Here is a 115,343-nt window from a genome sequence, read left to right as displayed (position 1 = left end):
CTGGGCGACGTCCGCCTGGTGGGCCCGCCGGGACTGGATGTATCCGAAGCCGGTGCCGAGGAGGGCCTGGTCGAGGGCGGGCGAGGGGCGGACGGCGAGGCGCCGGTCCCCCTCGTACGCCCCGCCGCCGAGGACCGCCCGGTAGGTCTCGCCCCGCATGGGCGCGGCGACGACGCCGACCACGGTCTCGCCGTCGCGTTCGGCGGCGATCGAGACGGCCCAGGTGGGCAGGCCGTAGAGGTAGTTCACGGTGCCGTCGAGCGGGTCGATGACCCAGCGGACCCCGCTGGTGCCGGGGCTCGACGCGCCCTCCTCGCCGAGGAAGCCGTCGTGCGGGCGGTGGTCGGCGAGGAAGCCGGTGATCAGCTTCTCGGCGGCGATGTCCATCTCGGTGACGACGTCGATGGGGCTCGTCTTGGTCTTCGCCACGGCCAGGTCGTCCGGCCTGCCGTCGCGCAGCAGCGCTCCGGCCCGCCGGGCGGCCTCCAGGGCGAGGTCGAGCAGTTCGGGGAGCAGCGGGTCTGTCACGGGGGCTCCTCAGGCGTACGGGCTGTCGGCGCCGGCCGCGGCCGGGCGCTCCGCCCGCGCCGGGCAGCAGCCGATCGGGCACAGGTCGTGGGAGGGACCGAGGGCGCCGAGGGCGCAGCGCTCGGCCCGGGTGCCCCGCTCGTTCGCGGCGCGCTCCAGGAGCAGTTCGCGAACGGCGGCGGCGAAGCGCGGGTCGGCGCCGACGGTGGCCGAGCGGCGGACGGGGAGTCCCAGTTCGGCGGCCTTGGCGGTGGCCTCGGTGTCGAGGTCGTAGAGGACCTCCATGTGGTCGGAGACGAATCCGATCGGGACCATGACGGCGGCGGGCACCCCGGCGCCGTGCAGTTCCTCCAGGTGGTCGCAGATGTCGGGCTCCAGCCACGGGATGTGGGGGGCGCCGCTGCGGGACTGGTAGACGAGCTTCCAGGGGTGGTCGACGCCGGTCCGCTCGCGGACGGCGTCGGCGATCATCCGGGCCACGTCGAGGTGCTGGCGGACGTAGGCCCCGCCGTCGCCGTGCTCGGTGACCGGTCCGGAGGTGTCGGCGGCGGAGTCGGGGATGGAGTGGGTGGTGAAGGCGAGGTGGGCGCCGTCCCGGACGGACGGGTCGAGCTCGGCGAGGGAGGCGAGGACACCCTCGATCATGGGCTCGACGAAGCCGGGGTGGTTGAAGTAGTGCCGGAGCTTGTCGACCCGGGGCAGCGGCAATCCTTCCGCTTCGAGGCCGGCGAGCGCGTCGGCGAGGTTCTCGCGGTACTGGCGGCAGCCGGAGTAGGAGGCGTACGCGCTGGTGGTGAGGACGGCGATGTGGCGCCGGCCGTCGGTGACCATCTCGCGGAGGGTGTCGGTGAGGTACGGCGCCCAGTTCCGGTTTCCCCAGTAGACGGGCAGGCGCAGGCCCGCGTCGGCGAAGTCCTTCCGCAGCGCGTCGAGGAGCGCGCGGTTCTGGTCGTTGATCGGGGAGACGCCGCCGAAGAGGAAGTAGTGCTGCCCCACTTCCTTGAGCCGTTCCTTCGGGATGCCGCGGCCGCGCGTCACGTTCTCCAGGAACGGGACCACGTCGTCCGGGCCCTCGGGGCCGCCGAACGAGAGCAGCAGCAGGGCGTCGTAGGGGGCGGGATCGTGCTGATCGGACATGGCACCGATCCTCCCACCCGTCGCCGACGGCCCGGGGCGCGGCCCGGCGGATGTCGGCCGTCCGGAAAAGGGGGTGACCCACCCACTTCAACACCGTAGGCTTTAGCTATTAATTACACGTGTTGACGACGCGCGCGGATCCCGCGCCGCTGCACGGAGATCCGGAGACACCCTTGGCCAGTCCCTACCGCGCGATCTTCGCCGCACCCGGAACCACCTCGTTCTCCGTGGCCGGCCTCCTCGGCCGCATGCCGCTGTCCATGATGGGCATCGGCATCGTCACCATGATTTCGCAGGTCACCGGGCGGTACGGGCTCGCCGGCGCCCTCTCGGCGACCCTCGCGATGTCCGCCGCGGTCCTCGGCCCGCAGGTCTCCCGCCTGGTCGACCGATACGGTCAGCGCCGGGTGCTCCGCCCCGTGACGCTGGTGTCGCTGGCCGCGGCCACCGGCCTGCTCCTGTGCGTGCAGCAGAAGGCGCCGGACTGGACCCTCTTCGTCTTCACCGGGGTGATCGGCTGTGTGCCGAGCGTCGGCGCGATGACCAGGGCCCGCTGGGCGGAGATCTACCGGGGCGAGGAGCGGCGCCTGCACACGGCGTACTCGTGGGAGTCGATCGTCGACGAGGTGTGCTTCATCTTCGGCCCGATCATCTCGATCGGCCTTTCGACGGCCTGGTTCCCCGAGGCAGGCCCCCTGTTCGCCGGCGTGTTCCTGGCCGTCGGCGTCTTCTGGCTGACCGCGCAGCGCGCCACCGAGCCGGCCCCGCACCCCCAGCAGAAGGGCGCGGAGGGCGCCTCCGCGCTCCGCTCCCCCGGCCTCCAGGTGCTCGCCCTCGCCTTCGTGGCCACCGGCGCCATCTTCGGCTCGGTCGACGTGGTGACGGTGGCCTTCGCCGAGGAGCAGGGGCACAAGGCCGCCGCCAGCCTGGTGCTGGCCGTCTACGCGCTGGGTTCCTGCCTGGCCGGCGCCGTCTTCGGGCTGCTCCACCTCAAGGGCGAGCCGTCCCGCCGCTGGCTCCTGGGCGTCTGCGCGATGGCCGTGAGTATGATCCCCCTCCTACTGGCCGGGAACTTGCCGTTGCTGGCCGTGGCGCTCTTTGTCGCGGGCCTGTCCATCGCACCGACGATGGTCACGACCATGGCCCTCGTCGAAGCGCACGTACCGCGCACCAAGCTGACCGAGGGCATGACCTGGACGGGTACCGGGCTCGCGATCGGCGTGGCGCTCGGCTCTTCGGCGGCCGGCTGGGTGGTCGACGCGTCGGGGGCCGAGGCGGGGTACGTGGTGCCCGTCGTCTCGGGCGCGCTCGCGGTCGCGGTGGGTCTCCTCGGACACCGCCGGCTGCGCAGGCCGGCGCCGAACCGGGAGGGGCAGCGTGAGCGGGACGACAACAGCGGGGTCGGGGAGCACCAGGACGGCGAGCAGCCCGTGGCGTAACTGGGCGGGGAACGTCACCTCCCGCCCCGTGCGGGAGGTGAGCCCGGCCTCGGCCGAGGAGCTCGCCGAGGCGGTGCGCAGGGCGGCCGAGGACGGGCTGCGGGTGAAGACGGTCGGCACCGGCCACTCCTTCACCTCGATCGCGGCCACCGACGGCGTCCTGATCCGGCCGGGTCTGCTGACCGGCATCCGGCGGATCGACCGCGAGGCGATGACCGTGACGGTCGAGTCGGGCACCCCGCTCAAGCGGCTCAACGTGGCGCTGGCCCGGGAGGGCCTGTCGCTCACGAACATGGGCGACATCATGGAGCAGACCGTCGCCGGGGCCACGTCCACCGGCACGCACGGCACGGGCCGCGAATCCGCCTCCATAGCCGCGCAGATCCGCGAGCTGGAGCTGGTGACGGCCGACGGGGAGCTGCTGGTCTGCTCGGAGAAGGAGAACCCCGAGGTCTTCGCGGCCGCCCGGATCGGGCTCGGCGCCCTCGGTGTGGTCACGGCGATCACCTTCGCCGTGGAGCCGGTCTTCCTGCTGACCGCCCGTGAGGAGCCGATGAGCTTCGACCGGGTCACCTCGGAGTTCGACGCGCTGCACGCGGAGAACGAGCACTTCGAGTTCTACTGGTTCCCCCACACGGACAACTGCAACACCAAGCGCAACAACCGCAGCGCGGGCCCCGCCGCGCCTCCCGGCCGGATCAGCGGCTGGGTCGAGGACGAGCTCCTGTCCAACGGGCTCTTCCAGGTGGCCTGCTCGCTGGGCCGCGCGGTCCCGCCGGCCATCCCCTCGATCGCCAGGATCTCCAGCCGGGCCCTGTCGGCGCGTACGTACACCGACATCCCGTACAAGGTGTTCACCTCGCCGCGCCGGGTGCGCTTCCTGGAGATGGAGTACGCGCTTCCGCGTGAGGCGGCGGTCGCCGCGCTGCGGGAGCTCAAGGCGATGGTCGAGCGCTCGCCGCTCAAGGTGAGCTTCCCGGTGGAGGTGCGGACCGCCCCGGCGGACGACATCGCGCTGTCCACGGCCTCGGGGCGGGAGACCGCGTACATCGCCGTGCACCTCTACAAGGGCACGCCCCACCGCGCGTACTTCACCGCGGTGGAGCGCATCATGACGGCCCACGGGGGACGCCCCCACTGGGGCAAGGTCCACACCCGTGACGCCGACTACTTCGCCGAGGCCTATCCGCGCTTCGCCGAGTTCACCGCGCTGCGCGACCGGCTGGACCCGGACCGGCGGTTCGCCAACGACTATCTGCGGCGGGTGCTGGGCGACTGACGGTCACTCGGTTCCGGAGCCGGCCCCGGTTCCGGAACCCGTTCCGGCCGTGACCGGGGCCGACGAGGTCACCGATCCGCCGCTCCCGGTGGTCGGCTCCTGGGTCGGGGTGGTCGGCTCCGTCGTCGGAGCGGACCCGGTCGGGGTCGGGGTCGGGGTGGGCTCCCCGCTCGGGGAGCCGCTGGGCGTCGGCTCCGTCGAAGGGGTCGTCGTGCCGCCCTCCCCGGTATCCCCGCCGCCCTGGGTCGGGGTGGCGCCCGTCGGGGTGCTCCCCGCGTCCCCGTCCGGCCGGCCGCTCTCCGCCGACCCGGACGGCGTGGTGCCGGGCCGCTCGTCCGGCGCGTCCCGCCCGGTGCTGCCGTCGCCCCGGACGACGGAGCCGAAGGTCGTCCGTCCCTGCGTACCGCTGAAGTCCTGGCCGGAGACCAGTTCGTAGGCGGTGATGCCGCCCATCGTGACGCCGAAGACGACGGCGGCGGCGATGGCGGGCCGCTTCCAGCCCCGGACCCGGGTGCCGTGGGTGGTCGCCGCGCCGAACTCCTCGTCGTGCGGCGGCGGGGCCTGGACGGTGCCGAGCAGCAGGGTGCGGTCGTCCCGCGGGCCGGGCGCGAGCGGCACCTGACGGGCCTTCGGCTTGGCGGCGGCGGTCACGTCGCGGACCTGCTCGCCGGTGCGCCGGAAGAGGTGCTGGAAGAGCGGGCCGCCGCAGGTGGCGATGACACTGATCACACCGGCGCCCAGGATGGTGCCGTACACCCCGAGCGTGGAGGCGAGTTTGGCGGCGATGACCGCGGCCAGGGCGCTGCCCGAGACCTGAGCCACGCTCAGATCGACCTTTCTCCTGCCGCCCTCCTTCCCCTCCGGCTCGTCCGTGTCGGTATCCGGCCTGTGACGCGTCTCCAACCCCTGCTCCAGTCCCTGACGGCTCATCTGTTCGCCTTGTACCCAGAAGGGACAAATGGGCGAAGGGAATAGTTCCGTTTCTGCTCTTTCTGTGAAGAGCGACACGTAAGGGGGAAGATCGCGGAGACTCAACTCCCGTACCGCCCGAGAAGTTGAGCGGCGCGCCGGTCCACCCAGGTGGCCCGAATGGAGTACATTGGCGAACCCTGGGTCCGGACGCCTTCACGGGTGCCCTGGATCAAGGGGAGGGGGCCGGACACGGCGCTCGAACCGGCGGCGCCGCGGCATCGCACGGGAACCGACTGCACAGAGTGACAGCCTGTCACTCCGGGTAGCCAACAGGTCACCGTGTCATAACGGCGCTCCAGGGTCCACGCCCGACACGCCGGGCAACTCGGCAAGGTAGTGGCAGGCTGCACCCGGGCAGGCCACACTCGACTAGCGGAAGCAGCGACGCACGTGACGTCGGCAGGCACCACCCGGGAGGTCCCCATGCCCGAACTGCGTGTCGTGGCCGTCTCCAACGACGGCACACGACTGGTGCTGAAGGCTGCTGACAGCACGGAGTACACACTTCCGATCGACGAGCGGCTCCGCGCCGCCGTGCGCAACGACCGCGCGCGCCTCGGCCAGATCGAGATCGAGGTGGAGAGCCACCTCCGCCCCCGCGACATCCAGGCCCGTATAAGGGCCGGTGCCTCCGCGGAGGAGGTCGCCCAGATGGCCGGGATCCCCGTCGACCGCGTGCGCCGCTTCGAGGGCCCCGTGCTCGCCGAGCGCGCCTTCATGGCGGAGCGCGCCCGCAAGACCCCGGTCCGCAGGCCCGGCGAGAACAGCGGCCCCCAGCTCGGCGAGGCCGTGCAGGAGCGGCTGCTGCTGCGCGGCGCCGAGAAGGACACCGTGCAGTGGGACTCCTGGCGCCGTGACGACGGCACCTGGGAGGTGCTGCTCGTCTACCGGGTCGCGGGCGAGGTCCACACCGCCAGCTGGACGTACGACCCGCCCCGGCGGCTCGTCCAGGCCGTGGACGACGAGGCCAGGGCCCTGATCGGCGAGACGGACGACACGATCGCCGCCGCGCCGGAGCCGAGCTTCCCGTTCGTGCCGCGCATCGCCCGGCTGCCCCGGGACAGGCCGCTCGACCGCGCCCTGGACCGCCAGCTCGACCACCGCCAGCTGGAGCGGGCCTCCGCTCCGGCCGAGCCGGAGGAGGAGCGGGACTCCCTGACGAGCCTCCTGGAGGCCGTGCCGAGCTTCCGCGGCGACATGGTCGTACCGGAGCAGCCGGACTCGGAGCCCGCGGAGGAGGCCGAGGCGGAGGAGCCGCCGGCCCCGGCCGCGTCGGCGGGCGCCGGTGCCGCGTACGCGGACGTCCTGATGCCCCGCGCGGTCTCGGGCCACCGGGACCGCCTCACCGGCACCACGGACCGCCAGGCCGAGGCGGACGGCGTCCGCCCGGGCCGTCGCGCGGCGGTGCCGAGCTGGGACGAGATCGTCTTCGGCACGCGGCGGAAGAAGCAGGACTGACGGCAGGAGCCGTGGCGGTCCGCCGGTTCCGCGGCTCCGGCTCCAGCTGTACGAGGAGGGGCCCGCACCCGGCCGGTGCGGGCCCCTCGTCGTACCGCGGACTACTGCGGGTCCGGTCCGGTGGCCACCGGGCGGGCCGGGTCGGCGGACCACTCCGACCAGGAGCCGGCATAGAGCGCGGCGGGGATGCCGGCGATCTCCAGGGCCAGGACCTGATGGGCGCCCGAGACGCCGGAGCCGCAGTACACCGCGACCGGCGTCCCCTCGGCCGCGCCGAGACCGGCGAAACGGTCCCGCAGGCTGTCGGCCCCCAGGAAGCGCCCCTCGGCGTCGACGTTCTCCGTCGTCGGGGCCGACACCGCGCCGGGGATGTGCCCGCCGACCCGGTCGATCGGCTCCACGTCACCGCGGTACCGCTCGGCCGCCCGCGCGTCCAGGAGCAGACCCGAACGGGCGAACGCGGCCGCGCCGTCGGCGTCGAGCAGTCCGAGCGAACCCGGCCGCGGCCGGAAGTCGCCCGGCTCCGGCGCCGGGACCTTCTCCGTGAGCTCCCCCGTCCAGGCCGCGAGGCCCCCGTCCAGGACCCGCACGTCCGGGTGACCCGCCCAGCGGAGCAGCCACCAGGCGCGGGCCGCGCCCCAGCCGAGACCGCCGTCGTAGACGACGACCGGGGTGTCCGCCGAGACACCGGCCCGGCGCATCACTGCCCCGAAGGCCTCCGGCTCGGGCAGCGGGTGGCGCCCCCCGCCCCCGGGCGGCCCGGCCAGCTCCGAGTCCAGGTCGACGTAGACCGCGCCGGGGAGGTGCCCGGCCTCGTACGCGGGGCGTCCGGGCGGGCCTCCCAGGGTCCAGCGGACGTCCAGCAGGACCGGCGGCCGGGCCCCGGCCGACTCGCTCAGCAGTTCGCTTGCGGAGATGATGGGCTTCATGGGTGCCATCCTCGCGCAGCCGCGCGGCCGCGGGGGCACGAACCCGGCCTCCTCCCCCGCGTCGCCGCCGCGGGATCAGGCCACTCTTTGGTGCGACCGGGGCGCGCCGGGGCTCCGTCGGTGACACCATCGGACGGGGACACGGCCACGACGATGGTCCGAGGAGAGAGTCACGATGACCGAGGCGACTCGGCGGACGCCCGGCACACCCTGCTGGGTGAGCCTGATGGTGCACGGGCTTGATGCCACGCAGGAGTTCTACAACGCACTCTTCGACTGGGAGTTCGAGCCCGGTCCCCAGCACCTCGGGCCGTACGTCCGCGCGCTGCTCGGCGGCAAGGAGGTGGCGGGCATCGGCCAGCTGCCGCCCGACCGGCATCTGCCGATCGCCTGGACGCCGTATCTGGCCACCGAGGACGCCCACGAGACGTCGGAGAGCATCCGGTGCTGCGGCGGCACCGTGGCCGTGGGGCCGCTGGACGCGGGCGAGGCCGGCCGGCTGGCGATCTGCTCCGACCCGGTGGGCGCGGTCTTCGGCGTCTGGCAGGCGGAGGCGCACCACGGCACGGCGACGGCGGGCCCGCCCGGGACGCCGGTGTGGAACGAGCTGCTCACCTACGAGACGTCCTCGGTCGGCAAGTTCTACCGGACCGTCTTCGGCTACGAGGTGGAGCCGGTCGTCTCCGCCGACCACGACTACGCCACGCTCCTCGTGGACGGCTCCCCGGTGGCCTCGCTGCACGGCGTCGGCAACGCGCTGCCCCGGGACCGGGGGCCGCACTGGATGACGTACTTCGAGGTCGCCGACACCGACGCGGCCGCCCGGCTGGTGCTCCAGCTCGGCGGGCACGTGCTGCGCCCGCCGCGCGACGCCATGGCGGGGCGGCTCGCCCTGGTGGCGGACCCGGAGGGCGCGGTCTTCACCCTGGTCAGGTCCGCCGCCCCGTGACCCCGGCGGGCGTCCGGTGCGACGCCCCCGAGGTGCCCCGGCGGGCTCAGCCCCGGCGCGACCGTGCGAGTCCGCGGCGGAGCCGGGAGGTCGTGCCGCGGTCCGCCGTCGGCACTCCGCCCGGCAGGCCGAGCCGGCCGAGCCGTTCGGCGTCGAAGTGGTGGGCGATGCCCGGCTCGGCGTAGTGCCCGGCCAGGTAGCGGACGGTCTCGTCCCGCAGGCCCGGGTGGCTCTTGTGCCGCATGCAGTAGCCGACGGCGCGGACGAGCGGTGTGAGCGAGTCGGGGGCCGCTCCGGGGACCGAGGGCTCCTCGCCGCCTTCCAGGTCGGCGATCAGGTGGTCGACGACGGTGAGCGGAATCCGGTTGCTGTTCTCGTAGGGGGTGAGCCGTTCGAGGACCTCGGCCGTGCCCACGCGCGCGACGGGGATGCCGTAGTAGACCGCGGCGGTGAGCATCGCCGTGGAGAAGCAGCCGACGACGAGCCGGGGCGCGCACCGCTCGTAGAAGGTCTCGGCGAGCAGCGGGCCGTCGAGGACGGTCAGCCGGACCCCGCTGCGCTCCGCCTCCTCCTGGAGGGCCCGGGAGTAGCTGGGGGGCGCGGTCGGGTGCGGTTTGAAGACCACCGAGCGGTGTCCGCCGGCCGCCGCTCCGCGGAGCATGCGCACGTGCAGGTCCTCCTCCTCCTCGGCGGTGAGGAGGCCGAGGGCGGCGAGGTACTGGCCGAGCAGCAGGGCCGTGGGCCCGGCGGCGGCCGCGCGCGTGATCTCCGGGTCGTCGGCCGCGTCCTCGGCGATCTCGGCGAGGACCGTACGGAAGGCGTCGTCGGGGACCAGCTCGGGCTCGATGCCGTACTCGCTGAGGAGGAGGGGCCGCAGGCCCGGCACCAGGTCGAGGTGGAGCACCCGCCGGACGCGGCAGGCGATCGACTGGGCGAGGTCGTTGCGGGTCGGGCCGTAGCTCATGAGGCCGTCCGCGTAGACGTGGAGGGCGCTCTCGGGGAACGTGCCGGCCAGTGCCTTGGCGGGGTTGACCTGGATGGACTCGACGATCAGCTCCACCGGGGCGCTGCCGAGGTCCCACGCGGTGCGCAGCACGCGCTGCCAGAGCGGGGCCTCCTCGGGGCGCGGGGCCCAGGCGGCGGGGTGGTACGGGTGGATCGTCTCGTTCCAGTCGAGGACGCCGTCGAAGCGGGCGGCGATCCGCTCGTAGCCGGTCATGCCCTCCATGCGGAGCGCGGTCTCCGGGATCTCGGCGTTGCGCGAGATCAGCAGGAGCCGGCGGGCCTGCGCGCGGGGGCCGAACTGTCCGGCGTCCAGGGAGGCGGCGAGGGTGGCGGCGCCGTACAGGGTGGACACCTGGAAGATCTGGACCGGGCGGCCGTCGGTGGCCGGGGCGAGCGCCGGTGCCTTGTCGGGGGCGGGGGCCATGGGTCAGGCGGTCCTTACGGTGTCGCGCAGGCTCCGGAGGAGGGTGCTGCGGGGGGTGTCCATGGTGGCCAGGGTCTCTTCGAGGACCTGCTGCGGCATCCGGTGCAGCGCGTCGCGGACGTCGGCGCGGAGCCGCTTGGCGACGGCGGGGTCGTACTTGTCGACCTTGCCCATGTGGAAGGCGATCATCGCGCAGTAGGTGCGGACCGCCTTCGGGAGGAAGCGGTCCGCCTCCTCGTCCCGGGACACGTCGTCGAGCAGCGTGTCGTACGAGGGGATGAAGTCCAGCTGCCGGTTGTCGGTGATCTGGGTGAGGGAGGTGGTGACGCCGCGCCGGTAGAAGACGCCGTGCTGGGAAAGCGCGGCGAAGGTGCGGGCCTTGAGGTGGAGCCGCCATACCCAGAGGCGGTCCTCGGCGGTCCGCAGAGCGGTGTCGAAACGCGATGCGCCGTTCTCGAAGAGCCGGGCGCTGTAAATGCCGAAGGGGACGAACGGATAGTCGACCATCGTCACCATGCTGGCCGGTGAGATTCCGTCGCGGGGGTCCATCACGGTGTCACGGCGCTTCGCGGGGGCGTATCGGATGTTCCGCTTGCGGCCTTCCGAGAGGACGTGGTCGGTCCGGGCGAAATCGCAGCCCAGTCGCTCGATTCCGGCCACGATGGCGGCCAGGTGACCGGGGGCGTACCAGTCGTCGCCGTCGAGGAAGGTGAGGTGGTCCCCGCGTGCCGCGTCGATTCCGGTGTTGCGCGCCTGGGCGACACCGCGGTTCGTCTCGTGCCGGATGACGGTGGCGTTCGGCAGGCGGTCGCGCCAGCGGTCGAGGATTTCCGGGGTGTCGTCCGTCGAGCAGTCGTCGATCAGCAGGAACTCGAATTCCGGATCCGCGTTGTTCGCGAGACTGCGCAGGGTGTCGGGCGCGTATGCCCCGACATTGTGGAACGGTACGACGACGGACAGTTTCGGCACTCGGAATCCCCATACTGAATCGAACAGTTAAACGCCGCTACGGCGGGTACGGTAACGCCGCACTTTTCCGGGCGAACGATCCGCGCGTGCACTCCGGGTGAACTCTTGTCGTCCCCCGTGCGAAGTCCACGCGGAAACGTCCTCACCGGGCCGCCCGCCGGCGCGGCCACGCGGCGCCCCGCCTGTGCAGGGCCCAGGTCGCCAGGAGGGCCAGGAGCGCGGCCGCGCCCACGGCGCCGCCAAGGGTGAGGCCCGGTGGCCGGAAGGAGCACGTGACCGACGCGGCCCGGCCGTCGAGCGGTACGGCGACGAGGCCCTGGTACGCGCGCGCGGGGCGGGGTTCAGCGTCACCGGCGGCGCAGCGCCAGCCGGAGATCCGGGGCGCGGCGAGCACGGCGGTCCCCGTGCTGCCCTGGGGCAGTCGGGCCGTGACGGTGTGTCCGGTGGTGCTCACCTCGGTGGCTCCGGTGGCGGTCAACTGCCGTACGGCGGAGTCCAGCCGGTCCTGGAGCAGACAGCCGACCGGCTGGCGGGGCAGTCCCCGCTCGGCCTCCGGTGTCAGCTCGATCCGTACCGCACCGGACCCGGGCACGGTCCCGAGCGTCCGCATGGGGGCCTGGACGGCCGGCGGCTTGCCCTCGAAGTGCACCGGCCGCTCCCCTGCGAGGGTCGCTCCGCCGCGGTACTCGGGGCCCCAGAACCAGACCTGGGAGCCCGCCGGGCAGCGGGCGGTGAGGGTGCGTCCGGTCCGGGTGACGGGCGGCAGCTCGTACACGTCGGCGCCGAGCAGGCGCTCCTGCCGGGCGAAGGCGGAGTCCCCCGGGTGGGTGGCGGGCCGCCCCGCCGGACGGACGGTGACCAGCGGCGGTACGGGGCGGGTGGCGGCGGACACCGTGGCGCGGGGCAGGGCGTCCTGCCGTACGGGCCCGGTGGGCGTCGAGCGGATCCGGGTGCCGATGGAGAACAGGGCGTCGGTCACGGGGTTGTCGAGGGTGACCGGGTGCCGGCCCTTGGCGTAGAAGCCGAAGCCCAGGGAGGCCAGGGTGCGGGAGGTGATCTCCGAGGTGAGGCTGCTGTAGTAGTCGGGGCCCTGCCCTCCGACGACCAGGACGTCGTTCCCGCCGGGGACCTCTCCCGGGTCCGTGCGGTGGCGGGGCCAGGCGTCCGCGCGGGCCGCCTCCTCTGCCACGGCCGTGTGCCAGGGGCCGATCCGGGGGGACCAGGCGACCTCGGCACGCTGCCGTTCCTCGATCCGCTTGCCGGTGACGGCGGCCTCGCCGGCCTGCGCGGCGAGGAGCAGGGCCACGGCCAGAACGGGCAGTACGCGCGCGGTGTTCCGGCGTTCGCCCAGCAGCGCGACGAGGACGGCGGCGAGCACCAGGGCCGCGGCGATCCCGAAGGCCGGGTAGGTCCACGGGTCGATGTCGACGCTCCCCCGGGCCGCCAGGGCCAGGGCGCCGAGCAGCGCGCCTCCCCCGAGCAGCGCCGCGGGCCGTGGCACGCCCCGGGCCGCCGAGAACCAGCCGCCGACGATCAGCAGCCCGCACAGGACGAAGGTCTGACGGTACGGGCCGCCGTTGGGCGAGGCGCCCGCGTGCCAGAGCAGATGGGTGGGTTCCCACTGGAGGGAGAGCGTCACCAGGACGACCGCGGCCGTCCAGCCGGCCCGGACGCGCGGGGCGACGGCCCGGTTGAACGGCAGGGTGAGGGTGAGGGCGAGGGCGGGCGTCCCGATGAAGAGGGCGGGGCTCGCCAGGCTCGCGGTGGCCGGCAGGAAGCGGGCGACGACCTCCTGCCAGGCGGCGGGCGCGAAGGGGACGACGGGGGTCGGGTCGGCGCCCTTGGTGCCGAGGAAGACGACCACGACGAGCGGCGCGGCGAGGCCGATGCCGATGAGCACGCCCCGGGCGGCGCGCAGCGCCGCGGTGAGCCGCTGCCGTGCGGTGGCCGTCTCCTCGGTGGTGAGGAGCCGTACGAGCAGGACGACGGCGGCGCCGACGGTGGCCATGTACGCCGTGTAGAAGTTGGCGATCCAGGCCAGGGCGACGACGAGCGGGCCGAGGACGGGGCGGCGGCCGGTGCGGGCCCACTCGCCGACCAGGCAGAGCAGCGGGAAGGCGACCAGACCGTCGAGCCACATCGGAACGGAGGCGCCGAGGTTGAAGGTCCAGCCGGAGAGGGCGTACGCCGTGCCGAGGAGGGCGGCGACCGGCCAGGGGCCGGGACGCATCCGCAGGAGCAGCAGCGCCATCGCCGCCCCGGCGGCGGTGATCTTGGCGGCGGTCACGACGTACAGGGCGAGTTCGACGCGGTCCGCCGGGAAGAACACGACGAGCAGGTCGAAGGGGCTGCTCAGGTAGGTGCCGATGTCACCGAGGAAGTTGGAGCCGAAGCCCGAGTTCCAGTTGAGGAAGGCGTCGCCCTGGGTCTCGCCGCGGAGGAACGCGCGCCAGTAGGAGTGGAACGGCAGGTATTGCTGGCCCAGGTCCACGACGTTCCTGGTCACCGGCCCGAAGGGATAACTGCGGGAGAGCCGGGTGGCGAGGCAGAGCAGGACGGCGGTCAGCACGGCGGCGGAGAGCGGTCCGGCGACGAGCGGGGAGCGCGGCCCGCGCGCCCGGGCGCGCGGGTCCTGCGCGGTGCCGCCCGTCCCCTCCTTGCCGTCGACCTCGTCGAGCACGGTCTCGGCAGCGGGCGGCACACGTCCTCCAGAGGGCGTACGGAACGAGGCGCCCGTGGTGGTGCGTCACGGGCCGACCGCCATTACCGCCGAGTCGGACGACCCGCAACCGATCACCAGGCGGTGTTCCGGCGCACCTCGGGTGAACTCCCGGTGCCAGGGGGCCGGACGACGGCCGGCCCCATGGACCGGGCGACGGGCGGCCCCATGGCACCGGGCGCCGTACGGCTCTTGGACCGGGCGCCGTCCCGTCAGGCCCTCGGAGCCACGAGGTCGTCGACCGTACGGGCCACCGTGCCGAACAGGTCGGCGACCGTCGTCAGGCTCGCGGCCTGGAGCGCCGCCGCGGAGAGGACGGTGCCGTCCGGCGCCTCCAGGGGGCGGGTCGCGGTGGCCTCGGCGACGACGGTGGGGCGGTAGCCGCGGTTGAAGGCGCCCTGCGCGGTGAAGAGGACGCACATGTGCGTCATGAACCCGGCGATGACCAGGTCACCGGTGACGCCGAGGTCCTTGAGGGTCTCTTCGAGGTCCGTCGCGTGGAACGCGTCGGGGAACTGCTTGACGACGATCTTCTCGCCCTCGACCGGGGCCACCTCGTCGCTGATCGCGCCGATCTCGGCCCGGATGTCGTACGGGGTCCCCTCGCCGCCGTCGTTGACGACGTGGACGACGGGCGCACCCGCGGCGCGCGCGGCGGCGAGCAGCCGCGCTCCGGCGGTCAGGGCCGTCTCGGCCTCGTCGAGCCGCATGACGCCGGTGCGGTAGGTGTTCTGGAAGTCGATCATGATCAGGGTGGAGTCGCCCAGGCGGGGCAGGTCCTGGGGAAGGCCGATCACATCGCGGAGGGTGGTGGACGCGGTCATGGCGGTTCCTTTCAAGGAAGGACGAAGGACGAAGGAAGAAGGGGAAATCAGGAGAGGCTCTTCGGGGCGCCGTCCGGCGCGAGGTCGACGAGCTTGGCGTCGACGCCCTCGGCCTTGAACGCCTTGACGAGGGACGCCAGGTCCTCGGAGTAGATGTTCCAGCTGTCGGTGTGCACCGGGACGACCTTGCGGGGGTCGAGGGCCTTCGCCACGAGGGCCGCGTTCCGTGACGTCAGGGTCAGGGGCGCGTTGGCGAGGATCGCGGGGGTGCGGGCGGCTCCGGCGAAGAGAACGGCGGTGTCGATGGGGCCGATCTCCTTCCTGATCCGGTCGCCGACCTCCTCGGCGACCTTCACGGAGGCGTTGTCTCCGGAGATGTAGGTGGTGGGGACTCCCTTGCCGCTGAGCACGAAGCCGGTGACCTCGCCGTCCGCGCCGCGGTCCACCCCGTCGGGGCCGTGCAGGGCGGGCACGGCGGTGACCTCGACCGCGCCGGACGCGCTCTTCAGCTCCTGCGCGTCCCACGCCTTCATGCCGGTGACGTGGTCACCGAGCCGCTTCCGCGCGCCGGGCGTGGAGAGTACGACGGGCACGTCCTTGAGCAGGGCCCGGCCGGCCTCGTCGAGGTTGTCGTCGTGCTGGTCGTGCGAGAGCAGGACGGCGTCGATCCTGCCGATGCCGTCGACGCCGAGGGCCGGCGGCCTGAGCTTCTCCAGGCCGCTCTTGTACTTCCTCGGGGCGTCGAAGGTCGGATCGAGCAGGAGACGCAGGCCGCCGATCTCCAGGATCGTGGTCGGCCCGCCGATGTGGGTGACGGTGAAGGCGGGGGCGGTCGCCTTCGCGCCGTCGGCGGCGTCCTCGTCCTGGCCGCCGCAGGCGGCGAGGAGGGCCGCGCTCAGGGTGGCCGCGACGACGCCGGAGGCGGTTCGACGGAAGGTCGGACGGTTCATGGAGGAACACCAGCTCTCTCGTGGCGAACGGTGGGTGCGCACGTCGGTCGGCTCGGAGGCGGCCATCCCCCCCAAGACGTTTGCAACGCTAACACAGCTCGTAATCACCGATAACGACGATCGTCGGCCGATGTGGCTCTCGCGGTGGATTCGCCCAGGTCCGGACTGTTAGCGCTGTTATCGTGGGAGGCATGTCGACGGCACGCGAGCGCATCCTGGAAGCCACCGAGGAACTCCTCGCCACGAAGGACGCCCTGGCGATCTCGACCCGCGCCATCTGCGACCGCGCGAAGGTCGGCATGCCCGAGATCTACCGGCAGTTCGGCGACAAGCAGGGCCTGCTCACGGCCGTCGCCGACATCGGGTTCGAGCGCTTCCTCGCCGCCAAGCGGCGCAATCCCCTCACCGACGACCCGGTGGCGGACCTGCGGACGGCCTGGGACAGCCACGTGGCCTTCGCGCTCCGCAACCCGCACCTCTACCGGCTGATGTTCACGCCCACCGGCGACGCCAAGCCGGGAGCCATCACGGAGGCGCAGGCCATCCTCCTGCAGGCCGTCGAGCGCTGCCGGGACGCCGGGCGGCTCCGGATGACCCCGGAACTGGCCGGACAGTCGATCCTCTCCGCCAACGTGGGCGTGTGCATGATGGCGCTGTCGTTCCCGGACCTGTTCGGGAGCGCGGACATCTCCGCGGCGGTACGGGACGCGGTGATCGGAAAGGTCACCGGCGACGAGCGGGAGGACACCCGGATCGGCACGGCGACCGTCCTCGCGCAGGCCCTGGTCGGCACCCTCACCGGGACGTCACCGGTGAGCGCGGCGGACCTGGACCGACTCACACGGGCAATGCGCCCGCCGGCCGCGAACCCGGAGCCGTAGCGCCGTAGCGGTGATTCGGGCCGCGGCCTCGGAGCCGTAACCCCGATCGCCGTAACGCCGTAGCGGTGATCCAGGGCCCCGTCGCTCAGTTGACCGGCAGGACGTCCGGGGAGAGGGCGCCCGCGAGGGCGGAGGCCGAGGTCATCCGGCGGCGGTGGTGGCGGCGGCAGAGCACCTCGTAGCCGATCTCCGCGGCCGGGCGGTTCACATCGCCGACGACGACCTGCTCGCCCTCGACGACCATCGCGCCGCCCACCGTACGGGCGTTGTGCGTGGCCCGGGCGCCGCACCAGCACAGCGCCTCGACCTGGAGCTGCTCTATGCGGTCCGCCAGCTCGATCAGCCGCTGCGAGCCGGGGAAGAGCTTGGTCCGGAAGTCGGTGGTGATGCCGAAGGCGAAGACGTCCAGGCCGAGGTCGTCGACGACCCGGGCGAGCTGGTCGATCTGCTCCGGGGCGAGGAACTGCGCCTCGTCCACGATGACGTAGTCGGCCTTGCCGCCCTGGGAGAGCTGGCCGACGAGGTACGCGTACAGGTCCATGCCCTGGGGCGCCTCGACCGCCTCCGTCACGAGGCCGAGCCGGGAGGACAGCTTGCCCTCGCCCGCGCGGTCGTCACGGGTGAAGATCACGCCCTGGAGCCCTCGCGCGTCGCGGTTGTGAGCGATCTGGAGCGCCAGGGTGCTCTTCCCGCAGTCCATGGTTCCGGAGAAGAAGACCAGCTCGGGCATGACGGGACGGGGACCTTTCAGGTCGTGGGGGGGGAGGAGACGGGTGAGGAGTGGGCTCAGGTGCGGACTTCGAGCAGCGGGACGAGCTGCTCCGCGGGGGTCATGGACCCGTGCATGCCGACCATGGCGGACTCGTGGGGCTCGTTCACGGAGGCGGTGATCGCCACGTCGTCGTGGGCCGCGGCGACGACGTCGCCGATCCGGCCGTACACACGCTCGTCGACCTCCGCGCCGAACCAGCCGAGCGAGATCGCCTCGTCCCGGCTCGCCACCCAGAACTGCTCGCCGACCACCTCGCGCCAGCAGGTGAGGACGTCCGCCTCGGCGCCGGGCACGGCGTAGATGTGGCGGGCCCGGCCCTCTCCGCCGAGGAGGGCGACGCCCGCGCGCAGCTCCCAGTCCTCGTCGAAGTCGATGCGGTGCTCCTCGTCGAACGGGATGTCGACCATGCCGTGGTCGGCCGTGACGTACAGCGCCGAGCGCGGTGGCAGCTGCTCGGCGAGCCGCTGCACGAGCCGGTCGACGAACATCAGCTGGCCGCGCCAGGCGTCGGAGTCGATGCCGAAGCGGTGTCCGGCGCCGTCGAGTTCGCTGTAGTACGTGTAGACGAGCGAGCGGTCACCGGCGGCGAGCTGCTCGGCGGCGAAGTCCATCCGCTCCTCGCCGGAGAGCCGCCCGTGAAACGTTCCGCCGCTGAGCGCGACCTTGGTGAGCGGGGTCTGCTCGAAGATCGGGGAGGACACCTGGGCGGTGTGGATCCCGGCCTCGTGCGCGAGCTGGAAGACGGTGGGGTACGGCTGCCACGCCCGCGGCGACGTCCACGGCTTCCAGCGGAGCTGGTTCATCAGCTCGCCGGTGTCGGGATTGCGCACCGTGTAGCCGGGCAGTCCGTGGGTGCCGGGATAGCGGCCGGTGCCCACGGAGGCCAGCGAGGTCGCCGTGGTGGCCGGGAAGCCGGCGGTGATCGGACGCCCCGAGCCGCCCCGGGAGGAACCGAGGAGCGAGGTCAGATAGGGGGCCTCGTCCGGGTGGGCCTTGATCTGCTCCCAGCCGAGCCCGTCGATCAGGAAGAGGCAGTTCCGGTCCGCCGGGGCCAGTTCGGCGATCCGGGCGTCGCACCCGGGCACGCCCTGGCCGGCGACCAGGGTGGGCAGCACGTCGCCGAGGGAACCGGAGGCGTACTCGGGCACCGGCGCGGTGTCCAGGGCGAGCGGGACCGGATCGTCGGGCCAGCCGTGGGTCACGGCGGTCGGCTGCACCATCAGCGGGTGGGCGCGGCGGTGGCCGCGATCGCTTCGGAGAGGGCCTGGGCGAAGGCGAGGGTCTGCCGCACGGTGTCCGGCCCGTCCCCGGCGTCGCTCACGCGCAGGCTCAGGTCGTCGGCGGTGGCGTTGCCCGTGTAGCCGTGGTCGGCGTCACAGTTGGGGTCGCCGCAGGCGGCGGGCTCCAGGTCGATCCGGGAGACGGCACCCCAGCCGATGGTGAGGACCACCTCGCGGGGCAGCGTGCCCGGGGTGTACGACTCCGGGTTGGCGACGACACGGCTGACGACGACCGACGAGATCCGGTCGAGCTTCACGGACTCGGTGGACGTCGTGGCGTACGGCGTCGGGGAGCTGGTGTCGGCGGCCTGCTCGTCGGTGTGGCTGACGATGAAACGGTGCGGCGTCAGGACGAGGACGGTGACGTGACGCCGGACCTCATTGGCGTCGAAGGTGGTCTCCTGGTGCACCACGTACGACGCGACGGCCTCGCCGCCGACGGCGGACTCCACCGCCTCGGCCACGAGGGCCGGGTAGTAGCCGCTGCGCTCGATCGCCGCGCGCAGCCCCTGGGTCGTCGTACCGGTCTTCGCCATGGACTCCATCCTACGGGGCTGTGGGGCCCCCTCAGGCCGTTCGGTAGCTCGGCAGGCTACGCGGACCGAGGTCGGTCCGGGGCGGTGGCGGGGCCAGTCGGACGGTGGCGCCGAGGACGGAGAGGCCGCGCGGTGCGACGACCACGGGCTCCAGGGAGACGGCGACGACCTCGGGGTGGTCGTCGACGAGCCGGGACACCCGGAGGAGGACCTCCTCCAGGGCCGGGGTGTCCACGGGCGCGGAGCCGCGCCAGCCGAACAGCAGCGGGGCGGTGCGCAGCGAGCGGACGAGTTCGGCGACGTCCCGGTCGGTGGCCGGGACCAGCCGGTGGGCCGTGTCGCCGAGCAGCTCGGACGCGGCGCCCGAGAGGCCGAAGGAGAGGACCGCGCCGACGGCCGGGTCGATGGCGGACCGGACGACGGTGTCGACGCCCCGGGGCACCATCGCCTGGACCACCGGCTGGAGCTCCTCGGGCTTGCCGAGCACCTCGGTCAGCTCGGCGTAGGCCGCCCTCAGCTGCTCCTCGGACGCCAGATCGAGGCGTACGCCCCCGAGGTCGGGGCGGTGGCGGAGGTGGGGCGCGGTCGTCTTGAGGGCGACCGGGTAGCCGAGCCGGGCGGCGGCGGAGACGGCGGCGTCGGGGGTGGGCGCGGGGAGGGTCGGCAGGACGGCGATGCCGTACCGCGCGAGCAGCTCCCCGGCCTGCGCGGTGTCGAGGGTCACGCCCTGGGGCTCGGCGTCCTCGCCGCCGAGCACCCGCTCGATGAGCGCGGCGGCCCCGGCCTCGTCGATGTCCTCGTACTCGGGCACCCGCCCGGGCTCGGCAGCCTGCCGCCGCCACTGCCCGTACCGCACAGCCTCGGCGAGCGCCCGCACGGCCCGCTCGGCGGCGGGGTAGGCGGGGATGGCACCGGGGGCGACGGGGGTGGTGGAGCTGGCGGGGCCAGTGGGGGCGCCGGGGCCCGTGAGGTGGTTGGCGGCTGGGCCGGAGGTGGGGGCGGGCGCGGCTCCGGGGCCCGCGGCGGCGGGGGTGGGCGGAGCCGGCGGCCGCGTGGCGACCGCGCCGGCCGTTCCCCGGTCCGGTGGAGTCGGCCGGGTGCTCGTGGCGGCCGCGAGGGCCTCCGCCAGGCCGCCCATCTCGACGTGGACGACGACGACCGGCTTCGTCGGGGCGGGGGCCGAGGCGACGGCCTCGCGGAGGGCGGCCGCGAGGACCTCGCCGTCGCCGAACTCCGTGGCGCCGTTCTCACCGACCCACGGGATCGCGTTCACCACGACCGCGTCGGAGGTCTCGTCCGCGAGCGCCGCGGCGAGCGCGTCCCGGAAGTCCGCCGGTTCGGCCGCCGTCGTCAGGTCGAGCGGCCGCAGCGGGCGCAGTCCTTCGGTCAGGCAGGCGTCGTACGTGAGGAGGCCGAGCGACTCGGAGTTGCCGAGGATCGCGACCCGGGGCCCGGCGGGCAGCGGCTGGGCGGCGAGCAGCAGGCCCGCGTCGACGAGTTCGGTGACGGTGTCGACGCGGATGACCCCGGCCTGGCGGAGCAGCGCGGACACGGTGGCGTGGGGGACGCGGGTGACGGGCACGCGGTGGCCGGGCGGGGCGCTGCCGCTGTGCCGGGCGCCCTTGACGACGACGACCGGCTTGACGGCGGCGGTGCGGCGGGCGAGCCGGGTGAACTTCCGGGGGTTGCCGATCGACTCCAGGTAGAGGAGGACGACGTCGGTCCCGGGGTCGTCGTACCAGTGCTGGAGGAAGTCGTTGCCGGAGACGTCGGCGCGATTGCCGGCCGAGATGAACGAGGAGAGCCCGGCGCCGCGGCGGTGCAGTCCTGCGAGCAGGGCGATCCCGATGGCGCCGGACTGGGTGAAGAGCCCGATCCGCCCGGCGGCCGGCATCTGGGGGGCGAGGGAGGCGTTGAGGCTGACCTCGGCGGCGGTGTTGATGATCCCGAAGGCGTTGGGGCCGATGATCCTCATCCCGTACGAGCGGGCCTGCCGCACGAGCTGGCGCTGCCGCTCCCGGCCGGCGGCCCCGCTCTCGGCGTAACCGGCGGAGAGGACGACCAGCCCCTGGACGCCGTGCTCGCCGCAGTCCGCGACGACCTCCGGCACCCGTTCGGCGGGGACGGCGACGATCGCCAGGTCGACGGGTTCCCCGATGGCGGCGACGGAGGGGTACGCGGGGACGCCGTCGAGCTCGACGGCTTCGGCCGTCCCGCCGGCCTCACCGAGCGCCGCGTTGACCGCGTACACGCGTCCGGTGAACCCGGCCCCCAGCAGGTTGCGGAGCACGGTCCGGCCGACCCCGCCCGGTGCGCGCCCGGCTCCGACGACGGCGACGGACCGGGGGGTGAGGAGGCGCTGGACGGAGCGCGCCTCGGCCCGCTGCTCCCGCGCGCGCTGGACGGCGAGGGACCGGTCGGTGGGTTCGAGGTCGAGGTGGAGCCGTACGGACCCGTCCTCGAAGCTGCGCTTCTGGGTGTAGCCCGCGTCGGTGAAGACCTTGATCATCTTGGTGTTGGCGGGGAGCACCTCGGCGGCGAAGCGCCGGATGTCCCGCTCGCGCGCGACCGCCGCGATGTGTTCGAGCAGCGCGGACGCGACGCCCCTCCCCTGGTGGGCGTCCTGGACGAGGAAGGCGACCTCGGCCTCGTCGGCGGGGGCGGAGGCGGGCAGCCCCCGGTCGTTGATCCGGTCGTAGCGCACGGTCGCGATGAACTCGCCGCCGACGGTCGCCGCGAGTCCGACCCGGTCCACGAAGTCGTGGTGCGTGAAGCGGTGGACGTCCTTGGCGGAGAGCCGGGGGTAGGGGGCGAAGAAGCGGTAGTACTTCGACTCGTCCGAGACCTGCTCGTAGAAGCTGACGAGCCGGTCGGCGTCGTCGGCGGTGATCGGCCGGATGCGCGCCGTGCCACCGTCGCGGAGCACCACATCCGCTTCCCAGTGGTCGGGGTAGTCGTGCTCCGGCTGGTCCGACGCGCTCTGCATGGGGTCAGCCTACGGCCGCGACACGGGCGTGGCACCGGTCGCGCGGCGGGTGTCCGCCGTGCAAGGTAGGGGAGCACGCCGGGCGCGGCGAGGGAGGGCCGAACGGCGGTCCGATCCGGGCCGAAGGTCGGCACGAGCACGCAGCATCCCGTGAGAGACTGGTCTAGACAACCGCTTATGACTTGAAGGGCACCACCATGGCTGAGCGCCGCGTCAACGTCGGCTGGGCCGAGGGCCTGCACGCCCGCCCCGCGTCCATCTTCGTCCGTGCCGCCACGGCTTCCGGCGTTCCGGTGACGATCGCCAAGTCCGACGGCACCCCGGTGAACGCCGCCTCCATGCTCGCGGTGCTCGGCCTGGGCGCGCAGGGCGGCGAGGAGATCGTCCTCGCTTCTGAGGCCGACGGCGCCGAGGCCGCGCTGGACCGCCTGGCGAAGCTGGTCGCCGAGGGCCTGGACGAGCTCCCCGAGACCGTCTGACCCAGCTCGACCCGGGCCGACCCGAACCGATCCGACCGACCTGATCAGGTCCGAGCGAACCGGGCCGACCCGATCACGGCCGGCCTGATCCGGGCCGGCCTCCCGGGCCGATCTGACTCGGGCCGACCCGCACCCGTACGACGAATGGCCGTGGCCGCCGGAATTCCGGTGACCACGGCCATTCGCTTTCCCGGAATCCATTTCCGGGCAGCCCGAATTACCGGGCCGAATGCCCGTTCTTTTGTACGGCGCGCGCGTTAATTCCGGGCACTCGCCGTGTTGACGGCATGTTGCGAAACCCTCACACGCCCCCGGTCCGGCCTTTTGAGGCGGTGCAGCGGCAGCGCGCGCTCGGCGTGCAGCGCGGTCAGCGTCCGCGCCCGCTCCGCGTCACCGCGCGCCACCGCGTCCACGATCGCGCCGCGCTCCGCCCAGGCCTCCACCGGCCGTTCAGGCTGCTCCACCGCGTACATCCAGGCGATCTTGTGCCGCAGCTGGGTCAGCAGCGCCGTGAGGGCCGGACTGCCGGAGGCCTGCGCGAGCGTCTCGTGGAACCAGCCGCCGAGCGAGCGCAGATCCTCGCCCCCGCCGCCCCTGGCCCGCTCCTGCCCCAGCCTCACCAGGCCGCGCAGCACCTTGAGATGGGCTTCCGTGCGCCGCTGGGCGGCCCGCGCCGCTCCCAGCGGTTCGAGCAGGGCCCGCATGTCCAGCAGATCGGCGGCCTCCTGCTCGGTGGGCTCGGCGACCTGGGCGCCCGCGTGGCGGCGGGTGACGACGAAGCCCTCGGACTCCAGGGTGCGCAGGGCCTCGCGGACCGGGACGCGGGAGACCCCGTACCGGCGGGCGAGCTGGTCCTCGGTCAGCCGGCTGCCCCGCTCGAAGACGCCGGAGACGATGTCGTCCCGGATCGCCGTGCATACCGAGTGCGCGGGAATGCGCATGTCCGACCTCCGCCTTGGTCCGCGCGAGTCAATTCGGGCGGCGCCTGTTCTGCGCCAGATCTGCGACTCTATTGCAGCGCGGCGGAATTTCCGATGCCTCAGCGGATTATGGCCGCCCGATGACCGAAGAAAAGCCCCGGCTCAGTACGAGCCGGGGCTTTTCGCGACCGCGTCACGGCGGCCGTCACACATGTTCTCGGATCAGACGTCGACGCCGCGCGCGCGGAGGTACGCGATCGGGTTGATGTCGGAGCCGTACTCGGCGGTGGTGCGCGCCTCGAAGTGGAGGTGCGGGCCGGTCGAGTTGCCGGTCGAGCCGGAGATGCCTATCCGCTGGCCGGGCTCGACGCTCTGGCCGACGGAGACCCCGATGGAGGAGAGGTGACCGTACTGGGTGTACGTGCCGTCGTTCATCCGGATGACGATGTTGTTGCCGTACGCGCCGCCCCAGCCCGCCTCGACGACGGTGCCGGAACCGACGGAGACGACGGTGCTGCCGTAGGCGGCGTGGAAGTCGATGCCGGAGTGGCTGCCGGAGGACCAGAGCGAGCCGCCGGTCTTGTAGCCGGTGGACACGTAGCTGCCCTCGACGGGGAGCTGGAAGGAGGCGAGGCGGCGGCGCTCGGCCTCACGGGCGGCGCGCTCCTTCGCCTGGCGGATCTCCTTGGCGCGGGCCTCGGCCTTGCGCTTCGCCTCGGCCTGGGCCTTCGCCTTGGCGGCGGCCTCGAAGGCCACCTGCTCCTGGGCGGCCGCCTGGGCGTTGAGCCGGTCGGCGAGGGAGTCCTCGGTGATCACCTTGGTGAGCCCGGTGTCCTCGACGGAGCGGTTGTCCGCGTCGGCGGCGAGTGCCGGGGAGGCGAGGGTTCCGATGACGCCGGTGGTGGCGAGCGTCGCGACGCCGGCGATGCCCGCGCCGCGGCGCGCCATCCGGCTCGGAGCACGATGCTTCCCGGTGGCACGGGTGAACGCCATGTAGGGGCTGGTTCCTTTCCTTCCCTCTCGCCTACCGGGTTAGCTGACGGGTTCGGAGCAGGAAGGTCTCCTACGGACCCCTCCGTCGAAACGAAGGCGCCCGATTCACCCCAGGGACTACGTGTGGGTCCCCGGCTCCCCAGGCTCGCGCCTGACGGGGACTCGGCGATGTCTGTCCGATGCCGCGGTTGCGGCACGTGCAACTGACGAACAGACGCACCGACGCTATGCGGATCGCGTTCCGATCACCAACCAGACGCGTCTTTTGTAAGACATGCCACAGGGCATACGATCACCCTTGCCGCTAATACGGACATAAGGGAGGACCCCGGCGAACCATGCCGCCGGGGTCCTCCCTTGGCCGTGCCGGAGTCCGAATCAGCCGGTCACGACGGTCACTTCACCGATGCCGAGCGCCCGCACCGGGTCCGCGATCTGCGCCGCGTCGCCGACGAGCACGGTGACGAGCCGGTCCACCGGGAAGGCGCTGACCACGGCGGCGGTCGCCTCGACCGTGCCGGTCTCGGCCAGGCGCGCGTACAACTGGGCCTGGTAGTCGTCCGCGAGGTGCTGCTCGACCTGGTCGGCGAGCGTCCCGGCGACCGAGGCGGCGGTCTCGTACTTGAGCGGCGCCACGCCCACGAGGTTCTGCACGGCCGTCTCGCGCTCCGCGTCCGTCAGACCCTCCGCGGCCAGCGTCCGCAGCACCTTCCACAGGTCGTCAAGGGCCGGGCCCGTGTTGGGGGTGTCGACGGAGCCGCTGATGGCGAGCATCGCGGCGCCGTTCCCCCGGCCGTCCGAGCGGAGCACCTGGCCGAAGGCCCGCACGCCGTACGTGTAGCCCTTCTCCTCGCGCAGGACCCGGTCGAGCCGCGAGGTGAGGGTGCCGCCGAGGCAGTACGTGCCCAGGACCTGGGCCGCCCAGACGCTGTCGTGTCGGTCGGGCCCGACGCGGCCGATCAGCAACTGGGTCTGGACGGCGCCGGGACGGTCCACGATGACGACCCGTCCGGTGTCGTCGGCGGTGATCGGCGGCATCGGGAGCGGCTCGGCCGGCTCGCCGGTCCAGGCGCCCAGCGTCTCGGCGAGGACCTTCTCCAGGTCGACGCCGGTCAGGTCGCCGACGACGACCGCGGTGGCCGTGGCGGGCCGGATGTGCGCCTCGTAGAAGGCGCGGACCGCGGCGGCGTCGATCGCCTCGACGGTCTCCTCGGTGCCCTGGCGCGGCCGGGACATCCGCGACTCGGCCGGGAAGAGCTCCTTGGAGAGCTGCTTGGCCGCGCGCCGGGCCGGGTTGGCCGTCTCGTGCGGGATCTCGTCGAGCCGGTTGCGCACCAGGCGCTCCACCTCGGTGTCGAGGAAGGCCGGGGCGATCAGGGCCTCGGAGACCAGACCGAGCGCCTTGGGCAGCCGGGAGACCGGAACCTCCAGGGAGACCCGTACGCCCGGGTGGTCGGCGTGCGCGTCGAGCGTGGCGCCGCAGCGCTCCAGCTCGGCCGCGAACTCCTCGGCGCTGTGCTGGTCCGTGCCCTCGGATAGCGCGCGGGCCATGATGGTGGCGACGCCGTCGAGACCGGCGGGCTCGGCGTCCAGCGGGGCCGGCAGGAAGATCTCCACGGCCACCACCTGCTGACCGGGGCGATGGCTGGTCAGCACCGTCAGGCCGTTGTCCAGCTTCCCGCGGTCCGGGGCCGGGAAGGCCCAGGGCCTGGCCACGCCCGGCGCGGGCTGCGGGTGGAAGTCCATGCTCGTCAAAGCCGCGGCAGCGTCGGTCACTGGTCCGCTCCCTCTTCTTCCTCGTCGCCTTCGGCGGTGTCGCTCGGTTCGGTCGCCAGGGGCTCGTAGACCAGCACGGCGCGGTTGTCGGGGCGCAGCGCGGCCGCGGCGGCCTCCCGCACCTCGTCGGCGGTGACGGCCAGGACGCGGTCGACGGCGGTCAGCGCGAGCTGCGGGTCGCCGAACAGCACCGCGTACCGGCACAGTTCGTCGGCGCGGCCCGCGACGGTGCCGAGCCGGTCGAGCCACTCCCGCTCCAACTGGGCCTGGGCGCGCTCCATCTCCTCCGGCGTGGGGCCCTCGGCGGCGAACCGGGCGAGCTCCTCGTCGACGGCGGCTTCGATCTGCGGGACCTCGACACCCCCGGAGGTCTTCACGTCCAGCCAGCCGAGCGAGGGCGCCCCGGCGAGCCTCAGCAGGCCGAAGCCGGCGGCGACGGCCGTACGGTCACGGCGGACCAGGCGGTTGTGCAGCCGGGAGGACTCGCCGCCGCCGAGCACCGTCAGGGCCAGGTCGGCGGCGTCGCACGCGCGCGTGCCGTCGTGCGGCAGCCGGTAGGCGGCCATCAGCGCGCGGGCCGGGACCTCCTCCTCGACGACCTCGCGCAGCTGCTCGCCGATGATCTCGGGCAGGTCGCCCGGGCGCGGGGCGGGCTTGCCGTCGTGGCCGGGGATGGAGCCGAAGTACTTCTCGATCCAGGCGAGGGTCTGCTCGGGGTCGATGTCGCCGACGACCGAGAGGACCGCGTTGTTCGGGGCGTAGTACGTGCGGAAGAAGTTCCGCGCGTCCTCCAGGGTCGCCGCGTCCAGGTCGGCCATGGAGCCGATCGGCGTGTGGTGGTACGGGTGGCCCTCCGGGTAGGCGAGGGCGGTCAGCTTCTCGAAGGCGGTGCCGTACGGCACGTTGTCGTAGCGCTGGCGGCGCTCGTTCTTGACGACGTCCCGCTGGTTCTCCATGGACTCTTCGTCCAGGGCGGCGAGCAGCGAGCCCATGCGGTCGGCCTCCAGCCAGAGCGCGAGCTCCAGCTGGTGGGTGGGCATGGTCTCGAAGTAGTTGGTGCGCTCGAAGCTCGTCGTGCCGTTGAGCGAACCGCCCGCGCCCTGCACGAGCTCGAAGTGCCCGTTGCCGTGGACCTGCTTCGAGCCCTGGAACATCAGGTGCTCGAAGAGGTGGGCGAGGCCCGTGCGGCCCGGGACCTCGTGACGCGAGCCGACGTCGTACCAGAGGCAGACCGCGGCGACCGGGGTCAGGTGGTCCTCCGAGAGCACCACACGCAGGCCGTTCGCCAACCGGTGCTCGGTCGCTGTCAGGCCGCCGGAGCCGGCCTCGGCCGTGGCCGTGTGACCCATGGGCATGTACGTCCCTTCGATCGCGATGTGAAAAAGTCCTGCCACTGTATGCAAGCGCGCCGACACCTGGCGAAGTTCCCGTCCCCCGGAGATGTCCCTCTTCCGGGTCGCGGTCGGCGTTGTCGGTGGCACGGTCCACAATGGTCCGCGTCAGATCAACCTTGTTGGTGAAGGAGCCGCAGCCGCGATGGCCCGCCGCAGCACGAAGACACCGCCGCCGGACGACGCGTTCGAGGAGCGAATCCTCGACATCGACGTCGTCGACGAGATGCAGGGCTCCTTCCTCGAGTACGCGTACTCGGTGATCTACTCGCGTGCCCTGCCGGACGCCCGCGACGGCATGAAGCCCGTCCAGCGCCGCATCGTCTACCAGATGGGCGAGATGGGGCTCCGCCCCGACCGCGGCTTCGTCAAGTGCGCCCGTGTCGTCGGCGAGGTGATGGGCAAGCTGCACCCGCACGGCGACGCGTCCATCTACGACGCGATGGTCCGCATGGCGCAGCCGTTCTCCATGCGCCTCCCGCTCGTCGACGGCCACGGCAACTTCGGCTCCCTGGGCAACGACGACCCGCCCGCCGCCATGCGGTACACCGAGTCGCGGATGGCCCCGGCCGCGCTGCTCATGACCGAGTCCATCGACGAGGACACGGTCGACTTCGCGCCGAACTACGACGGCCAGGAGCAGGAGCCGGTGGCGCTGCCCGCCGCCTACCCGAACCTCCTGGTCAACGGCGCCTCCGGCATCGCGGTCGGCATGGCGACCAACATGCCCCCGCACAACCTCGGCGAGGTCATCGCGGCCGCCCGCCACCTGATCCGCCACCCGCACGCCGACCTCGAGACGCTGATGCGCTTCGTGCCCGGTCCCGACCTGCCGACCGGCGGCCGGATCGTCGGCCTGTCCGGCATCAAGGACGCGTACGAGTCGGGCCGCGGCTCGTTCAAGATCCGCGCCACGACGAGCGTGGAGACGGTGACGGCGCGCCGCAAGGGCATCGTCGTGACCGAGCTGCCCTTCACGGTCGGCCCCGAGAAGGTCATCTCCAAGATCAAGGACCTCGTCGGCTCCAAGAAGCTCCAGGGCATCGCGGACGTCAAGGACCTCACCGACCGCAACCACGGGCTGCGCCTGGTCATCGAGATCAAGAACGGTTTCGTGCCCGAGGCCGTCCTGGAGCAGCTCTACAAGCTGACGCCGATGGAGGAGTCCTTCGGCATCAACAACGTGGCACTGGTCGACGGCCAGCCGCTCACCCTCGGCCTCAAGGAGCTGCTGGAGGTCTACCTCGACCACCGCTTCGAGGTCGTCCGGCGCCGCTCCGAGTTCCGCCGCACCAAGAAGCGGGACCGGCTCCACCTGGTCGAGGGCCTCCTCGTCGCCCTGCTCGACATCGACGAGGTCATCCGCCTCATCCGCGAGAGCGAGAACTCCGCCCAGGCCAAGGAGCGCCTGATGGAGCGCTTCTCGCTGAGCGAGATCCAGACGCAGTACATCCTGGACACCCCGCTGCGCCGCCTCACCAAGTTCGACCGGATCGAGCTGGAGACCGAGCAGAACCGGCTCAACGGCGAGATCGACGAGCTGACCGGCATCCTGGAATCCGACGCCGAGCTGCGCAAGCTGGTCTCGGCGGAACTGGCCGCGGTCGCCAAGAAGTTCGCCACGGACCGGCGTACGGTCCTGCTGGAGTCGGCGGGCGCGCCCGTCGCGGCCGTGTCCCTGGAGGTCGCGGACGACCCGTGCCGGGTGCTGCTCTCCTCCACCGGACTCCTCGCGCGTACGGCGACGGCGGAGCTGCCCCCGGTCGACCCGGACGCGGCCCGTGCCAAGCACGACGTGATCCTGTCGTCGGTGGCCGCCACCCAGCGCGGTGACATCGGCGCCGTGACCTCCGGCGGACGGCTGCTGCGGATCGCCGTCATCGACCTGCCGCAGCTCCCGGACACCGCGTCCGCCCCGAACCTGGCCGGCGGCGCGCCCCTCTCCGAGTTCCTGTCCCTGGAGGCGGACGAGACCGTCGTCTGCCTCACCACGCTCGACGAGGCCTCGCCCGGGCTCGCCCTCGGCACCCTCCAGGGCGTGGTGAAGCGCGTGGTCCCGGACTACCCGGCGAACAAGGACGAGCTGGAGGTCATCACCCTCAAGGACGGTGACCGGATCGTCGGCGCGACCGAGCTCCGTACGGGCGACGAGGATCTGGTCTTCATCACCTCGGACGCCCAGCTGCTGCGCTACCCGGCCGCGCAGGTACGGCCCCAGGGCCGGCCGGCCGGCGGCATGGCGGGCGTCAAGCTGTCGGCGGGCGCGGACGTGATCTCGTTCACGGCGGTCGACCCGGCGGCGGACGCCGTGGTCTTCACCGTCGCGGGCTCCACGGGAACCCTCGACGGCTCGGCTGCCACGTCGGCGAAGCTGACGCCCTTCGACCAGTACCCCCGCAAGGGCCGCGCCACCGGCGGCGTCCGCTGCCAGCGCTTCCTGAAGGGCGAGGACGTCCTGCTCCTTGCCTGGGCCGGCACGACTCCGGCCCGCGCCGCCCAGAAGTCCGGCGCCCCGGTGAACCTCCCGGAGGTCGACCCGCGCCGCGACGGCTCGGGCACCCCGCTGCCGAAGCCGGTGGACGTGGTGGCGAGCGCGCCGAGCTAGCCCCGACGGAGGACCGAGCGCCGACGGCTGACGGCTGACGGCTGACGGCTGACGGCTGATCACAGGACGAGACCCCGTCCGCCAGGCAGACCGCCTGACGGACGGGGTCTCGCGTCGTGTGCCCCCGGACGGGCGGCGTCTCGTCCCACGGGACCGCCTGACGGACGGGGCCTCGCCTCGCGGGAGCGCCGGACGGGCCTCGCGGCCGCCGGGTAGCCTCGGGCCCGTGACCGGCCGGGGGGCTGCTCCGGCACGTCTGACGCCGAGTGAAGGATGGCCGCGTTGACGGACGAAGCATTCAGCATCGACAAGCGCCCGCTCCGCGATCTGCTCCGGCAGGTCGAGGACGGCAGGGCGCAGCTCCCCGAGTTCCAGCGGGGCTGGGTGTGGCCCCATCCGAACATCACCGCGTTGCTCGCGTCCGTGTCGCAGGGGTTCCCGGTCGGCACCGTGATGACCCTGCAGTCCGGCGGGGACGTCCGGTTCAAGCACCGGCCGATCGAGGGCGCGACCCCGCCTCCGGGCACCGAGCCGGAGACGCTGGTCCTCGACGGCCAGCAGCGCCTCACCTCGCTCTTCCAGTCGATCAAGCTGGGCGACCCGGTGATCACCCAGGACCTGCGCAAGCACCGGGTGTCGGGCTGGTTCTACGTCGACATGCGCGCGGTCCTGGACGGGCAGACGGACCGGGAGGACGCGATCCACTTCCTGCCCGAGGACAGGATCGTCCGCAACTTCCGTGGCGAGGTCACTCGGGACCTGTCCAGCCGGGACAAGGAGTGCGAGGCCCACTTCTTCCCGCTGAGCTGTGCTCTCGATCCCGACCAGTGGGAGTCGGACTTCGAGGAGTACTGGGATCTCGGCAAGGAGAAGCGGCTCCTCTGGAAGGAGTTCGACAAGGCGTTCCTCAAGCCCTTCGCCCACTACCAGGTCCCCGTCATCTCCCTCGGCCGCAACACCGCCCGGCAGGCCGTCTGCCAGGTCTTCGAGAACGTCAACACCGGCGGCGTCTCCCTCACCGTCTTCGAGCTGCTCACCGCCACCTTCGCGGCGGACGAGTTCGACCTCAGGCGGCACTGGGAGAAGGAGGTCAAGGCCGCCTGGCAGGCGCCGGAGTACCGCATCCTCAAGGACGTGTCGAACACGGACTTCCTCCAGTCGGTGACCCTGCTCGCCACCGCCGCCCGAAGTGAGGACGCCATGGCACGCGGGGTGGCGGAGGACCGCCTTCCGCGCGTCGGCTGCAAGCGCAAGGACATGCTGGAACTCCGGCTCGACGAGTTCGTGCGGTTCGCGCCCCTGGTCGTCCAGGGCTTCAAGCAGGCGGCGAAGTTCCTGCACCAGCAGTTCGTCTTCGACACCAAGTTCCTGCCGTACGGCACCCAGCTCATCCCGCTCGCGGCGATCCTGAGCCTCGCCGGCCAGGACGCGCAGAGCGCCGGAGCGCAGCACAAGCTCGCCCGCTGGTACTGGTGCGGGGTCTTCGGAGAGCTGTACGGCGGCTCGACCGAGACGCGCTTCAGCCACGACCTGCCGGACGTCGTCGGCTGGATCCGGGGCACCTCGGGCGAACCCCGCACCGTCGAGGCGGCGCAGTTCGCGCCCGGCCGGCTCCTGACGCTGCGGACCCGGAACAGCGCCGCGTACAAGGGCATCTACGCACTGCTGCTCAAGGCCGGTGCCATGGACTGGCGTACCGGCGAGAAGGCCGAGATCACCGCGTACTTCGACGAGTCCATCGACATCCACCACATCTTCCCCAAGGCCTGGTGCCAGGGGGCGGGCGAGGACCCGGGGCGCTACAACTCCATCATCAACAAGACCCCGCTGACCGCCCGTACCAACCGGATCATCGGCGGCAGCGCGCCCTCCGACTACCTGGTGAAACTGGCGAAGAGCGCCGAGTCGACGCCCGAGGTGGTCCACGGCCACATCCGCTCGCACCTCGCCGCGCCGGAGCTGATGGAGGCCGACGACTTCACGTCGTTCCTCGCGGCCCGGAAGGCCGCCCTGCTCGCGCGGATCTCGGCCGAGATGGGCAAGGTCATCGTGGACGACGGCACGGAGGCCGCTCCCGTGCTGGACGAGGCCGAGGTGGAGGCCCTGGAGGCGGCGGAGCTCGCGGAGGTCTTCTGACCCGGCCGAGGCAGGCCGCCCCGGCCGGCAGCTCGTCCGGCCTGATCAGGTCATCCGGACGGCGGCGGGGATGCGGCCCGGTCAGGGCCTCGGCCGAACGCGGGGATCAGGACGGCTCCTCGTCCTCCGAGTGCTGTACGTACCGCAGGACGCCCCACATGCTGCTCTCGTCGGGGGTGTCCTGCGGGCCGGTCCGCTCGCACTCGCCCAGCTCCTTGCGCAGCCGCGCCGCGTCGATGCCGGAGCCGATGAGGACGAGCTGGGTGAGCCGCTCCTCGCCCTCGGGCCACCGCTCGGGGTAGAAGCGCAGGAAACGGCCGACGGCGTGGACGGTGTAGCGGTTGTCCGGGTCCGCGCTGCCGAAGTCGACGAAGCCCTTGATCCGGTACAGGCCTTCGGGCCGCCCGTCGAGGAAGGCCATCAGGCGGCGCGGGTGGAGCGGGCTCGCGGCTGTCAGGGAGACGGTCTCGTAGCTCGCGTGCGGGTGGTGGTGGGCGTGCGCGCCGCCCATGCCGTCGCTGTCGCCGTCTCCGTCGCCGTCCTCCTCGCCGTACAGGATGTCCTCGATGGACATCTGCCCCTCGATCTCCCCCTCCGGGACCACCCGGTCGAACAGCAGCTCGGGGTCGATCCGCCCGTGCCGCGCGTCGACCACGACGGCCTTCCCGGCCAGCTCCCCCACCGCCTCGCGGACGGCGAGCAGCTCGGCGGCGGAGACGCGGTCGGTCTTGTTCACGACCACGAGGTCGGCGATCGGGAGGTGCCGGTCGGTCTCGGGGTGCCGCTCCCGGGTGGCGGAGAACTCCGCCGCGTCGACGACCTGGACCAGGCCTCCGTACACGATCCGCTCGTTCTCGCTGGCGAGCACCATGCGCACGAGCTCCTGCGGTTCCGCGAGGCCGCTCGCCTCGATCACGATCACGTCGAGCCGGGACTCCGGGCGGGTGAGCACCTCCAGGTACTCGTCCAGCTCGCTCGCGTCGACCGCGCAGCACAGGCAGCCGTTGCCCAGCGAGACGGTCGAGCCGACCTGCCCGGCGATCCTCATCGCGTCGATGCCGATGTCGCCGAAGTCGTTGACCATGACTCCGATACGGGTCCCCCGGGAGCTGCGCAGCAGGTGGTTGAGGAGTGTGGTCTTCCCGGCCCCGAGAAACCCGGCCAGGACGACGACGGGGATCTGCTGCGTGGTCAAGGGACGTACCTCCGGTTCCTTCGCGACCCACGGCCGTGGGAAACCCCCAGAATAGGCACCCGGACCGACAGCCGTGCCGCCCGCCATTTCCGGTCGCGGGGCGCGGCCGCTTACCTTTGCCGGCATGAACCCCGCACACACCGGCCCCGCGCGCCCCCTCGCGCGCCGTCGGCGGTTCGGCTGGCCGCAGCGGGTGTTCTCGCAGGTCCTGCTGATGCAGCTGGCCATCGCGACCGGCGTGACCGTCCTCGCCACCGGGCTCTTCCTCGCCCCGCTCAGCGCCCAGCTCGACGACCAGGCCATGCGCCGGGCCCTGGCCATCGCGGGAACCACCGCGTCGCCCCGGCTCGCCGCCGACCTCACCGGCACCCCGCCGTCCGCGCGGGGCCCGGTGCAGACGGAGGCGGAGCGGATCCGGACCTCCACCGGCGCCGAGTACGTCGTGGTCATGGACACCCGAGGGGTCCGCTGGTCCCACACCGACCCCGCCCAGATCGGCCGGCGCGTCTCCACCGACCCCAGCGACGTCCTCGCCGGGCACGAGGTGATGGAGATCGACAGCGGCACCCTCGGCCGCTCGGCGCGCGGCAAGACGCCGCTGCGTGACGCGGACGGGCGGATCGTCGGCGCGGTCTCGGTCGGCATCGAGTACGACAGCGTCCGCGACCGGCTCCTCGCCGCCATCCCGGGCCTCCTGGCCTACGCGGGCGGGGCGCTCGCGGCAGGGGCCCTGGCCGCCTATCTGATCTCCCGGCGGCTCCAGCGGCAGACCCACGACCTGGCCTTCTCCGACATCTCCGCCCTCCTCGCCGAACGCGAGGCCATGCTGCACGGCATCCGCGAGGGCGTCGTGGCCCTGGACCGCAACGGCTCCGTACGGCTCATGAACGACGAGGCCCAGCGCCTCCTCGGCCTCGGCCCCGAAGCGGCGGGCCGGCCGCTCGACGAGGTCCTCGGCCGGGGCCGTACCGCCGACGTCCTCGCGGGGCGGGTGACCGGTGACGACCTGCTCACCGTGCGGGGGCACCGGGTGCTGATCGCCAACCGGATGCCGACCGACGACGGCGGCGCCGTGGCGACCCTCCGGGACCGCACCGAGCTGGAGCGGCTCGGGCGCGAACTGGACTCCACGCGGGGTCTGATCGACGCCCTGCGCGCCCAGGACCACGAGCACGCCAACCGCATGCACACCCTCCTCGGGCTTCTGGAGCTCGAGATGCACGAGGAGGCGGTCGAGTTCGTCACCGAGGTGGTGGGCGTGCACCGGGCCACCGCCGAGCAGGTCACGGAGAAGGTCCACGACCCGCTGCTCGCGGCGCTCCTCGTCGGCAAGGCCACCGTCGCCGCCGAGCGGGGCGTCTCGCTGCGGCTCGCCCCGGACTCGCTGCTTCCCGACCGGCTCGTCGACCCTCGTGAGCTGGTCACCGTGGTCGGCAACCTGGTCGACAACGCCCTGGACGCCGTCGCGGGCACCCCCGGCGCCCGCATCGACGTCTCGTTCCGCACCGAGGGCCGTACGGTCGTGCTGCGGGTCACGGACAGCGGCCCGGGTGTCCCTGAGGAGCGCCGCGAGCTGATCTTCACCGAGGGCTGGACGACGAAGGCGCTCCCGTCCCACGGGAAGCGCGGCCTCGGCCTGGCCCTGGTCCGCCGGCTCGCCGAGCGCCGGGGAGGCACGGCCCGCGTGGCCGACGGTCCCGAAGGGGGCGCCGAGTTCACCGTCGTCCTCCCGGACGCGCTGGCCGAGCCGGCCGAGGCCTGGGAGCCGCGGCCCGAGCCCGCCGAGGAGGCCCGATGAGCGCGCTGAACCCGGCGAGCACGAGGAGCACGGCGAGCACGGTGATCGATGTGCTGGTCGTCGACGACGACGTCCGGGTCGCCCGGATCAACGCCGCCTATGTCGCCAAGGTGCCCGGCTTCCGCGTCGTCGCCACCGCCCACTCGACCGCCGAGGCCCTCGCCGCCCTGGACGGACAGCCGGTGGATCTGATCCTGCTCGACCACTACCTGCCGGACGAGAACGGTCTCGCGGCGGTACGGGAGCTCCGCGCACGCGGCCACCAGTGCGACGTGATCATGGTGACGGCGGCCCGAGACGTGGCCACGGTGCAGGCAGCGATGCGGCACGGGGCCCTCCAGTACCTGGTCAAGCCGTTCAACTTCGCCGGGCTGCGCGCCAAGCTGGAGGCGTACGCGACGCTGCGCCGCGCCCTGGAGAGCGGGGGCGAGGCGGAGCAGGCCGAGGTGGACCGGATCTTCGGGGTCCTGGCGGCGGGCGCCGTCGCCCCCGACCTGCCGAAGGGCCACTCCCCCACCACGGCCGAACTGGTCCGGCAGGTGCTGCTCGCCGCCGACGGCCCGCTGTCCGCACAGGAGATCGCGGAGCGGTCCGGTGTCAGCCGCCAGACGGCCCAGCGCTACCTCAAGCTTCTCGAACGCACCGGCCGCGTCCGTCTCTCCCTCCGCTACGGCGAGACGGGCCGTCCCGAGCACCGCTACGCCTGGGCGGCGACCTCACCACCGACCGTCTGAGGCCGGAAAGGTCCGTCGGACGAGTGTCGGCCCTGTGGGGCCCTCAGACGGCTCCGGCGCCGGTCAGCGCGCGGACCTCGGTCTCGGCGTGGCGGGCCTCGTCAGGCGGCTCGGTCGAGGTGACCGTCCCGAGCCAGCCGGCGAGGAAGCCCAGCGGAATGGAGACCGCCCCCGGGTTCTGCAGCGGGAAGAGGTGGAAGTCGACGCCGGGGAACAACGACTCCGGGCTGCCGGAGACGACCGGCGAGACCACGACCAGGAGCACGGCGGGGAGCAGCCCGCCGTACACCGACCACACCGCGCCCCGTGTGGTGAACTTCCGCCAGAACAGGGAGTAGAGCAGCACCGGCAGATTGGCGGAGGCCGCGACGGCGAAGGCGAGGCCGACGAGGAACGCCACGTTGAGATCGCGGGCCAGCAGCCCGAGCCCGATGGCCGCCGCTCCGATCCCCGCCGCCGCCACCCGTGCCACGGTGACCTCGCTGTACTGCTTCGCGTGCCGCCTGCGCAGCGAGGCGTACAGGTCGTGGGCGACGGAGGCCGAGGAGGCGAGGGTGATCCCGGCGACGACGGCGAGGATGGTCGCGAAGGCCACCGCGGCGACGACCGCGAAGAGCACGGTGCCACCGGTGGAGCCCGCGCCGCCGCCGAGGTCGAGGGCGAGCAGCGGGACGGCGGTGTTCCCCGAGGCGTTGGAGGCGCGAACGGCGTCGGAGCCGATCAGGGCCGCCGCGCCGAACCCCAGCACGATGGTCATGAGGTAGAAGCTGCCGATGAGTCCGATGGACCAGACGACGGAGCGGCGCGCGGCGCGGGCGGTGGGCACGGTGTAGAAGCGCGACAGGATGTGGGGCAGTCCCGCCGTGCCGAGGACCAGGGCGAGGCCGAGGCTGATGAAGTCGAGCCGGGACGTCCAGTCCCCTCCGTAGCGGAGGCCGGGGGCGAGGAAGTCCCTTCCGTGACCGCTGCGTTCGGCTGCGGTGGCGAGCAGGCTGTTCACATCGCCGTGGAAGCGGAGCAGGACGAGGACCGTCAGCGCGATCGTGCCCGCCATGAGCAGGACCGCCTTGACGATCTGGATCCAGGTCGTGGCCCGCATGCCGCCGAGCGACACGTAGATCACCATCAGTGCGCCGACGCCGATCACCGTCCACGACCGGGCCGCCTCGCTGCTGCCGCCGAGCAGCAGCGCGACGAGGCTTCCGGCGCCCACCATCTGGGCCACGAGGTACAGCACGGACACGGCCACCGAGGACGTCCCGGCGGCGATCCGCACCGGGCGCTCCGCCATCCGCGCGGCGACGACGTCGGCCAGGGTGAACCGTCCGCAGTTGCGGACCAGTTCGGCCACGAGCAGCAGCACCACGAGCCAGGCGACGAGGAATCCGACGGAGTACAGCATGCCGTCGTAGCCGTAGAGGGCGATCAGCCCCGAGATGCCGAGGAAGGAGGCCGCCGACATGTAGTCGCCGGCGATGGCGAACCCGTTCTCCAGGGGCGAGAACAGCCTGCCCCCGGCATAGAACTCCTCCGCCGATCCGTGCCGCTTGCGACTCACCCACGTGGTGATCCCCAGCGTGACGGCGATGAAGACGCTGAACAGCACGAGCGCCAGGGTCTGGTGGTCTCTCGTCACGACCGCCCCACCCCTCGGGTCATCTCCTGCGTGTCCCAGCGCAGTTCGAGTGCGGCGTGGTCCCTGCGCAGCCGCGCGTGCCGGGCGTAGGCCCAGGTCAGCAGGAAGGTGGTGAGGAACTGCCCGAGCCCCGCCACCATCGCCACGTTCACCGCTCCGGCCACCGGCCGGGCCATGAGTCCGGGCGCGGCGGTCGCCGCCACGACATAGGCGAGGTACCAGAGCAGGAAGGCCAGGGCGGCCGGGAAGACGAACCGTCGGTAGCGGCTGCGGACTTCCTGGAAGGCAGGGCTCCGCTGCACCTCCAGGTAGATCTCCGCCGTGCTGTGGACCCGCTGCCGCGGCACCGCGCCGGGACGACCGTCGCCGCTTGCCCCGGCCGCCGCCGGCTCGCCCGGGCCGAAGGCCCCGTGCCCGAGATCCGCGTCGCTCCAGGGGTCGTCGACCCGCCTCGCCGAAGCGTCGAGACCCTCCTGCTTGTCCACCTGCTCCACCGGCCAACTCTCCTTGTCAGCGAACCGTTTCGGCCGCGTGCCCAAGGATGGACAGAGCGGGAAGATCCCGGACTCTTCTCCTCTCCCGGTTCACCCCATCAGGTGACTCTTCGCCCGGGTGCCCTGACCAGACCGTGCTGATATGCGTACCGCACGGCTTGCGCCCGGTCCCGCACCCCCGTCTTGGCGAAGAGATTGTTGATATGGGTCTTCACCGTCGCCGTGGAGATCCGCAGCCGCCCGGCGATCTCCTGGTTGGACAACCCGTCGGCGACGAGCACCAGCACCTCCGTCTCCCGCTCCGTGAGCCCGTCCCCCGACGAAGCCGCCGCACCCTCCGCGGCGACCGGGCTCTCCTGCCGCCCGGCCCCCTCCACCAGCTGGTCCAGCAACCGCCGCTGCACGGCGGGCGACAGCCCCGCCCGCCCGTCGGTCACGTCCCGCAGCGCCCGTACGATCTCCTCCCCGCCGGCGTCCTTGGTGAGGTACCCCCGCGCCCCGGCCCGCAGCGCCGGGAACAGCGAGTCGTCGTCGCCGTAGGTGGTGAGCACCACGATCTCGGTCCCGGGGTGCCGCTCACGGATCCGGCGGGTGGCCTCGACGCCGTCGCACCGCGGCATCCGCAGGTCCATCAGGACCACGTCGGGCGCGAGTTCGGCGGTCAGCGCCACCGCCTCCTCGCCGTCCCGGGCGGCTCCGACGACCTCGACCCCGGGCAGCAGCCCGAGCAGCATCACGATCCCCTCCCGCACCACGGCCTGATCGTCGGCCACCACCACCCGCACCACACGATCCCCCTCGTGGGCGCTCTCGTTGGCGCTCTCGCGGGCGCTCTCGTCGGCGCTCATGCCGGCACCCGCAGCCGCACGGCGAACCCCGCTCCGTCCGGCCCCGCGTCCAGGCTGCCGCCGAGCAGCTCGGCCCGCTCCCTCATCCCGAGCAGCCCGTACCCGGAGCCGGACGAGCCGAGGCCATCCGCACCTCGCCCGTCATCCGCTGCGGGAGGTGGCCCGGAGTCACGTATCTCCAGGGAGATCGCATCCACTTCGTAGGCGAACCGGATCCGCGTCCGGGCGCCCGGGGCGTGCTTGCGCACATTCGTCAGCGCCTCCTGCGCGACCCGGCGCACCGCCTGGGAGGCCTCGGCCGGCAGCTGCCGACGCTCTCCGGTGACGTCGACCTCGGCGCGGTCCTCCCGGGCGAGCTCCCGCAGGTAGTCCTCGACGGGCACCATATCCCCGCGCAGCGCCGACAGGGCGTGCCGGGTCTCGGCGAGCCCCTCCCTGGCCATGGAGCGGGCCGAGGTGACGAGCTTGAGAACCTCGCCGCGGTCCGCGCCCGCCTCGATCTGGAGCCGCGCGACCTCCAGGTGCACCATCTGGGCGGAGAGGCTGTGGGCCAGCACGTCATGTATCTCGCGGGCGATCCGGGCCCGCTCGGCCAGCGCGGCCGACTCGGCCTCGGCCTCCCGGGCGAGCCGCTCCTGGGCGAGCAGCTGGAAACCCGCACCGCGCGCCTGGGCGTCCAGCCGGAGCGAGTAACCGGCGAGCAGCACGGCCGCGGTCGTGAGCCCCGCGCCCAGGACCCCGGTCTCGTCGGCCTCCACGAAGCCGGGGACGAGGACGGCCACGGCGGCCAGGCCGAAGGGCAGCGGCAGTCGTTCCATCGCCGTGATCGCGACGAGTATCCACATGACGGTGGCCGACGTCGGCGCCCCGGCCGCGTAGGCCCCGAGGCCGCAGAGAGATATCAGCCCGAGGAGCCCCAGCGACGGCGCGAGCCGGTGGTCGAGGGTCGTGTGGTGGTATCCGAGGGCAGCCGCCACGCAGAGCCCGAAGCCGAGCGGCGGCAAGGGCGCGTACCAGCCGCCGAACACTCCCGAGGTGTAGCAGCCGGCGAGCACCACGGCGCTCAGGGCCGTGATCATGCTGTAGTCCAGGACGATCCGGCCCCGGGGCACCCCGACCCGGGTCAGCGCCTCCCGCGAGGGCCAGGCGCGCCAGGAGCTCCCCTGGGCCGTGCCCGTCCTCGAATCCGCCCGCTCGGGCTTGTCGTTCATGCCTGTCCCCCTCCGTCACATGAAGCCTACGGAGAGTCGGCAGCCATGTGATCGGCCCGTGGGTGGAGCGTCTCGCTCCACCCACGGGTGGAGAGCCTCAGGCGTCGATGCGCGAGCGGTCGAGCGTCGCCGCCGAGCCCGTGATGAACTCCTTGCGCGGCGCCACGTCGTTGCCCATGAGGAGGTCGAAGACCTGCTCCGCCGCGTCCAGGTCGCCGATGTTGATCCGGCGCAGGGTGCGGTGGCGCGGGTCCATCGTGGTCTCCGCGAGCTGGTCGGCGTCCATCTCGCCCAGACCCTTGTAGCGCTGGATGGCGTCCTTGTAGCGGACGCCCTTGCGCTGGAACTCCAGCAGCGTCTGGCGCAGCTCGTTGTCCGAGTACGTGTAGACGTACTTGTCCTGGCCCTTCTTGGGCTGGACGAGCTCGATCCGGTGCAGCGGCGGCACGGCCGCGAAGACCCGCCCGGCCTCGACCATGGGCCGCATGTAGCGCTGGAAGAGCGTGAGCAGCAGGCAGCGGATGTGGGCGCCGTCGACGTCGGCGTCGACGAGGAGGACGATCTTGCCGTAGCGGGCCGCGTCGATGTCGAAGGTGCGGCCCGAACCCGCTCCTATGACCTGGATGATCGCTCCGCACTCGGCGTTCTTCAGCATGTCCGAGACGGACGACTTCTGGACGTTGAGGATCTTGCCGCGGATCGGCAGCAGGGCCTGGAACTCGCTGTTGCGCGCGAGCTTGGCCGTACCGAGAGCGGAGTCTCCCTCGACGATGAAGAGCTCGCTGCGCTCCACGTCGTCGCTGCGGCAGTCGGCCAGCTTGGCCGGCAGCGAGGAGGACTCGAGCGCGGTCTTCCGGCGCTGCGCCTCCTTGTGCTGGCGGGCCGCGATCCGGGTGCGGGCCGCGGCGACGGCCTTCTCCAGGACGGCGCGGGCCTGCGCCTTGGCGTCCCGCTTGGTCGAGGTGAGGAAGGCCTTGAGCTCCTTGGCCACCACGTTCGCCACGATCCGGCGGGCCGCGGAGGTTCCGAGGATCTCCTTGGTCTGTCCCTCGAACTGCGGCTCGGCGAGGCGGACCGTCACGACGGCGGTGAGTCCTTCGAGGGCGTCGTCCTTGACGATGTCGTCCTCGGCGACGCGCAGCATCTTCGCGGAGCGCAGCACCTCGTTCACCGTCTTGGTGACCGCCTGCTCGAAGCCCGAGACGTGGGTGCCGCCCTTGGGCGTGGCGATGATGTTGACGAAGGACTTGACCGTGCTGTCGTAGCCGGTGCCCCAGCGGAGGGCGACGTCGACGGCGAGCTCACGGGTGACCTCGGTCGGGGTCATGTGGCCGCGCTCGTCGAGGACCGGGACGGTCTCCTTGAAGGTGCCCTGCCCGGTGAGCCGCTGGATGTCGCAGACGGCCTTGTCCTGGGCGAGGTACTCGCAGAACTCGCTGATGCCGCCGTCGAAGCGGAACGTCTCCTCGCTCTTGCCGATCCCGGCCAGGTCCCGCTCGTCGCGGACGACGATGGTGAGGCCGGGCACGAGGAAGGCGGTCTGCCGGGCGCGCTGGTGCAGCGTCTCCAGGGAGAGCTTGGCGTCCTTGAGGAAGATCTGCCGGTCCGCCCAGTAGCGCACGCGCGTGCCGGTGCGGGTCTTGGGGACGCGCTTGCCCTTGCGGAGCCCGTTGCCCGGGTCGAAGGGGCTGTCGGGTCCCTGCTCGGTGAAGATGCCCGGGACGCCGCGGCGGAAGCTGATCGCGTGCGTGGCGCTGTTCCGGTCGACCTCGACGTCGAGGCGGGCCGACAGGGCGTTCACCACGGAGGCGCCGACGCCGTGCAGACCGCCGGAGGCGGCGTACGACCCGCCGCCGAACTTTCCGCCGGCGTGGAGCTTGGTCATGACGACCTCGACGCCGGAGAGTCCGGTCTTCGGCTCGACGTCGACCGGGATGCCTCGGCCGTTGTCCTGGACCTCGACGGAGCCGTCGTCGTGGAGGATGACCTCGATGTGGTCGCAGTAGCCCCCGAGGGCCTCGTCGACCGAGTTGTCGATGATCTCCCAGATGCAGTGCATGAGGCCGCGGCTGTCGGTGGACCCGATGTACATGCCGGGGCGCTTGCGGACCGCTTCGAGCCCTTCGAGTACGAGCAGGTGCCGCGCGGTGTAGTTGGAAGCGTCACGGTCTGCGGTCAGCAGCGCACTGGACGGCACGGACGTTTCGGCGGTCACGCGGTTCGCTCCTCGCTGAATTTGAAATCTGGCCCGGTGGGTAAGGCCCGGCGTCGGTCACCGGTTCAGAGGGTACCGATGCCTGGTAGAGCGGTTGTAACGCCACCCACCCCGATTCCTCATGCTAGTCCAGAGTCGTATGGATGTTCGATCCCTCGATGGGGTGACGCGAACATCACGTTCCCTTCCAGGCATGAACCATTTAGGCTCCGGGCACGTCCTCATGAACAACCGGCAACCGCCGGGGAGGGCTAACCGACACAAGCAACGCGAAATCCGTAGAGCGACGCAATACGGCTCATTCGCCGCCAACCGGCAGCAGACAGCCACCTTGGAAGAAGTTTCAAGGAAAAGCCACGAGCGGGAACGTTTTCGGCCTGGTTGGATGTTGACCCTGGTACGACAGCTCGTCGAGCTAGAGAAGAGGCGACGTGACTACTGTTCTGACCCCCGCGAGCCCCCTGACGGCCGCTGACCGCTGCGACCGCTGCGGCGCCCAGGCATACCTGCGTGTCGTCCTGACCAGCGGAGGTGACTTGCTCTTCTGCGCCCACCACGGACGTAAGTTCGAGCCGGAACTCAAGAAGATCGCCGTTGAGATACAGGATGAGACGGACCGCCTGACGGACGTGCCGGCCCGTACCCAGGGCGACGACCACTGACGCCTCGCATCCACGACGAGCTCAGATCCGGCCACTGACCGGACGACGGGCGGCCACCCTGTCACACCCAGGGGGTGGCCGCCCGTTCTCGTCCCACCGCGGAGTCCCCCGACTCCTCGGACCTCCTCAGCGGAGCCAGGACCGCGAGATCCGGTCCTGCCCGCGACACCGACCGCTCCGGCTCAGAAGCGCGTCGGCAGCACCGCCGAGACACGGGTGTACACACCCGGGTTCTCGGCCTGCCCACACCCGCTGCCCCAGGACACCAGGCCGACCAGCAGCCCCTTCGCCACGAGCGGGCCCCCGCTGTCCCCCTGACACGCGTCCCTGCCGCCCTGCGGGTCGCCCGCGCACAGCATCGTGTCGCTCCGGTAGGGCACACCGAAGCCGCCCGGGTAGGCACGCTCACAGGCGCTGTCCGGCAGCACCTGCACCCGCGCCGTCCGCAGCGTGGAGGCGTACGTCCCGTTCCCGGTCGTGTCGCCCCAGCCGTAGACGTCCGCCGCCGTTCCCGGCGCGTACGCCGCGTCTCCCGCGGGCGCGACGCCGATCACGTACGACTGCGGCAGCGGGCTCCGCAGCGTCAGCACGGCGAGATCGCCCGAGTTCGTCGTCGGGTCGTAGTCGGGATTGACCCAGGTGTCGGAGATCCGCACCTCCTGCCCGCCCTGCCCGCGCAGGGCCGCCCGCCCCGCGATGACCACGAAGTCGCGCACCTCCCACGGTTCGCCGCCGAGCACCTCGCGGCCCAGGCAGTGGGCCGCCGTCAGCACCTTGGTCGGCGCCACGACCACACCCCCGCAGAACTGGCCCGCGCGCGTACCCCCGAACCGGTCACGGCTGGAGAGCGCCACGACCCAGGGCGCGTCGGAGATCTGGACTTGTCGGCCGCCCACCACGACGCTGTCGGCGGCCACGGGTACGGCTGTGGCGACCTGTCCGGCCGCTGCGGCGATCAGACCCAGAGCGCCCGTCAGTGCTCGGGTGAGGGAACCACGCATGGAGTCTCCTGACTCTCCGGTGATGTCGGTTCACCCAGCGTCCAGCACACGGCTGCGCCGTGCACCCGCGCAAAGCCGCGTCGCGCACCCGCACAGCCGCGCGAAGGCACCCCCCGGACAGCCGGAGGGCCCGGCTCCCCCTCGGGGAACCGGGCCCTTCCGCGTACCGCTCCGTGCCTCGTCGGCGTACGGATCAGTCGAGGTAGTCGCGCAGCACCTGCGAGCGCGACGGGTGACGCAGCTTCGACATCGTCTTCGACTCGATCTGGCGGATCCGCTCGCGGGTCACGCCGTAGACCTTGCCGATCTCGTCCAGCGTCTTCGGCTGGCCGTCGGTCAGACCGAAACGCATCGAGACGACGCCGGCCTCACGCTCGGAGAGCGTGTCGAGCACCGAGTGCAGCTGCTCCTGGAGGAGCGTGAAGCTCACCGCGTCGGCCGGAACGACCGCCTCGGAGTCCTCGATGAGGTCACCGAACTCGCTGTCGCCGTCCTCACCCAGGGGGGTGTGGAGGGAGATCGGCTCACGGCCGTACTTCTGGACCTCGATGACCTTCTCAGGGGTCATGTCGAGCTCCTTGGCCAGCTCCTCCGGGGTGGGCTCGCGGCCCAGGTCCTGGAGCATCTGGCGCTGCACACGCGCGAGCTTGTTGATGACCTCGACCATGTGCACCGGGATGCGGATGGTTCGGGCCTGGTCCGCCATGGCGCGGGTGATCGCCTGACGGATCCACCAGGTGGCGTACGTGGAGAACTTGTAGCCCTTGGTGTAGTCGAACTTCTCGACCGCGCGGATCAGACCCAGGTTGCCCTCCTGGATCAGGTCCAGGAAGAGCATGCCGCGGCCGGTGTAGCGCTTGGCCAGGGAGACCACCAGACGGAGGTTGGCCTCCAGGAGGTGGTTCTTGGCGCGGCGGCCGTCCTCGGCGATGATCTCCAGCTCGCGCTTGAGCTTCGGCGCGAGCTTGTCCGAGTTGGCGAGCTTGTCCTCGGCGAACAGACCGGCCTCGATGCGCTTGGCGAGCTCGACCTCCTGCTCGGCGTTGAGCAGCGGGACCTTGCCGATCTGCTTCAGGTAGTCCTTGACCGGGTCGGCGGTGGCACCGGCGACGGCGACCTGCTGCGCCGGAGCGTCGTCCTCGTCCTCGTCGGACAGGACGAAGCCCTTGCTCTCGCCCTCGGTCTCTTCTTCCTCGCCCTTGCCGGGCGCGACGTCCTCGAGCAGCTCTTCGCCCTCGACGAGTTCGTCGGCGTCCTTCTTGGACGTGGTCTTCTTGGCCGCCGTCTTCTTGGCGACGGTCTTCTTGGCCACCGTCTTCTTGGCGACGGTCTTCTTCGCGGCCGTCTTCTTGGCGGCGGATCCGGCCTCGTCGGCCGGGTCTGCGTCCTCGGCCGCGGAGGCCGGTGCGGCCGTGACGGTCGTCTTCGTCACGGTCGTCCTGGCGGTGACGGTCTTGGTGGCGGTGCGCTTGGCCGGGCTCTTCGCTGCGACGCTCTTGCGGGCGCGCTTCGGCGACTCCGCTGCACTGACCATCAGCGTCACACCCTCTTCCTCGAGGATCTGATTGAGGCTGCGCAGAACATTCTTCCACTGGGTTGGCGGAATCTGGTCAGCCTCGAAGGCCCGACGCACGTCATCGCCGGCGATCTGCCCATCAGCCTTTCCCCGCTCGATGAGCGCCATCACAGACTCGGACTCGGCGATCTCCGGCGGGAGCGTACGGGATGTGCTGGCCGACACGAACAACCTCTCGGAACGATGGAAACGGCTTCCGGCCCCGCCCGGGATCGGGCTGGAGCCGACGACCGTCGACGGGGAATGTGCCGACGGCGCGGGCTGGACCGGGGAACTGCACAGCGCCTCCGTCGGCTGCTGTATTCCTTCCTCGGCCGTCACCTCTTAAGTCATCGCACGGCTCGGAGGAGTGTTACGCCCAATCTTCGTGGCCCGAGTCACACCCCATGTGCGACATAACACCGCAGTGGAGTAGATAAGGGTACATTCACGCCGCCCGAATCCTGGCGCCACCCGGGGAACCCGCTCCAGGTCCCCCGGGTGGCGCTCGGATCCGGTGGCACGCGACGCCCCCGACTCCGCACTCCCGGCCACGGCCCGCGGATCAGTGTTCGCGGGGGGCGGGAACGACGCGCTCCACCTCGGGGTGGACCGTGAGCAGCTGCCGCATCGCCGTCTCGGCGGCGTGGGCGTCGCCGGCGGCGAGCGCGTCCACGATCCGGGCGTGGTGCGCGAGGCAGGCCTCGCTCGGCCGGTCGCAGCCCGTGACGGGGCCGCCGGACACCTGGAGCGCGGCGGCGACGATCCCGGAGAGGTGCTCCAGCATCCGGTTCCCGGCGAGCTGGATGAGCAGCGAGTGGAACTCCGTGTCGGCGCGGGAGAAGGTGATGCCGTCTCCCTGGGCGAACGCGTGGCCCATGATCTCGACCATGTCGGCCAGGCGCTGCTGGACGTCCTCGCGGCCGTGCCCGGCGGCGAGGCGCGCGGCCAGGGGCTCGATCGTCCAGCGCAGCTCGTTGAGCTCGCGGCGCTGGTCGTCGCGCTGCGGGCCGAAGGCGCGCCACTCGATGATGTCGGGGTCGAGCAGGTTCCAGTCGCTGACCGGCCTGACGCGGGTGCCGACGTTCGGGCGGGCGCTGACGAGTCCCTTGGCCTCCAGGACGCGCAGCGACTCGCGTACGACGGTGCGTGAGACCTCGAACCGCTGGCCGATCTCCTCGGGGACGAGGGGGCGGTCCGCCCCGAGGTCGCCGGAGACGATCATCTGGCCGAGCTGCTGGACGAGCTGTCCGTGCAGTCCGCGGCCCCGGTTTCCGGCGCTCCGCCGGCCGACGCGGCCCAGATCGGTGTCCACCCCCTCCCAGGAGGGCGGGCCCACGCGGCCGGCGGCGGGCGCCTCCGCGTAGGGGTAGCGGTCGAGATCGCCCGGGGCGCCGAGGCCGGAGTCGACGGAGCGGGCGGCGGTCATCATGGTGTGCGCAAGGGTACTCACGCATCCTTTGTCGGCGTTGCTTCCGTGACCCTTGAGGTCTTTGGTGAAAAGCACACGAAAGGGTGATCGGCACCCCCTACACAATTGACGATTAATCGGACATAACCGGCAGATTTCAGGGGAGTTGACCATGAAACGGAACCTCCCGGTCCGAAAGTGATCACCAACGGGCCTTACGACGAAGGCCGGTGAACACATATGCACACAGCAGGCCGGTCAACGTCAGAAGAAGAGCCACCCCCGCGGGCTGGCCGAGCACCTTCAACGCCCCCGCCACCCACCGGTCCGCCGCCGGTGACCACTGCGGACCGGCGAACTCGCGCAACCGTGCCGGAAGTCCGGCGGCCGAGCGCACCGACGGCCCCGTCAGCACCTTCTGCATCAGCGGAACGAAGGCGACCGGTACGGCGAGCACGGCCGCCACACCGGCCCCCGCGGCCCGGAACACCCCCGCCCCGAGGACCCCGGCCCAGGCGCACCCCACCAGCAGGCCCAGCCAACTCGCGCAGAGCGTCGGCCAGTTCTTCGGCACGGTGATCAACTCCTGGCCGTAGACGAACCGCAGGGCCTCCAGATCCGCCACCACGACGACTGCCCCGAGCACCAGCGCGACGGCGGCCGCGACGGTGAGCTTCGCCAGCAGGAGGCCGGGCCTGCGGGGCACGGCTCCCCGGCCCGTGGTGAGCGCGGGATAGCGGTACTCCTCACCGAAGGAGAAGGCCCCGAGCAGTCCGGCCCCGAGGGCGGCGGGCGGGAGGGGGGAGAGCGCGGGCCAGCCGGCCAGGACGGCCGGCAGAGCGGCGCGTCCGCCCCGCCCGAGGAGCAGCGCGAGCGTCACGGAGCCGAGCAGGACGGCCGCCACGACGAGCGGCGTGGACGGCACGCCCAGGAGCCGGCGGACCTCGTACCTCAGCGGACGCAGCGGCGACCGAGCCGGCCGCCGCACGCTTGCGGCCCCGCCCGCCGACTCCGCACGGGGCCCGACGGCCGGGGAGTCGGCGTCTCGGGGCGCGTCGGCCCGGGGCTCGGTGGTGGTTTCCCCATGGCCGTCTCCCTCGCGCGCTCGCGGTACGGGGCCGGTGTCGCCGGTCTCCACGGCGAGCCGGTGGACCGGTACCCCGTGACGGAACGCCGTGTCACCGACGGCCGCGCAGTCGCTCCCGTAGACGGACAGGCGGTTGCCGCCCTCGGCCACCACCTCGACCGGTCGGCGGGCCGCCCTGGCCTCCTGGGTCACGGCGGCGGCCAGTCGCGCGGCCTGCGGGGTGCGGACCGCCACCCGGGGACGCAGCCGGGTACGGGCGAACTCGGCGGCATCCTGGTCGGCCACGAGCCGACCGCCGTGGAGCGTGACGACCCGATCGGCGTTCCGGGCCGCGTCCTTGGGGTCCTCCGTCGTGTAGAGCACGGTTCCCCCCTTGTCCGCGTGCGCGCGCAGGAGCTCGTACAGCCACGCGCTCTCGGGTACGGAGAGTCCGGCGGCCGGCTCGTCCAGCAGCAGGGTGTGGGGGTCGCCCAACAGCGCCGAGGCGAGGCCGAGTCGGCGGTCGGCGCCGATCGGAAGGGTGCCGATCCGCCGACGCTCCAGACCCGTCAGGCCCACGATCTTCGTCAGTTCATCGGCGCGCGAGGCGGGAACCCCCGTGGCGGCCCCGAGCATCCGCAGCTGGCCCCGGAGCGTGCGGGAGGGATGTCCCGGGACGTCGCCGAGGAGCACGCCCACCTCGCGCGGAGGATGGGCGATGCGGTGCAGCGGCCGCCCGCGGAAGTACGTGATCCCACGGCCCGGCTCCAGTTCGAGCATGAGCCGGAGCGCGGTGGTCTTGCCGGAGCCCGAGGAGCCGAGAAGTGCGGTCACGGCGCCGGGCCGGGCCTCGAAGGTCAGATCGTCCACGGCGAGCGGGCGATCGCGGCGGGGATTGCTGGTCAGTCCGATTGCCTGGAGCATCGCTTCTCTCGCGGTAGGTGACACCGCTCCGCGGCAGGGCGGCGCTACCGCAGCAAGATAACGCTACATTTCGGACTTTCAGTGCATGGTTGGCGTCCTGGGGCGTGGACGTGCCCGTCCGTCAGACCTCGGGACGGAGCATCGGCGGGTTGAGGAGGGTGGCCCCACCTGCCCTGAAGAGCTGGGCGGGGCGACCGCCCTGACGGGTCGTGGTGCCACCGGCCGGGACCAGGAAGCCGGGCGTGCCGGTCACCTTCCGGTGGAAGTTGCGGGGGTCGAGGGACACACCCCAGACCGCCTCGTACACCCGACGCAGCTCCCCGACCGTGAACTCCGGAGGGCAGAAGGCCGTGGCCAGCGAGGAGTACTCGATCTTCGAGCGGGCGCGCTCCACCCCATCGGCGAGGATGCGGGCGTGGTCGAAGGCGAGCGCCCCAGGCCCCGCTTCCTTCTCGTCGTCTCCGGCGTCCGTCTCGTCACCGGCGAGCGCCGCGGACCCGGCGGGCGCCGCAGACCCAGTGCCGCCAGGAGCACCACCAGCCGTCGAGGTCGCGGCGAGCACGTCCTCACCGAGGAGCTCCTCGACGGGCGCCCAGCGGGCGCTGTTCGCGTCGCCACCGGCCCTCGGGGCGGGAAGATCCGGGGCGAGCGCCAGGTGCGCGACGCTCACCACGCGCATCCGGGGGTCACGGTCGGGCGCGCCGTACGTCGCGAGCTGCTCCAGGTGCGCGCCGTTGCTCGGCACGGGCGGCGGGGCGGCCGGATCGTGGGCGCAGAGTCCCGTCTCCTCGACCAGCTCGCGGGCGGCCGCGGCCCCGAGGTCCTCCTCCGCGCGCACGAAGCCGCCGGGCAGCGCCCAGCGCCCCTGGAACGGCGCTTCTCCCCGTCGTACGACCAGGGTGCAGAGCGCGTGGCGGCGCACGGTGAGCACGACCAGATCGACGGTGACGGCGAAGGGCGGAAAGGCCGACGGGTCGTAGGGAGGCATGCCGCGATCATAGTCGTCTTCCTGACGATAAGCACGCCCCTCGGAAGCACCGGCGATGACTCGCCCGCCCGCCCGCGAGGCTTCCGTCGTGTCCGTGTCCGGCATCCCGTCACACCCCCAGTTGAAGACCCTCTGCGGCCTGCTCGACCATACCGAGACCGAGCCTGCCGACCCGCACGGCGAACGGCTCTCCCGCGACCACGAGCCCCGAGAACCGGATCGCCCCGAGCGGCGCCGACCGCAGCGGATGGGTCGACACGGACCGGCCGGGTGCGTCCGGCCGGATACCGGCGAGCGCCAGCAGCGCGTGCAGGGCTCCGGCGGCCGCGACGGCCGCGGGCCGGCAGGCGGCGGGGTGCGGCACCGGGCGGGCGCCGGCCGTCCGCTGCTCCCCCGCGTACATCTCGGGCAGCCGGTACGTGAACGCCTCCGCCGCGTCGAGCAGCCCGCGCAGCAGGGAGGCCGCCTCCTTCTCGTGGCCGGCGGCGGCCAGCCCGGCCACGGCCACCGCCGTCTCGTGCGACCGCACCGCTCCGGCCCGGTGGCCGAAGGGGTTGTAGCCCGGCTCCTTCGCTCCCAGGCCGCGCAGACCCCAGCCGGAGTCCAGCGCGGGTGTGCCGAGCAGCCTCGCCACCTGCTCCGTCTCCGCCCCGTCGAGGAGGCCCCGCGCATGGCTGCCGCCTCCCAGCAGTCCGGTGTCGAGCAGATGCGCGGCCCAGCCACCCAGGTGGGGCCAGGTCCGGCCGTCCGGTCCACGGGCGACGGCGGGGCGGCCGCCCGCACGGTCGTCGAGCCAGAATTCCCGCCTGAAGCGCTCCCGCAGGCCGCGTGCCGCTTCGCGCAGCGCGTCTCCCCCGGGCCGCTCGCAGGCGTCGAGCAGGTCGGCACCGAGCAGGGCCGCGCGGTGCGCGTGCGCCTGGGTCTCGGCCCGCCAGGGTCCGTCGGGCCCCGGGTCCGGGACGAGACCGCTCCCGTCGAGCGTCCGGCGCAGCCAGCCGAGGCAGCGCTCCGCCGTGGGAAGCAGCTCCTCCAGATCCGCGGCCGGCAAGCCCCAGCGGCGGGCCTCGGCGAGCACCACGGGGAAGGCGAGGGTGGCCTCGATGCCCGTGCAGCGGGGCGGGAGGTGCGGACCCGCGTCCCGGAGGGGTCCGGGGATGCGGCCGGACTGGGGTCCGGCTCCGGCGAGTTGGGTACGGCCCAGGGCCCGCAGTGTGGTGACGGCGAGACGGGTGCCGAGCGGCAGCGCCATGCGGGCCGCCCAGAGCGCCTCGGCGGTGACGGGTCCGCAGCGCCAGGGGACACCGGCCGCGAGGTGAACGTCCGCGGGGTGGGCCCGGTCACGCTGGAGCAGGGCCCGCAGGTCCTCGACGGAGACCCGCAGCAGTTCTCCCGGGCGGTGGTCGTCGCCCTCCGCGTGGGCCTCGGCGAGGAGGTGGCCGCCGGGCCGTCCGGCGCCCGCGGCCGACGGGGCGGCGGTGGGGCGGCCGGGCGCGCCCTCACGTACCCGGAGCTGGAGGGTGAACGTGCCCCCGGGCGGCAGCTCGGCCTCCCAGCGCAGTACTCCGGCCGCCGCCAGGGCGTCCGTCGGCGGCGGGTCCGCCGTGACGGCGACGGACCTTCCGTCCCCGCCGGTCCAGCGCAGGCCGGTGCCGTGGACGCTCGCGGCGAGTTCGGGCCGGGGTCTGCCGGACGCCACCGCGCCCAGGTCCGCGAGATCCGTGCCCAGAGCGATTTCCACCGGGAGCCTGAGGGGGCGGGGGACGGCACTGCGCAAGGTGATCCGCTCGGTTCCGTCGGCGCTCCGGGTGCGCTCGACGGTGAGACCGGGGTCGGGCCCCATGTCCCCGGGGACCCGGAGGGCTCCGAGGAACACCGCCCGGTCCGCGGCCGCCAGCCGGCCCTGGAGGGCGACGGGCTCACGCCCCGCCACCCGCAGGACGCAGCGGGCCAGGAGCCTTCGCCCCGCCGCGTACACCCCTTCGGGCCCCTCGCCGGTGAGCTGGCCGTGCTCGGCGCAGACGGCGAGGGCGGGCAGGGCGACGCAGAGGAGCGCACCGTGCACCGAGGGGAGCTCCGCGGGCCGTACCGGTCCCGGGGGCGCGACGCCGGTGCCGGGCCGGCGCCCGGGAGGCGGGTCGATCGGGGGTCCAGGGCGGCCGGGGGCCGGGAGAGGGCTGAGGGCCATGGCGGGTACGGGGTGCTCTCTGTGCGAACCGGGCGGCCGGCGGGGCGTCGGCGGGAGGGTTCGGACGACGCCGCCAGAGAGGTGAACGCGCCCGCGTGCGGCCGGGTCACGGTCGTCATCGGCCACTCCTGGTGCCGCGCTGCCCGCCGTGCCTCGGCGTCCCGCTCCCCGGCTTCCCCGTGGCGGGCCCGCCGGGCCGGACTCCGGCCGAGGGACGGCGCTCCCCTCCTCCGGTCTGGCGGCCGGGCTTCCGGAGGGCCTGCCCGCCGCCCTGCGGGCGCGGCGAGCGCACCCCGCCGCTTCGGGCGGTGGCGGGAGTGGCCTCCTGGGAGGCGAGCCGGGTGTCCCGCTCGGTCCGCAGGCAGCTCCGGAGGGACTCGGGGTCGAGCCCTTCGTTGCAGGCCTGGTGGAGCAGTCGGGCGAAGACGTACTCCGGGTCGGCTTCGAGCGCGAGCCCGAGGGCGACCCGGGCGGTCGGCTCGTCGCCGCCGGACCAGGCCGTCCAGCCCGCGAGGGTCAGCGGCGCGGCGGCGTGTTCCTGGTAGGGGGCGACGCAGCGCCGGGAGAGGACCCGCCAGAGCCGCAGGGCTGCCGTGCCTTCCCAGCCCTCCATCCATTCGGCGGCACGGTCACGGGTGACCCGGTCCTGGAGGCCGAGAATGAGCGTCGCCGCCTCCTCGGTCGCGACCAGGGCGTCGTCGGCGGCGTCGGCCCGCGCCGTCGGGCCGCCCGGCGCGCGGGTCCGGCCCATGGCGCCCGTGGTGTCCGCGCCACCCGTCGGGCTCGGCTCGGCCCCTCCCGGGTTGGCGAACCGACGGAGGATGTCCCGGGCGAGCCTCAGCGTCGCCTCGCGGACCTTCTCGCGCCCCTCGTCCTCCGTGTCCTCCAGGATCTGGGGGACGATCGCGGCGGCCGCGCTGTCCAGCGCCGCGCGCTGGGCCTCCTCCTGGGGTCCGCCGGGCGGCCGGAACCGGCTCTCCATGTCCCGCAGCGAGCCCCGTACCTGCACTCCGGCGTACGCCGCGGTCGCGGCCATCACCGACGTGCCGCTGAGGGCGAGCGGGGTGCCGTCGGGCGGACAGCAGCGCGCGTCCGGGCAGCAGTACGAGAAGTAGAGGCCGTCGGAGATGCAGAGGGCCTCGTAGACCGGGATGTCGAGGGCGCCGCAGGCGATGCGCAGCAGCTGCGCGAAGGGGCGCAGGCGCTCCATGACCCTGCGGCTCGTCTCGCCGGCTCCGGGGTCCTGGCAGAGGAAGACGACGATGCCGTCCGGTCGTGCGCCGCTCCGGGAGCCGCCCTCGACGAGGCATTCGGCGAGGTGGTCGGCGGTGGACGCCCACTCGCGGGGCGAGCGGGGAATGCCGAGCCTGACCCGGCCGCCGAAGCGTCCGTGCTCGCCGTGGAGGGCGATGAGGACGACCGAGTCCGTGGGATGGAAGCCCAGCACGAACGGGAGGGCGTCGGCGAGTTCCGCAGGGCCTCGCAGGGTGATCTGCTGGGTACGGGACAGTCCGCTGGTTTCGTGGTGATTCGCGTTCATGGTCAGGACGGTCTCGTGATCTTCCGAAATCCGAAACCCCTGTGGATAACTCCCGGAACGAGGCATCCGCCGGACTCGCGAGTTGTCCACAGGTTCGGTGGCTCGTTCGCGCGATGTCCGAGGCATCGGGTTGCATGGAGGCATGACCCACGCAGACCCCCTGGAAGACCGCGCCGCGCTGCGGACCGCCGCCGATGCCGTGCTCGCCCGTCTCGTCTCCGACCCGACGGGCGAGGCGAGACTGCGCGAGGACCAGTGGCGGGCCATCGAGGCCCTGGTGGCCGACCGGCGTCGGGCCCTCGTGGTGCAGCGGACCGGCTGGGGCAAGTCGGCCGTGTACTTCGTGGCGACCTCGCTGCTGCGCGAGCGCGGCAGCGGTCCGACCGTGATCGTCTCCCCCCTCCTCGCGCTGATGCGCAACCAGGTGGAGGCGGCCGCCCGGGCGGGCATCCGCGCCCGGACGATCAACTCGTCGAACACGGAGGAGTGGGACACGGTCCAGGAGGAGGTCTCCGCCGGTGAGGTGGACGTGCTCCTGGTGAGCCCGGAGCGGCTCAACAACCCCGACTTCCGCGATCAGGTCCTCCCGCGCCTCGCGGCCGCGACCGGGCTGCTCGTCGTCGACGAGGCGCACTGCATCTCGGACTGGGGCCACGACTTCCGGCCCGACTACCGCCGCCTGCGCACCATGCTCGCCGACCTGCCGTCCGGGGTCCCGGTGCTCGCCACCACCGCCACGGCCAACGCCCGGGTGACCGCGGACGTGGCCGAGCAGCTGGGGACGGGCGCGGGCACGGACGCCCTGGTGCTGCGCGGGCCTCTGGACCGGGAGAGCCTCAGCCTGGGCGTGGTCAGACTTCCGGACGCGGCCCATCGGCTCGCCTGGCTCGCCGACCATCTCGGCGAGCTGCCGGGCTCCGGGATCATCTACACCCTGACGGTCGCCGCGGCCGACGAGGTCACGGCCTACCTGCGCCAGTGCGGGCACACGGTCTCCTCGTACACGGGCCGCACGGAGAACGCCGACCGGCAGCAGGCGGAGGACGATCTCCAGGGCAACCGGGTCAAGGCGCTGGTGGCGACCTCAGCCCTCGGCATGGGCTTCGACAAGCCGGACCTGGGGTTCGTCGTGCACCTCGGGTCGCCTTCCTCCCCGATCGCCTACTACCAGCAGGTCGGCCGTGCCGGGCGCGGGGTGGAGCACGCCGAGGTCCTTCTGCTGCCCGGGCAGGAGGACGAGGCGATCTGGCGCTACTTCGCCTCGGTCGCCTTCCCGCCCGAGGAGCAGGTGCGCCGCACGATCGACGTGCTGGCGCAGGCCGGCCGGCCCCTGTCGCTGCCCGCGCTCGAGCCGCTGGTGGAGCTGCGCCGGACACGTCTGGAGACGATGCTCAAGGTCCTCGACGTGGACGGTGCGGTGCGTCGGGTGAAGGGCGGATGGGAGAGCACGGGCCGGCCCTGGGTGTACGACACGGAGCGCTACGCGTGGGTGGCGCGGCAGCGGGCGGCCGAGCAGCAGGCGATGCGTGACTACGCGTCGGCTTCGGGGTGCCGGATGGAGTTCCTGCGGCGCCAGCTCGACGACGAGGAGGCCGCTCCGTGCGGTCGCTGCGACAACTGCGCGGGTAGCCGGTTCGATCCGAAGGTGTCCGACGCGGCGCTGGACGCAGCCAAGGGAGAGTTGGGGCGGCCGGGCGTGGAGGTCGAGCCCCGGAAGATGTGGCCGACGGGACTCGCCGCGGTCGGGGTCGATCTGAAGGGTCGCATCCCGGTCGGCGAGCAGGCCTTCGGCGGGCGGGCGCTCGGGCGGCTCTCGGACATCGGCTGGGGCAACCGGCTGCGTCCGCTGCTGGCCGACACCGCCACGGACGGTCCGGTTCCGGACGATGTGGTGCAGGCGGTCGTCCATGTGCTCGCCGACTGGGCCAAGGGGCCGGGAGGTTGGGCCTCGGGTGCACCGGATGCCCCGGACCGGCCCGCCGGGGTGGTCACCGTGGCCTCCCACCGCAGACCCCGGCTGGTGGGCTCGCTCGGACAGCGGATCGCCGAGATCGGCCGGATGCCCCTGCTCGGCGAAGTGGAGTACACACCCGAGGCGGAGGAGCTGCGGCTGTCGCGGACCAACAGCGCCCAGCGGGTGGTCGGCCTGCAGAAGACCCTGACGGTCTCGGCGGAGTTGGCGGGTCGTCTCGCCTCGGCCGGTGGTCCGGTTCTGCTCGTCGACGACCTGTCCGACAGCGGCTGGACACTCGCGGTCGCGGCGCGGTTGCTGCGTCGGGCCGGAGCGGAAGGAGTGTTCCCGCTGGTGCTTGCCGTCCAGGGGTGAAACGGGAGGGGAAACGGGGAGTGAACAATGGGCAACTGGGCAGGGATATGAGAGGCATACCGACGCATTCCCGTCAGCGGCCTCAATTGCTCGTTGCCGCTCGCGCACGGGGCCGCAAGAATTGGGAAACCGCTTCGCTCGGCCCCGTCCGCGGTCCGGAAGGACTGTGCCGTGGCGCGCGCTCACCCGACCTTGCCCGCTCACGGGCGCGTATCCGAAGGGAGGACCGTGACCCTCGGATTCGCTCCGCCCCGAGCCACCTCGCTCAGCTCGTCGTCCGAGTCCGCCAACCGCCTCGCCCGGATACTCGAACCCGCGCAGTGGTCCGCGGCGGGCATCCCCCTGTTGCGCAATCCCCGTGAGATCGTCAGCGGTCTGCACTCGCGCCACACCCCCACCCCTTCGATGGCGGTCCTCGCGGTCCTGGACCATGAGGAACGGCTCGCCGCCAGCGCCTCGTTCGTCCGCCGTCCCTCCCCGGCGGACGGCTGGGAGTTCCGCAACGCGCTGCTCGCGCATCTGCGGCGGGTCATTCCGCACGACCTCCGCAGACGCACGCCGGTCCGGACCGCGGTCCTGCTGTACTGCCGCGAGGGCGACGAGCGGTGGACGGAGGAGGACGGTGCCTGGATGTGGGGGCTCCGGGACGCCTGTACCCTGCACGGGCTCCGCTGCGGGGCGTACATCACGCTGACCCGAGCGGGCTGGCAGGTGCTCGGCGAAGGGCGCGGCGGCCGGCGTCCCAGCTCCGACTCGCTCCCGCTGCCGCTCGGCGAAGGGCCGGCCGAACTCGCCCAGCTGGCACCGAGAACCGCGAGCGGCGCGAGCGAACCCCTGCGCCGGGCCGCCGCCCGCTGACCGCACGCGCACCCGGCCCCGTATACGACGCACTCCGACACGACGCCCTCGCCGACGCGGGGGCCGCGACGCAGGGGTCCCGTACACGACGCCGCCCGACGCGAGGGCACGATGCGACGCACTCCAACGCGACGCGCCGGCGCAACCGACCCCGCCCCGCCGGACCGGTTTCGTTCCGGCGGAGGGGCGGTCAGACGGTGGAGTGCGTTCGGGCGGTCGGTCAGACGCCTGCGCCGGCTCCGAGGAGCGACGTGACGCGCTGCGGGTCACCGCAGACGACGAGGAGCGCCTGGGCGCGGGCCGTGGCCGACGGCAGGGCCTCGGCGACCGACGCGTCGTCCCCACCGTTGAGGGCGACGATCACCACGGGACGGGCGTTCGCCCGCTCCACGGCGGCGGCCTGCGCGAAGAACACGTCGTCGCCGGTGTCCTGCTGCGCCCAGTAGGCCGCCTCACCGAAGGACAGCTCGTGCGTGGCCCACGGGTGGGGGTCGCCGGTGGTGAGGAGCAGCACCTCACCGGGCGCCCGTCCGCTCTCCAGGAGCAGGTCCAGTGCTTCCTCGGCGGCGTCGAGCGCGCCGTCGACGGTGGCCGGGATCAGCTGGAGCTGCGGGGCGGATCGCTGACCGGAACGATTCTCCGGAGCGTCCGCCGGAGTCGGCGCCGCATCGGGGTGCGTGCGCTGCACCGGTGCCTTGGGCCGCGGCGGGCCGGGTACGGGGCGTCCGGGACGCGGAGTGGCCGCGGAACGCGGGCCGGGTACGGGACGGGGGGTCGACGCGGGGCGGCCGGCGGCCGCGGTGGCGCGGGGACCCTGGGCGCTCTCGTGAATCTGAGGCTCCTCGGGGATGAGAGGCATGGGTGGATGTCTATCAAACGCCGCTGCGTGAGGCACCGGCGGGTGGGCACACATGTGCACCCCGGCCGTGTGGGAGCCCTGTTGAGCGGGGCCCCGCGACCGGAAGTTTCAGAAGTCGAAGCCGAGTTGGCCCCCGCTTTCGAGCGCGACCGCCTCCGCGGAGAGGCGGACCTTTTTGAGGTGCCGCCACCTGGGCATGGCGTCCAGGTACGACCAGGAGAGTCGGTGGTGGGGGGTGGGCCCCAGCTCTTCGAGCGCCGCCTTGTGGACCGGCGAAGGGTAGCCCGCGTTGGCGCCGAAGGCGTACGCCGCGTAGTCCCCTGCGCTGGTCTCCAGCTCCGCCATGAAGGCGTCCCGTCGGACCTTGGCGATGACGGAGGCGGCCGCCACGGCGATGCAGGACTGGTCGCCCTTGATCACCGTACGGACCTGCCAGGGGCCGCCGAGGTAGTCGTGCTTGCCGTCGAGGATCACCGCGTCGGGCCGTACGGGAAGGCCTTCGAGGGCCCGGACCGCCGCGAGCCTGAGGGCGGCGGTCATGCCGAGCTCGTCTATCTCCTGCGGGGAGGCGTCGCCGAGCGCGTACGCCGTGACCCACCCCTCCAGCTCGGCGGCGAGCGTCGTGCGGCGCTTGGGAGTGATCAGCTTGGAGTCGGTGAGCCCTTCGGGCGCCCGGCGGAGTCCGGTGACGGCCGCGCACACGGTGACCGGGCCGGCCCACGCCCCGCGTCCGACCTCGTCGACTCCGGCGACGATCTTGGCGCCGGTGGTGGCTCGGAGCGATCGCTCGACGGTGTGGGTGGGTGGTTCGTACGGCATGGCGCCTGACAGGTTACGCCGCCTGGTGCCGCCCGCGATACCCGGTTTCCCCTCGGGTGCCCGAAGCGCCTGCCGCGGGGCGCGCGCCGGGGTTCAGGCCCGGACCAGCGGCACCATGATCCGGTCGATCAGTTCGGCGATCTCATCGTCCGGCCATTCGCTTGCGCACACCTTTGAGCGGTACATCATCATGGCGGGGATGACGTCGATCACGAGATCGTCGTTGGCGTCGGCGCGTACGTCTCCCCTTGCGATTCCGCGTTGGAGAACGTCCCGGAAGAGTCGGGCCGACGGCTCGACCACCCCGGTGACGATCAGGCCGTGGAACCGCTCAGCGGCCTCGGCGTCGCATTCGTGAAGGACCGAACGCAGAGCAAAGCCCGGCTTGGAGTACATGACGTCCCGGACCCGGCGGCACAGTTCGTACAGGTCGTCACGCACACCGCCGAGGTCCGGCGCCTCGTCGAGCGTCGGCAGTCCGGCCTGCAGGGCGTCCGCGACGAGATCTTCCTTCGAAGGCCAACGCCGGTACACCGCGGCTTTACCGGTCTGCGCGCCGACCGCGACACCCTCCATTGTCAGACCGTTCCATCCGACGCTGCTCAGCTGGTCGAGCGTGGCCTCCAGGATGGCCCGTTCGAGGACGGGGCCACGGCGTCGCAGCGACACCCCTTCCGGCCGGGCGGCGGCCGTGGAGCGCGAAGTAACCATCAGGATCTCTCCGTTGAAGCGATGTCATGCAGTGCGGCAGCGCACAGTGAACGGTTGCGTTCTCTGTGGGGGACTCACTACCGTGGTGGACAGTGAACGGGTGCGTTCACTAATTCTTCCGTGGGGGATCCATAGTGACAACATCTCCGGTGGACACACAGACCAAGGGCGGACCCGCACGCGCCGGAGGCCGGCCGGGCATCGCCCTGACCGTCATCGCCGCCTGCCAGCTGATGGTCGTTCTCGACGCCACCATCGTGAACATCGCGCTGCCGCACATCCAGGACGCGCTCTCCTTCTCGACGACCGATCTGTCGTGGGTGCTCAGCGCCTACACGCTCACCTTCGGCGGCCTGCTGCTCCTCGGCGGCCGCACGGGGGACATCCTGGGCCGCCGCCGGGTGTTCATGGCCGGCATCCTGCTCTTCACCTTCGCCTCGCTGCTCGGCGGATTCGCCCAGGAGCCCTGGCACCTGCTCGCCGCGCGGGCCCTGCAGGGTGTGGGCGGCGCCATCGCCTCACCCACCTCGCTGGCCCTGATCACCACGACGTTCCCCGAAGGACCGGAACGCAACCGGGCGTTCGGCGTGTTCGCCGCCGTCTCCGCCGGTGGTGGCGCGATCGGGCTCCTCGCCGGCGGCATGCTCACGGAGTGGCTGGACTGGCGCTGGGTCCTCTTCGTCAACGTACCGATCGGCCTGCTGATCGCGTTCCTCACCCCGCGGTACATCGCGGAGTCCGAGCGCCACCCCGGCCGGTTCGACATCGCCGGAGCCACGACCTCCACCCTCGGCATGGCCGCGCTGGTCTACGGCTTCATCCGGGCCTCCGAGGAGGGCTGGAAGGACGCGCTGACCATCGGATCCTTCGTGTCGGCGGTGATCCTCCTCGTGGCCTTCGCGGTCGTGGAATCGCGTGCCAAGGAACCGATCACGCCGCTCCGGATGTTCGCGGACCGCAACCGTTCGGGCACGTACGTGATCATGCTCAGCCTGGCCGCCGCCATGTTCGGCATGTTCTTCTTCATCGTGCTGTGGGTCCAGGACGTCCTGGGATACAGCCCGATCCAGTCCGGGCTCGCCTTCCTGCCCGTGACCTTCGCGATCGGCGCCGGCGCGGGCCTCGCGCAGCGTTTCCTGCCGGTCCTCGGGCCCAAGCCGTTCATGGTCGCCGGTTCGGCGATCACGGGTGCGGGCCTCTTCTGGCTGACGTTCATCGACTCGGGCAGCACCTATGCGAGCGGTGTGCTCGGTCCGATGATCCTGTTCGGCTTCGGCATGGGCCTCAACTTCGTGACGCTCACGCTCACGGCCGTCTCCGGGGTGGCCCAGCACGAGGCGGGCGCCGCGTCCGGCCTGCTCAACGCCACGCAGCAGGTCGGCGGCTCGCTCGGCCTCTCCATCCTGGTCACGGTCTTCGGCACGGCCAGCCGTGAGGAGGGCGACAAGCAGCTTCCGAACTTCCTGGCGAACTCGACGCCCGAGCAGCAGGCCGAGGTCATGAAGACGAAGCAGCTGCCCGCGCCCTGGGGCCACGAGGTGCTGACCGCGGGCATCTCCTCGGCCTTCACGGCGGCGGTCGCGATGGTGCTGATCGCCCTGGTCACGGCCGTCCTGGTGATCCGCGTCCGCAAGAGCGACCTGGAAGCGCTCAGCGGCCGCGCCGAGGCGGCCGGTCCGATGGCCTGACCACCACCGGCGGCTTCGACCGCCCGCCGGTGGCCTGCTCGCCGGCCGGTGACCCGGTCGCCCGCCAGTGGCCTTGACCGTCCGCCGATGACCCGACCAGCCACCACCACCCCTGGAACACACCGACGGCCCCCGAGCCCCGACCGGGACTCAGGGGCCGTCGGATCGTTTCACGCGGCACCCGGCTGTCAGGCCGCCGGTACCGGGACCCAGCCCGGAAGCTCCTCGGTCTGCCGCAGCCATTCGGCCGGCGGCGCACCGCCCGCCGCGGCGGCCACCACGCCCCCGGCGATGGCGCAGGTCGTGTCGACGTCGCCGCCGACCTGCGCGGTCGTCCAGAACACCTGCTCGAAGTCGCCGAGGCGCCGCGCCGCCGACCAGAGGGCGAACGGAACGGTGTCGTGCGCGCTCGTCCGCCGGCCGCTGCCGAGCACCGCGGCGACCGTGCCGGGGTCGCCGTAGTCGAGCATGTCGCGGGCCCGGCGCAGCCCCGCCCCGACCGCGCTGCGCGGTACGAGGGCGATGACCCCGTCGAGCAGCGCCTCGGGCGTGGGCGGCCCCGCCGGGTCGGCGGCCAGCGCGGCCGCCGCCGCGACGGCCATGGTGCCGACCACGGCTTCCCGGTGCTGGTGGGTCGTGTACGCCGAGATCTCGGCCTGGTGGGTGGCCTGCTCGGGGTCCTCCGCGTACCAGGCGCCGAGCGGCGCGATCCGCATCGCGGCGCCGTTGCCCCAGGAACCCTGTCCCTGGAAGAGGCCGGCGGCGAGTTCCCGCCAGTCACCGCCCTCCCGGATGAGCCGGAGCATGCGGTTGACCGCGGGGCCGTAACCCCGGTCGAAGTCGTGGTGCTGGGCGAAGGACATGGCCAGGGCGTCCTGGTCGATCCGTTCGTGGCGGGCGAGGACGGCCAGGACGGAGCAGGCCATCTCGGTGTCGTCGGTCCACTGCCAGGGGCCGGCGGGCAGCTCGCGCCGCTTCAGCAGGGGGTAGTTGGCGGGTACGAAGAACTGGGAGCCCAGGGCGTCTCCCACGGACAGCCCGCGCAGGCTGGCCAGGGCGCGGTCGAAGCGCCGGTCGAATGAGGAGTCAGCGGTCATCGGTCTGCCACTCTATCCGGTAGGGCCGTACGGTTCCGGGGTACGCCAGCGTTCGAACGGCCTGTCCAGACGGTATCGCCCGTCTTCGTCCAGCAGCAGCGTGCGGGTCTCCGCGTTGCCCGGATTCGACAGCGACTCGAAGTCCGCGACCGTCCAGTGGAACCAGCGCATGCAGAACAGGCGCATGGTCAGTCCGTGGGTGACGATCAGGACGTTCGGCGGATGGTCGGGCGCCTCGAAACTGCGGTACAGGCTCTCCAGGAACGCCCCGACCCGGTCGTACACGTCCGCGCCCGACTCTCCCTGCGCGAAGCGGTAGAAGAAGTGCCCGTACGCGTCCCGGTAGGCCTTCTGCAGGCGTACGTCCTCGCGCTCCTGCCAGTTCCCCCAGTCCTGCTCCCGCAGCCGCGGTTCCTCCCGCACCCGGACCTGCTCCGGCGGCAGGCGGAAGGCCCGGAGGGTCTCGTGGGTGCGTCGGTACGGCGAGACGTAGACGCTGACGGCCTCGTCCCCGAAGAGCTCCCGCAGCCGGTCCCCCGTCCGCTCCGCCTGCGCCCATCCGGTCTCGGTGAGGCGCAGCGCGTGGTCGGGCTCCCGTTCGTACACCGTGTCATCGACATTGCCCTCGGACTCTCCGTGCCGTACGAGGACGATGCGCCGCGGTCGTGCCATACCCCGACCCTAGATCGCCGGTCCCGGGCAGGCTCAGCCGAGGGGGCGCTCGGCGCCCATCCGGCGTACCCGACCCCGGTCCCCCGGCTCAGTCGGGCCAGATCGAGCCACGTCCCCGCGCTCAAACCGTCCCTGTCAGCACGTGTCGCCGACTCAGACCGTCCAGGCCGGTTCGAGCTGCACCACGTCGCCGGTCAGGGCCGCCACGTCGGCCGCGGTCCTGGCCCGGAGCCCGAGCCGCTCGATCCGCTCGACGCGGTACTTCCCGTGCTCCGCCGCGGACTGCCACAGGGACAGCACCAGGAACTCGCTGCCCGGTGCCTCCCCGAAGAGGCCCCGGAGCATGCCGGGGGAACCGGCCATCGCCGGGTTCCACACCTTCTCCTGCATGAGCGCGAAGTGCTCGGCGCGGTCCTCGTGCACACGGCAGTGCGCCACCCGGGCCACGTCGGCGTCGGTGAACCGCGGCTCGAACCCGGTCTTCACGTCGAAGCGGTGGTCGAACAGCTTGGTCTGGATGTCCTTGAAGGTGCCCGCCTGGGAGGCCGCCAGCCGATCGTGCGAGCGCGCCATGAACGAGTCGTAGAAGGCCCGGCTCTCCCAGAACGCGAAGATGTGGGCGACGTCCGGCCGAGCCCGGCTCCACCCGCCGCCCTGGCCCCGGAATCCCGGCTCACCGAGCAGCCCCGCCCATTTCCGCTGTCCCCGTTCGAACCCTCGGCGGTCCATCACGGTGCAGCGAATCCACTTGACCAGCACCGCGCCATCGTACGGGGCGGACGACCGGCCCGGCAGACCTCGTCAGGCCCCCACCGGGTGCATTCGTCCGAGGCCCGCGCGCTCCTCTTCGTCCAGTTCGATGCCGAATTCGGCCCGCAGTGTTTCGATCAACTCTGCCGCGGGCACGATCCGTTCCTCGCTCTGGCCGTCCGTCCGCAGCGTCGAGAGCCGCTCGCGCACCAGGGCTCTGCGCACCTGGGTCCCGGGTCGCTGGGCGACCACCTGGCCGAGGAAGCGCGACTGCGGATGGCTTGAGCTGTAGTGGTTCATGACGGCGAAGTCGCCGGGGTAGATCGTCTGCGGGGAGAAGGCGTACAGGTCGGTCCAGCCCTGGGGCCGCAGGAAGCGCAGCACCTGGATGCCCTCGTCCTCGGTGGCTATCCCGAAGGTCCAGCCGCTCTGCTCGACGCGGGCGCCGTCCCGCAGGGGCACCGGCTCCAGAGGTCCCTGCCAGCCGAAACCGACGTCGGCGAGCCATTGTTCGCCGTCGATCGTGACGACGAGCAGGGCGTGGGTGACGGGGGGCAGCGCGGTCCCCCGTGACCGGTTACGGGCTCCGCGCCCGGCGACGGCGAAGCCGATCCGTTCGAGGACCGCGGCGAACAGGGAGTTCTGCTCGTAGCAGTAGCCTCCCCTGCGCCGCTCCACCAGCTTGACCTGAAGGCTCTTGAGGTCCAGCGGCACCGGTCTGCCGAGGAGGACGTCGACGTTCTCGAAGGGCACGGCCCGGATGTGCGCCCGGTGAAGGGCCGTCAAGGTCCGTAGATCCGGGGCGAGTTCCCCGTCCCGCTCGATCACGTATCCGATTCGAGCCAGATATGCGTCGAGATCCAGCTCCTCACCACTCCACAAGGCGTTCTCCCCCTCAACCCCCGGGCCCACTGTCGTAGCCCCATGACACCATGAGTGATCGGGCCACGACCACGGGCTTTCGAGCGGGTCGGACGGTACGACGCGAGGCGTGCGCGGGGGCGTACGCGGAGAGGGGATGCGCCATGAGTGGACTCAACAGCGGACTCAACAAAGGGCTGGGCCGGGTTGAGGTCACGCTCAGGTGGGACCCCGCCCCGATCGGAGCGCCGGCCCATGACCTGGACATCGTCGCCGGTGTCTTCACGGCGGACGAGCCGTACGGAGCGCCGGTCCAGCTCGTCCACTTCGGCAGCCGCTCCCCCGACGGCACGATCACGCTGCACCGGGACAGCCGTACGGGGCAGGGATTCGGCTACGACGAGGCGATGACCCTGGAGCTCGACCGGCTGGCACCGCGGTACGCGCGCGTGGTGGTGGGTGTCGCCATACAGCAGGGCGGCGGGCGGCTGGCCTTCGGGGACATAGCGAACACGGGCATACGGGTCCGCGAGGGCTACACGGACCTGCTGGTCCACGACTTCGCGGACGTGCCGGACGCCCTGGCGGCGACGGTCGTGGAGTTCACCCGCGACGGCGCCGAGGGCTGGGCGTACCGCCCGATCAGCCACGGCTACGACGCCGACCCCCAGACCTTCGCCACCCTGCTGGGCTCCGCCCGCCCCTGAAGCCCCTGCCGCGCGGGGACCCGGGCACGGGAAAGGGGACCGACACGAGGCCGGCCCCCTTCATGGAGCAACTACCCGATGTCAGCTGCAGCCGCTGGTCGAGCCGCAGCCCTCGCAGATGTAGCAGGAGCCGGCGCGCTGCATCTTCGTACCGCAGGAGAAGCAGAGCGGGGCGTCGGCGCTGATGCCGAGCTGCATCTCGACGAGTTCGGCCGAGGTGTGCGCCTGCTTCGGCGCCGGGATCTCGGTGACCGGGGCCGGGGCCGCGACGGCCTTCAGTTCCTGGGCGCGGGGCGCCGACTGGGCGAGGGTCTCGATGTGGACCTCGTCCTCGTCGGACTGCTCGTACGAGCCGGTGTCGAGGTGACGCTGGCGCTCCTCGGCGGAGTGGATGCCGAGGGCGGAGCGGGTCTCGAAGGGCAGGAAGTCCAGCGCCAGGCGGCGGAAGATGTAGTCGACGATCGACTGCGCCATCCGCACGTCCGGGTCGTCCGTCATGCCGGCCGGCTCGAAGCGCATGTTGGTGAACTTCGAGACGTACGTCTCGAGCGGGACGCCGTACTGCAGGCCGACGGAGACCGCGATGGAGAAGGCGTCCATCATTCCGGCGAGGGTCGAGCCCTGCTTGGACATCTTGAGGAAGACCTCGCCGAGACCGTCGTCCGGGTAGGAGTTGGCGGTCATGTAGCCCTCGGCGCCACCGACGGTGAAGGAGGTGGTGATCCCCGGACGGCCCTTGGGCAGACGCTTGCGGACCGGGCGGTACTCGACGACCTTCTCGACGGCCTCGCGGATCGTCGCCTCGGACTTCGCGGTGACCTCGGCCTTCTCGTCCTCCTTCTTCTTGGCGGAGAGCGGCTGGCCGACCTTGCAGTTGTCGCGGTAGATCGCGAGCGCCTTGACGCCCATCTTCCAGGCCTCGAAGTAGACCTCCTCGACGTCCTCGACCGTGGCCGTCTCCGGCAGGTTCACGGTCTTGGAGAGGGCGCCGGAGATCCACGGCTGGATGGCGGCCATCATGCGGACGTGGCCCATCGCGGAGATGGAGCGCTCGCCCATGGCGCAGTCGAAGACCTCGTAGTGCTCGGTCTTCAGGCCGGGGGCGTCGATCACATTGCCGTGCTCGGCGATGTGGGCGACGATCGCCTCGATCTGCTCCTCCTGGTAGCCCAGGCGGCGCAGGGCCTGCGGGACGGTGCCGTTGACGATCTGCATCGAGCCGCCGCCGACGAGCTTCTTGAACTTGACCAGGGCGAGGTCGGGCTCGAGGCCGGTGGTGTCGCAGGACATCGCGAGACCGATGGTGCCGGTGGGGGCGATGACCGAGGCCTGGGCGTTGCGGAAGCCGTGCTTGGCGCCGAGGCGGATCACGTCCTGCCAGGCCTCCGTGGCGGCGGCCCAGATCGGCGAGTCCAGGTCGTCCATGCGGACGGCCTTGGTGTTCTCGTCGGCGTGCTGCTGCATGACGCGCTGGTGCGGCGCGGCGTTGCGGGCGTAGCCGTCGTACGCGCCGACGACCGCGGCGAGCTCGGCGGAACGCTTGTACGAGGTGCCGGTCATCAGGGAGGTGATGGCACCGGCGAGGGCGCGGCCGCCGTCCGAGTCGTACGCGTGGCCGGTCGCCATCAGCAGGGCGCCGAGGTTGGCGTAGCCGATGCCGAGCTGGCGGTAGGCGCGGGTGTTCTCGCCGATCTTCTGGGTGGGGAAGTCGGCGAAGCAGATGGAGATGTCCATCGCGGTGATGACGAGCTCGACGACCTTGGCGAAGCGCTCGACCTCGAAGGACTGGTTGCCCTTGCCGTCGTCCTTGAGGAACTTCATGAGGTTCAGCGAGGCGAGGTTGCAGGACGTGTTGTCCAGGTGCATGTACTCGCTGCACGGGTTCGAGCCGTTGATGCGGCCGGACTCGGGGCAGGTGTGCCAGTGGTTGATCGTGTCGTCGTACTGGATGCCCGGGTCGGCGCAGGCCCACGCGGCCTCGGCCATCTTACGGAAGAGCGACTTGGCGTCGACCTCCTCGATGACCTCGCCGGTCATGCGCGAGGTGAGGCCGAACGTGCCACCGGACTCGACGGCCTTCATGAACGTGTCGTTCACGCGGACGGAGTTGTTGGCGTTCTGGTACTGGACGGACGTGATGTCGTCGCCGCCCAGGTCCATGTCGAAGCCCGCGTCACGGAGGGCGCGGATCTTCTCCTCCTCCTTGACCTTGGTCTGGATGAAGTCCTCGATGTCGGGGTGGTCGACGTCGAGGATGACCATCTTGGCCGCGCGACGGGTCGCGCCGCCCGACTTGATCGTGCCGGCGGAGGCGTCGGCGCCGCGCATGAAGGAGACCGGGCCGGAGGCGTTGCCGCCGGAGGAGAGCAGCTCCTTGGAGGAGCGAATACGGGAGAGGTTCAGGCCGGCGCCGGAGCCGCCCTTGAAGATCATGCCCTCTTCCTTGTACCAGTCGAGGATCGACTCCATGGAGTCGTCGACGGACAGGATGAAGCAGGCGGAGACCTGCTGGGGCTGCGGCGTGCCGACGTTGAACCAGACCGGCGAGTTGAAGCTGAAGATCTGGTGCAGGAGGGCGTAGGCCAGCTCGTGCTCGAAGATCTCGGCGTCGGCGGGCGAGGCGAAGTAACCGTACTCCTCGCCGGCCTTCGTGTACGTCTTCACGATCCGGTCGATGAGCTGCTTGAGACCGGTCTCGCGCTGCGGGGTGCCGACGGCCCCGCGGAAGTACTTGCTGGTGACGATGTTGACCGCGTTCACCGACCAGAAGTCGGGGAACTCGACGCCACGCTGCTCGAAGTTGATCGAGCCGTCGCGCCAATTGGTCATGACGACGTCACGGCGCTCCCAGGCCACCTCGTCGTACGGATGCACGCCAGGGGTGGTGTGGATGCGCTCGATACGCATGCCCTTGCCCGCGGCCTTCGCTCCCTTGGAACGAGAACCACGTGCCGGACCGCTCGCCGTCTCTGTCATGCCGCCTCCCATATACGGGCAAAACACACTTTGGCGCCCAGATAGTCCCAGGGCACCGTCTTCTGTACGTCGTTCTGTACTGCTGCCACGAACGGCACGGAGTCGTTCGTGGCACGTCTGCCAGGCCGCTCGGCGGCCGGCCGCCGGGCACTGTCGGCCCGGACCGCCGGTCAGTCGGCGGCGGTGGCGGGAACGGGGACCTCGGGGGTCGCACCGGTCCCGCGGTTCTCAGCGGGAGGCCGCACGCGGAGTTCCACGATGGCGGCCTCGAAGTCTTCGAGGCTGTCGAAAGCCTTGTACACGGACGCGAAGCGCAGGTACGCGACGACGTCGAGCTCCTGCAACGGGCCGAGGATGGCCAGGCCCACGTCGTGGGTGGTCAGCTCGGCGCTGCCGGTGGCGCGCACCGCCTCCTCGACCCGCTGGCCGAGTTTGGCGAGGGCGTCCTCGGTGACCGGTCGCCCCTGGCACGCCTTGCGCACCCCGGAGATGACCTTGGTACGGCTGAAGGGCTCGGTGACACCGGACCGCTTCACCACCATGAGCGAGCACGTCTCCACCGTCGTGAAACGACGGGAGCAGTCGGGGCACTGGCGACGACGCCGGATCGACGTCCCGTCGTCGGTGGTGCGACTGTCGACGACTCGGCTGTCCGGGTGCCTGCAGAAGGGGCAGTGCATTGGTTCCGACCCTCCTCATGGCACGACTGGTGAACCTCACCCGGCCCGTCAAGGCCCTGCGAAGCGACCACCAGCATAGGCGATGCGGTCGCCCCCGGCGGACCGGGGACCACTACCCCTGGGTGGCCGATGCCATCCAACCACTAGATCTTGGGTTAAAGGCGATTCCGGGCCCTCCGCGTGTCGCGGCGGGCCCACTCCCGGGATTCGACACCTTCGGGTGCGACACTGGGAGGGTGCACCGGATGCTCGCGACCCAGCGGCGAAGGCTACCGTAACCACCGAATTGGGGCGGCCGCGGGAGGGTGCTCATACACCCGCATGCGTACACGCGTAAGGCAATCTGCGAATTTTCACTCGAACGTGTGTTTGGCGCAACCTTTCGAAAGCCACTACCGTTGTGCCAGCCAGGGAGACCATTCGAGAGGGGCCGACGACGTGACCACCACCGCAGACAGTGCCACCATCACCGCCCAGGACCGCTCCCAGGGCCGACTCGAGCCGGTGCACGCCATGAATGACGCAAGCATGAACGGCGAGGAGCCCGGGCGGCCCGCCCGCGCCCTCCCCGGGCGACCTCCAGGCATCCGAGCCGACAGCTCCGGTCTCACCGACCGGCAGCGCAGGGTCATCGAAGTCATCCGCGACTCGGTCCAGCGCCGCGGCTACCCGCCGTCGATGCGTGAGATCGGGCAGGCGGTCGGCCTCTCCAGCACGTCGTCCGTGGCGCACCAGCTCATGGCGCTCGAGCGCAAGGGCTTCCTCCGCCGCGACCCGCACCGGCCCCGCGCCTACGAGGTACGCGGCTCCGACCAGCCGAGCACCCAGCCGACGGACACCACGGGCAAGCCCGCAGCGTCGTACGTCCCGCTGGTCGGCCGGATCGCGGCCGGTGGCCCGATCCTCGCCGAGGAGTCCGTCGAGGACGTCTTCCCCCTCCCCCGGCAGCTGGTGGGTGACGGCGAGCTCTTCGTCCTCAAGGTCGTCGGCGACTCGATGATCGAGGCCGCCATCTGTGACGGCGACTGGGTCACCGTCCGCCGCCAGCCCGTCGCGGAGAACGGCGACATCGTCGCCGCCATGCTCGACGGCGAGGCCACGGTCAAGCGCTTCAAGCGCGAGGACGGTCACGTCTGGCTGCTCCCGCACAACGCGGCGTACCAGCCGATCCCCGGCGACGAGGCCACCATCCTCGGCAAGGTCGTCGCGGTACTGCGGCGGGTGTGACCCCACCTCGCCGGCTCTGACCGGGCCCCGGGACCCCCTGCGCCGGTCCCGGGGCCCTGCCGTGTGCCCCGTCCCGAGCCCCGGGAGAACCCGGGCTCGGGACGGGGCCCCTCAGGTTCCCGCCGCCTTCGACGCGGCGTCGATGGCCGCCAGCGACTTCCGTACCTGATTGCGGTCGGTCGTGTACCAGAAGTCGGGCAGCGAGGCCTTCAGATAGCTTCCGTACCGCGCCGTCGCCAGCCGCGGGTCCAGGACCGCCACCACACCGCGGTCGCCCGTGGCCCGCACCAGACGACCGGCGCCCTGGGCCATCAGCAGGGCCGCGTGGGTCGCCGCGACCGCCATGAAGCCGTTGCCCCCGGCCTCCTCGACCGCCTTCTGCCGGGCGCTCATCAGCGGGTCGTCCGGCCGCGGGAACGGAATCTTGTCCATGACGACCAGCTGACAGCTCGCCCCCGGGACGTCCACGCCCTGCCACAGCGACAACGTGCCGAAGAGACAGGTCTTCGGATCGGCCGCGAAGTTCTTGATCAACTCGCCCAGGGTGTCCTCGCCCTGGAGCAGGATCGGCAGCTCGGGAACCCGGACCCGCAGCTCCTCCGCCGCCTGCTGCGCGGCGCGCATCGACGAGAACAGGCCCAGGGTCCGCCCGCCTGCCGACTGCATCAGCTCGGTCAGCTCGTCGAGCATGTCGGCCCGGTCCCCGTCACGCGCCGGACGGGAGAGGTGCTTGGCGACGTAGAGGATGCCCTGCTTGGGATAGTCGAACGGGGAGCCGACGTCGATGCCCTTCCAGACGGGCAGATCGTCACCCTTGGTGCCCTCCGGAGCGAGGCCGAGCGAGGCCCCCACCCCGTTGAAGTCGCCGCCCAGCTTGAGCGTGGCCGAGGCGAGGACCACGGACCGCTCCGTGAACAGCTTCTCCCGCAGCAGCCCCGAGACGGACAGCGGCGCGACCCGCACCGAGGCTCCGAAACGGTCGTGCCGCTCGTACCAGACGACGTCGTACTCCGACCCCTGGGTGATCCGCTCCGCCACCCCGTGGACGGTCTCCACGGAGGCCATGGCCTGCTTGCGCACCGCGTCCTCGTCCTGCACGGACCTGTCCCGGGTGGAACCCAGGGCCGTGATCACCGCGCGGGCCGCGTCCCGCAGCGCCATCAACGCGTACGCGAGATCCTCCGGGATCTCCTCCAGGCGCCCCGGCGGGGCCAGCTCCATGACCCGCTCGAAGCCCTCGGCAGCGGTCTGCAGCTGGTCGGCCACCTTCTCGTCGACCAGTTTCGCGGACCGGCGGACGGCACGGTTGACCTGCCCCGGGGTGAGCTCGCCGGTGGCGACCCCGGTCACCCGGGAGACCAGCTCGTGCGCCTCGTCGACGATCAGGACCTCGTGCTGCGGGAGCACGGGGGCGCCCTCGATGGCATCGATCGCCAGCAGCGCGTGGTTGGTGACGACGACGTCGGCGAGCTTGGCGCGCTCGCGCGCCGCTTCCGCGAAGCACTCCGCCCCGTACGCGCACTTGCTCGCGCCCAGGCACTCCCGCGAGGAGACCGAGACCTGCGCCCAGGCCTTGTCGGAGACGCCCGGCGTCAGGTCGTCCCGGTCGCCGGTCTCCGTCTCGTCCGACCAGTCCCGGAGCCTGATGAGGTCCTGCCCCAGCTTGCTGGTGGGCGCGGCCGCCTCGAAGGGATCGAACAAGCCGTCCTCCTCGTCCTGCGGGACCCCTTCGTGGAGCCGGTGCAGACACAGATAGTTCGACCGGCCCTTGAGCATGGCGAACTGCGGGCGGCGACGCAGCTGCGGATGCAGGGCGTCGACCGTCCGCGGAAGGTCGCGCTCGACGAGCTGGCGCTGCAGCGCCAGGGTGGCCGTGGCCACCACCACCCGCTCGCCCTGGGCAAGCGCCGGCACGAGGTAGCCGAGCGACTTACCGGTGCCGGTGCCGGCCTGGACGAGGAGGTGGGAGTTGTCGTCGATGGCCTCGGCCACGGCCGCGGCCATGGTGACCTGGCCGGGCCGCTCCGTGCCGCCGACGGCGGTGACGGCGGCGTGGAGGAGGTCGGGGAGGGATGGCTTCGTCATAGCCCTCCCAGCCTACGGGGCGCCACTGACAGCCACGGCCGCGCGCGCGTCACGCGAGCGGGTTGGGAACGGTCCCGTGGACGGCGGCGTGGGGGCGCTCGGGGCGGTCCCGGTAGCCGTCCAGGTGCAGACGGTTGCGGTTGAGGCAGAGCCGTTCGATCCGGGGCGTGAGGAGGTCGAAGAGCTCGAACCGTTCCTTCAGCTCGGGGAAGCGGGCCTGGTGGCGGAGGATCTCCGCCCGCAGGAAGGACCAGAAATCCTCTTCGGGGACGTCGAGTTGCTCCTCGCAGAGCGGGGCGAGATAGCGGAAGACGCCGACGAAGAGCCCCGAATGGATGAACTGGACGAGGAAGTCGGGCTCCTCGGTCAGCAGGACGGCACGGACGTCGTCCGGCAGCGAGTCGTGCTCCGGAAGCGGGTGGGCGCTGATGTTCACGTCGTCGACGAAGTCCTTGATCGCCAGACGTACGGGCACGTCGTCGCCGTCGAAGACGACGATGGCGTTCTCGCCGTGCGGGGAGAAGACCGTGCCGTACCGGTAGAGGAAGTGCAGCAGCGGGGGCAGCAGGGCGGCGAAGAGGCGCCGGAGCCAGACGTCGGGGGCGAGCCCGGAGCGCTCGACGAGCTCGGCGACGAACGCCCGCCCGTCGGGGTCCTTGTGGAGCAGGGAGGCCAGGGTACGGGCCCGCTCGCCCGGGGGCAGCCGCAGCGGCTCGCGCCAGATCGCGCCGAGGAGTTCCTTGTACTGGTACGGGACTTCGGGCAGCCGGTCGTACAGGGGGTGCTCGACCGTGACGGAGGCGACCTCACCGAGGAGGACCGTCCCGCACTCGTCGCGCAGGAACGGATCGGCGTCACGCAGGCCGTGCACCCAGGCCGTGACGGCGGGGGCGGCGAGGGTGCGCTCGGTGGGCAGGCCGCGCCAGACCAGGGTGTTGAGCACCGACAGCGGCAGTTTGACGGTGTGCCGGTCGGGTCGGCTCGTGTTGAGGAAGGTGCGCACGGACTGCTGCGGCAGCCGCAGGTCGCCGTCCGCGCACAGCGGGACGACCGTTCCGGCGGCGATCGCCGGGGCGTAGAGCGGGAGCAGGATCTCGTCCCACTGCCAGGGGTGGACCGGGAGCAGGAGATACCCGTCGGGTTCGTGGCCGCGTGCGGCGAGTTCGGCGCGGAAGGCGGCGTGGACCTCGGGGTCGAGCTCCTGGGCGTAGAGGCGGTCGGGCGTGTCGAGGCCGCCGACGCCGCGGTAGGCGGCGAGGCGGTTGCTGACGGCGATCCACGGAAGTCGGGTGGCGCGGCGGGCCTCGGGGGCCCAGCGGGAGACGTCGGTGGCGGAGAAGCCGATGCGTCCCTTGTTGAGGACGAGCCAGGGGTGACCCGTCTGGTGGCCTTCGAGCTCCGCGTACGAGAGGTCGGCGAGGCGGGCCGCGGGGAGCGCCGTGTGGTCGAGGCGGGCCTCGGCGGCGAGGGTCGCGGAGAGCTCGCGGATGAGGTGGCCGAGGGTGGCGCCGTCGAGCTGGAGCAGGCGGCGGGCGCGGACGAGGAAGTCCAGCGGGTCGGTCATCGGCCGGCCGTCGAGGGTGATCGAGTCGGCGGCGACGTGCCAGCTGTCGTAGGCCCCCCTGCGGGCGCGGAACGTCAGGGTGGTGCCGTCGTCGAGCCGCAGGGTGTGGAGGCCGGGGCGGTCGCCCGCCGGGACCGGTTCGAGGATCTCCTCGTAGGCGAACTCGGCGAGGGCCTTGGCGAGGAGCCGGGAGGAGGCAAGGGTCCAGGCGGCGGGGTTCAGCTCGGGCGGGGCGAGGAGTTCGGGGGTGGCTGTCTGGTCTTTCGTGGTGGGCGTGGTGGGAGCTGTGGGTTGTGCGGAGTCGTGGGGTGCAGGGGACATCGACACGAGGACTCCTCGGAGTGGGAACCGCTGTGGGTCGAGCGGTGTATTGAAGACAGAGGGTTGTTCACAGAACGTGACGAAGGGCGCGGTCACGCAGCATGAGCGCAGCTCGTTTGTCGGGGAGGTCGACTTCCGCCGCGAAGCGGAAGCCGCCACTCAGGAAGGCTGAGACGGAGGGGGTGTTACGGATGTCGGGTTCGGCGACGACGCGGGTACAGCGGGGACGGTGGTCCAGGACGAGATCGGCGACGGTGCGCAGAAGCGTGCTGCCGACGCCGCGACCCCGGTCCGTGACGCCTCCGATCAGCAGATGGATACCGGTGTCATGGGGGCGTGCCGGGTAGTGCCGGGCGAGCGGGTCGAGGTCGGCCCGGTAGATCTCGAAGTAGCTCATGGGCGTGGCGTCGAGCACGCCCAGGCACGGGACGCTGCGGCCGTCGCCGTCGAGCTGGGCGCGGACGTGCTCGGCGGTCACGGTCTCGGGTCCGGCGAGTTCCCAGAAGGCTGAGACGGCGGGGTCGTTCATCCATCGGGTGAGCAGCGGCAGGTCTCGTTCGAGGAGCACCGGTACGAGCTGGAAGGTGCCCACGGGTGTGTCCGCCGGGTGCCAGGTGCCGACGGAGTCCAGGAGGTCGCCGTCGAGGTGTTCGGCCTCGGGACGGCCGCCTTCGAGGAGGGCGACCAGGTCGTCGAGCCTCAGGTCGAGGGTGTCGTCGCCGGGCGGCTCGGCCGGTGGGCGGTTGGGGGACACGGTGTCGCTCTCCTCTCGGCGGTGCGGTCGGGGCGTGGGTCCTCGGGAGGCGGGTTTCAGGAGCGGAGGGGGTTGGTGACGGTGACGTAGACGGACTGGGTGTCGACGGGGCCGACGAGTTCGTCCATGCCGTGCAGACGGGTGAGGAGGTTGGCCTTGCTGCGCAGGGTCGCGGCTTCCAGGAGGCGGTGCGGCAAGGGCGAGCCCAGGCTGATGGCGGAGGTGAGGAAGCTGCGGAGAGCGGCGAGCAGGACGCGCTCGTCGGCGAGGTGCTGGGCGCCGAAGGCGCCGATCAGGCCGAGGACGTTGTTGATGCCGAGGTAGTAGGCGAAGCGTTCGTCAGTGATCTGGTCGGAGACGAAGGTGTCGCTGTGGGCGCCGATGCCGGGGAGACGGCTCTCCAGCTCGCTCCGGTGGGACTCGCGGAAGTAGTAGCCCTGGTTGTCGCGGTAGCGGCCGCCGACCGGCCAGCCGTCGGGGTCGAGGAGCACCAGGGTGTTCTGCTGGTGGGCCTCAAGGGCGATGCCGGCGTGGCCGTCGAGCCAGAGGACGGGGCGGACGACCTGGTCGAGGTAGCGGAGGAACCACTCGGCGGAGACGGCGGTGGTGGGACGTCCGGTGCGGGCTGCGAGCCGGCCGATGACGTCGGCGAGGCGGGAGCGCATGGTGGTGGAGCCGGGCCAGGGCCGGGGGGCGGTGAGGGAGGCGATGCAGACGGCGTCGTCACTGGGGCCGAAGGGGTTGTGCCTGACCATCAGGTCGAGGCCGGGGACGGGGGTGCCGTCCGGAGCGTCGACGGCCAGCCAGGCTGGGTCGCGGACGATGTCGAAGCCGGGGTGGGCGGCCTGCCACTCGTCGACGAGACCGGTGCGGAGGAGCCGGTGGACCTCGACGCCTCGGTGGAGTTCCTTACGGAGGTTCTCCCGGCGCGAGTTGGTGATGCGCAGACCGAGGGAGAGCTTGAGCATGGCCCGCGCGCCGGGGCGGTGCACGGTGCGGACGGAGGAGGTGGGGTGCCAGGAGCTGCCGTGGGGGCCGAGGTCGTGGAGGAGGCCGGCGTCGAGCAGGGCGCGGATGTCGGGGCGGTGCAGGAGTTCGCGGGCCTGCCAGGGGTGGACGGGCAGGGGTGCGGTGCCGGCGGGGACCGGGAGCCCCTCGGCGAGGCCGAGGGCGAGCTGTTCGGCGCTGACGGGCCTGCCCTGTTCGGTCCAGGCGGAGTCGGAGGCCAGCAGGGAGGAGTCGACGGCGAGCCAGTGGAGGGGGAAGGAGCCGTGCAGTTCGGGTGAGTAGAGCCGGGCCTCGGCGTCGGAGAGGCCTTCACGGCTCTTGGGCGTGGGGTGGAGGGGGTGGCCGAGCAGCAGGGACTGTTCGGCGGCGAGGAACAGGTCGGCGTCCGGGTGGGGCTGGGGCCGGTGGCGGCGCTCGGTGAGGAACTCGGCGGTGCGGCGGGTGGAGTCCGCGACGCGGCCGACGAGGTCGGTGCCCTCGGGGCGGCCGGTCTCGCGGCTGAGCAGGGCGGCCACGGTGACGGCGTCGACGGTGGGAACGGTGGCCGGGAGGCCTTCGAGGGAGGGGGCGCCGAAGCGGTGCCAGCCGGTCGGGGACCAGTAGCGGACGGGGACGAGGAGGGCGGTGCCGCTGGCGTCGAGGGGGATGCGGAGGGTGGTGGAGCCGGGGGTGGGGAGGTTCTTCTCACGGACCCAGCAGCGGAGCAGGTTCTCGGTGGCGGCCGCGTCGGCGGCGCGCTGCGGGTCCGGGTCGTCCAGCGGGTCGACGTCCGCGACCGGGCGGTGCGGCCTGGGGTCGTACGGGCCGGTGTGCTGACGGGGCACGGTGGGGTCGGCGGGCCCGGACGCCGGGGCGTGATGGCCGCCCTGGTCGGTCCCGGCGACGCGGGACTGATGGCCGCCGGCCTCCGGGCCGGTACTGCGGGCCGGATAGGTGCCGGACTCCGGGCCCGTAGCGCGGGCCGCGTAGGCGCCGGGACTCCGGACCCGTGGCGCGGGCCGCGTAAGCGCCGGGCTCCGGGACGGTGGTACCCGGCTGGGGGGTGCACGGCTCCGCGACGGTGGTGCCCGGCTGGCGGGGGCTCGGGGCCGGACCGGTGGTGCCGAGGTGGTGGGGGCTCGGGTCCGGGGTGGGGGTGCGGTGGGAGTGGGGGGCTGTGGAGGGGGTGGGGGTGTCGCGGGGGGTCGCGGTCAGGAAGGGGGAGGTGAAGGGCTCGGAGGGGAGGAGGGGGGAGGCGAGGGGGCCGGGGGTGAGGGGGGAGCCGGTCGGGGGCGGCGGGGAGGGGGGTGTGGCGTTCACGGGGGCTTCCTTGGGGGTGGGGCCGGGGCGGTCCGGGTCAGTGGGACGGCCCGGGGCGGACCGGTGGGCCGTGGCCCGGGGGGCGGCGGGCAGCTGGGGGGTGTGGGCCCGTTCGGCCGCGGCCAGGGCGTCGGCGAAGCGGTCCAGGACGGCGGTGGCCTGCTCGTCGGTGAGGGTGAGCGGGGGCAGCAGCCGGACCACCGCGGAGTGCCGGCCGCCGAGTTCGACGATGAGGCCGCGGGCGAGGCACTCCTGCTGGACGGCGAGGGCCAGGGCGGGGGCGGCGGGCGGGACGAGGTCGTCGGGGCCGGCCGCGTCGGGGTCGACGAGTTCGACGCCGATCATCAGGCCCCGGCCGCGGACGTCGCCGACGCAGGGGTGGGCGTCGGCGAGGCCCCGGAGCCGGCCGAGGATGCGGTCGCCGAGGACGCCGGCTCGTTCGGCGAGTTTGTTCTCGCGGACGTACGCGAGGGTGGCCGTGCCCGCGGCCATGGCGAGCTGGTTGCCACGGAAGGTGCCGGCGTGGGCGCCTGGTTCCCAGGCGTCGAGCTCGGACCGGTAGACGATGACGGCGAGGGGGAGGGAGCCGCCGATGGCCTTGGAGAGGACCATCACGTCGGGCACGACGCCGCTGTGTTCGACGGCCCAGAAGGCGCCGGTGCGGCCGACGCCGGTCTGGACCTCGTCGACGACGAGGGGGATGGAGCGGTCGGCGGTGAGCCGCCGCATCCGGCGCATCCATGCGTCGGGGGCGGGGATGACGCCGCCCTCGCCCTGGACGACTTCGACGATCATGCCGGCGGGGGTGGTGACGCCGCTCTTGGGGTCGTCGAGGAGGTTCTGGGTCCAGTCGGCGGCGAGTTGGGCGCCGCGGGCGCCGCCGACGCCGAAGGGGCAGCGGTACTGCTGCGGGTAGGGCAGCCGGGTCACCCGGACGTCGGTCGCTCCGCCCGAGGCGTCGAGGGCTCCGGAGGTCATGCCGTGGTAGGCGCCGGTGAAGGCGAGGAGCCCGCTGCGGCCGGTGGCGGTGCGGACGAGTTTGAGGGCCGCCTCGACGGCGTCCGTGCCCGCGGGGCCGCAGAACTGGATGCGGGCGTGGTCGGCGAGGTCGCCCGGCAGGGTGGCGAACAGTTCGGAGGTGAAGGCGTCCTTCACGGGGGTGGCGAGGTCGAGGACGTGGAGCGGTGCGCCGGAGTCGAGGACCTTCTTGACGGCTTCGAGGACCACCGGGTGGTTGTGGCCGAGGGCGAGCGTTCCGGCCCCGGAGAGGCAGTCCAGGTAGCGGCGGCCGTCGGCGCCCTCGATGGTCAGGCCTCGCGCGCGCACGGGGACGATCGGCAGAGAGCGGGCGTAGGTGCGCGCGGCGGACTCGCGCAGTGACTGGCGGCGCAGGATGCCCTCGTATCCGCCGCCGCCCGGGTCGTACGTGTCGGCGCCCGGTCGTTCGGTGGTCCCGTCGGGCGTCCGGCTCTGCGTCCGCGCGGCCGGTGGGACGGCCGGAGCTGATTCGGTCACGGCCACGGCTCGGTGTCCTCCCGCTGTAACAGTTGCGTTGCACATCGGGGCGTCGTGGTGCCCCCTCAAGGGCCGTCTTGAGCGCCACCGTTGTGTCCCCCGTACGTACCAACGACGCGAACTGCCACGGATCACGGGCCGGAGACAAGAACTTGGCGTGTCCCGGATCACGGCACGGCAACGACCGAACGGGGTCCGGAACCGCCGACCGGCCGCGTACCGTCCCCTCCGGCACCGGCATAGTGGGGGCCGTCGGCCGCCGTCCGCGCGGACGCGGCCGCTGTCCATGCACCAGTTGACGTAGTCCCAGGGGGATCACGAGATGCGATCGATCCGTCCGTTGCTGACGGCGGCCTCCGCCGTCGCGGCGCTGACGCTCACCGCGACGGCCTGCGGCCCGAGCGAGGAGAACGCGGGAGACAAGCCCAGCGCGCCCGCGACCGCCCAGAACCCGGCCGACAAGATCAAGATTCCGGCGGACCTGAAGGACCGCCTGAAGGAACACGGGATCGACGTCGACAAGTGGCGCGACGGCGAGTGGAAGAACTGGGACCGCGACAAGTGGCTGCGTGAGGCCCAGGACTTCGTCAACCCGATCATCGAGGACCTCTGGGACCCGGACCGGATGCGTGAGGCCGAGCGTCCTGACAAGCCGGTCGAGGAGGAGGACATCTCGGGCGACAAGGGCGTGACCGACCCGACGCCGACGCCGGTGCGGGCGAGGGCCGTGGACGCGAAGTACCACGACAACGCCCCGGAGTCCGGGAAGGTCTTCTTCGACGGTCCCGAGGGTTCGATGGTCTGCTCAGCCACGGTCGTTAAGGACCCGGCGCACCCCGGCAAGTCCAACATGGTGTGGACGGCCGGCCACTGCGTCCACAAGGGCAAGCAGGGCGGCTGGTACCGCAACATCGCCTTCGTCCCCTCGTACAACGACTCGGCGCTCGCGACCTCGGCCCTCGAGCAGGCGAAGCGGGAGCAGATCGCCCCGTACGGCGTGTGGTGGGCGGACTGGGTGAAGACCTCCGACCAGTGGATCGCCGAGGGCGCGTCCACCGGCGGTGCGGGCGCTCCCTACGACTTCGCGGTCATCCAGGTGACTCCGGAGAAGGGCAGCTCGGGCAAGTCGCTGGAGGAGACCGTCGGTTCGGCGCTTCCGGTGGACTTCAACGCCCCGGCGGTGCCGAAGATCGCGAGCATGAAGGCGACCGGTTACCCGGCGGCGCCGCCGTTCGACGGCCAGAAGATGTTCCAGTGCGCGGACAAGCCGGGCCGGCTGTCGCTGAAGGCGGAGCAGCCGACGATGTACCGCATCGGCTGCACGATGACCGGTGGTTCGTCCGGTGGCGGCTGGGTCGCCCAGGGCAGCGACGGCAAGCCGGCGCTGGTGTCGAACACCTCGATCGGCCCGTCATCGGCGGGTTGGCTCGCCGGTCCGCGCCTCGGTCCCGAGGCCAAGGCCATCTTCGACGAGGTCAGCAAGAAGTACGCCGGCCGGTAGGCCCGCGGGGTGGAGGCGGGGCCCCGGGTCCCGCCTCCCCGTGCCCGCCTCGCGTGGCGGCCGTCTCGCGTGGCGGCCGTCTCGCGTGGCGGCCGTCTCGCGCAGCCGCGCGCGACGTGCGGCGGCTGCCCTGAGGGGCGGCGGCCGGGCGCCGGACGACCGGCATACTGTGCACCGCAAAGTGACGCGTCCATGGCAAAGTCAAGGCGAGAACGCGCCGTCGACCGAGCCGATCCGATCCGGAGGACGCGGGAAACATCTCAGGGGGAATTCACCACATGCGTTCCGTACGACTCCTGCCCGCCGCCCTGGGCCTGGCCGGCGCGCTCGCGCTGACGGCCACGGGCTGCGGACCGACCGAGACACCGGCCGCCTCCGACAAGCCGTCCGCCGGGGCGAGCAGCTCCGCGCCCGCCGGCGACGCCGGCACCGGCGGCACCGGCGACGGCCTCACCAAGGATCTCGCCGACAAGCTGAAGAAGCGCGGCGTCGACCTGGACAAGTGGAAGGACGGCGAGTGGAAGAACTGGGACACGAACACCTGGCTCCGTGAGGCCGAGGACTTCGTGAACCCGGTCATCGAGGGACTCTGGGACCCGGCGCGGATGCAGTCCGCGAAGAGCCCGGACCAGACGATCACCGCCCAGGCCGGCAGCGGCGGCAGTGACCCGATACCCCGCCCCGTCAAGGCCCAGCGCGAGAAGACCCCGTACCACCGCAACGCCGCCCCGGTCGGGAAGATCTTCTTCGACTCGCCCCAGGGTCACATGGTCTGCTCCGGCACGATCGTGAAGGACCCCCGCCGGCCCGGGAAGTCCAACATGGTCTGGACGGCGGGCCACTGCGTCCACGCGGGCAAGAAGGGCGGCTGGTACCGCAACATCACCTTCGTCCCGGCCTACAACGACCTGGGCAAGTCCCCCGCCGCGCTCAGCAACGCCCGGCCGCACGAGATCTACCCGTACGGCCAGTACTGGGCCGACTGGGCCGTGACCTCGGGTGAGTGGATCCAGTCCGGCGGCACCAACCAGGCCTGGCCGTACGACTACGCCGTGCTGCACGTGCAGCCGCAGCGGGGCGGCAAGTCCCTGGAGGAGACGGTCGGCGTCGCGCTGCCGGTCGACTTCTCCGCTCCGTCGCCCGCGCAGGCCGGCACGATCGGCGCCTGGGGATACCCGCAGGCGCCCCCGTACAACGGTGTGATCATGCACAAGTGCCTGGACCGCGGGACACGGATGACCACGGCGCCTGCCACCCCGGTGATGTACCGGATCGGCTGCACGATGACCGCGGGTTCGTCCGGCGGCGGCTGGTTCCGGGTGCTGCCGAACGGGAAGACGGCGCTCGTGTCGAACACCTCGATCGGCCCGGCCGGCAGCAACGGCTGGCTCGCCGGACCCCAGCTGGGCCGGGGCGCCAAGGCGGCCCACGAGATGGTCAGCAAGAAGTTCGCCCGCTGACCCGTCGCGACCGCGGAAGCGCCCGCGCCACGGGTACGGCCCGCGCGACCCGCAGCACCGCGACCCGCACCACCGCGATCTGCACGACTGCGGCCCGCAGCACCGCGGCCCGCAGCACCTGACGGCCGAAGGCGCCGGTGACGGCCGAAGGCGCCGGTCCCCTCCCTCGTGGGAGGAGGCCGGCGCCTTCGGCGTACTGCGGGTCCGTGCGCGGTGCGTCAGTGCGCGGCGGGCACGTACGGCGCGAGCATCGCCGCCAGTTCCTCGTGCACCCGGGCCTTGAGCAGGGTGCCCTCCGGGGTGTGCTCCTCGGACTCGACCTCGCCCTCGGCGTGCACCCGGGAGACCAGGCCGCCCTGCGTGTACGGCACGAGGGCTTCCAGCTCGACCTCCGGGCGGGGCAGCTCGGAGTCGATGAGCGCGAGCAGCTGCTCGATGCCCTGGCCCGAACGGGCCGACACCACGATGGAGTGCTTCTCCATCCGCAGCAGGCGCTGGAGGACCAGCGGGTCCGCCGCGTCCGCCTTGTTGATGACGACGATCTCCGGCACGTTCACCGCGCCGACGTCCCGGAAGACCTCGCGCACGGCGGCCAGCTGCTCCTCCGGAGCCGGGTGCGAGCCGTCCACCACGTGCAGGATGAGGTCGGAGTCGCCGACCTCCTCCATGGTGGAGCGGAACGCCTCGACCAGGTGGTGCGGCAGGTGCCGGACGAAGCCGACCGTGTCGGCCAGGGTGTAGACCCGGCCGGTGGGCGTCTCGGCCCGGCGCACGGTCGGGTCGAGCGTGGCGAACAGGGCGTTCTCCACGAGCACGCCCGCGCCGGTGAGCCGGTTGAGCAGGGAGGACTTGCCGGCGTTGGTGTATCCGGCGATGGCGACCGACGGCACCTTGTTACGGCGCCGCTCCTGCCGCTTGATGTCACGGCCGGTCTTCATCTCCGCGATCTCCCGGCGCATCTTCGCCATCTTCTCGCGGATCCGCCGCCGGTCGGTCTCGATCTTGGTCTCACCGGGACCACGGGTGGCCATGCCGCCACCGCCGCCGCCACCCATCTGACGGGAGAGCGACTGACCCCAGCCACGCAGGCGCGGCAGCATGTACTGCATCTGCGCGAGCGCGACCTGCGCCTTGCCCTCTCGGGACTTGGCGTGCTGGGCGAAGATGTCGAGGATCAGGGCGGTCCGGTCGACCACCTTGACCTTGACGACGTCTTCGAGGGCGATGAGCTGGCCGGGGCTGAGCTCGCCGTCGCAGACGACGGTGTCGGCACCGGTCTCGACCACGATGTCGCGCAGTTCGCGCGCCTTGCCGGAGCCGATGAAGGTCGCCGGGTCCGGCTTGTCACGGCGCTGGATGACGCCGTCGAGTACGAGGGCGCCCGCCGTCTCGGCGAGGGCCGCCAGTTCGGCGAGGGAGTTCTCCGCGTCCTGGACGGTCCCCGAGGTCCACACACCGACCAGCACGACGCGCTCGAGGCGCAGCTGGCGGTACTCGACCTCGGTGACGTCCTCGAGCTCGGTCGAGAGGCCGGCGACACGGCGCAGGGCCGCGCGCTCGGAGCGGTCGAACTGGTCGCCGTCCCGCTCTCCGTCGATCTCGTGGCTCCAGGCGACGTCCTCTTCCATCAGGGCATCGGCCCGAAGGCTCTCGGTACGGCTCGTCTCCGCGAAGCGCTGCTCGTCCTGGGAAGGGGAAGAAGAGGAGGTCATTTGATCCTTACGTCGATTGCTCCGCCTGCCCGGGGACAGGGAGCGATGAGTCTTATGCCGTCACAACGCGTGAGGGCGCCGGAAGATTCCCGCGCCGCCGGCCGCGTCGCCGACCTGACGATGGTGACACGGTCCGGCGCGGCCCGTCACCCGGGTTTCGGCGCGGTCCTGGTGGCCTGGGCGGGGCGGCTGCGCCAGTCCGGATGCCCGGGCATCGCGGGGGTCCTCTTGTCGTACAGCCAGGGGCGGAGGAAGCCGGTGAGGTCCCGTCCGGCGACCTCGCCGGCCAGCGCGATGAAGTCGGCGGTGGTGGCCGTGCCGTCGCGGTGGTCGGCGACCCAGCGCCGCTCCAGACGCCGGAAGGCCTCGGTGCCGATCTCCTGGCGGAGCGCGTAGAGGACGAGGGCGCTGCCGTCGTAGACGACCGGCCGGAAGAGGCTGATCTTGTGCCCCGGCGAGGGCGGCTCGGGGGCGGCGGGCGGGCCGCCGTCGGCACGCCACCCGTCGGAGGCGGCGTACGCGGCCTTCATGCGGCGCTCCAGGGACTTGCCTGCGGTCTCCTCGGCGTACAGCGCCTCGTACCAGCTGGCGTGGCCTTCGTTGAGCCACAGGTCGGACCAGGTCCGGGGCGAGACGCTGTCGCCGAACCACTGGTGGGCCAGCTCGTGCACCATGATCGAGTCGACGTACCACTGCGGGTAACGGGGTTCGGTGAAGAGCCGGCGTTCGAACAGCGAGAGGGTCTGGGTCTCCAGCTCGAAGCCCGTGGTGGCGTCCGCGACGAGCACCCCGTACGTCTCGAAGGGGTACGGGCCGACCTGCCGCTCCATCCACTCCAGATGTCCGGGGGTGCGGCGCAGCCACGGCTCCATCAGCTCCCGGTCGGCGGTCCGCACCACGTCCCGTACGGGCAGCCCGTGGGGTCCTGCCCGGTGCACGACCGTGGAGCGGCCGATGGAGACCTGGGCGAGCTCGGTGGCCATCGGGTGCCCGGTCCGGTAGGTCCAGGTCGTGGTGGCGCCGTCGCTGACGCGCCCGGTGGGCAGGCCGTTGGCGACGACGGTCAGCTCGCTCGGGGCGGTGACCCGGAAGGTGAAGTACGCCTTGTCCGCCGGGTGGTCGTTGGACGGGAAGACCCGGTGGGCGGCGTCGGCCTGGTTGGCCATGGCGAGTCCGTCGCCGGTGCGGACCCAGCCGCCGGTGTCCCCGGGGCCGGAGGGATCGCTGGTGTGGGTGACGGTGATCTCGATCGACTCGCCCTCGTCGATCGGCACGGCCGGGGTGACGACCAGGTCCTCACCGCTGGTGACGTAGTCGGCGGGCAGCCCGTCGACGGTGACGGCCGAGACCGTGCCGTGGGTGAAGTCGAGGTTGAGCCGCTCCAGGTCGTCGGTGGCGACCGCGTCGATCCGGGTGACCGCGGCGAGGGGCCGGGTGTTCACCCCCGGATAGGTGAGGTCCAGGGCGTACGCGAGGACGTCGTACCCGGGATTGCCGAGGTGGGGGAAGAGCGGGTCCCCGATGCCGAGCGGCGCCGGGGCGGGCAGCGCCGCGGCGACCAGACCCGCCGAGGCGGCGACCAGGACGGCGGAGCGGAGCCACCGCGCGCGGGGCAGGGGGGTTCGGACGAGCGGCATGGACCAGGCCTTTCCGGACGACTGGCCCTACGGCTACCAGGGCTCCGCCCGCTCCCCCACGCGACGCGCTCGCCCGCCACCCGAAGGGGGTCACACGGGGCGTCGAGCGCGACGGGGGCCTTGGCCGGGCGGTCGGGTGCGGGGGCGTACTGTCCGCCGGGTTGTCGGGGGCGCGAGCGCCTGTCCCCGGGGCGTGGGGCGCGCGACGGCGGCCCGTACGGGCACCGGGCACGCGACGGCGCTGGCCGTACGGCCGTCGGACGCGCGGCCGGGGTACCCGGGCGCGCGCGACGGCTGACCGTACGGCATTGGGCGCGCGACGGCTGACCGGCTGACCGTCGGACGCGCGGCCGTGGTGCCCGGGCGCGCGCGAAGCCGGCCCGCCCGGTCGTCGGCGAGCGACGGTTGACCGTACGGCCGTCGGGCGCTTGGCCGGGGCACCCGGGCACGTGCGACGCCGGCCCGCCCGCCCGGTCGTCGGCGAGCGACGGCTGCCCGTACGGCCCTCGGGTGCGTCGCCGGTCGTCGGGTGCGTCGCCGGCCGTCAGGTGCGTCGCCGTGGTGCCCGTCCGCCCCGGCCCCGGCCCCGGCGCCCGTCCCCGTGGCCTCAGGCGCGGCGGGGGTCCGAGGGGGCGCGGTGGCGGGCGCGGCTCACGTCGTACACGCCGGGCACGTCCCGCATGGCCCGCATGAGGGCGGCGAGCCGGCCCACGTCGGGCAGGTGGAGGGTGTACGTGTGGCGGACCCGCTGCTCGCTGGGCGGCTCGACGGTCGCGGAGACGACGGCGGCGCCCGCGACGGCGATGGCCTCGGTGAGGTCCGCGAGGAGGCCCGGCCGGCCGAAGGACTCGGCGACGAGGGTGACCCTGCCCTGCGCCGTGTCGCCCCAGCGCACCGCGACGGGTGTACGGCCCAGCCGGCGCATGGTGTCGACGGCCGCGCAGCCCGCGCGGTGGACGGTGACAGAGCCCCCGCGCACCCGGAACCCGGTGATCTTGTCCGGCGGTACGGGTGTGCAGCAGCCGGCCGGACGGACGGCGGCCCGGGGCTCGCCCTCCAGGTCGGCGTGGAGCTCGGCCCCCGAGCGGTGGTCGGCGGGGACGTCGGCCTGCGGCCGGGGCGCGCTGGTGTCGGCCGGCGGCGCAGTGCTCTCCGGGTGGGCCCGGAGCCAGCCGTCGATGGCGATCCGAGCGGCCGGGGTACGGGCGTGGTCGAGCCACTCCGGGGACGGCCCGGACACGGTGTCCTGGGCCAGCAGCAGCTGGACGGTGTCCCCGTCGCCGAGGACGGTGCTCAGGGGGGTGAGGCGGCCGTTGACGCGGGCGCCGAGGCAGCCGTGGGCGGCCTCGCCGTGCTGGGCGTACGCCGCGTCGACGCAGCTGGCTCCGGCGGGCAGGCCGAGCGTTCCGCCGTCGGCGCGGAACACGGTGATCTCGTCGTCCTCGGCGAGGTCCGCGCGGAGCGAGGTCCAGAACGTGTCCGGGTCGGGGGCCGCCTGCTGCCAGTCGAGCAGCCGGGAGAGCCAGCCGGGGCGGGTGGGGTCGACGCGCTCGCCGTCCTCGGCGGGGGACGCGGCGGCGTCGCGTGACGCGTCGGCGCCGGGTGACGCGTCGGCGCCGGGTGACGCGTCGGCGCCGGGGCGGCGATCGGTGGTCCCGGACCGGTCGGAGGTTCCCGGGCGGGAGGAGGCCTCGGCCCGGGAGGAGGCCCCGGGTCGGGTGGAGGATCCGGCCCTGGATGAGGCCCCGGGCCTCGACGTGGTCTCGGGGCGGAAGGCGTGCGCCTGCGGGGCCACGGCGGCGCCGCCGTCCCCGTCCGCGAGGTCGCCGGGGGCGGCGGCCGGCTCCTGCCCCACGTGCGGGTTGCCGAGCGCGACGACGCCGGCCTCCGCGACCGTGTGCATCCGGTGGGTGCGGATGAGGACCTCGGCCACGGCTCCGTCCGGGGCCGCGATCGCGGTGTGCAGGGACTGGTACAGGTTGAACTTGGGCGCCGCGATGAAGTCCTTGAACTCGGAGATCACCGGGGTGAAGCAGGTGTGCAGCTCGCCGAGGACCGCGTAACAGTCGGCGTCCTCCGCGACCAGGACGAGCAGCCGGCCGAAGTCGCAGCCGCGCAGCTCGCCCCGCTTGAGCCTGACCCGGTGGACGGAGACGAAGTGCCGTGGCCTGACGAGGACTTCGGCGCCGATGTCCGCCTCACGCAGGACCGTCGCCACCTGCTCGGCGACCGCGCCGAGCGCGTCGCTCGCCTGCGGGTTGCCCGCGATCAGGGCGCGGGTGGTCTCGTACTCCTCCGGGTGGAGGATCGCGAAGACGAGGTCCTCCAGCTCCGTCTTGAGGGCCTGCACGCCGAGCCGCTCGGCGAGCGGGATGAGGACGTCGCGGGTGACCTTGGCGATCCGCGCCTGTTTCTCCGGCCGCATCACGCCGAGGGTGCGCATGTTGTGCAGCCGGTCGGCGAGTTTGATCGACATCACCCGGACGTCGTTGCCGGTGGCGACGAGCATCTTGCGGAAGGTCTCGGGCTCGGCCGCGGCGCCGTAGTCGATCTTCTCGACCTTGGTGACGCCGTCGACGAGGTAGGCGACCTCGTCGCCGAACTCCCGGCGCACCTGATCGAGCGTCACCTCGGTGTCCTCGACGGTGTCGTGGAGGAGGGAGGCGGTCAAAGTGGTGGTCTCCGCGCCGAGTTCGGCGAGGATGAGGGTCACCGCGAGCGGATGGGTGATGTACGGCTCGCCGCTCTTGCGGAACTGGCCGCGGTGCGAGGACTCGGCGAGGACGTACGCCCGGCGCAGCACCGAGAGGTCGGCCTCGGGATGGTGGGCGCGGTGCGCCTCGGCCACATGGCTGATGGCGTCCGGCAGTCGGTCACGGGGCGCCGGTCCCGCGGTGGCGCCGAGCAGGGCCGCCCGGCCCAGCCGGCGCAGGTCGATCCGGGCGCGTCCGCGTCTGCGGACGGTCACATCGGTGTCGGCGGCTTCCGCCGCGCCCACGGGATTGGTGGCCTCTGCGCTCATGGGGCACCTCCGGCAACGTCGACCGGCGGTGGGCGGGCCAGGCGTGCCCGGGGGGCCGGTGCTTGATGCTACCGAGCCCACCACGTGGCGCAGTCGCGCTCTCGCTCAGCGTGAATCGGATCACCCATTCGAGCGACAAATCAGTCGTTGACTGTTTCGATTTTCCGCTGCGCGGAGCCCCCTGTCGGGGGCCGTCCGCGTCAGCCGAGCCAGGCCGGGTCGACGGTGCCCTCCGCGACGATCACGGCGGGACCCGTCATGTCGATCTGCCCGTCGGGGTGCTCGGTGATGACCAGCGTCCCGCCGAGCACGTCGACGGTGTACGTGACGGGGGTGCCGGTCTCCGCGGGGTCGGCGCCGTCCCGGCGGGCGGTGGCGACGGCCACGGCGCACGCGCCGGTGCCGCAGGAACGGGTCTCGGCCGCGCCCCGCTCGTGCACCCGCATGGCGACGTGACGGGGGCCCCGGTCGGCGACGAACTCGATGTTGACCCCGTCCGGGTAGACCGCGGCGGGCTCGTAGGGCGGCTCGGTGAACAGGTTGCCCGCGTGGTCGAGGTCCTCGACGAAGGCGACCGCGTGCGGATTGCCCATGTTCACGTTGCGCGCGGGCCAGCTGCGGCCGTCGACGGTGACGGTGACGCCGGCCTCGGCGAGCACCGCGCGGCCCATGGCGACGGTGACGGAGCCGTCCTTGTCGAGGTGGACGTGCTTGACCCCGCCGCGGGTGGCGACGGCGAGACGGCCGGCGGTGACGTGCCCGGCGTGCTCCAGATAGCGGGCGAAGACCCGGACGCCGTTCCCGCACATCTCGGCGACCGAGCCGTCGGCGTTGCGGTAGTCCATGAACCACTCGGCCTCGTCGGCCATGTGCCGCGCCTCGGGGTGGGCGGCGCTGCGCACGACGTGCAGCAGACCGTCGCCGCCGATGCCGGCCCTGCGGTCGCAGAGCCGCGCGACGACGGCGGGGGGCAGGTCGACGGCGTTCTCCGCGTCGGGGACGATCACGAAGTCGTTCTCGGTGCCGTGGCCCTTGAGGAAGGGGAGGGGCGAGGTCTGCGCGCTGGTCACGAGATCAACTGTACGGGGTGCCCCCGACAGGCCGCCCGGTTGTCCACAGGGCGGCGGATCCGTCCGAGGACCGGTCGGACGTGGACCCGCCCGAGGGACGAGCCGCACGCGAACCCGCCCGAGGGACCAGCCGCACGCGGACCCGCCCGAGGGACGAGCCGCACGCGAACCCGCCCGAGGGACCAGCCGCACGCGGACCCGCCCGCCCGAGGAGGCGGTGGGAACCGGTGTCAGCGCAGGCGGGCGACGCGCCAGACCGCGAGGGCCACCAGGGCTGCGATCGTTGTCATGTACAGCGCGAGGTACCGCCAGTTCGGGCGCTCGCCCGAGCCCCGCTGCGGGAGACCCGGCCACGTGTAGCCGACCTTGCGGGCGGCCATCATGCCCCAGCCCGCCGCGCAGAAGCTGATCAGCAGCCCCAGCATGGCGAGGACGGCGCCGCCGTCCCCCGAGCCGAAGGCGAGCGGGAAGGCGAACATCAGCGAGCCGACGGCCGCGAGCCCGACGATCGGGGCGAGCTGCCAGATCCGCAGCCGTCGCTGGGGACGGAGTTCGACCTCGACCTCGTCGGCGTCCACCTCGACGGCGGTGCCCACCGCGTCGTCGGGGCCGTCCGGGGTCAGCCCCGGGGTGGCGACCGGAAGGTCGTCGCGGGTCGGTCCGCCCGGACCTCCGGGTGTGTCACCCGTCGGGTCACCGAGCGCCGATTCGTGCTGTTCTCTGTCGCGAGGGCCGGCCTCCATCGCCACGCGCCCTCCCCACTCGGACATCACTTGGTCGATCGATGCTCGATGATGGCACGCTCCTGACCGCCGAAATGACGGGCAGTGCGTCCCGATGCCATCACGTGATCAGGCTGTAACCGCTCGTTCGACCAACGCGAGCGCCTCTCCCGGGAGTTCCCCCCGGTGATCGACGGCTCCGCTCAGCCAGTGGACGCGCGGGTCGCGGCGGAACCACGAGTCCTGGCGCCGGGCGAAGCGCTTGGTGGCGCGTACCGTCTCGGCGCGCGCCTCGTCCTCCGTGCACTCCCCCGCGAGCGCCGCGAGGACCTGCTGGTAGCCGAGGGCCCGGGCCGCCGTGCGCCCCTCGCGCAGGCCCTGGGCCTCAAGGGTGCGCACCTCGTCGACGAGGCCCGCCTCCCACATCCGGTCCACCCGGGTGGCGATGCGCTCGTCGAGCTCGGGGCGGGCGACGTCGACACCGATCTGCACGGTGTCGTAGACGGAGTCGGGACCGGGCAGGTTCGCGGTGAACGGCTTGCCGGTGATCTCGATCACCTCGAGGGCGCGGACGATCCGGCGGCCGTTGCTGGGCAGGATCGCGCGGGCCGCCTCGGGGTCGGCCTCGGTGAGGCGCGCGTGCAGGACACCGGAGCCGCGCTCTTCGAGCTCGGCCTCCAGGCGGGCCCGTACGGCGGGGTCGGTGCCGGGGAACTCGAGGGCGTCGACGGCCCCTCGTACGTACAGGCCGGAGCCGCCCACGAGGACGGGGGTGCGGCCCGCCGCGAGCAGCCGGTCGATCTCGGCGCGGGCGAGCCGCTGGTACTCGGCGACGCTGGCGGCCTCCGTCACGTCCCAGATGTCGAGGAGGTGATGGGGGACGCCGCCGCGCTCCTCCGGCGTCAGTTTGGCGGTCCCGATGTCCATCCCCCGGTAGAGCTGCATCGAGTCCGCGTTGACGACCTCGCCCCCGAGCTGCTGGGCCAGGAATACACCCAGATCGGACTTTCCGGCTGCCGTGGGGCCGACGACGGCGATGACCCGCGGGGCGGGAGCTGCGCTTCTCACTGTCCCAGTCTCGCAAACCTCCGGGCCCGTCCCCGAATGAGCTACGTGACGGGGCTCATCCGGCTTCGTTGCCTGTTGCGAGGTTCCGGCCGTCGATCGCTACGGAATCCCTCCCATCCGAGTACGCTATGGAGTGAATATGGGCGTTTTTGCAGTGTTTCGCCGGAAGAAGAAGGATGCGGTCGCGGCCACGGCCTCTGCGGAGGAGACCGGGGCCGTCGCTCCGGACGCCGTTCCGGCCGAGGGCGACGGCGAGGCCGCGGCGGACGCCCCGGAGGCCGTGACCGAGTCCGCGGCGGCGGCCGAGGTGGCCGACGGCGACGGGGCGGCGGAGCCGACCGGGAGCACGGCCGGGGCCCCGAGCGTTGACGGTGTGGAGGACGAGGAAGCGGACGGCGTCGACGCGGTCGACACGGACGAGGCGGTGGCCGGAGCGGTCGCCACGGAGACCGTGGAGATCCCGAAGCAGCAGTCGGCCGACGCCGCCGCGGACAACGAGGCGGGCGAAGGCGCCCGCACGTAGGCAGCAGCACACGGACACGGACCCTCCGGGGTTCGCGGAGGGAAGGTGCCCCATGGGTCTCCTGGATTCGCTGAAGGCAAAGCTCGCCCCGGCCAAGGACAAGGTGGCCGACCTCGCGCAGCAGCACGGGGACAAGATCGACCACGGCATCGACAAGGCCGCGAGGCTGGTCGACGAGAAGACCAAGGGCAAGTACAGCGACAAGATCCATTCCGGTACGGACAAGGCGAAGGACGCGCTGGACCGGATCGGTCACAAGGACGACGGCACGCCCGGCACCGGCACGCCGGGGAGCGGCACGCCGGGCACCGGCACGCCCGGCACCGGTGCGCCTGGCACCGGCACCCCGGGGAGCGGTGGTACGACTCCGCCGCCGACCGTCTGACGTCCGGCGTCACCCGGCAGTCCCTCCGCACGGCGGACGGCCGCGGAGCATCACGCTCCGCGGCCGTCCGCCGTTCTCGGTCCGTCGGTCCGTCGGTCTGTCGATCCGGTGTCTCGTGCGCTCAGGACCAGGCCGCGACGAAGTACCCCACGCCGTACGGGGCGTCCTCGAAGAGCAGTCGGCCGTCGAGTCCCGCACCCTCGGCCGCGCCCGCGAGGACCTGCCACGGGGCGCGCCCCGCCACCTTCAGCTCGAACGCGAGCTCCGGGTCCAGGGCGAGCAGCGCGGCCGCGTCGGCCGTGCCCAGCGCGCGGGCGGCCGCCGCGTCGAAGCCCTCGGCCCGTTCGTCCAGGTAGCCGGGGGCCTTCACGGTCCGGCAGGCGCTGCCGTCGCCCATGACCAGGAGGGCGACGCGGTCGGCGGCCTCGGCGAGGCCCCGGCCGAGGCCCGCGCAGACGTCGGGCGTCGCCGCCCCGTCGACGCCGAGGCCCTCGATCGGGGCGTCGGCCCAGGCGGCGCGGCCGAGCAGCCATGCGGCGACCGCGAGGGACGCCGGGAGCGGCCGGTCCTCCGCGGGGCGCCCGTCGGGGCGTTCGTCCTTCGAGGCGTCGTCGCCGAGCCGTACGGAGAGGTCGACGCCGAATCCCTCGAAGGAGCCGGCCGAACCGGCGGGATAGACACCGTGGGCGCCCTCGGGCGCCGGCCCCACGACGTACAGCCGGTCGGGGCGGGCCGCAGCGAGCAGCCCGACGGCGTCCAGGCAGGCCGCCCGCGCGGCGTCCAGCTCGGGGGCGGCGCCGGTCGCGACCTCGGGCACGAGGAGCGGCGGACTGGGACAGACGGCTGCGGCGACAAGCATGATCCGCAGCCTACTGCGCCCGCCGTCGGGGGGCCGGGCTCCCCGGTACGCGGGTCGACGACGGGCCGCCGGGGGGCGGGGCGGGCGGCGGGGGCCCCGCGGGCCGATGGCGCGGCCTTCAAGCCACCGGGGCCGCGGGCCGCTGGTGGCCCCGGTGGCGCGAGCCCGAGCCGCGAACTCACGCAGCGGGCCGACGGCCGACGCGGCCGCAGGCCGGGAGTGGCCGCCGGTGGCGTGAGCCCGTGTCGCGGACTCACGGCGCGGGCCGCAGGCCGGCGAGGGCCACAGGCCAGTGGCGCGGGTCCGTGCCGCGAACTCCCGGCGCTGGCCCTCGGACGACGCAGCCGCAGGCCCGAGGCGGCCACAGGCCAGTGGCGCGAGCCCGCGCCACGAACTCACGACGCAGGCCATCGGCCGACGCGGCCGCAGGCTGGGGATGGCGACCGGTGGCGCGGCCCTTGCCGCGAACTCGCGGCGCAGGCCCACGGCCGACGCGGCCGCAGGCGGGAAGCGGCCACAGGCCAGTGGCACGGGCCCGAGCCGCCGACTCGCAACGCAGGCGTCCGCCGACGCGGCCGCAGGCCGGGGGTGGCCGCCCGCGCCCCGAACCCACGGCGCAGGCCCTCGGCCGACACGGCCGCAGGCCGGGAGCGGTTACAGGCCAGTGGCGCGGGTCGTCGGCCGACGCGGCCGCAAGCCGGTGGCGTGAGCCCGTGTCGCGGACTCACGGCGCGGGCCGCAGGCCGGCGCCGGCCACAGGCCAGTGGCGCGGCCCGTGCCGCGAACTCCCGGCGCTGGCACTCGGCCGACGCAGCCGCAGGCCCGAGGCGGCCACAGGCCAGTGGCGCGAGCCCGCGCCACGAACTCACGGCGCGGGCCGTCGGCTGACGCCGCCGCAGGCCGGGGGTGGGTGGCCGCCGGTGGCGCGGGCCCGAGCCGCCGACTCACGACGCAGGCCCTTGGCCTACGCGGCCGCAGGCTGGTGGCGGCCGCCCGTGCCACGAACCCACGGCGCAGGCCCTTGGCCTACGCGGCCGCAGGCCGGTGGCGGCCGCCCGTGCCGCGAACTCACGACGCGAACCCTCGGCCGCCCGAGCCCGGCGGCCGCCGTGCCCCAGCAGCCGACCTCCGAGGCCCGGGCGGCAAGCCTTCAGCGCCGGCTTGCGCGGATCAGTGGCTGCCGCAGGCCGGGGCCTCCGCTGGCGGGAGGGGGGCCGGGGCGCCGATGGTCGGGAGGCCCAGGAGGACGCCGGTCGGCTTCGTAAGGGCGGGCGTGGTGCGCTTCTGCCAGGCGTCGCCTGCGCGGGTGCGTCGCACCGATGCGACCGGGCCCTCGGCGAGCAGGTGGTGCGGGGCCGCGTAGGTGATCTCGACGGTCACCACGTCACCGGGGCGGACGTCCTCGTCGGGCTTGGTGAAGTGGACGAGCCGGTTGTCGGGGGCGCGGCCCGAGAGGCGGTCCGTGGCGCCGTCCTTGCGGCCCTCGCCCTCGGCGACCATGACCTCAAGGGTGCGGCCGACCTGCTTCTTGTTCTCCTCCCAGGAGATCTCCTCCTGGAGGGCGACGAGCCGCATGTAGCGCTCCTGCACGACCTCCTTGGGGATCTGTCCCTCCATGTCGGCTGCGGGGGTGCCGGGGCGCTTGGAGTACTGGAAGGTGAAGGCGTTCGCGAAGCGGGCCTCGCGGACGGTGTGCATGGTCTGCTCGAAGTCCTCCTCGGTCTCGCCGGGGAAGCCCACGATGATGTCGGTGGAGATGGCCGCGTGCGGGATGGCCGCGCGGACCTTCTCGATGATCCCGAGGAAACGCTCCTGCCGGTACGAGCGGCGCATCGCCCGCAGGATGGAGTCCGAGCCGGACTGCAGCGGCATGTGCAGCTGCGGCATCACGTTCGGCGTCTCGGCCATCGCGGCGATCACGTCGTCGGTGAAGTCGCGGGGGTGCGGGGAGGTGAAGCGGACCCGCTCCAGGCCCTCGATCTGCCCGCAGGCGCGCAGCAGCTTGGAGAAGGCCTCGCGGTCACCGAGGTCGGAGCCGTACGCGTTCACGTTCTGGCCGAGCAGGGTGATCTCGGAGACGCCCTCGGCGACGAGCGCCTCGATCTCGGCGAGGATGTCGCCGGGACGGCGGTCCTCCTCCTTGCCGCGCAGCGCGGGGACGATGCAGAAGGTGCAGGTGTTGTTGCAGCCGACGGAGATCGAGACCCAGGCGGCGTACGCGGACTCGCGGCGGGTCGGCAGCGTCGAGGGGAAGGCTTCGAGCGACTCGGCGATCTCGATCTGCGCCTCCTCCTGCACGCGGGCGCGCTCCAGGAGGACGGGCAGCTTGCCGATGTTGTGGGTGCCGAAGACCACGTCGACCCAGGGCGCCTTGGAGACGATCGTCTCGCGGTCCTTCTGCGCGAGGCAGCCGCCGACGGCGATCTGCATGCCGGGGCGGGTGGTCTTCATGGGGGCGAGCCGGCCGAGGTTGCCGTACAGCTTGTTGTCGGCGTTCTCGCGGACCGCGCAGGTGTTGAAGACGACGACGTCGGCGTCCCCGTCGGAGCCCTTGGGGGCCTTGACGTAACCCGCCTCCTCCAGCAGACCGGAGAGCCGCTCGGAGTCGTGGACGTTCATCTGGCACCCGTAGGTGCGGATCTCATAGGTCTTGGTGCCGTCAACGCTCACTGCGGTGCTCCGGTCGCTGCTGCTCGTCATGGCTCCAAGGGTAGGCGGTCCGGGGAGGGCCTCCGCCCGGGCCGGGGGCGGCCTGCCGACCCTGCGGTTTTCCGCAGGGTGGGACGTGCGGAAAACCGCATCGGGCCGGACGGAAATCCTCATACCGGCGCTGAGCTGCGCTTTCTAGGTTCGAGGAGAAGAGCGGGGCACGCCTGCCCCGCCCCGATGTGACCACCGGCTGGAGTCCTCTCATGAACCTCACGACCATGGCGCTCGCCCAGCAGCCCGCCGACGGCATCGCCGGCTGGGCCGCCGGTCTCGTCGACACGATGGGCGGGCCGGGAGCCGGTCTCGCCATCGCCCTGGAGAACCTCTTCCCGCCGTTGCCCAGCGAGATCATCCTGCCGCTGACCGGCTTCGCCGCCGGTCAGGGGGTGCTCAGCCTGACCTCGGCGCTGTTCTGGACGACGCTCGGTTCGGTGGCCGGCGCGGTGGCGCTCTACTGGATCGGGGCGCTCTTCGGCCGGGAGCGGATGCACGCGATCTGGGGGAGGCTGCCGCTGGTGAAGGCCTCGGACCTGGTCCGTACGGAGGAGTGGTTCGCCCGGCACGGCGGCAAGGCCGTCTTCCTCGGCCGGATGGTGCCCATCTTCCGCAGCCTGATCTCGGTGCCGGCGGGGGTGGAGCGGATGCCGATGCCGCGGTTCATCATGCTCACCACGCTCGGCAGCCTCGTCTGGAACAGCGTCCTCGTGGTGGCGGGGTACGCGCTGGGCGACCGGTGGGACGTCGTGGAGAGCTACGTCGGCGTCCTGTCGAAGGCCGTGGTCGCCCTGGTCGGCGTCGCCTGCGCGGCGTACGTGGCGGTACGGCTGCGCGGTCGCGGCCGGGGCGCCCAGCACCGCCGCACCTCGTGACGTACGGCTCCCGACGCCCCGGCGGAACGGCTGCCGCGAGCGGTACGCCCCTGCTTCCGGTACGGCCCGGACGATCTTGCCGGGGCCGTACGGGCGCACTAGCCTCGGGCCCGATGCGAGGGGACGACAGCGGTGCGACCGGCGGGGGCGGTGTCGCCGCGGGCGATCTGCCCCGGCTCCGGCGCGGACTCCCCCGGCTCCGGCGCGGACTGCTTCGGCTCCGGCGCGGACTGCCCCGGCCCCAGCGCGGACTCCCCCGGCTCCGGCGTGGACTCGGGACCGTCCTCGGCTGCGTGACCGCGGCGGCCGGCGCCCTCCACTTCCTCGTCGGCGGCCTCGCCCTCGGCCCCTTCCTGCTCTGGCCGCGCACCCGCGCCGGCGCCCTGGACCTGCTGACGGGCGGCGTCCGCCGGCTGGCCGCCCTCGAACGGGCCCGGCGTTCCGTCTTCTTCGGCGACGTCTTCCCCGAGCACTACCGGGCCGCCGACCGGAAGGTCCTGCGCTACCTCGCGGTCCGCAGCTACGCGGGCCTGCTCTGCGCCCTCGTCCTCGGGCTCCTCGTCTTCGGTGCGGTCCTCGCCGGAATCCTGGGGTACGGCGTGCTCCGGGGCACCATCGGCTGGGACGAGCTCCTCACCCAGGTGCTGCTCGGCGGCGTGCTCCTCTTCCTCGACGTCCAGGGCCTGTACGCGCTGGCCGCCCTCGACGCCCGTACCGCGCGCGAGTGTTTCGGCCCGTCCGAGCGGGAGCTGTTGCGGCGGCGTATCGAGGAGCTCGCCGCGAGCCGGGCCGCCGTCGTCGAGGCGGTGGACGCCGAGCGGCGGCGCATCGAGCGCGATCTGCACGACGGGGTGCAGCAGCGCTTGGTGGCACTGGGCATGCTGATCGGGCGGGCGCGCCGGGGCCGCGATCCCGAGCGGGCCGGCGCGCTGCTGCTCCAGGCGCACGAGGAGTCGCAGGGGGTGCTGGCGGAACTGCGCGAGGTGGCCTGGCGGGCGTACCCGTCGGCGCTCGACAGCCTCGGGCTCGAAGAGGCGCTCGGCGGGGTCGCCGAGCGGTGCGCCCTTCCGCTGCGGCTCCGCTTCGAGGTGGCCGGCCCGCTGCCCCGGGCGGTGGAGACGGCCGCCTACTTCGTGGTGTCCGAGTGCGTGACGAACGCCGCCAAGCACTCCGCCGCCTCGGCCGTCTCGGTGAGCGTGGCGCGGGAAGGGGCGCTGCTCACCGTCCGGGTCGAGGACGACGGTTCGGGCGGAGCGAACGAGAACGGCGGCGGGCTGACCGGGCTGCGCAGCCGGGTGGCCGCGCTCGACGGCGTGCTGCGCGTCCACAGCCCCCTCGGGGGACCGACCACCGTCACCGCGGAGCTGCCGTGCGCGTGATCCTTGCCGAGGACTCGACCCTGCTGCGCGAGGGCCTGGTCCGGCTGCTGGCCGAGGAGGGCCATGAGGTCCTGGCGGCGCTGGGCGACGCCGTGACGCTGGTCCGGGAGGTCGGGGAGCAGCGGCCCGACCTCGTCGTCGTCGACATCCGGATGCCTCCGACGCACACGGACGAGGGGCTGCGGGCGGCCGTCGAGATCCGGCGGCGGTGGCCCGGTGTGGGGGTGCTCGTCCTGTCGCAGTACGTCGAACGCCCGTACGCGGCCGCGCTCCTGGCGGCCGGTGCGGAGAGGGTCGGCTATCTCCTGAAGGACCGGGTGGCCCAGGTCGAGGAGTTCCTTGACGCGCTGGAGCGGATCCACGCGGGCGGCGCGGCGATCGACCCGGAGGTCGTACGGCAGCTGGTGGTCCGCACCACGCACGGGGACCCGTTGGCACGGCTGACGCCCCGGGAGCGCACGGTGCTCGAAGCGCTCGCGCAGGGGCACACGAACACGGCGATCGCGGCGAAGCTGCACCTCTCGCTGAGTTCGGTCGAGAAGAACCTCAACGCCGTCTTCGACAAGCTGGAGCTGACCCGCGCGACCGGCTACAGCCGCCGGATCCTCGCGGTGCTGCGCTATCTGGAGGCGTAGCGCCGGCTCACGGGAGCCGGCGCGGGTTCAGTGGCGCCACTCGGCGAGCACCTCGTCCGTGTGCTCGCCGGGGAGCGGGGCGCGGCTCGGGGGAACGGCGGGGGTGCGGTCGAAGCGGGACGGTGGGGCGGGCTGGGGGACGGTGCTGTCGCCGACGGTCACGAAGGCGCCGCGGGCGGCGAGTTGGTGGTGGCCGGCCGCCTCCGCGGCCGTGAGGACCGGGGCCACGCCGGCGTCGACGGCGTCGAAGACCTTGGCCCAGTGGTCCCGGTCACGGCTCGCGAAGCGGTCGGCGATCAGGGCGCGCAGCGCGGGCCAGTCGGCCGGGTCCGTACGGTCGGGGAGGTCGTCGGTGTCCGCGAGGCCCAGCTGCTCCAGGAGGTTCTGGTAGAGCTTCGGCTCGATGGCGGCGACCGCCAGGTGCCGGCCGTCGGCGGCGCGGTACAGCGAGTAGTGCGGGGCGTCGGTGACGGTGTGATTGCCGGGGACCTCGCGCCACTGATGGATCAGGGTGGAGATCAGGGCGGCGCCGTCCGCGAGGGCGGTGTCGACGACCTGGCCGAGTCCGGAGCGCTCCCGCTCGTGGAGGGCCGCGAGGAGCGCCTGGACGTGGACGCTCGCGCCGCCGGCGAAGCTGGAGAGGTACGCGGTCGGGGGCAGCACCGGGTCCCCGGTGGCCGGGTCGGTGTCCAGGGCGCCGGTGAGGGCGAGGACCGCCAGGTCGTGGGCGGCGCGTCCGGCCCACTCCCCCTGCTGGCCCCAGCCGCTGACCCGCCCGTAGACCAGGCGCGGGTTGCGGGCCCGGGCCGCGTCCGGGCCGATGCCGAGCCGCTCGGCGACGCCGGGGCGGAAGCCCTCGACCAGGATGTCCGCGTGCTCGGCCAGAGCGAGGGCCTGCTCGACGCCGGCCGGGGTCTTGAGGTCGAGGGCGACGGAGCGGCGGCCGCGGGAGAGCGGGTTCTCGGCGGGACGGGCGCCGGGGTCCGGAGCCGCGCCGGGCGCCCGGTCGACGCGTACGACATCGGCCCCGAGTCCCGAGAGGACGGTTCCGACGAACGCCGTCGGTGCCGAGCCCGCGAATTCCAGTACGCGCACTCCGGTCAGCGGTCCCGCCATGGCCAACTCCCTTTTCTCCGACGGCCTGTGGTGCGTTCCACGCTATGCGGGGCACGGCGGGAAGGGACTGCGGACATCCGTAGCGTGCGGAATTCGGCGGGGTCCGAGACTGGGGGAATTCCCCTTTCCCGAAGTCGAAAGGCATGACGAAATGGCCGTCGTCTACACCGCCGAGGTCATCTCCACCGGAGACGGGCGCAACGGCGCCGTGCGCTCGTCCGACGGACTGCTCGACCTGCCGCTGTCGAGCCCCAAGGCCGTCGGCGGGTCCGGTACCGCCACCAATCCCGAGCAGCTCTTCGCCGCCGGTTACGCCGCCTGCTTCCATAGTGCGCTCCGGGTCTCGGCACGCGAGGCCAAGGTCGCGCTGGCGGACGACACGGTCGTCGCCGAGGTGGCCCTGCACAAGGAGGAGAGCGGTTTCCGGCTGTCGGTCGTCCTCACCGTCGAACTGCCCGGAATCGAAGAGTCCGAGGCCCGTCGGCTCGCCGAGGCGGCGCACGGGCGCTGCCCGTATTCGAAGGCGGTCCGGGGGAATGTCGAGGTGCGGGTGGACCTCGCCCCCTAATACGACGTGAAGAGCGTGAAGAGGGCGAGGGAAAGCCCCCGTGGTCACACCACGGGGGCTTTCCCTTTTTCTCGTGTACGGCCCCGGCGTCAGGGCTTCACGGACGCCGCTGCCGCTGCCGCCGCCGGGAGCGCCTCGACCACCCGGCCGACCGCCCGGTCGTCGTGCGCGGCCGAGACGAACCAGGCCTCGAAGGGCGAGGGCGGCAGATAGACGCCCCGGCGCAGGAGCTCGTGGAAGAACGGCGAATAGCGGTACGACTCGGTGGCGCGCACCCCGTCGAAGTCGGTCACCTCGTCCTCGGTGAAGAAGACCGAGAACATGGTGCCGGAGTACTGGACCCGGTGCGCCACGCCCTCCTTGGTCAGGGCGGCCGAGACCTCACGGCCGAGGGTGGCCGAGACCTCGTCGAGCCGCTCGTACACCTCGGGGGTGCTGTGCCGGAGGGTCGCGAGGCCGGCGGCGGTGGCGACCGGGTTCCCCGAGAGGGTGCCCGCCTGGTACACGGGCCCGGCCGGGGCCAGGTGGGCCATGACGTCCGCGCGGCCGCCGAAGGCCGCCGCGGGGAAGCCGCCGCCCATGACCTTGCCGAAGGTCAGCAGGTCGGGCGCGACGCCGTCCCGGCCGTACCAGCCGGAGCGGCTGGCCCGGAAGCCGGTCATCACCTCGTCGGAGATGAAGAGCGCCCCGTGGCGGGAGGTGACGTCCTTCAGGCCCGCGTTGAAGCCGGGCAGCGGCGGGACGGCGCCCATGTTCCCGGGCGCGGCCTCCGTGATCACGGCGGCGATCTCGTCGCCGATCTCCGCGAAGACCTTCTCGACCGCGGCGAGGTCGTTGTACGGCAGGACGATCGTGTCGCTCGCCTGCGCGCCGGTGACGCCCGGGGTGTCGGGGAGGGCGAAGGTGGCGAGGCCGGAGCCGGCCGAGGCGAGCAGGGCGTCCACGTGGCCGTGGTAGCAGCCGGCGAACTTCACGATCTTGCCGCGCCCGGTGAAGCCGCGGGCGAGGCGGATCGCCGACATCGTCGCCTCGGTGCCGGAGCTGACGAGGCGGACCTGCTCGACCGGGTCGACCCGGTCGACGATCTCCTCCGCGAGCTCGACCTCCCCGGTGGACGGCGCGCCGAAGGAGGTGCCGAGCGCCAGGGCCCCGGTGACCGCCTCGACGACGGCCGGGTGCCGGTGGCCGAGGATCATCGGGCCCCAGGAGCAGATCAGGTCGACGTACTCGTTGCCGTCGGCGTCGGTGAGGTACGGGCCCTGGGCCGAGGCCATGAAGGGCGGGGTGCCGCCGACGGCCCCGAAGGCGCGCACCGGGGAGTTGACGCCGCCGGGGGTGACCTCGCGGGCCCGCTCGAAGAGCGCCTTGCTTGCGGTTCCTCCGCCGCCGGTTCCCACGCCGCTCATCGCGCGGCCCCTTCGGTGGCGGCGACGCCGGAGGCGGTTTCGACGCCGGAGGCGGCGTCGCCACCGGGCGCGGTTTCGGCACCGGGCGCGGTCTCGGCGCCCGTCGCGGTCTCGATGCCGAGGGCCGCGTCGAGGACGACGGCGCCCTTCGGCAGGACGCGGACCGGGTTGAGGTCCAGGGCGTAGCCTGCGGGCCAGTCCTGCGCCAACTCCGCTACCTTGTGCAGGAGTTCCGCGGCGGCAGCGACGTCCACCGCGGCCCGGCCGCGCGCCCCGGCGAGTACCTTCGCGCCGCGCAGCCCGGCGAGGAGCTCGGCGCCCTCGCCCGGGGCCAGCGGCAGGAGCCGGTGGCCGACGTCGTCCAGGACCTCCGTGAAGATCCCACCGAGCCCGGCGGTGAGCACCGGACCCAGGTCGGTGGTGTGGACGCCGACGATCAACTCGACTCCCTCGCCGACCAGTTCCTCGACGAGCACCTGCCCGCCGAGGGCGGCGAGCCGGGCGTGGGCCGCGGGCGCGCCGGCGGTCGTGACGCCGATCTCCACTCCCCCGGCCTCCGTCTTGTGGAGCAGGCCCGGTACGACGGCCTTGAGCACCGCCGTACCGCCGACCTCGGTCACGGCGCGGACCGCGTCCTCGGCGCTCTCGGCGATCCGGCCCTTCGGGACGGCGATCCCGGCTTCGGCGAGGAGCCGCTTCAGCTCGGGCTCGGTGGCCTGGGAGCCGGGGCCGGGCACGGTCCCGGGGCGCGGGGCGTCCGGCAGGGTACGGGGGCGGCTGACCTCCCAGAGGGCGGCGGCGGCGCGCAGGGCGCGGGCGGGCGTCGGATATTCGGGGAGGCCCGCCTCGCGCAGGTCGCGCGGGGCGTCCGGGGCGAGGAAGTCTGCTCCGGTACGGGCGACGAGGATGGGCTTTCCGCCCTTCGCGGCGGCGCGGGAGAGGGCGTTGACGGCCTTCTCGACATCGGGTCCGGCCATCACGCAGAAGGCGGCGACGATGATGTCGACCGTGTCGTCGGCGATCAGGACGTCGAGCGAGCGGTCGAACAGCGAGGGGTCGCTGAGGACGGTGGCCGTGATGTCGACGGGGTTGTCGATGGCGCCGAAGGCGGGGACGATCTCGGCGAGCGCCTCCTTGCTGCGCGGCTCCAGGGTGCTGAGCTGGAGGCCGTGGGCCTCGACGGCGTCGGCGGCGAGGATGCCGGAGCCGCCGGAGGTGGTGACGACCGCCACGCGGTTCCCGGCGGGCCGGCGCTCGGACTCGAAGACCCGTGCCACGTCGAGGAGTTCGTCGATGTCGTCGACCCGGACGATGCCGAGGCCGCGCAGCGCCGCGTCGAGGACCCGGTCGTCGGTGGCGAGGGCGCCGGTGTGCGAGGCGGCGGCCCGGCCGCCCGCTTCCGTACGGCCCGACTTGAGCAGGGCGACCGGCTTGCCGGAGCCGGCCAGGGCGCGGAGGGTGTCGATGTCCGGGGTGTCCTCCAGGTAGCCGAGGAGCCCGGTGACGTCGGGGACGGTGGCGAGTTCGCGGAGGACTTCGAGGGCGGTGACGTCGGCGTCGTTGCCGGTGCTGACGACCCAGCCGGGGCGCAGGCCCCGCTCCAGGGCGAGGCTGGCGGCGCCGAATCCGAGGGCGCCGCTCTGGCTGACGAAGGCGAGGGTGCCGGGCTCGAAGGGCACGGACTCGGCGCCGAAGAGGGGGCTGAAGGTGGCGAGGACGCGGTTCTCGTACCCGACGGCGCCGATGCAGTTCGGGCCGATGATCCGCAGGCCTCCGGCGCGGGCCTTGGCGACCACCTCCGCCTGGAGGCGGGCGCCCTCCTCGCCGGTCTCGGCGAAGCCGGAGGAGGCGATGACGGCGAGCTTGACGCCGGCGGCCACGCAGTCGTCGACGGCCCCGAGGACCCGCTCGGCGGAGACCATGATGAGGGCCAGGTCGACGGGGCCCGGGGCGTCCTTCACGCTGGGGTACGCGGGGACTCCGAGGATCTCCGGGGAGCGCGGGTTGACCGGCAGGATGCGGCCCTTGTAGCCGTACCGCAGGAGGTAGTCGAGCGGCTTGCGGCCCAGCGCGCCGGGGCGCTCGCTGGCGCCGATGACGGCGATGGATTCGGCTTCCCAGAGAGCCGAGATGTCACTCATGCGATGGCCTCGATCTTCGTCTCGTTCTGTGCGTTCGGGTCGTTCTTCGCGTGCGGGTCGTTCTGTGCGTTCGGGTCGCTGTTCGCGTGCGGGTCGCTCTTCGCGTTCGGGTCGCTCTTCGCGTGCGGGTCGTTCTGCGCGCTCGGGGGATTCGGTCCGTTCGGGGTGCTGCTCCCGGCGCCGCCCTCGGCCTCCGCGGCCGCGAAGAGGCGGGTGAAGGCGGCGATGTGCCGGGCGCCGTCCGGGTCGGCCGCCAGCTCCCGCACCAGGACCGTCGGCTGGTGCAGAGCCTTGTCGACGATGCGCCGTACGCTGCGGTCGATCTCCCGCCGTACCGTGCCGTCGACGCCTTCCAACCGGCGCGCCAGCCGGTCGAGTTCGACCTGGGCGGCCTCGGTCGCGGCGGTCCGGAGCGCGGTGAGGACCGGTGTGGCGCCGGCCAGCCGCAACCCGGTGCGGAACTGCTCGACCTCCGCGTCGATCAGCTCGTGCGCGGCCTGGACGCTGGCCGCGGAGATCTCGTCCTCCTGGCCCTCCTCCGCGATCCGCCGCAGGTCGACGAAGGTGACGCCGGGCAGGGCGGCCGCGGCGGGCGCGATGTTGTGCGGCAGCGAGAGGTCGAGCAGGAACAGCTCCCGGCCGTCGCGGGCGGCGAGCGCCTGCTCGACCTGCCCGGCGGTGACGAGGTGGCCGGTGGCGGCGGTGGCGCCGACGACCACGTCCACCTCGGTGAGCAGCCGGGGCACGTCCGCCAGGTCGTACCCCACTCCCCCGGTGGTCTCCGCGAGCCGCTGCGCCTTCTCCGGGGTGCGGTTGGCGACGTGCACCCGGTCGAGGCCGGAGCGGCGGAGTGCGGCGACGACGACACCGGCGAAGGCTCCGGCGCCGATGACCAGGGCGGTCTTGCCGTGCAGGGAGCCGACCCGGCGCTCGAAGAAGCCGAGTCCCGCGGTGGCGAGGGAACGGCCCGCCTCGTTGAGTCCGGTCTCGTTGCGGGCCCGCTTGCCGACCCGGAGGGCGGTCTGGACGGCCTTGGCGAGGACCCGGCCGGTCCGGTCGAGCCGCTGGGAGCGTTCGAGGCCCAGCTTCACCTGGCCGAGGATCTGGTCCTCGCCGACCACGACCGATTCGAGCCCGGAGGCCACGGCGAACAGGTGGCGGACGGCCCCGTCGGCGTGGTGGCTGTAGAGGTGCGGGGCGATCTCCTCGTGGTCGACGCCGGTGTGCTGGGCGAACAGCTCGCCGAGACCGGTGAGTTCGCCGGCGGCGCCGGGTCCGGCTCCGTCGCCCCGGGTCTCGGCGTAGATCTCCAGGCGGTTGCAGGTGGAGACGACGACGGCGGCGTCGATGCCGTCGACGGAGGTCACGTCGGCGACGAGGTCCTCGGCGGGCCGGTCGGTGCCGGCGAGTCTCTCCAGGAGGTCGAGCGGGGCGCTGGCATGGCTGATGCCGAGGACCAGCATGGTGGAGGACGGGCTCACCGGGTCACCGGTCCAGCGTCTGGGCGAACTCGGAGGCCCAGTAGGTGATGATCTGGGTGGCGCCCGCGCGGTGGATGGACGCGAGGCTCTCGCGGACGACCTGGTCGCGGTCGATCCAGCCCTTGGCGGCGGCCGCCTCGACCATCGAGTACTCGCCCGAGACCTGGTAGGCGGCGACGGGCACCTGCACGTGGTCGGCGATGAGCCGGACGATGTCGAGGTAGGCGAGCGCGGGCTTCACCATCACCAGGTCGGCGCCCTCGGCGACGTCCAGCGAGACCTCCAGGAGGGATTCGCGGATGTTGCCGGGGAACTGCTGGTAGCCCTTGCGGTCGCCGCGCAGGGTGGACTCGACGGCGTCGCGGAAGGGGCCGTAGAAGTGCGAGGCGTACTTGGCGGAGTAGCCGAGGATGGCGACGGACTGGTGTCCTGCCTGGTCGAGCGCCTCCCGGATACGGCGGACCTGGCCGTCCATCATGCCGCTGGGGGCGACGATCTGGGCTCCCGCGTCGGCCTGGACGACGGCGGCCTGGGCGTACAGCTCGATGCTGGCGTCGTTGTCGACGTCGCCGTGGGCGTCCAGGACACCGGTGTGGCCGTGGTCGGTGTACTCGTCGAGGTTGATGTCCCCGATGATCACGGTGGAGTCGCCGACCTCGGCGACGACGTCGCGCAGGGCGACCTGGAGGATGCCGTCGGGGTCGATCGCGCCGGTGCCGGTGGGGTCCTTGTGCTCCGGGATGCCGAAGAGGATGAGGCCGCCGACGCCGTTGGCGACCGCCTCGGCGGCGGCCTTCCGGAGGGTGTCGCGGGTGTGCTGGAGGACCCCGGGCATGGAGGGGATCTCGCGCGCCTCGGTGAGGCCTTCGCGGAGGAAGAGGGGCTGGACGAGGTTGGCGGGGCCGACCCGGGTCTCGGCGGCGAAGCGGCGCAGCGCGGGGGTGCGGCGGAGCCGGCGCGGGCGGTAGTAGGGGGCGGCGGGGTCGGTGGCCGCGGTGTTGCGGCCGTAGGCGTCGTACGTCATGGGCGTGACTCCTTCGAGGGCGTGGCGGCGTGCGGGCGCGGTTGCGGGTGGCGGAACGGGGCGGCGCGGACGCGGCGGGCGACGGGGCCGTGCGGGACGGCGCGGACGCGGCGGGCGCGGCGGGCGGCGGGGGCGCACAGGGCGGCGGACACGGCATCTCCTAGAGGGCCTCGCCGAGGAACACCTTCTCCAGGTGCTTGGCGACGGGCTCGTCGGGCCGGCTGAACCAGTAGCCGTGTCCGCTGCGCTGGAAGAGCTTCAGCTCCCCGAGCCGGACGAGGGTCTCGGCGAGCTTGACGGCCAGGCCGGCCGGATCGATGACGGGCAGCCCGTGGAGTTCGTGGATGCCGAGGTGCCACAGGATCTCGTTGGGGATGCCCTCGGCGGGGATGATGACCTCGGCCCCGGCCTTCGCGGCGCGTTCGGCGGCCGCCGAGTACACCTCGACGAACTCGTCGAAGTCCCCTTCCAGGGAGCGGTGCACGGAGTCCCAGCCGCCGGGGACGACCTCGTACGAGCTGAGGGAGGCCTCCAGCCGGTACTGGCGGATGTTGGCCCGGATCGGCTCCTCCAGGGGCGGCATGAAGCCGAGGACGCCGAAGCGCTGGCCGGTGAGCGCCGAGAGGAAGAAGGCCGTCTCGCCGTATCCCAGGGTGGGGATCGAGGCGAGGTGCCGGGCGTCGCGGAGGCCGGGGTCCTGGCCTGCCGCGATCACCCAGGCGTCGTAGCCCTCGCGTTCCGCGACGAGCGCGGACTCGGAGAAGTGCCGGCTGAACAGCACCTGGGCGGAGTGGTGGCCGACGAGCCCGAAGGGCGTGCGATCGGGGTACGTGTCGGCGGGCAGGGTCTTGATGTCGACGGTGGTGCCGGGGGCGGCTATCGCGTCCAGGTGCTCCCGGTACCACTGGTCGAGCAGCGGCAGACGTCCTTCAACGGTGTGCTTGTGGAACCAGATCCGCATGTGCGTCACCCTTCAGTGGTCGTGGTGCGACGTCGAGAAGTGATGCCTTGAGCAGGTAGTCGGTGGCTGCCGCGGGGTCGGCGGCGGTGCGCCGCAACGCGTCCAGCCGGGCCGGGAGTTCGGCGGCACTGTCCAGTCCGGCCGTCCGGGCCTCGCTGCGCGGGATGACCGCCGTCTCGACGACCGAGCGGCGCCGTTCGAGGGCCGCGTCGAGAGCCGCGTCGAGCGTGCTGCCGGGCCGGGTGCCGCCCGAGCCGCCTTCCCGGAGTACGGCGGCGAGGGCCCGGCCCGTCTCCACGGCGTCGTGCAGCCCGCAGTTCATGTTCATGCCGCCGGCGGTGGACGTCAGATGGGCCGCGTCCCCGGCGAACAGCACTCGCCCCGCCCGGTAGCGGGGCAGCAGGAACCGCGCGAGGCGGTAGGTGTGCGCGTCGTCGACGCGCACGGCCCGCCCGGCGGCGCCCGGCAGGGCCCGCTCGATCCTGGCCCGTACGGCCCCGGGCGCGAGCACCTCCTCGCGGGCCACGCCGCGCGGGATCCGGAAGATCAGCCGCCAGTGGTCGGGCATCCCGAGGGCGCTGAACGAGGCCCGCGGATCCCGGACGTAGGCGAGCGGGGCGAGCCCGGGGAGCAGCTCGTCGAGCGGCGTCCCGGTGACCACGCGGAGCGCGTAGTCCGGGTACTCCTCGGCCGTGCCGGGGAGCCCCGCGAGCGCCCGCAGCCGGCTGCGGGCCCCGTCGGCGGCCACGACGTACGGGTGCCGGGTGACGGTGCCGCGCCCGGCCGCGTCCTCGGTGCGCAGCCGCACTCCGTCGCCGGTGTCCTCGGCGCCGACGACGGTGGCCCCGAACCGTACGTCGGCGAGACCGGTCGCTGCCAGTTCGGCGAGCAACAGCGGGGTGAGCCGGGCCTGTTCGACGTGGAGCCGGTACGGGTGGGCGGTGTGTCCGGCGAGCAGGGAGTAGTCCAGCTCGGCGTGCACCCGGCCGTCCAGGTCGCGCCACTGGACGCGGTCGACGGTACGGCCCTGGCGGCGCAGCGCGGCGGCGACGCCGAGCTCGTCGAGGAGGTCGAGGGTGGCGGGGTGGAAGGTGGAGGCGCGGGACTCGGTGGCCAGTTCCCGCCGGGATTCCAGGAGGGTCACCGGGACGCCGGACCGGGCGAGGACGAGCGCGGCGGTGAGTCCCACGGGCCCGGCGCCGACGACGGCGACCGGTGCGTGCGGGGCGGCGGCCCGGGCGGGGCCGGCGGTATCGCCGCTCACGACCGGGCCGCGGTCGCGGGGGCCGGCGCGCCGGCCCCGGTCCGCCGCGCGAGGCGCCGCAGCAAGGGGTGCGCGTCCGGGCCGTCGGCGGGGAGGCCGAGGGTGTCCCGGGCCCACCAGGCGCTCGCCAGGTTGGAGGTGAGCAGGGTGCGGTCGCCGTCGCGCCCGAGGGCGGCCAGTGCGTCGAAGGTGAACATGCCGGTTCCCGTGAACAACAGGGTGGCTTCGTCGGGGAGTTCGGCCTCGCGTACCTGTGCGACGAGTTCCTCGGTGGTCACGTCGTACGGGGAGAACCGGGCGCCGGCCCGGATCTTGACCACCCGGTCGACGGCGAGTCCGGCCGACTCCCAGTAGGACCGGGAGAGTTCGGTGAGCCAGGGCTCGTACGGCGAGACCAGGACGAGGCGGTCGGCTCCCACCGCGCGCGCCGTGTCGAGGATGGCCAGGGCCGCGGACCGTACGGGTGCTCCGACGCGCTCGGAGAGCTCCGCGCAGAGGGCGCGGTCGCCGTCGGGGGTCAGCAGGTAGTGGGACCCGGTGCAGGAGACGACGGCCGCGTCGAGGCGCAGTCCGCCGAAGTTCCCCAGGACGTCGGGAAGGACGTCGTTGTACTTCTCCAGCCGACCGCGCAGGTCTTTGCCGGGAAGGACCGGGAAGCGTGAGGTGTGGACATTGAGTGCGGGGCTGACGAGGCTGCCGATCTCGGGTTCGGCGGCGGCGTTTCCCGAAGGAACCACCACACCGAGTCTCGGCGCCGAATGCAGAGCCATGAACGAGTCTCTCCCATCCGCCGGTGCCATTGACATCACCGTACGAGCGGAACGGGCCGCACATCGATACGGGATTCCGCACCCGTGGCTGATTCCCCATGCCGCCCGGAACGCAGGAAAAGGCGCCGCACCGTGAATACGGTGCGGCGCCTCGGCGTCCGGAATTCCGGTACGGAATTCAGCGGGTCCGGTGGAAATTCAGCGAGACCCGGCGGCCTCGGCGACGAATTCGTCGATCTTCGCCCGCCGGGTCAGTGCGCCGTTCACCGCCCAGTTCCCCTCGGGGACCTCGTGCACCACGAGCCAGACGACGGTGTCGGGCGCGGTCGCCTCCTGGACGTGCCGGGTGACCTCGGCGGCGAGGGCTTCGTTGCGCTCGGGGGTCAGGAAGCCCGCCAGGGGCGTGACCACGACCAGGACTCCCGGCGCGGTGCCGGCGCCGGTGGTCGCGAGGCCCTTGGCGGCCTCCCGGACGTAGACCCAGGTGGCGGAGGCGAAGAAGTCGGTGCGGGGCAGTCCCATGGCGGTGAGCACGGAGTCGGCGACCCGCTGCTGCAGGACCTCGGCGGCGGCCCCGGCGAGGGCGCCTTCGGGAACGGTGATCTCGACGAGCGGCATGACGGACTCCCCCACATGTGGATGTCTACGGGTGTGATGGCTACGGGTGCGACAGCTGGGTGTGATGTCTACGGGCGCGATGTCTACGGGTGTGATGTCTACGGCCGTGATGTCCCGGGCGTGCCGGGCGGAACGAGTGCGGCGGAAGGCTCAGCAGGCGAGCGCGGCCTCGAACCGGTCGATGGCGGCGGCGAGTTGGGCGCGCCGGCGGATGTCGAGCTTCCGGTAGATCCGGGTGATGTGCAGCTCCACGGCCCGGGTGGACACCGTGAAGGCCTCCGCGATCTGCTTGTTGGTCAGCCCGTCGAGCATCATCGTGGCGATGCGCCGCTCGTGGGCGGTCAGTTCCTCGCGGACGGCGAGCTCCTCGCGTACGGCGGCCGCCTCGCGGACGGCCGGCGGGACGGGCGCCGTGACGCCCCCGCGTATTCGCTCGTGGGTTCCGGCACCGCCGGTGGACCGCTCGAGACCCGCGAGCACCACGGGCCCCATGGTCGCGTTCCATTCACGGATCCGCACCTCACCGATGAGCTGCGCCTGGGCGTACGGGTCGGCGTACAGGACCCGTAAGAGCGTGCGGCGGTCGGGGGCCTCACAGACCAGGAGTTCCCCGGTGCCGTCCCGCCAGGGGCCGCCACCGAGCAGGATGCCGCGTGCGGCCATCCTTTTCCAGTAGGTCCGATGGGCCTCCGCTAAACCCAACCGGTCCGACCCGTTGCCACGGAAAACGATTTCGACCACAAAAGCCACGTCCGACTCCCCCATAAAGGCCGGGTGTTTCCACTCGTGACGCTACCACCCACCACCCGCCCCATGAATGAACACAATGTTGCGGGTGGCGGCCCGGCATTTCCTGAGGGAATGGGGCGGCTAATCGGCCGCCGCGGTCGACGGTACGGGAGCGGCTTCCGGAGCCGGTTCGGGAGCGGGGCGCGGCTTGCGGCGGAGCAGGCCGGTGGCCGCGAGCACCGCCACCGCTCCGAGCCATACGGTCCAGCCGAGGGGCTCCTGGAGCACCACGGCGCCGAGGACGACGGCGACGGCGGTCATCAGATAGGTGACGGTGGAGGCGACCGTGGGCCCGTCCTTGATGATCAGCTCGAAGTTGAGCAGTGCGGCGAAGCCGGTGCAGACCACGCCGAGGACCAGGACCGAGATCACGGAGTCGGTGCGCCAGGTGACGGCCTGGAGGCCGAGGAAGGGGAAGGCGGCCAGCAGGAGCACGGTGGCGGCGCTGAGCTGGCCGCCCGCGAGCATGAGGGGCGGGATGCCCTTGCCCACGAGGAACTTGCCCATGTACGCGAAGCTGGCGCCGAAGCTGATCGAGCCGAGGACGAAGCAGAGGATGCTCCAACCGGTGCCCGCCGAGGCCGAGTTCCACGGCGAGGCGATGAGGGCGGTGCCGCCGAGGCCGAGCAGCACGCCGCCGGCCTTGAAGCCGGAGACCTTCTTCTCCTGGCCGAGCAGCAGGGCCGCGGCCAGGGTCCAGATCGGCGCGCTGCCGTTGACCACGGCGGCGACGCTGCTCGATCCGGCGATCTCCCCCTCGGCGTAGAGCGTCCACGGGACGGCGTTGCCGAGCAGCGCGGCGACGGTCAGATGCCCCCAGGTGGCGCCCTCCTTGGGGAGCCTGAGTCCCTTGGCGTAGCCGATGGCGAGGATGACGACGGCGCCGAGGGCGAGCCGGATCAGCACCATCTGCACGGGTGAGAAGCCGTACCCGGCGATCTTGATCCAGAGGAAGACGGAGCCCCAGATGAGGCTCAGGGCGGCGAGCCGCGTGTAGGTGGCTATGGACATGGGTGGGTGCCCGCTCTCCGAAAGGGGGGACGTCGCGGAGCTCTCCGCGGTACGGGATCGAGCCTCGCAGCGGCGCCGGGGCGGGTCCAGCAACGTCTGGTGGACGGTACCGTCCACGAGCCGTGGCGGATCGTGCTCCGGAGGACGGCCGCCGGGAAACCGCCGGTCGTTCGTTCAGCCCTCCGTCCGCCGGTCAGCCCCGTCCCGTCGGTCCGTTCAGCCCGCGACGGCCGCCCTGGCCGCCGTACGGAGCGCGTCGAGGACGGCCGCGATCTCCGGTGAGGTCTGGCTGCCCTCCCGTACGGCCGCGAAGACCGTCCGCGACGGCGCCCGCTCGGTGAACGCGCGGATCGTCACCTCCGGCCGCGGCACCGGCTTGGCGAGCCGCGGCACGAGCGCCACCCCGAGGCCGAGCCGTACCGCCGCGAGGGTGGCGTCCCAGTCGCCGATGGCGTGCGAGGCCTGCGGGGTGAACCCGGCGGCCGTACACGCGGCGACGCCGATGTCGTGACAGAGGCCGGTGGTGGCGAAGATCCACGTCTCGTCGGCGAGGTCGGCGAGGAGCAGCCGCTCGCTGTCGAGCAGCCGGTGCCCGGCGGGCAGCGCGATGTCGAAGGGGTCGTCGCAGAGCGCGACCCGGTGGAACCGGCCGTCGGAGCGGCCGTCCTCGTCGGCCGGCGCGGCGCGGGTGGTGTCGGCGGAGATGACGACGTCGGTCTCGCCGCGCTGGAGGAGCGAGAAGCTCTCCGGCGGGTCGACCTCGGTGAGCGAGGTCCGCAGCAGCGGCCGGGTCTCCCGCAGCCGGGCCACGGCGGGCAGGATGAGCGCGGAGAGGGTGGTGGAGAAGCCGGCGACGGCCACCTCGCCGCGCTCGCCGCTCCGGTGGGCGGCGAGTTCCGCGCGCATCTGCTCGACCTGGGTGAACACGGCGTCGGCGTGCCGGAGCACGATCCGGGCCGCGCCGGTCAGCCGCAGCCTGCGGCCCGACGGTTCGGTGAGCGGCACGCCCAACTCCCGGCCCAGGGCGCTGATCTGCTGTGAGACGGCCTGCGGGGTGAGGTGCAGCGCCCGGGCGGCGGCGCTGACGGTGCCGCGTTCGCTGAGTTCCCTGAGCACCCGCAGCTTCCGCAGGTCCAGATCGGTCACGTCCCGCACTCCCTCCCCCGCGATCCGGTCATCGTACGCAGCCGGCGTCCAGGTCGATGACCTCCTTGGCGAGTGTCTCCAGGACGTCGAGGTCGCGCGCGGTGCGGCCCGCCTCCCGCCGGTCGCCCGGATAGGTGGGGTCGAGGACGACGGCCGCCGCGCCCAGGTCCTGGAGCAGTCCGAGGTCGTCGGCGATCTGCGCCCGGGTGCCCTCGCCGAGGAGCCGTCCCGGGCCGAGCGGCCGGGGGGTGACGCGGAGTTTGATGCGCGGGCAGACGGCGGGCACGGGCCGCTCGTGTTCGTCCGCGACCCGGCGGAGGGCGGGCAGCCCGACGCCGGTGAGCCAGTCGCCGGAGACGGAGGTGGGGTGCCAGGCGTCGCCGAGGCGGACGGCCCGGCGCAGCGCGCCGTGACTGTGTCCGCCGACCCAGACGGGCGGTCCGGGGCGCTGCACGGGCAGCGGACCGGTGTGCAGATCGCGGAAGGAGACGTGGACGCCGTCGAAGGAGGCGACCTCGTCGGCCCAGCAGGCCTTGATCGCGGCGAGGTACTCGTCGCTGATCGCGCCGCGCTTGCGGTAAGGGACGTCGAGGACGGCGAACTCCCGGGCGGCCCAGCCCGCGGCGGCGCCGAAGACGAGCCGGCCGCCGCTGAACCGGTCGATGTTGGCGGCGACGCGGGCGGTGTGCACGGGATGCCGGTACGGGAGGATCGTCACCGTCGTGCCGAGGCCGACGGTCCGGGTGACCCCGGCGAGCCAGGCGAGGGTCGTGAAGGGGTCGTAGAACGGGGCGGGGAAGAGGTGCTGCACGTCCGGGGTGAGGGCCACGTGGTCGGAGACCATGGCGTAGTGGTAGCCGATCGCCTCGACGCGGAGTGCCCAGTCGGCGAGGGCGTCGGGGGTGGCCTCGGGCCCGTAGTTGGGCAGATTGACGCCGAACTTCATGGCGTGTTCCTTTCCAGGGCGTCGGCCGCGGTCGCGCCCGCGGCTCCGGTCCTGTCTTCGGCACCGTGGCGTGCCCGGGCCGTGCGCCGGGCGGGTCCGCGCGCCGCGGTGAGGTGGAGGAGGACTCCCGCGAGCGCGACCCCGGCGGCGGGGAGCGGGAGCCAGCGGGCGTCGAGCCCGTGGGCGAGGGCGAGGCCGCCGAGCGCGGAGCCGACGGCGCCGCCGAGGTAGGTGGCGGAGCTGTTGAGGCCGACGGCGGCGGCGCCGTCGGCCTGCCCCGCGAGCAGCCGGTGCTGCTGGGGGACGACGAAGGCCCAGCCCACGGCGCCCCAGACGAGCAGGGGCAGCAGGACGAGGCCGGGCACGGTCCCGGTCCAGGGCAGCAGGGCGAGGGCGCCGCCGAGGGTGCCGAGCAGGGCGACGGCGAGGAGGGCGGGCTTTCCCGTCCGGTCGACGAGGGTGCCGGCGAGGAGACTGCCGCAGACGCCGCCGATGCCCCAGACCCAGAGGTACGGCACGGCGCTGCCGACGTCGGCGGTCCGGCGGAGGACGGGTTCCAGGTAGGTGTAGAGCCCGAGGCTGGCGACGGTCTGGGTGAAGGTGACGGTGACGACGGCGGCGACCCGGGGCCGGGCGAGGGCGCCGAGCCGGGCCCGCAGGGAGGGCGCGGCGGCGGCCCGGACGGCCGGGAGGGCGGTGGCGACGCCGAGCAGGGCGACCGCGCCGAGTGCGGTGATCAGCCAGAGGGCCGTCCGCCAGCCGGAGTGGGCGGCGACGAGCAGGCCGAGCGGTACGCCGAGGACGGTGCCGGCGCTCATCCCGCCGAGGACGAGGCCGAGGGCGCGGCCGCGCCGTTCGGGCGGGACGAGCGCGACGGCGGCGGTCGCGGCGGCCGGGGTGAAGAGGCCCGCTCCGGCGCCGGCGAGGGCCCGGGTGCCGAGGAGCCCGGCGTACGAACCGGTGAGCGCGGTCCCGGCGTTGGCGAGGACGAAGACCACGAGCGCGGTGACGAGGACCGTACGGGTCCCCCGGCGGCCGAGGGCGGCCGAGCAGAGCGGTGCGGCCAGGGCGTAGCAGAGGGTGAAGGCGGTGACGGACTGTCCGGCGAGGGAGACGGAGACGTGCAGGTCGGCCCCGATGCCGGGGAGCAGTCCCGCCATCGCGTAGGCGTCGGTCCCCATGGCGAAGGAGCCGAGCGCGAGCAGGGCCACGGCGCGCGTGCCGCCCATGTCACCCCCTGGTGTGTTCCGCGCGTTGCTGTCGTACGGATCGGTTCTGGGGACGTTACTGACCGTACGCACCGGCCGCAGCCGAAGGCGCCGGAGTGGGTTCGGAGTTCCGCAGCCTCGCGTCGCCGCTCCGCCCGGATCGGCCGGTCACGTGCCTACGGTGGACCGATCGAGGAACCCCTGGAGGGAGTCCACCGTGCTCGACCTGTCCGTCATCAACGCGATGTTCCCGCCCGACCTCCCGGAACCGGCCGACTGGGAGCGGCGGTTCGGTCCGCGTGTCCTGCCGGCGGGGGCCGAGGTGACGCGCTTCGCCCCGAGCCCCACCGGACACCTGCACATCGGCGGCCTGTACACGGCCGCCGTGGCGCGCGCCCTGGCCCACCAGTCGGGCGGTGTGTTCGTGCTGCGCGTCGAGGACACCGACCGCTCCCGCCAAGTGGCGGGCGCGGCGGAGGAGTTCGGGCGGCTGCTGGGCGCCTTCGGGCTCGCGCCCGACGAGGGCGGGGTCGACGGGGACGGCGCCTGGGGGCCGTATCTCCAGTCGGAACGCCGGGACGTCTACCTGAGCCATGTCCGCGCGCTGCTGCGGCAGGACCGCGCGTACCCCTGCTTCTGCGACAAGGACCGGCTGGCCCGCAGTGCGCGGGAGCAGCGGGCGGGGCGCTCCCCGCTCGGCTACTACGGCCGGTGGGCGCCGTGCCGGACGCTGGCCCCGGCGGAGGCGGCCCGGCGGCTCGCGGCG

The 115,343-nt window shown here is 72.8% G+C and carries 91 protein-coding genes, 1 pseudogene and 1 riboswitch (2 of these 93 only partly in view); of the genes and pseudogenes, 25 read left to right on the top strand and 67 right to left on the bottom strand.

Translation table 11 applies throughout. The features are described 5' to 3' along the window. Both DEJ43_RS27795 and DEJ43_RS27790 read right to left on the bottom strand, forming a co-directional pair. Positions 1-528, bottom strand: partial view of an inositol monophosphatase family protein gene (locus tag DEJ43_RS27795; protein ID WP_015036716.1) — the 5' portion only. Its footprint begins 273 nt before the window's first position; the window shows 528 of its 801 coding nt (coding positions 1-528); it begins with the start codon at positions 526-528; its stop codon lies off the left edge, out of view. Between the two features lie 9 nt (positions 529-537). After that, positions 538-1,665: a ferrochelatase gene (locus tag DEJ43_RS27790; protein ID WP_015036715.1), complete on the bottom strand. Its 1,128-nt coding sequence runs from the start codon at positions 1,663-1,665 to the stop codon at positions 538-540. A gap of 173 nt (positions 1,666-1,838) precedes the next feature. Here DEJ43_RS27790 and DEJ43_RS27785 point away from each other — a divergent pair, with 173 nt between their 5' ends. Together DEJ43_RS27785 and DEJ43_RS27780 are read left to right on the top strand one after the other, a co-directional pair. Then, positions 1,839-3,104: an MFS transporter gene (locus tag DEJ43_RS27785; RefSeq protein WP_041662977.1), complete on the top strand. Its 1,266-nt coding sequence runs from the start codon at positions 1,839-1,841 to the stop codon at positions 3,102-3,104. Continuing rightward, a complete protein-coding gene (locus DEJ43_RS27780) occupies positions 3,043-4,383 on the top strand; it encodes a D-arabinono-1,4-lactone oxidase (protein ID WP_041662975.1) in 1,341 nt (446 codons plus the stop codon). Before DEJ43_RS27785 ends, DEJ43_RS27780 begins: the two co-directional genes overlap by 62 nt. Before the next feature lie 3 nt (positions 4,384-4,386). Here DEJ43_RS27780 and DEJ43_RS27775 read toward each other — a convergent pair whose 3' ends face one another. Continuing rightward, positions 4,387-5,205 (bottom strand): hypothetical protein, encoded by an 819-nt coding sequence (locus tag DEJ43_RS27775; RefSeq protein ID WP_233447993.1) that lies wholly within the window; start codon positions 5,203-5,205, stop codon positions 4,387-4,389. A 573-nt stretch (positions 5,206-5,778) separates the two neighbouring features. Here DEJ43_RS27775 and sepH point away from each other — a divergent pair. Then, the gene (gene sepH / locus DEJ43_RS27770; RefSeq protein WP_015036711.1) at positions 5,779-6,813 is read left to right on the top strand and encodes a septation protein SepH; all 1,035 of its coding nucleotides are present in this window, start codon (positions 5,779-5,781) and stop codon (positions 6,811-6,813) included. A gap of 101 nt (positions 6,814-6,914) precedes the next feature. On the opposite strand, the gene DEJ43_RS27765 is transcribed toward sepH, so the two are convergent. After that, positions 6,915-7,742 (bottom strand): sulfurtransferase, encoded by an 828-nt coding sequence (locus DEJ43_RS27765; protein ID WP_041662974.1) that lies wholly within the window; start codon positions 7,740-7,742, stop codon positions 6,915-6,917. A gap of 175 nt (positions 7,743-7,917) precedes the next feature. Between DEJ43_RS27765 and DEJ43_RS27760 the strand changes: the two genes are divergently transcribed. Then, positions 7,918-8,691 (top strand): VOC family protein, encoded by a 774-nt coding sequence (locus tag DEJ43_RS27760; protein ID WP_015036709.1) that lies wholly within the window; start codon positions 7,918-7,920, stop codon positions 8,689-8,691. Positions 8,692-8,737: 46 nt separating this feature from the next. Here DEJ43_RS27760 and DEJ43_RS27755 read toward each other — a convergent pair whose 3' ends face one another. The 5 genes from DEJ43_RS27755 to DEJ43_RS27735 all read right to left on the bottom strand — a co-directional run bounded on the left by DEJ43_RS27755 (position 8,738) and on the right by DEJ43_RS27735 (position 15,582). Further along, a complete protein-coding gene (locus tag DEJ43_RS27755) occupies positions 8,738-10,120 on the bottom strand; it encodes a polysialyltransferase family glycosyltransferase (RefSeq protein ID WP_015036708.1) in 1,383 nt (460 codons plus the stop codon). Positions 10,121-10,123: 3 nt separating this feature from the next. Beyond that, the gene (locus DEJ43_RS27750; RefSeq protein WP_015036707.1) at positions 10,124-11,089 is read right to left on the bottom strand and encodes a glycosyltransferase family 2 protein; all 966 of its coding nucleotides are present in this window, start codon (positions 11,087-11,089) and stop codon (positions 10,124-10,126) included. A 142-nt stretch (positions 11,090-11,231) separates the two neighbouring features. Continuing rightward, entirely contained in the window at positions 11,232-13,790 is a 2,559-nt protein-coding gene (locus tag DEJ43_RS27745) for a YfhO family protein (RefSeq protein WP_015036706.1), read from the bottom strand. Positions 13,791-14,020: 230 nt separating this feature from the next. After that, positions 14,021-14,632 carry an isochorismatase family protein gene (locus DEJ43_RS27740; protein ID WP_015036705.1) on the bottom strand — a complete coding sequence of 204 codons (612 nt, stop codon included), beginning with the start codon at positions 14,630-14,632 and terminating at the stop codon, positions 14,021-14,023. Positions 14,633-14,679: 47 nt separating this feature from the next. Beyond that, positions 14,680-15,582, bottom strand: coding sequence for an MBL fold metallo-hydrolase (locus DEJ43_RS27735; protein WP_041662973.1), 903 nt, complete (start codon positions 15,580-15,582; stop codon positions 14,680-14,682). 191 nt (positions 15,583-15,773) lie between these two features. On the opposite strand from DEJ43_RS27735, the gene DEJ43_RS27730 reads away from it, so the two are divergent. Continuing rightward, complete coding sequence (locus DEJ43_RS27730; RefSeq protein ID WP_015036703.1) at positions 15,774-16,463, top strand: TetR/AcrR family transcriptional regulator; 690 nt, start codon at positions 15,774-15,776, stop codon at positions 16,461-16,463. Positions 16,464-16,548: 85 nt separating this feature from the next. Here DEJ43_RS27730 and DEJ43_RS27725 read toward each other — a convergent pair whose 3' ends face one another. Genes DEJ43_RS27725 through DEJ43_RS27710 form a run of 4 tightly spaced genes read right to left on the bottom strand, consistent with a single transcriptional unit; the run spans position 16,549 to position 22,037 of the window. Next, positions 16,549-17,193: a thymidine kinase gene (locus DEJ43_RS27725; protein WP_015036702.1), complete on the bottom strand. Its 645-nt coding sequence runs from the start codon at positions 17,191-17,193 to the stop codon at positions 16,549-16,551. A gap of 56 nt (positions 17,194-17,249) precedes the next feature. Beyond that, a complete protein-coding gene (locus DEJ43_RS27720) occupies positions 17,250-18,455 on the bottom strand; it encodes an alkaline phosphatase family protein (RefSeq protein ID WP_015036701.1) in 1,206 nt (401 codons plus the stop codon). Next, positions 18,455-19,051 carry a DUF5998 family protein gene (locus tag DEJ43_RS27715; protein WP_015036700.1) on the bottom strand — a complete coding sequence of 199 codons (597 nt, stop codon included), beginning with the start codon at positions 19,049-19,051 and terminating at the stop codon, positions 18,455-18,457. Before DEJ43_RS27715 ends, DEJ43_RS27720 begins: the two co-directional genes overlap by 1 nt. A 31-nt stretch (positions 19,052-19,082) precedes the next feature. After that, positions 19,083-22,037: a bifunctional acetate--CoA ligase family protein/GNAT family N-acetyltransferase gene (locus tag DEJ43_RS27710; protein ID WP_015036699.1), complete on the bottom strand. Its 2,955-nt coding sequence runs from the start codon at positions 22,035-22,037 to the stop codon at positions 19,083-19,085. A 197-nt stretch (positions 22,038-22,234) separates the two neighbouring features. Here DEJ43_RS27710 and DEJ43_RS27705 point away from each other — a divergent pair, with 197 nt between their 5' ends. Then, complete coding sequence (locus DEJ43_RS27705) at positions 22,235-22,516, top strand: HPr family phosphocarrier protein (RefSeq protein WP_015036698.1); 282 nt, start codon at positions 22,235-22,237, stop codon at positions 22,514-22,516. 257 nt (positions 22,517-22,773) lie between these two features. Here the strand turns inward: DEJ43_RS27705 and DEJ43_RS27700 are convergent, their stop codons facing one another. The 4 genes from DEJ43_RS27700 to DEJ43_RS27685 all read right to left on the bottom strand — a co-directional run bounded on the left by DEJ43_RS27700 (position 22,774) and on the right by DEJ43_RS27685 (position 27,560). Continuing rightward, positions 22,774-23,457: a GntR family transcriptional regulator gene (locus DEJ43_RS27700; protein ID WP_015036697.1), complete on the bottom strand. Its 684-nt coding sequence runs from the start codon at positions 23,455-23,457 to the stop codon at positions 22,774-22,776. Between the two features lie 201 nt (positions 23,458-23,658). Continuing rightward, positions 23,659-24,429 (bottom strand): M23 family metallopeptidase, encoded by a 771-nt coding sequence (locus DEJ43_RS27695; RefSeq protein WP_015036696.1) that lies wholly within the window; start codon positions 24,427-24,429, stop codon positions 23,659-23,661. A gap of 13 nt (positions 24,430-24,442) precedes the next feature. Next, positions 24,443-24,607: riboswitch (cyclic di-AMP (ydaO/yuaA leader) on the bottom strand. Positions 24,608-24,807: 200 nt separating this feature from the next. Continuing rightward, entirely contained in the window at positions 24,808-26,175 is a 1,368-nt protein-coding gene (locus DEJ43_RS27690; protein ID WP_069202175.1) for a M16 family metallopeptidase, read from the bottom strand. A 26-nt stretch (positions 26,176-26,201) separates the two neighbouring features. Then, positions 26,202-27,560 (bottom strand): M16 family metallopeptidase, encoded by a 1,359-nt coding sequence (locus DEJ43_RS27685; RefSeq protein WP_041662972.1) that lies wholly within the window; start codon positions 27,558-27,560, stop codon positions 26,202-26,204. Positions 27,561-27,741: 181 nt separating this feature from the next. On the opposite strand from DEJ43_RS27685, the gene DEJ43_RS27680 reads away from it, so the two are divergent. Next, positions 27,742-30,201, top strand: a complete 2,460-nt coding sequence (locus tag DEJ43_RS27680; protein WP_015036693.1) for a DNA gyrase/topoisomerase IV subunit A — start codon at positions 27,742-27,744, stop codon at positions 30,199-30,201. 282 nt (positions 30,202-30,483) lie between these two features. Further along, entirely contained in the window at positions 30,484-32,337 is a 1,854-nt protein-coding gene (locus DEJ43_RS27675; RefSeq protein ID WP_041662971.1) for a DUF262 domain-containing protein, read from the top strand. A gap of 106 nt (positions 32,338-32,443) precedes the next feature. Here DEJ43_RS27675 and DEJ43_RS27670 read toward each other — a convergent pair whose 3' ends face one another. Beyond that, positions 32,444-33,532 (bottom strand): CobW family GTP-binding protein, encoded by a 1,089-nt coding sequence (locus DEJ43_RS27670; RefSeq protein ID WP_041662970.1) that lies wholly within the window; start codon positions 33,530-33,532, stop codon positions 32,444-32,446. A 124-nt stretch (positions 33,533-33,656) separates the two neighbouring features. On the opposite strand from DEJ43_RS27670, the gene DEJ43_RS38615 reads away from it, so the two are divergent. Further along, complete coding sequence (locus DEJ43_RS38615) at positions 33,657-35,330, top strand: sensor histidine kinase (protein WP_015036690.1); 1,674 nt, start codon at positions 33,657-33,659, stop codon at positions 35,328-35,330. A gap of 41 nt (positions 35,331-35,371) precedes the next feature. Next, positions 35,372-36,064, top strand: a complete 693-nt coding sequence (locus tag DEJ43_RS27660; protein ID WP_041664251.1) for a DUF7342 family protein — start codon at positions 35,372-35,374, stop codon at positions 36,062-36,064. Between the two features lie 43 nt (positions 36,065-36,107). Here DEJ43_RS27660 and DEJ43_RS27655 read toward each other — a convergent pair whose 3' ends face one another. The 5 genes from DEJ43_RS27655 to DEJ43_RS27635 all read right to left on the bottom strand — a co-directional run bounded on the left by DEJ43_RS27655 (position 36,108) and on the right by DEJ43_RS27635 (position 42,468). Next, on the bottom strand, positions 36,108-37,700 hold the full coding sequence (locus DEJ43_RS27655) for a solute symporter family protein (protein ID WP_015036688.1): 1,593 nt from the start codon (positions 37,698-37,700) through the stop codon (positions 36,108-36,110). Continuing rightward, the gene (locus DEJ43_RS27650; protein ID WP_015036687.1) at positions 37,697-38,194 is read right to left on the bottom strand and encodes a DUF485 domain-containing protein; all 498 of its coding nucleotides are present in this window, start codon (positions 38,192-38,194) and stop codon (positions 37,697-37,699) included. Before DEJ43_RS27650 ends, DEJ43_RS27655 begins: the two co-directional genes overlap by 4 nt. A gap of 98 nt (positions 38,195-38,292) precedes the next feature. Continuing rightward, positions 38,293-39,042 (bottom strand): response regulator, encoded by a 750-nt coding sequence (locus tag DEJ43_RS27645; RefSeq protein ID WP_015036686.1) that lies wholly within the window; start codon positions 39,040-39,042, stop codon positions 38,293-38,295. Next, positions 39,039-40,253: a sensor histidine kinase gene (locus tag DEJ43_RS27640; protein ID WP_015036685.1), complete on the bottom strand. Its 1,215-nt coding sequence runs from the start codon at positions 40,251-40,253 to the stop codon at positions 39,039-39,041. Before DEJ43_RS27640 ends, DEJ43_RS27645 begins: the two co-directional genes overlap by 4 nt. Positions 40,254-40,350: 97 nt before the next feature. Further along, positions 40,351-42,468 carry a DNA gyrase/topoisomerase IV subunit B gene (locus DEJ43_RS27635; protein ID WP_015036684.1) on the bottom strand — a complete coding sequence of 706 codons (2,118 nt, stop codon included), beginning with the start codon at positions 42,466-42,468 and terminating at the stop codon, positions 40,351-40,353. A 431-nt stretch (positions 42,469-42,899) separates the two neighbouring features. On the opposite strand from DEJ43_RS27635, the gene DEJ43_RS27630 reads away from it, so the two are divergent. After that, positions 42,900-43,130, top strand: coding sequence for a DUF7455 domain-containing protein (locus tag DEJ43_RS27630; protein ID WP_015036683.1), 231 nt, complete (start codon positions 42,900-42,902; stop codon positions 43,128-43,130). Positions 43,131-43,312: 182 nt separating this feature from the next. Here the strand turns inward: DEJ43_RS27630 and DEJ43_RS27625 are convergent, their stop codons facing one another. The 7 genes from DEJ43_RS27625 to DEJ43_RS27595 all read right to left on the bottom strand — a co-directional run bounded on the left by DEJ43_RS27625 (position 43,313) and on the right by DEJ43_RS27595 (position 53,800). Next, entirely contained in the window at positions 43,313-44,131 is an 819-nt protein-coding gene (locus tag DEJ43_RS27625; protein ID WP_015036682.1) for a S1 family serine peptidase, read from the bottom strand. 193 nt (positions 44,132-44,324) lie between these two features. Continuing rightward, positions 44,325-45,872: an RNA polymerase sigma factor gene (locus DEJ43_RS27620; RefSeq protein WP_051026184.1), complete on the bottom strand. Its 1,548-nt coding sequence runs from the start codon at positions 45,870-45,872 to the stop codon at positions 44,325-44,327. 379 nt (positions 45,873-46,251) lie between these two features. Next, positions 46,252-47,139, bottom strand: a complete 888-nt coding sequence (locus DEJ43_RS27615; RefSeq protein ID WP_015036680.1) for a FadR/GntR family transcriptional regulator — start codon at positions 47,137-47,139, stop codon at positions 46,252-46,254. A 160-nt stretch (positions 47,140-47,299) separates the two neighbouring features. Next, the gene (locus tag DEJ43_RS27610; RefSeq protein WP_041662963.1) at positions 47,300-49,087 is read right to left on the bottom strand and encodes an ABC transporter ATP-binding protein; all 1,788 of its coding nucleotides are present in this window, start codon (positions 49,085-49,087) and stop codon (positions 47,300-47,302) included. 121 nt (positions 49,088-49,208) lie between these two features. Beyond that, complete coding sequence (locus DEJ43_RS27605) at positions 49,209-50,075, bottom strand: NUDIX hydrolase (RefSeq protein ID WP_015036678.1); 867 nt, start codon at positions 50,073-50,075, stop codon at positions 49,209-49,211. A 109-nt stretch (positions 50,076-50,184) separates the two neighbouring features. Then, the gene (locus DEJ43_RS27600; protein ID WP_015036677.1) at positions 50,185-52,260 is read right to left on the bottom strand and encodes a glycogen debranching N-terminal domain-containing protein; all 2,076 of its coding nucleotides are present in this window, start codon (positions 52,258-52,260) and stop codon (positions 50,185-50,187) included. 115 nt (positions 52,261-52,375) lie between these two features. Continuing rightward, positions 52,376-53,800 (bottom strand): DUF4192 domain-containing protein, encoded by a 1,425-nt coding sequence (locus DEJ43_RS27595; protein ID WP_015036676.1) that lies wholly within the window; start codon positions 53,798-53,800, stop codon positions 52,376-52,378. 142 nt (positions 53,801-53,942) lie between these two features. Here DEJ43_RS27595 and DEJ43_RS27590 point away from each other — a divergent pair, with 142 nt between their 5' ends. Continuing rightward, on the top strand, positions 53,943-56,126 hold the full coding sequence (locus DEJ43_RS27590) for a RecQ family ATP-dependent DNA helicase (protein ID WP_015036675.1): 2,184 nt from the start codon (positions 53,943-53,945) through the stop codon (positions 56,124-56,126). A gap of 228 nt (positions 56,127-56,354) precedes the next feature. Further along, positions 56,355-56,984, top strand: a complete 630-nt coding sequence (locus tag DEJ43_RS27585) for a hypothetical protein (protein ID WP_015036674.1) — start codon at positions 56,355-56,357, stop codon at positions 56,982-56,984. Positions 56,985-57,204: 220 nt separating this feature from the next. On the opposite strand, the gene DEJ43_RS27580 is transcribed toward DEJ43_RS27585, so the two are convergent. From DEJ43_RS27580 to DEJ43_RS27570, 3 genes are all read right to left on the bottom strand, one after another. After that, positions 57,205-57,843, bottom strand: coding sequence for a hypothetical protein (locus DEJ43_RS27580; RefSeq protein ID WP_041662961.1), 639 nt, complete (start codon positions 57,841-57,843; stop codon positions 57,205-57,207). 108 nt (positions 57,844-57,951) lie between these two features. Further along, positions 57,952-58,662, bottom strand: a complete 711-nt coding sequence (locus DEJ43_RS27575) for a ribonuclease HII (protein ID WP_015036672.1) — start codon at positions 58,660-58,662, stop codon at positions 57,952-57,954. 93 nt (positions 58,663-58,755) lie between these two features. Then, the gene (locus tag DEJ43_RS27570) at positions 58,756-59,373 is read right to left on the bottom strand and encodes a TetR/AcrR family transcriptional regulator (protein WP_015036671.1); all 618 of its coding nucleotides are present in this window, start codon (positions 59,371-59,373) and stop codon (positions 58,756-58,758) included. A gap of 134 nt (positions 59,374-59,507) precedes the next feature. Between DEJ43_RS27570 and DEJ43_RS27565 the strand changes: the two genes are divergently transcribed. After that, positions 59,508-61,061, top strand: coding sequence for an MFS transporter (locus DEJ43_RS27565; protein ID WP_041662959.1), 1,554 nt, complete (start codon positions 59,508-59,510; stop codon positions 61,059-61,061). Between the two features lie 188 nt (positions 61,062-61,249). On the opposite strand, the gene DEJ43_RS27560 is transcribed toward DEJ43_RS27565, so the two are convergent. From DEJ43_RS27560 to DEJ43_RS27545, 4 genes are all read right to left on the bottom strand, one after another. After that, positions 61,250-62,158: an ADP-ribosylglycohydrolase family protein gene (locus DEJ43_RS27560; protein WP_015036669.1), complete on the bottom strand. Its 909-nt coding sequence runs from the start codon at positions 62,156-62,158 to the stop codon at positions 61,250-61,252. Positions 62,159-62,170: 12 nt separating this feature from the next. Further along, the gene (locus DEJ43_RS27555) at positions 62,171-62,830 is read right to left on the bottom strand and encodes a histidine phosphatase family protein (protein WP_015036668.1); all 660 of its coding nucleotides are present in this window, start codon (positions 62,828-62,830) and stop codon (positions 62,171-62,173) included. 153 nt (positions 62,831-62,983) lie between these two features. Continuing rightward, complete coding sequence (locus DEJ43_RS27550) at positions 62,984-63,589, bottom strand: YdbC family protein (RefSeq protein WP_015036667.1); 606 nt, start codon at positions 63,587-63,589, stop codon at positions 62,984-62,986. A gap of 42 nt (positions 63,590-63,631) precedes the next feature. Further along, positions 63,632-64,366 (bottom strand): arylamine N-acetyltransferase family protein, encoded by a 735-nt coding sequence (locus DEJ43_RS27545; protein WP_233447992.1) that lies wholly within the window; start codon positions 64,364-64,366, stop codon positions 63,632-63,634. Positions 64,367-64,605: 239 nt separating this feature from the next. On the opposite strand from DEJ43_RS27545, the gene DEJ43_RS27540 reads away from it, so the two are divergent. After that, positions 64,606-65,148: a TerD family protein gene (locus DEJ43_RS27540; protein WP_015036665.1), complete on the top strand. Its 543-nt coding sequence runs from the start codon at positions 64,606-64,608 to the stop codon at positions 65,146-65,148. A gap of 81 nt (positions 65,149-65,229) precedes the next feature. Here the strand turns inward: DEJ43_RS27540 and DEJ43_RS27535 are convergent, their stop codons facing one another. Together DEJ43_RS27535 and nrdR are read right to left on the bottom strand one after the other, a co-directional pair. After that, a complete protein-coding gene (locus DEJ43_RS27535; RefSeq protein WP_041662957.1) occupies positions 65,230-68,124 on the bottom strand; it encodes a vitamin B12-dependent ribonucleotide reductase in 2,895 nt (964 codons plus the stop codon). A 170-nt stretch (positions 68,125-68,294) separates the two neighbouring features. Next, complete coding sequence (gene nrdR, locus DEJ43_RS27530; RefSeq protein ID WP_015036663.1) at positions 68,295-68,804, bottom strand: transcriptional regulator NrdR; 510 nt, start codon at positions 68,802-68,804, stop codon at positions 68,295-68,297. A gap of 438 nt (positions 68,805-69,242) precedes the next feature. Here nrdR and lexA point away from each other — a divergent pair, with 438 nt between their 5' ends. Beyond that, positions 69,243-70,031 carry a transcriptional repressor LexA gene (gene lexA / locus DEJ43_RS27525; RefSeq protein WP_015036661.1) on the top strand — a complete coding sequence of 263 codons (789 nt, stop codon included), beginning with the start codon at positions 69,243-69,245 and terminating at the stop codon, positions 70,029-70,031. Between the two features lie 111 nt (positions 70,032-70,142). Here the strand turns inward: lexA and DEJ43_RS27520 are convergent, their stop codons facing one another. From DEJ43_RS27520 to DEJ43_RS27495, 5 genes and pseudogenes are all read right to left on the bottom strand, one after another. Beyond that, positions 70,143-72,116: an ATP-dependent DNA helicase gene (locus DEJ43_RS27520; RefSeq protein ID WP_015036660.1), complete on the bottom strand. Its 1,974-nt coding sequence runs from the start codon at positions 72,114-72,116 to the stop codon at positions 70,143-70,145. Positions 72,117-72,165: 49 nt separating this feature from the next. Then, a complete protein-coding gene (locus DEJ43_RS27515) occupies positions 72,166-74,001 on the bottom strand; it encodes an IucA/IucC family protein (protein ID WP_015036659.1) in 1,836 nt (611 codons plus the stop codon). A gap of 67 nt (positions 74,002-74,068) precedes the next feature. Then, positions 74,069-74,755 carry a GNAT family N-acetyltransferase gene (locus tag DEJ43_RS27510; protein WP_015036658.1) on the bottom strand — a complete coding sequence of 229 codons (687 nt, stop codon included), beginning with the start codon at positions 74,753-74,755 and terminating at the stop codon, positions 74,069-74,071. A gap of 56 nt (positions 74,756-74,811) precedes the next feature. Further along, positions 74,812-76,587: an IucA/IucC family protein gene (locus DEJ43_RS27505; RefSeq protein WP_078508752.1), complete on the bottom strand. Its 1,776-nt coding sequence runs from the start codon at positions 76,585-76,587 to the stop codon at positions 74,812-74,814. Positions 76,588-77,140: 553 nt separating this feature from the next. Beyond that, positions 77,141-78,583 (bottom strand): annotated as a pseudogene (locus tag DEJ43_RS27495) (diaminobutyrate--2-oxoglutarate transaminase family protein); the annotation flags it as partial. A 316-nt stretch (positions 78,584-78,899) separates the two neighbouring features. On the opposite strand from DEJ43_RS27495, the gene DEJ43_RS27490 reads away from it, so the two are divergent. Beyond that, on the top strand, positions 78,900-80,078 hold the full coding sequence (locus DEJ43_RS27490) for a trypsin-like serine peptidase (RefSeq protein ID WP_015036655.1): 1,179 nt from the start codon (positions 78,900-78,902) through the stop codon (positions 80,076-80,078). A 278-nt stretch (positions 80,079-80,356) separates the two neighbouring features. Continuing rightward, the gene (locus DEJ43_RS27485) at positions 80,357-81,538 is read left to right on the top strand and encodes a trypsin-like serine peptidase (RefSeq protein ID WP_015036654.1); all 1,182 of its coding nucleotides are present in this window, start codon (positions 80,357-80,359) and stop codon (positions 81,536-81,538) included. A gap of 218 nt (positions 81,539-81,756) precedes the next feature. Here the strand turns inward: DEJ43_RS27485 and hflX are convergent, their stop codons facing one another. From hflX to miaA, 6 genes are all read right to left on the bottom strand, one after another. Further along, positions 81,757-83,250: a GTPase HflX gene (hflX, locus tag DEJ43_RS27480; RefSeq protein ID WP_015036653.1), complete on the bottom strand. Its 1,494-nt coding sequence runs from the start codon at positions 83,248-83,250 to the stop codon at positions 81,757-81,759. Positions 83,251-83,396: 146 nt separating this feature from the next. Further along, positions 83,397-84,887: a M1 family metallopeptidase gene (locus DEJ43_RS27475; RefSeq protein ID WP_015036652.1), complete on the bottom strand. Its 1,491-nt coding sequence runs from the start codon at positions 84,885-84,887 to the stop codon at positions 83,397-83,399. Positions 84,888-85,494: 607 nt separating this feature from the next. After that, entirely contained in the window at positions 85,495-87,909 is a 2,415-nt protein-coding gene (locus tag DEJ43_RS27470; protein ID WP_015036651.1) for a RelA/SpoT family protein, read from the bottom strand. A 200-nt stretch (positions 87,910-88,109) separates the two neighbouring features. Beyond that, the gene (gene dapF, locus DEJ43_RS27465; RefSeq protein WP_041662953.1) at positions 88,110-88,979 is read right to left on the bottom strand and encodes a diaminopimelate epimerase; all 870 of its coding nucleotides are present in this window, start codon (positions 88,977-88,979) and stop codon (positions 88,110-88,112) included. 230 nt (positions 88,980-89,209) lie between these two features. Then, on the bottom strand, positions 89,210-89,722 hold the full coding sequence (locus DEJ43_RS27460) for a hypothetical protein (RefSeq protein WP_015036649.1): 513 nt from the start codon (positions 89,720-89,722) through the stop codon (positions 89,210-89,212). Between the two features lie 108 nt (positions 89,723-89,830). After that, positions 89,831-90,769, bottom strand: coding sequence for a tRNA (adenosine(37)-N6)-dimethylallyltransferase MiaA (gene miaA / locus DEJ43_RS27455; protein ID WP_015036648.1), 939 nt, complete (start codon positions 90,767-90,769; stop codon positions 89,831-89,833). Between the two features lie 139 nt (positions 90,770-90,908). Here miaA and DEJ43_RS37575 point away from each other — a divergent pair, with 139 nt between their 5' ends. After that, positions 90,909-91,292: a hypothetical protein gene (locus DEJ43_RS37575; protein WP_015036647.1), complete on the top strand. Its 384-nt coding sequence runs from the start codon at positions 90,909-90,911 to the stop codon at positions 91,290-91,292. A 52-nt stretch (positions 91,293-91,344) separates the two neighbouring features. Beyond that, positions 91,345-91,677, top strand: a complete 333-nt coding sequence (locus DEJ43_RS27440) for an antitoxin (protein ID WP_071891540.1) — start codon at positions 91,345-91,347, stop codon at positions 91,675-91,677. Between the two features lie 121 nt (positions 91,678-91,798). Here the strand turns inward: DEJ43_RS27440 and DEJ43_RS27435 are convergent, their stop codons facing one another. Both DEJ43_RS27435 and miaB read right to left on the bottom strand, forming a co-directional pair. Further along, entirely contained in the window at positions 91,799-92,536 is a 738-nt protein-coding gene (locus DEJ43_RS27435) for a class III extradiol dioxygenase subunit B-like domain-containing protein (protein ID WP_015036644.1), read from the bottom strand. A 1,170-nt stretch (positions 92,537-93,706) separates the two neighbouring features. After that, positions 93,707-95,236, bottom strand: a complete 1,530-nt coding sequence (gene miaB / locus DEJ43_RS27430; RefSeq protein WP_015036643.1) for a tRNA (N6-isopentenyl adenosine(37)-C2)-methylthiotransferase MiaB — start codon at positions 95,234-95,236, stop codon at positions 93,707-93,709. A 212-nt stretch (positions 95,237-95,448) separates the two neighbouring features. Here miaB and DEJ43_RS27425 point away from each other — a divergent pair, with 212 nt between their 5' ends. From DEJ43_RS27425 to DEJ43_RS27415, 3 genes are all read left to right on the top strand, one after another. After that, a complete protein-coding gene (locus tag DEJ43_RS27425) occupies positions 95,449-96,114 on the top strand; it encodes a DedA family protein (protein ID WP_015036642.1) in 666 nt (221 codons plus the stop codon). A gap of 113 nt (positions 96,115-96,227) precedes the next feature. Beyond that, the gene (locus tag DEJ43_RS27420; RefSeq protein ID WP_015036641.1) at positions 96,228-97,493 is read left to right on the top strand and encodes a sensor histidine kinase; all 1,266 of its coding nucleotides are present in this window, start codon (positions 96,228-96,230) and stop codon (positions 97,491-97,493) included. Beyond that, positions 97,484-98,128 carry a response regulator transcription factor gene (locus DEJ43_RS27415; protein ID WP_041662950.1) on the top strand — a complete coding sequence of 215 codons (645 nt, stop codon included), beginning with the start codon at positions 97,484-97,486 and terminating at the stop codon, positions 98,126-98,128. The genes DEJ43_RS27420 and DEJ43_RS27415 overlap by 10 nt, the downstream gene beginning before the upstream one ends. Before the next feature lie 27 nt (positions 98,129-98,155). Here the strand turns inward: DEJ43_RS27415 and DEJ43_RS27410 are convergent, their stop codons facing one another. After that, complete coding sequence (locus DEJ43_RS27410; RefSeq protein ID WP_015036639.1) at positions 98,156-99,244, bottom strand: CaiB/BaiF CoA transferase family protein; 1,089 nt, start codon at positions 99,242-99,244, stop codon at positions 98,156-98,158. Between the two features lie 151 nt (positions 99,245-99,395). Here DEJ43_RS27410 and DEJ43_RS27405 point away from each other — a divergent pair, with 151 nt between their 5' ends. Beyond that, entirely contained in the window at positions 99,396-99,812 is a 417-nt protein-coding gene (locus DEJ43_RS27405) for an organic hydroperoxide resistance protein (RefSeq protein WP_015036638.1), read from the top strand. An 89-nt stretch (positions 99,813-99,901) separates the two neighbouring features. Here the strand turns inward: DEJ43_RS27405 and hemL are convergent, their stop codons facing one another. The 14 genes from hemL to DEJ43_RS27340 form a co-directional block, all read right to left on the bottom strand. After that, complete coding sequence (hemL, locus tag DEJ43_RS27400; RefSeq protein WP_015036637.1) at positions 99,902-101,218, bottom strand: glutamate-1-semialdehyde 2,1-aminomutase; 1,317 nt, start codon at positions 101,216-101,218, stop codon at positions 99,902-99,904. Further along, entirely contained in the window at positions 101,215-103,359 is a 2,145-nt protein-coding gene (locus DEJ43_RS27395; protein ID WP_015036636.1) for an acetate--CoA ligase family protein, read from the bottom strand. Before DEJ43_RS27395 ends, hemL begins: the two co-directional genes overlap by 4 nt. Then, on the bottom strand, positions 103,356-104,840 hold the full coding sequence (hemA, locus tag DEJ43_RS27390) for a glutamyl-tRNA reductase (protein ID WP_015036635.1): 1,485 nt from the start codon (positions 104,838-104,840) through the stop codon (positions 103,356-103,358). The genes DEJ43_RS27395 and hemA overlap by 4 nt, the downstream gene beginning before the upstream one ends. Before the next feature lie 4 nt (positions 104,841-104,844). Next, on the bottom strand, positions 104,845-105,864 hold the full coding sequence (gene hemB / locus DEJ43_RS27385) for a porphobilinogen synthase (protein WP_015036634.1): 1,020 nt from the start codon (positions 105,862-105,864) through the stop codon (positions 104,845-104,847). Further along, positions 105,861-106,016: a hypothetical protein gene (locus DEJ43_RS37570; protein ID WP_158506269.1), complete on the bottom strand. Its 156-nt coding sequence runs from the start codon at positions 106,014-106,016 to the stop codon at positions 105,861-105,863. The genes hemB and DEJ43_RS37570 overlap by 4 nt, the downstream gene beginning before the upstream one ends. A gap of 8 nt (positions 106,017-106,024) precedes the next feature. Beyond that, positions 106,025-106,825, bottom strand: a complete 801-nt coding sequence (locus DEJ43_RS27380) for an aspartate/glutamate racemase family protein (protein WP_015036633.1) — start codon at positions 106,823-106,825, stop codon at positions 106,025-106,027. Beyond that, complete coding sequence (locus DEJ43_RS27375; protein WP_015036632.1) at positions 106,794-108,089, bottom strand: FAD-dependent oxidoreductase; 1,296 nt, start codon at positions 108,087-108,089, stop codon at positions 106,794-106,796. The genes DEJ43_RS27380 and DEJ43_RS27375 overlap by 32 nt, the downstream gene beginning before the upstream one ends. Continuing rightward, positions 108,086-108,859 (bottom strand): maleate cis-trans isomerase family protein, encoded by a 774-nt coding sequence (locus DEJ43_RS27370; RefSeq protein WP_015036631.1) that lies wholly within the window; start codon positions 108,857-108,859, stop codon positions 108,086-108,088. Before DEJ43_RS27370 ends, DEJ43_RS27375 begins: the two co-directional genes overlap by 4 nt. A 198-nt stretch (positions 108,860-109,057) precedes the next feature. Next, complete coding sequence (locus DEJ43_RS27365; RefSeq protein WP_015036630.1) at positions 109,058-109,477, bottom strand: tautomerase family protein; 420 nt, start codon at positions 109,475-109,477, stop codon at positions 109,058-109,060. A gap of 150 nt (positions 109,478-109,627) precedes the next feature. Continuing rightward, entirely contained in the window at positions 109,628-110,242 is a 615-nt protein-coding gene (locus DEJ43_RS27360) for a LuxR C-terminal-related transcriptional regulator (RefSeq protein ID WP_041662948.1), read from the bottom strand. A 105-nt stretch (positions 110,243-110,347) separates the two neighbouring features. Further along, positions 110,348-111,277: a DMT family transporter gene (locus DEJ43_RS27355; RefSeq protein WP_015036628.1), complete on the bottom strand. Its 930-nt coding sequence runs from the start codon at positions 111,275-111,277 to the stop codon at positions 110,348-110,350. Between the two features lie 216 nt (positions 111,278-111,493). Further along, positions 111,494-112,432, bottom strand: a complete 939-nt coding sequence (locus DEJ43_RS27350; RefSeq protein ID WP_015036627.1) for a LysR family transcriptional regulator — start codon at positions 112,430-112,432, stop codon at positions 111,494-111,496. A gap of 19 nt (positions 112,433-112,451) precedes the next feature. Beyond that, entirely contained in the window at positions 112,452-113,369 is a 918-nt protein-coding gene (locus tag DEJ43_RS27345) for a TIGR03619 family F420-dependent LLM class oxidoreductase (RefSeq protein ID WP_015036626.1), read from the bottom strand. Further along, positions 113,366-114,598: an MFS transporter gene (locus DEJ43_RS27340; protein ID WP_015036625.1), complete on the bottom strand. Its 1,233-nt coding sequence runs from the start codon at positions 114,596-114,598 to the stop codon at positions 113,366-113,368. The genes DEJ43_RS27345 and DEJ43_RS27340 overlap by 4 nt, the downstream gene beginning before the upstream one ends. A gap of 196 nt (positions 114,599-114,794) precedes the next feature. On the opposite strand from DEJ43_RS27340, the gene DEJ43_RS27335 reads away from it, so the two are divergent. Continuing rightward, positions 114,795-115,343 carry the start of a glutamate--tRNA ligase gene (locus DEJ43_RS27335; protein ID WP_015036624.1) on the top strand. 1,101 nt of this gene lie beyond the right edge of the window, so only the first 549 of its 1,650 coding nucleotides appear in the window; its start codon is at positions 114,795-114,797; the stop codon falls past the right edge of the window.

Origin of the sequence: Streptomyces venezuelae ATCC 10712 (assembly GCF_008639165.1) — a bacterium.
Classification (GTDB): domain Bacteria; phylum Actinomycetota; class Actinomycetes; order Streptomycetales; family Streptomycetaceae; genus Streptomyces; species Streptomyces venezuelae.
The sequence above is the reverse complement of the archived record's forward strand: the minus strand, read 5'-3'. Positions and strand labels throughout refer to the sequence as shown.

Bases quoted from the DNA above. Each gene is read 5' to 3' on its own strand.
- DEJ43_RS27790 (WP_015036715.1), bottom strand. From the start codon at position 1,665: ATGTCCGATCAGCACGATCCCGCCCCCTACGACGCCCTGCTGCTGCTC.
- sepH (WP_015036711.1), top strand. From the start codon at position 5,779: ATGCCCGAACTGCGTGTCGTGGCCGTCTCCAACGACGGCACACGACTG.
- DEJ43_RS27765 (WP_041662974.1), bottom strand. From the start codon at position 7,742: ATGAAGCCCATCATCTCCGCAAGCGAACTGCTGAGCGAGTCGGCCGGG.
- DEJ43_RS27760 (WP_015036709.1), top strand. From the start codon at position 7,918: ATGACCGAGGCGACTCGGCGGACGCCCGGCACACCCTGCTGGGTGAGC.
- DEJ43_RS27755 (WP_015036708.1), bottom strand. From the start codon at position 10,120: ATGGCCCCCGCCCCCGACAAGGCACCGGCGCTCGCCCCGGCCACCGAC.
- DEJ43_RS27740 (WP_015036705.1), bottom strand. From the start codon at position 14,632: ATGACCGCGTCCACCACCCTCCGCGATGTGATCGGCCTTCCCCAGGAC.
- DEJ43_RS27735 (WP_041662973.1), bottom strand. From the start codon at position 15,582: ATGAACCGTCCGACCTTCCGTCGAACCGCCTCCGGCGTCGTCGCGGCC.
- DEJ43_RS27730 (WP_015036703.1), top strand. From the start codon at position 15,774: ATGTCGACGGCACGCGAGCGCATCCTGGAAGCCACCGAGGAACTCCTC.
- DEJ43_RS27725 (WP_015036702.1), bottom strand. From the start codon at position 17,193: ATGCCCGAGCTGGTCTTCTTCTCCGGAACCATGGACTGCGGGAAGAGC.
- DEJ43_RS27720 (WP_015036701.1), bottom strand. From the start codon at position 18,455: ATGGTGCAGCCGACCGCCGTGACCCACGGCTGGCCCGACGATCCGGTC.
- DEJ43_RS27715 (WP_015036700.1), bottom strand. From the start codon at position 19,051: ATGGCGAAGACCGGTACGACGACCCAGGGGCTGCGCGCGGCGATCGAG.
- DEJ43_RS27710 (WP_015036699.1), bottom strand. From the start codon at position 22,037: ATGCAGAGCGCGTCGGACCAGCCGGAGCACGACTACCCCGACCACTGG.
- DEJ43_RS27705 (WP_015036698.1), top strand. From the start codon at position 22,235: ATGGCTGAGCGCCGCGTCAACGTCGGCTGGGCCGAGGGCCTGCACGCC.
- DEJ43_RS27700 (WP_015036697.1), bottom strand. From the start codon at position 23,457: ATGCGCATTCCCGCGCACTCGGTATGCACGGCGATCCGGGACGACATC.
- DEJ43_RS27695 (WP_015036696.1), bottom strand. From the start codon at position 24,429: ATGGCGTTCACCCGTGCCACCGGGAAGCATCGTGCTCCGAGCCGGATG.
- DEJ43_RS27690 (WP_069202175.1), bottom strand. From the start codon at position 26,175: ATGGACTTCCACCCGCAGCCCGCGCCGGGCGTGGCCAGGCCCTGGGCC.
- DEJ43_RS27685 (WP_041662972.1), bottom strand. From the start codon at position 27,560: ATGCCCATGGGTCACACGGCCACGGCCGAGGCCGGCTCCGGCGGCCTG.
- DEJ43_RS27680 (WP_015036693.1), top strand. From the start codon at position 27,742: ATGGCCCGCCGCAGCACGAAGACACCGCCGCCGGACGACGCGTTCGAG.
- DEJ43_RS38615 (WP_015036690.1), top strand. From the start codon at position 33,657: ATGAACCCCGCACACACCGGCCCCGCGCGCCCCCTCGCGCGCCGTCGG.
- DEJ43_RS27645 (WP_015036686.1), bottom strand. From the start codon at position 39,042: ATGAGCGCCGACGAGAGCGCCCGCGAGAGCGCCAACGAGAGCGCCCAC.
- DEJ43_RS27640 (WP_015036685.1), bottom strand. From the start codon at position 40,253: ATGAACGACAAGCCCGAGCGGGCGGATTCGAGGACGGGCACGGCCCAG.
- DEJ43_RS27625 (WP_015036682.1), bottom strand. From the start codon at position 44,131: ATGCGTGGTTCCCTCACCCGAGCACTGACGGGCGCTCTGGGTCTGATC.
- DEJ43_RS27610 (WP_041662963.1), bottom strand. From the start codon at position 49,087: ATGCTCCAGGCAATCGGACTGACCAGCAATCCCCGCCGCGATCGCCCG.
- DEJ43_RS27605 (WP_015036678.1), bottom strand. From the start codon at position 50,075: ATGCCTCCCTACGACCCGTCGGCCTTTCCGCCCTTCGCCGTCACCGTC.
- DEJ43_RS27600 (WP_015036677.1), bottom strand. From the start codon at position 52,260: ATGGCCCTCAGCCCTCTCCCGGCCCCCGGCCGCCCTGGACCCCCGATC.
- DEJ43_RS27595 (WP_015036676.1), bottom strand. From the start codon at position 53,800: ATGAACGCGAATCACCACGAAACCAGCGGACTGTCCCGTACCCAGCAG.
- DEJ43_RS27590 (WP_015036675.1), top strand. From the start codon at position 53,943: ATGACCCACGCAGACCCCCTGGAAGACCGCGCCGCGCTGCGGACCGCC.
- DEJ43_RS27580 (WP_041662961.1), bottom strand. From the start codon at position 57,843: ATGCCTCTCATCCCCGAGGAGCCTCAGATTCACGAGAGCGCCCAGGGT.
- DEJ43_RS27575 (WP_015036672.1), bottom strand. From the start codon at position 58,662: ATGCCGTACGAACCACCCACCCACACCGTCGAGCGATCGCTCCGAGCC.
- DEJ43_RS27570 (WP_015036671.1), bottom strand. From the start codon at position 59,373: ATGGTTACTTCGCGCTCCACGGCCGCCGCCCGGCCGGAAGGGGTGTCG.
- DEJ43_RS27560 (WP_015036669.1), bottom strand. From the start codon at position 62,158: ATGACCGCTGACTCCTCATTCGACCGGCGCTTCGACCGCGCCCTGGCC.
- DEJ43_RS27555 (WP_015036668.1), bottom strand. From the start codon at position 62,830: ATGGCACGACCGCGGCGCATCGTCCTCGTACGGCACGGAGAGTCCGAG.
- DEJ43_RS27540 (WP_015036665.1), top strand. From the start codon at position 64,606: ATGAGTGGACTCAACAGCGGACTCAACAAAGGGCTGGGCCGGGTTGAG.
- DEJ43_RS27535 (WP_041662957.1), bottom strand. From the start codon at position 68,124: ATGACAGAGACGGCGAGCGGTCCGGCACGTGGTTCTCGTTCCAAGGGA.
- nrdR (WP_015036663.1), bottom strand. From the start codon at position 68,804: ATGCACTGCCCCTTCTGCAGGCACCCGGACAGCCGAGTCGTCGACAGT.
- DEJ43_RS27520 (WP_015036660.1), bottom strand. From the start codon at position 72,116: ATGACGAAGCCATCCCTCCCCGACCTCCTCCACGCCGCCGTCACCGCC.
- DEJ43_RS27515 (WP_015036659.1), bottom strand. From the start codon at position 74,001: ATGTCCCCTGCACCCCACGACTCCGCACAACCCACAGCTCCCACCACG.
- DEJ43_RS27490 (WP_015036655.1), top strand. From the start codon at position 78,900: ATGCGATCGATCCGTCCGTTGCTGACGGCGGCCTCCGCCGTCGCGGCG.
- DEJ43_RS27485 (WP_015036654.1), top strand. From the start codon at position 80,357: ATGCGTTCCGTACGACTCCTGCCCGCCGCCCTGGGCCTGGCCGGCGCG.
- hflX (WP_015036653.1), bottom strand. From the start codon at position 83,250: ATGACCTCCTCTTCTTCCCCTTCCCAGGACGAGCAGCGCTTCGCGGAG.
- DEJ43_RS27475 (WP_015036652.1), bottom strand. From the start codon at position 84,887: ATGCCGCTCGTCCGAACCCCCCTGCCCCGCGCGCGGTGGCTCCGCTCC.
- DEJ43_RS27470 (WP_015036651.1), bottom strand. From the start codon at position 87,909: ATGAGCGCAGAGGCCACCAATCCCGTGGGCGCGGCGGAAGCCGCCGAC.
- DEJ43_RS27460 (WP_015036649.1), bottom strand. From the start codon at position 89,722: ATGGAGGCCGGCCCTCGCGACAGAGAACAGCACGAATCGGCGCTCGGT.
- DEJ43_RS37575 (WP_015036647.1), top strand. From the start codon at position 90,909: ATGGGCGTTTTTGCAGTGTTTCGCCGGAAGAAGAAGGATGCGGTCGCG.
- DEJ43_RS27440 (WP_071891540.1), top strand. From the start codon at position 91,345: ATGGGTCTCCTGGATTCGCTGAAGGCAAAGCTCGCCCCGGCCAAGGAC.
- DEJ43_RS27435 (WP_015036644.1), bottom strand. From the start codon at position 92,536: ATGCTTGTCGCCGCAGCCGTCTGTCCCAGTCCGCCGCTCCTCGTGCCC.
- miaB (WP_015036643.1), bottom strand. From the start codon at position 95,236: ATGACGAGCAGCAGCGACCGGAGCACCGCAGTGAGCGTTGACGGCACC.
- DEJ43_RS27425 (WP_015036642.1), top strand. From the start codon at position 95,449: ATGAACCTCACGACCATGGCGCTCGCCCAGCAGCCCGCCGACGGCATC.
- DEJ43_RS27420 (WP_015036641.1), top strand. From the start codon at position 96,228: ATGCGAGGGGACGACAGCGGTGCGACCGGCGGGGGCGGTGTCGCCGCG.
- DEJ43_RS27410 (WP_015036639.1), bottom strand. From the start codon at position 99,244: ATGGCGGGACCGCTGACCGGAGTGCGCGTACTGGAATTCGCGGGCTCG.
- DEJ43_RS27405 (WP_015036638.1), top strand. From the start codon at position 99,396: ATGGCCGTCGTCTACACCGCCGAGGTCATCTCCACCGGAGACGGGCGC.
- hemL (WP_015036637.1), bottom strand. From the start codon at position 101,218: ATGAGCGGCGTGGGAACCGGCGGCGGAGGAACCGCAAGCAAGGCGCTC.
- DEJ43_RS27395 (WP_015036636.1), bottom strand. From the start codon at position 103,359: ATGAGTGACATCTCGGCTCTCTGGGAAGCCGAATCCATCGCCGTCATC.
- hemB (WP_015036634.1), bottom strand. From the start codon at position 105,864: ATGACGTACGACGCCTACGGCCGCAACACCGCGGCCACCGACCCCGCC.
- DEJ43_RS27380 (WP_015036633.1), bottom strand. From the start codon at position 106,825: ATGCGGATCTGGTTCCACAAGCACACCGTTGAAGGACGTCTGCCGCTG.
- DEJ43_RS27370 (WP_015036631.1), bottom strand. From the start codon at position 108,859: ATGGCTCTGCATTCGGCGCCGAGACTCGGTGTGGTGGTTCCTTCGGGA.
- DEJ43_RS27365 (WP_015036630.1), bottom strand. From the start codon at position 109,477: ATGCCGCTCGTCGAGATCACCGTTCCCGAAGGCGCCCTCGCCGGGGCC.
- DEJ43_RS27360 (WP_041662948.1), bottom strand. From the start codon at position 110,242: ATGGGGGAGTCGGACGTGGCTTTTGTGGTCGAAATCGTTTTCCGTGGC.
- DEJ43_RS27355 (WP_015036628.1), bottom strand. From the start codon at position 111,277: ATGTCCATAGCCACCTACACGCGGCTCGCCGCCCTGAGCCTCATCTGG.
- DEJ43_RS27345 (WP_015036626.1), bottom strand. From the start codon at position 113,369: ATGAAGTTCGGCGTCAATCTGCCCAACTACGGGCCCGAGGCCACCCCC.
- DEJ43_RS27340 (WP_015036625.1), bottom strand. From the start codon at position 114,598: ATGGGCGGCACGCGCGCCGTGGCCCTGCTCGCGCTCGGCTCCTTCGCC.